The sequence below is a fragment of the Georgenia deserti genome (genome assembly GCF_042680605.1).
Classification (GTDB): domain Bacteria; phylum Actinomycetota; class Actinomycetes; order Actinomycetales; family Actinomycetaceae; genus Allobogoriella; species Allobogoriella deserti.
In genome coordinates this window covers 114,468-229,810 of the sequence record NZ_JBHUEE010000002.1, presented here as the reverse complement: position 1 = coordinate 229,810, position 115,343 = coordinate 114,468, and the positions used below count along the sequence as shown (strand labels likewise).

The window sequence follows — 115,343 nt, the reverse complement described above, 5'->3', positions numbered from 1 at the left end:
CGGTCCGCCGTCGCCGCCCTCGTCACCGACATGCTCGAAGGCGGCACCCCCTGACGGGCGTGGTGTCGCACGCTGCCCGACGTGGTGTCGCACGCCGTCTGATGCTGTATCGAACGACACCCTCGGCCGCCACCATCTGACGCAGTCGCCGCACCCGGCGGCGGGGATGCCATGCTCGGTCCGTGCCCGAGCTCGCCGGATCAGCCTGGATTCTCCTCGCCGTCGGGGCGGTACTCGTCGGGATCTCGAAGACGGCGCTACCCGGCGCCGGTACCTTGGCCGTGGCACTGTTCGCGACCGCCTTGCCCGCCCGGACCTCGGTCGGCGCCCTTCTGGTGCTGCTCATCGTCGGGGACCTCTTTGCGCTGCGCATCTACCGCACGCACGCCGACCTGAGCACCCTCAAACGCCTGGTCCCTCCGGTGTTGGCCGGCGTGGTCATCGGCACGGTCTTCCTCGCCCTCGCCGACGACTCCGGCGTCCGGCGGACCATCGGCGTGCTGCTGCTGGCGCTCCTCGCCGTGACACTCCTCCAGCGGCGGCGCCAGGCACGGCGCGAGTCGCCGGCGCACGAAGCCCGCAGCCGACCGCCGCAGCGCGATACGCCGACCCACGGCGACTCGACACACGGCGACTCGACGGAGCCGCAGGCACGCGGCCCCCGGCGGGCCGCCACCGTGACCTACGGCACGCTCGGCGGCTTCACCACCATGGTGGCCAATGCCGCCGGGCCCGTGATGTCGCTCTACTTCCTCGCCGCCAGCACCTCGGTGAACCGCTTCCTCGGCACGGCTGCGTGGTTCTTCTTCACGGTCAACCTCGCCAAGACCCCCTTTGCCGCCGGACTCGGTCTCATCGACCCCAGCACCCTGATGTTGGACCTCGTCCTGATCCCCGGGGTGGTCGTCGGTGCGGGGGTCGGCCGTGGGATCGCCCGGCGGCTGAGGTTCAGCGTCTTCGACCGGATCGTTCTCGTGCTCACCGCCGTCTCGGCGGTCTACCTCGTGCTCGGCTGACCGACGCGCCTCACGCCTCGTCCGTCACCGGCCCGAGGCTGTCCACCAGGTGCGCGGTACCGTCGGCGAGGTCGTACTCCACCCCGACGATGCCGAGCCGGCCCGCGTCGACGGCCTCGCCGATCACGCCGGAGTAGTCGCGCAGCATCTGCACGGTGGAGCGGACGTGGTTGCGCCGCAGCGTGTCCTCGTCCGGCAGCGTCAGCTTGCGGTCGGACCGTCCCGCGCCGACCTGTTCGTCCGGCGCACCACCGAGCTCCGCGCGGGTCAGCAGCGAGGGGATGACGCGGTCCACCACGGACCGCACGAATCCGGTCGGCATGGTCCCGGTGAGCAGCGCCTGCGCGGCCGCACCCACGGCACCGCAGCGGTCGTGGCCCAGCACCACCACCAGCGGAGCCCCGAGCACTCCCACACCGAACTCGACGGAGCCGAGCACGGAGGCATCGAGCACGTGCCCGGCGGTGCGCACCACGAACAGGTCACCCAGGCCCTGGTCGAAGATGATCTCCGCGGCCACCCGGGAGTCCGAGCAACCCAGCAGCACCGCCCACGGAGCCTGCTGCTCGGCGACGGCGGCTCGGCGATCCGCCCCCTGGGACGGATGCTCCATCGCGTCGGCGACGAACCGCGCGTTGCCCTCGCGCAGCCGCTGCCACGCCTCGGCCGGAGTGGGGGTGGTTTCGGGAACGGGAACTGTGGAACTCACGGCCCCATCTTGCCCCAGAGCCGCGGGCTGCCCGAGACGTCTCGTGGCCTTCGCCCGCGTGGCGAGGATGCGGATACCGCCGATCGGGTGTTTTCTGGCCCCAACCGCAACGGCTGCGGGCAGAGCCGTCCGACTGGGGGGAGGTTCACGTGCGACGACGGATCGCCGCCACGGGACTTGCGCTCGCGATGGGAGCGACGCTGGCAGCGTGTGCCGGGGAGTCCGGGCCGCCGGTGCTCACCTGGTACATCAACCCCGACGACGGCGGGCAGGCCGAGCTCGCCCGGCGATGCACCGAGGAGGCCGACGGCGCCTACCGGATCGAGACCTCGCTCCTCCCGCGTGATGCGGACTCCCAGCGCGAGCAGCTCGCCCGCCGGCTCGCCGCGCAGGACTCCTCGATCGACATCATGAGCCTCGACCCGCCCTACATCCCCGAGCTCGCCGAGCCCGGATTCCTCGCCCCGGTCCCCGAGGACCTGCAGCGCACCGACGGCGTGGTCCAGGGGGCCGTGGACAGCGCCACCTGGGACGGCGAGCTGGTGGCCGTCCCGTTCTGGGCGAACACCCAGCTGCTGTGGTACCGCGAGTCCGTGGTCGAGGAGGCCGGGCTCGACATGAGCGAGCCGGTCACCTGGGACCAGCTGATGGAGGTCGCGTCCGAGCAGGACAAGCTGCTCGGGGTGCAGGGCACCAACGCCGAGTCCCTGACGGTCTGGATCAACGCGCTCGTGGCCTCCTCCGGCGGGGAGATCATCCCGGACCCGGAGGCGCCGGCCGACGAGATCGAGCTCGGGCTCGACTCCGACGCGGGCCGGGCGGCGGCCGACGTCATCGGTCGCATCGGGCGCGAGGGCCTGGGCGGCCCGGGCCTGCCGACGGCCGACGAGAACGCTTCGATGAATCTGTTCCAGGGCGAGCGCGGCTCGTTCATGGTCAACTGGCCCTTCATCTGGGCCGCGATCGGCGACGCCAACCCGGATCTGCTCGAGGACGTCGGCTGGGCGATGTACCCGCGGGTGGACGCCTCCACCGAGGCCGCGCCACCGGTGGGGGGCATCAACCTCGGCGTCGGCGCGTTCAGCGAGCACCAGGACCTCGCGTACCAGGCCGTCGAGTGCATCGTGCAGCCACAGAACCAGGCTTGGTACTTCACCACCAACGGCAACCCACCCTCGGCCGAGCAGGCCTACGAGGACCCGGAGGTTCAGGAGCTCTACCCGATGGCAGACACGATCCGCGAGTCGCTGGAGCAGGCCGTACCACGACCCCAGACGCCGCGCTACAACGAGGTCTCCCTCGGACTGCAGGAGACCTGGCACCCGCCGGCCGCCGTCGACGAGAACAGCCCGGCCCGGGCGACCGACCTCATCACCGCCGTGCTCCGGGGGGAGAGGCTGCTATGAGCGCGACCGCCACGACCAAGCGCCGCGGTTCCGCCCGCACCCGTTCCGAGCAGCGACTCGGTTGGATGCTGGCCGGGCCGGCATTCGTCGTCATGCTCGCCGTCACGCTGTACCCGATCCTGCAGGCCACCTACGACTCGCTGTTCAACTACCGGCTCACCGCGCCCGACGATCGGGAACTGGTCGGCCTCGGGAACTACGCCGTGGTCCTCACCGACCCGGTGTTCCTGCAGTCGCTCGGCGTGACGCTGTTCATCACGGTGGTCACGGTGGCGATCGAGCTGGTCCTCGGGTTCGCCCTCGCCATGGTGATGCACCGCGCCGTGCGGGCGCTGCGCGGCTGGCTGCGCACGGCGATCCTCGTGCCCTACGGCATCATCACCGTCGTCTCCGCCTTCGCCTGGTTCTACGCCTTCGACATCAACTCCGGCGGATTCATCAACAACTGGTTCTCGTGGCTGCCGGGGATCACCGAGGACCTGAACTGGTTCGCGTCCCAGGGCACCTCGTTGTTCGTCATCATCGCCTCGGAGGTGTGGAAGACGACGCCGTTCATCTCCCTGCTGCTCCTCTCCGGACTGGCTCAGGTCCCCGGTGATCTGGAGGAGGCGGCCCGGGTGGACGGGGCCACCGGCTGGCAGGTGCTGCGCAAGGTGATCCTGCCGAACATGAAGGCGGCGATCATGGTCGCCGTGCTCTTCCGGGCCCTGGAGGCGTTCCGCATCTTCGACAACGTGTTCATCATGACCGGCGGCGCCAACGACACCCAGGTCCTCTCCCTACTGGCGTACGACACCTCGATCAGCCGGCTCGAGCTGGGGCTCGGCTCGACCATCTCCGTGCTGCTGTTCATCTGCGTCCTGCTGATCAGCTTCATCGCCATCAAGGGCTTCAAGGTCGATCTCGCCGGCGCGAGGGGGGAGTGAGCCATGGGTGGACTGACCGCCAAGCAGAAGCTGGCCTGGGTCCTCATCGCCGCGGCCGTGCTGCTGTGGTCGCTGGCGCCGGTCGCCTCGATCCTCATGACGTCGCTGAAGACGCAGGCGGGGCTGTTCGAGGGCACCTTCCTGCCGCCGGAGTGGACGCTGGAGAACTACACGGCGATCCTCGCGCCGGGCGGCAGCGCCCAGGACCTGTTCCTGCCCGCGCTGCGCAACTCGATCGGCATCACCGTCATCGCCACGGTCGTCGCCGTCGTGCTGTCCACCTTCGCGGCCTACGCGATCGCCCGCCTGGACTTCACCGGCAAACGGCTCATCCTGACGACGGCGCTGGCCGTGTCGGTCTTCCCCGTCATCTCGATCGTCACGCCGCTGTTCAACCTGTGGCGGTCCATCGGTCTGTACGACACCTGGCTCGGCCTGATCATCCCCTACCTCTCGCTGACCCTGCCGATCTCGATCTGGACGCTGGCGGCGTTCTTCCGCCAGATCCCGTGGGAACTCGAGCAGGCGGCGCAGGTCGACGGCGCCACCACCTGGCAGGCGTTCCGCAAGGCGGTCGTGCCGCTCGCCGCGCCCGGCGTGTTCACGACGGCGATCATCGCCTTCTTCATCGCCTGGAACGACTTCGTCTACGGCATCTCGCTGACCTCCACCTCGGCGGCCCGACCCGTCCCGGCCGCGCTGGCGTTCTTCACCGGGGCCTCGCAGTTCGAGGAACCGACCGGGGCCATCTCCGCGGCCGCCGTCGTCGTCACCGTGCCGGTGGTGGTCATCGTGCTGCTCTTCCAACGCCGGATCGTCTCCGGCCTGACCCAGGGCGCGGTCAAGGGATGACCCGCGGCCGCCGAGACCACCGGTAAAGGAGGCTCCATGGCATCGATCACGCTGGAGAACATCGTCAAGACGTACCCGGACGGGTTCACCGCCGTGAAGGGGGTGGACCTGGACATCGCCGACGGCGAGTTCGTCATCCTGGTCGGCCCGTCCGGGTGCGGGAAGTCGACGATCCTGCGGATGATCGTCGGCCTGGAGGACATCACCGACGGCGAGCTGCGCATCGGCGACGCCGTGGTCAACGACAAGGCTCCGCGGGACCGCGACCTGGCGATGGTGTTCCAGAACTACGCCCTCTACCCGCACCTGAGCGTCTACGAGAACATCGCCTTCCCGTTGCGGCTGCAGCGCGGGCAGTTCTCCGAGGACGAGATCGACCGCAAGGTGCGTCGGGCCGCGGGGCTGCTCGAACTGAACGAACACCTGGACCGCAAGCCCGCCAACCTCTCCGGGGGCCAACGCCAGCGCGTTGCGATGGGCCGAGCGATCGTGCGGGAGGCCCAGGCGTTCCTCTTCGACGAGCCGCTGTCCAACCTCGACGCCAAGCTGCGCGGTCAGATGCGCACGGAGATCGCGCGGTTGCAGCGTTCGCTCGGCACGACGACGGTCTACGTCACGCACGACCAGACCGAGGCGATGACGCTCGGTGACCGTGTGGCGGTGCTGCGGCGGGGCGAGCTGCAGCAGGTCGCCAGCCCTCGCGGGCTCTACGACCAGCCGGTCAACCTCTTCGTCGCCGGGTTCATCGGCTCCCCGCCGATGAACTTCGTGCCCGGTGAGGTCTCCGGCGACACGCTCTCGCTGCCGATGGTGGACGTACCGATCGACGAGCACCTGCGCCGGGCGATCGGGGACCGGGATCTGGTCATCGTCGGGATCCGGCCGGACGCGTTCGCCGAGAGCGACACCGGCGGTCAGCGCGAGGTGCGTTTCGATGCCGACGTCGACGTCACCGAGTGGATGGGCGAGGTGCTCTACGCCTACGTGCCGTTCCAGACCCACGAGGCCGTGAAGGACCAGCTCGACGAGCTGGACCGGGAGCTCGACGGGGAGGGGATGCGCACCCAGATGGTCATCGCCCTGGATGCCCTCTCGTCCGTGCGCGAGGGGGATGTGGCCGAGCTGTCGTTCGACCGGTCCTCGCTGTACATCTTCGATCCGAGTTCGGGGGAGAACCTCACTCGTGACCCGGCGCGGGCGGATGAGCTCGAGGAGCAGGCGCGCGAGCAGCGCCGACGCGCGATGGAGCGGGCCCGGCAGCGGGCCGAACGTGAGGAGCAGGCAGCGGCCGGTTGAGAGGCACCACACCGGTGACGGAACGGTCCGCGGTTCGGCGAGACGTGGGTGGTCCGCCGGCCCGTCCACCTCAACACCCCGTCCACCTCAACCGCACCCGGCTCGAGGAACCGGCCGAGGTCAGCCGAGGGTCAGTTCCGAGCGGGTGGGCGGGTTCGCACCCGGCCGGGAGACCGTGACGGCGGCCACGTGTGCGGCGTGCTCGAGCACCCGGGTCAGCACCGGCTCGGTCACCGAGCGCAGGTCTGCTCGGCGCACTGCGCCGAGCAGCCCCGCGGCCCAGAGCCCATCGACCAGCGCCGCCATGAACGAGTCGCCCGCACCCACGGTGTCCACGACCTCGACCGGGTGCGCGCGAACCGTGAGCTCGAGGCCTCCCGCCGTCGCGGCCCACGTCCCCTTCTCGCCGCGCGTCACGCACACCGCCGCCGGACCGGTGCCGAGCCACCGGCGCGCCGCCGTGAGCGCGTCCTCGTCCGGATAGAGCCACCTCAGGTCCTCGTCGGAGACCTTGACGAGATCGGCCCGTGCCACGAGCTTCTCGACGGCGGACCGGGTGGCCGCGCGATCGGTCATGACGTGCGGCCGGATGTTGGGGTCGTAGGTGACGGTCGCGTCCTCGCGATACCGGTCCACCATCTCGGTGACGGTGGCCGCGCCCGGCCGCAGGACGGCCGCGATCGACCCGGTGTGGACCACGAGCGGCGTGCGCTCGCTCTGCTGGACGGGCGGTGACCAATCGAGGTCGAAGACGTAGGTCGCCGCCCCCGAGGCGTCCAGCGTCGCGTGCGCCGTCGAGGTGCGCGGCGCACGTGCGCTCGCGCCGGAGAGGCGGACGTTCTCCCGTTCGAGATGGCTGCGGAGTGTGGCCCCGCGCGCGTCGGGGGCGAACCAGGTGACCAGCTCGACGTCACGGCCGAGCCGGGCCAGCCCGACCGCGACATTGGCGGGGGAGCCACCTGGGTGTTCGACAGGATCCTCGCCGGCGCGCTCGACGACGTCGATGAGTGCCTCGCCGATGACGAGCGCCGAGTCCGGTGCGCCGCCGTCGGGTTCGTAGGCCGCCGTCGTCGGTGCCTTCGCCCCCTGGTCGAGCTCCGGGTCCTGTTCGGCGCGGAACGGGTCGCGGTCCGCAGGCGCCTTGTCCGAGCGGCGGGTGACCTCGCCGCCGTCCCCGGCCGGCGGCCTGCCGGGACGTTGCGGCGGCGTCGCGCCCTCCGGTTCGGCGGGTCCTTCGGGCGTGATGTTGCTCATCGGGCGTCGTCCTCCTGGCTGTCCTCGGCGGCGGTGCCGGTCCCCCGGGCGGCGTCGAGACGGGCGCGGGCGCCGTCCAACCACTGCTGGCAGCGTGCCGCGAGCGCTTCTCCGCGCTCCCACAGCGCCAGCGCGTCCTCCAACGACGTCGTGCCGGCCTCCAGCCGGCGCACGATGTCGATCAGCTCGTCGCGCGCCTGCTCGTAACTCAGCTCGGCGACGTCGTCGGCGGAGGTGTTCACGCTCGTCTCGCTGCTCACCTGTCTCAGTCTTCCATCGTCCTGGCGTCCGGGTCGCCCTGGACCTCGAGCACGAGGCGTCCGCCGGCCAGCAGCGCCTCGAGCTGCTCGCCCGGCTCGGCATCCGCCGGTGCGCGGACGACGTCGCCGTCGTGCGTGCGCAGCACCGCGTAGCCACGCGCGAGAGTGGCGGCGGGGGAGAGGGCGCGCAGGCGACCGCGGTGACCCTCGAGATCGGCGCCGACCCGTTCCAGCCGCCACGTCAGCGCCCGGCCCGCCGAAACCCGCGCGGCGGTGATCTCCTCGGCACGTCGCTCGACGAGCGCGTGCGGGTCGGCCAGGACCGGCCGGTCGCGCAGCGCCCGGAGGGTCTCCTGCTCAGCACGTAGCCGGGCGGTGATCGCTTGACGGATACGGTCACGGCACTGGGCCAGCCCGCGTCGCTGCTCGGCCACGTCGGGGACCACCCGGCGGGCGGCGTCGGTCGGGGTGGACGCGCGGTGGTCGGCGACCAGGTCGAACAGCGGAGTGTCGGTCTCGTGCCCGATGGCGGAGACGATCGGGGTGCGACAGGCCGCGGCCGCCCGCACCATCGTCTCGTTCGAGAACGGCAGGAGGTCCTCCACGCCGCCGCCACCACGCGCCACGACGATCACGTCGACACCCGGGTCGGCGTCCAGCTCGGCGAGCGCGGCGCTGACCTCCTCGACGGCACGCCCGCCCTGGACCGCCACCTCCCGGATCTCGAACGTCAGCCCGGGCCAGCGGGACCGAGCGTTCACGACGACGTCGTGTTCGGCCTTCGACTCGCGCCCGCAGATCAGGCCGACGGCCGCGGGCAGGAACGGCAACGGGCGTTTACGTTCGGCGTCGAAGAGACCTTCCGCGGCGAGCACCCGTTTGAGCTGCTCGATGCGCGCGAGCAGTTCACCGACACCGACGGCGCGGAGCTGATCCGCCTCGAGCTGCAGCGTGCCGCGTTTGGGCCAGAACGTCGGCTTGGCATGGACGACGATGTGCGCGCCCTCACCCAGCGGGGTGGCCGCCGCCTCGAGGATGCGGGGGTGCACCGTGACCGGCAGCGACATGTCGGCGGCCGTGTCGCGCAACGTGAGGAATGCCAGTCCCGCGCCGGGACGGCGGTTGAGCTGGACCACCTGGCCCTCGACCCATACCGGAGGCATCCGGTCGATGTACTGGGCCATCTTGGACGACAGCAGCCGCAGCGGCCACGGATTCTCCGCCGTCGTGTCCAGGGCGCGCTCGGCCAGCCGGCGGGGCGGCGACGCCTCCTGGCCGGTCACGCCAGGTCGAGCCTCTCGCGGGCGGCCGGGTCGCAGTCGTCGAGGAGTGTGAGGCACCGCTCGTACTCCGCGGTCTCGCCGATGGCCGCTGCGGCCTGGGCGAGAGCATGCACGGCGAGGAGGAACCCCTGGTTCGGCACGTGCGAGGCCGGCACCGGGCCCGTCCCGCGCCAGCCGGCCTTGCGCAGGGCGTCCAGCCCGCGGTGGTAGCCGGTGCGGGCGAACGCGTAGGCGGCCACCGGGTCACCGCCGTCGAGCGCGTGGCGGGCGAGGCGAGCCCACGGCAACGAGGCCGCCGGATTCGCCGCGGCGACCTCGCGCGGGTCCGCCCCGGCCTCGAGGCCGGACCGTGCCGGATCGTCCAGGTCGGCGGGCAGCAGGATCGGGTCGGGCTCGAGCAGGTTCTGCGTCATGACGGCATGGTCCCACGCGGGTTGTGCGCCGCGACACGTCTCCTCGCACGTCCCGGCGCCCCGCACGTACCCTGGCACGGTGACCTCGACGACCGGAACCGATGCGCCCTCCGCCGAGACGGGCGGCCCCGTCTCTCTCGCCGGCGCCTCCGCCTTCCCCGACTCGATCGCCGTCAGGCCCGGTGCTGACGGGAAGAAGGTCCTGCTCGCGGCCCCCCGGGGGTACTGCGCCGGCGTGGACCGGGCCGTCGACGCCGTCGAGAAGGCACTGGAGCTGTACGGTGCGCCGGTCTACGTACGCAAAGAGATCGTGCACAACAAGTTCGTCGTCGAGACGCTGACCAAGCGTGGCGCGGTCTTCGTCTCCGAGGCCGACGAGGTGCCCGAAGGTGCGCGCGTGGTCTTCTCCGCGCACGGCGTCTCGCCGGCGGTGCACGCTCAGGCGGCCGCGCGCAACCTCGCCACGATCGACGCCACCTGCCCGCTGGTGACGAAGGTCCACAAGGAAGCCGTCCGGTTCGCGAGCGGCGACTACGACATCCTGCTCATCGGCCACGACGGCCACGAGGAGGTCGAGGGCACGCACGGCGAGGCGCCGGAGCACATCCAGGTGGTGGGTGGCCCGGACGAGGTGGACAAGGTGGAGGTCCGGGACCCGGACAAGGTGATCTGGCTCTCCCAGACCACGCTCTCGGTGGACGAGACGATGCAGACGGTCGAGCTGCTACGGCAGCGGTTCCCGAACCTGCAGGACCCGCCGAGCGACGACATCTGCTACGCCACCCAGAACCGCCAGGTGGCCGTCAAGAAGCTGGCTCCTGACGCCGACGTGATGATCGTCGTCGGGTCGGCAAACTCCTCGAACTCCGTGCGACTCGTCGAGGTCGCGCTGGACGCCGGTGCGGGCACCGCCTACCGGGTCGACAAGGCCGAGGAACTCGACCCCGCCTGGCTGGAGGGCGCCACCACCGTGGGCCTGAGCTCGGGGGCGTCTGTCCCGGAGATCCTGGTGCGCGAGGTGCTCGAGCGGCTGAACGCCCTCGGCTTCACCGGCGTGGAGGAGGTCCGCACCACGACCGAGGACATCATGTTCACCCTGCCGAAGAACCTGCGTGCCGACCTCAAGGCGGCCGGCCACGAGGTGGACCACCCGAAGCGTTCGCGGGCTCGTCAGGCCTGACGCTCGAGAGGGAACGACACCGGCCCCTGGCCGTTCAGGTCGTGGACCGCGACGGACGCCATCGCTCCGATCCTGCCGATCACCAAGGCGCGACCCCGATCGGCGAGATGGCCGTCGTGGATGGCGAACGCGTGTGACGGATCGACGGCGCGGACGAAGTCCACGGTCTCGCCGACCTTGGCCCATGGCCCCCACAGCGGCACGGCCAGCACGTCGACGCCATCCGGTGTGGCCGCGTAGGAGTCGCCCGGGTGGAAGAGCGTCGGCTCGCCGGGCGCGGAAATCACGAACCCGACGTTCCCGATCTGCGGCAGGTCGGGGTGGACGACGGCGTGCCGTCCCCCGACAGCGGTTACCTGCACCTCGCCCAAAGCGGTCGTCTCGCCGGGCGCGGACGCGACAGCGCCCGGAAGCTCCGGCACGGTGGCGCCCCCGCCCGTGGCCGTGCCGGCGGCGGCCTCGACGATCGACGGCTCGCCGACGATCTGGGCGCCGGGATTCGCGGCGAGCAATGCCGGCAGGTGTTCCGGGTCGAGGTGGTCGGGGTGGAGGTGGGTGAGCAGGACGGCGTTCAGGCCGGTCAGCTCGTGCCAGGCAGGGTCGATGTTGCCCGGGTCGATCAACAGGCTGTATCCGCCGGTCTCGACGAGCACGGCTGCGTGCCCCAGATGAGTGATCCGCACACGTCCAACCTAACGCTCACGCCTGCCCGAGCCGACGCGGCGCCCACAGGAACGTCGAAGCCGCCGGACCGGACCGTCCACAGATCGCCGGAATCGCCGGACCGTCCACACGTCGGCACGTCTCGCGGCGCCGCTGTGGATTCTCGCCGCGGCGAGGCTGCCGGATCCCTAATGTCCCGGCCATGCCGACGACAGCAGACCCCTCTGGTTTCGACGAGCCGACGCCGATCCGTACCCCGCAGGATGTGTTCCGCCGTTGGCGGGACCTCATGGGACCGCTGGGATTCACCCGGCGGCACCTGTGGTTCCAGTTCGTGACCCCCGACGGTCTGCTGGCTCCACCCCTGTCCCGGGTCGAGGACATTCCCGAGGACCTCGATCCCGAGGCTGCGGACGGCCTGATGCAGATCCTCGAGCTCACCCTCCCGACCGTCGGCGCGGACAGCACAGTCGCCCTCCTGCTCTCCCGTCCAGGGCCGGCGCGCATGACCAGGTCAGACCTCGGGTGGGCCCGCGGTCTCATCGACGCGGCGGCCCGCACCGGCGTGGCACTGCAGCCGATCCATCTCGCCACCGACGAGGCGATCCGGGTCTTCGCCGCCGACGATCTGCTGCCTGCGTGAGGGAGCGCGGGCTGGAGTACGTGGTCTCTCACCCCGCGCGTTCGTGGAGAACGTCCGGCGCCGTGCCGGACGTCCTGCCCGGGTTCGTGAGCTCTGGCGAGGTGAATGTGCGCACCTGCGCGTCGTCGGAGCTCACCGGCTCCAGACCGATCTCCGTATTGCCGAGCGACTCCAGATCCCGTGCCGTGACGAGGAGACGTTGCTCCATGGATGCCACCGCGCGGTTGTAGTGCTGGACGGATGAACGCAGCGAGCGACCGAGCGAGCCCAGATGGCCGGCCACGACACCGAGACGCTCGTGGAGCGTGCGCCCGAGCGCGAGCAGCTCGTCCGCCTCGGCGCTGATCCGCTCCGCCGACCAGATCGACGCGACCGTGCGCAGCAGCGCCAGCAGGGAGGCCGGCGCCGTCGGCGCCACACCCTGCCGCAGCGCGTGCTCCAGGAGGGTCGGGTCGGCCTCCAGCGCGCCGGCGAGCAGCCCTTCCGCCGGGACGAACAGCACCACAAGCTCCGGCGAGCCGGGTAGGTGCTCGTGATAGGCACGACGCGCCAGCGCGTCGACGTGTCCGCGCAGCGCCTTGGCGTGCGCCGCGAGGAGCTGCTCGCGCCGTTCGACGTCCTCCCCGGTGCTGCGTTCACCCAGTGCCGCTGCCTCCAGATAGGCATCCATCGGCACCTTCGCGTCGACGGCCAGATATCGCTCGCCCGGCAGGTGGACCACGACGTCCGGCCGGCCGCCGGCTGCGCCGCGCCCGGTGAGCGTGTGCTGCTCGGTGAAGTCGACGTGACGCATCATCCCCGAGGCCTCGAGGATCCGCCGCAACTCCACCTCGCCCCAGTGCCCTCGTGCCGAGGTGGACCGAAGAGCCGACTCGAGCTGCGTCGTCGCCCGCTGGAGCTCGGCATCGGTGCGCCGCGCGTGGTGCAACTGCTCGGTCAACACCGCGAACTGTTGTGAACGCTCCTTCTCCAGCTCGGCGACGTGGTCGCCGACCTGGCTCAGGGCTCGTTCGACGGGAGCCAGCGCCCGCAGGACGTCCTGATCCCGGCGAGAACGTTCGTGGAGCTGTTCGACCTCCTCCGCGAGCCGCTCGGCCCGCGCCTCGGCGGAGGCCGCGCGGTGACCGAGCGAGCTGTCATCGGATCGCCGCGCGAGGGCGACGGCGTAGCCGAGCGCGGCTCCGGTGACGAGCGCGACGAGCGCCATGAGCGCGGTCGTGATCTCCATGGGCCGCACCATGCCAGCGGCCACTGACATCACCGGGCTCGACGCGCGGGCCCCGGCGAGAGCGGCCAGCTACGCTACTGCGGGATGGGATGGCTGGACGTGCTGCGCCGACGCGCCTTCGGGGCGCCGCTGGGCGAGGAAGCCCGCACGTCGGGGACCGACCCTGCGAGTCTCACCACGTTGTGGGCCGTCGTCGACTCGCTTCCCGACCCGTACGAGGCTGCGGCCGACCCAGAAGGCCTGGACGCTGTCGTCGACGGGGTCGGGCCCGACTGCGCGCGCCTGCTCCGGGAACTGGACGTGGCCACGGCCATGCTCGACACGCCGGCCCACGCCGCGCACGTGCGCCCGTACCCGTGGCGCGGGCCGGGGCAGCCGTTCTCGCCGCGCCGGTTCGGCCTCGCACGCGAGCGTGCCGCGTTGACCGGGCCGACGTCCTTCGCAGGGGTGCTGCGCGAGCCCGGACGGATGGCCACGATCGACACCGGTCCGGAGCCGACCGCCCTGGATATCGTGGACGACCGTCTCCCCTGGCCGCTGCGGGCGATGATCCAGGACGTCGCACGGGAGCGGGGCCATCTCGCCGACGAGCTCGATCCCGCGATGCTGGACTACCCGGAGCCCCGCTGGACGGAGCTGCCGCGCAAACACGACTTCAGCGCGGACGACCCGGAGCACCCGGGCCTGGAGGTCTCGACGAAGGTGGTCGCCGACCTCGCCGCCGTGACGGTCGAGCTGACCGCTGACATGCGGGCCGCCTATCGCGAGACGGAGGCGGTGCACCGGCTCATGGGTGAGGAGATCAGCCCCGCGGAGGCACTCGGCAAGGACGCCGCGACGCGGGCGAACGCTGCGCTATGGGACGGGCTCGGCCGCCCCGTCCGCATCACCGGCCACAGCACCGGATACGGCAGCACCACCCTCATGGTCTGCGTCGAGCTGGACGAGCGGTGGACGGCACCCGTGTTCAGCCTCGACCGGGTCCGGGTCGGTGTCGACACCGCCTACGTCGTGTCTCTTCCGGCGCGCGAGCGTGTGCGTGTGCTCACCTCGGTGATCGCTCATGCCGCCCTGACAGCGCTGACCGAGCACGCACGTCTGCGCAGCGCCTTCGTGCGACTGCGGGATCTGCACGCGCGGACCCTGCCCGACCACGCGGCGGCGGAGCTGGGCATCGACCGCTGAGAGCCCCTGCTGTTCAGCCGGCGGAACGAGGGAGCCGCAGCGTCGCCTCCAGCGGGCCACGGTTGAATGCCGATCGCCACATCGTCGCGCCGATCGTGGCGGCGACGCCGATGACGGCGGTGATCAGGAGCCCGTCCTCCGGGGTCCACGGGCCGGGTCGCACGACGGTCGAGAGCACCACGAGGTGTGCCACGTAGACGGTCAGGGAGAGTTGGCCGAGCGCCACGAGGGGCCGGGAGAACCGCTTGAGGTGCGGGGTGAGGAGCACGAGCGCCGCGAGGACTGCCAGCGCGCTCCCGGTTCCCGAGATCAGCCACAGCGGCATCTGCGAATGCGCGACGGCCGAGACCAGGCGGTCCAGCCCCACCACCTCACCCGGTTGGCCGGTGAACCGGACGAGGACGCGAGAGGTGACCATGCCACCGACCGCACCGACGGCACCGAGCACGAGCAACCGGGACACGAGGCGGCGGTCGCGGAGGTCGCGGCGGCCCAGCCACATGCCGAAGAGGAACGGCGCCGACCACGTCACCAGTGGGTAGGGGCCGGTGGCGACGACCGAGGCGAGAATCTCGAATGGCGAATCGGCCAGTGATGCCGGCGCCCTGTCGAACTCGCCGCCGCGTTGCAGGAGGATCCACAGGACGGGGCCGGCAACGGTCACGCCCGCGGCGCCGCCGAGGAGGAGCCGGTCCGGGGCACGTACCAGCGCGGCCGCCAGCACGAACAACGCTGCATAGGTCGGCAGGATGACGCTCACGTCGTGGTCGAGGACCTGGAGCACGAGCCCGATAGCGAGCAGGACACCCGCGCGCCAGAAGAGCGTGGCCCGTCGGCTCGGTCCGCCCTCGAGCGCGCGACGGGTCAGCAGCGTGAGGCCCACGCCGGCGAGCAGGACGAACAGGATGGACGCGCGTCCGTGCGCGGCGCGGGTGACCCAGGCCGCCGGGCCGGACCCGTCACCGGGCCCGACGTTGACGGCGAGCATGCCGAGGATTGCCGCGGCGCGTGCGACATCGAGACCGACCAGACGTGCGCGCGAGGGACGGCGCACGCCGTCGCGGCTGGCTGCCTCGTCGCCGTCGTGCGTGGATGACGCGACGGCGAGATCCTGCCATAGGCCGGTCACGCTGCTCCGTCCCGGTGGCCGGTCGGCCACCTTCATCTCAGCGTAAGTCGCGCCATGGCGCATCGCGCGGTACGGCGGGCCGGTGCGTCGTGGCGAATCGCACGGCGGGCGGAGCGCCGCCGAACGAGCGCCGCGGTCGCGCGGACGTAGACTTCGCCCACGTGGCTCTCACTATCGGAATCGTCGGCCTGCCCAACGTCGGCAAGTCCACGCTCTTCAACGCGCTGACCCGAGCGACCGTCGTCGCCGAGAACTATCCGTTCGCGACGATCGAGCCGAACGTGGGCGTAGTGCCGCTGCCGGACCCGAGGCTCGGCACGCTGGCCGAGATGTTCGACTCGGAGAAGACGATTCCCGCCACCGTGTCGTTCGTGGACATCGCCGGCATCGTCAAGGGCGCCTCCGAGGGGGAGGGGCTGGGGAACCAGTTCCTGGCCAACATCCGTGAGGCGGATGCGATCTGCCAGGTGACGCGGGCCTTCGCTGACCCGGACGTCGTACACGTCAACGGGGCGGTGAATCCGAAGGACGACATCGAGACCATCGCCACCGAGCTGGTGCTTGCGGACATCCAGACGCTGGAGAAGGCCATCCCGCGACTCGAGAAGGAGGTTCGCGGCAAGAAGACCGAGGCCGAGGTCCTGGAGACTGCGAAGGGTGCGATGACCGTGCTCGAGCAGGGCACGTTGCTCTCGCTCGGCGCGGCGCAGGCCGGCCTCGATCCGGAGATCCTCGCGACGTTCCAGCTCATGACGACGAAGCCGTTCATCTACGTCTTCAACGTCGATGACGCCGGGCTGACGGACGAGGCGATGCAGGCCGAACTCCGGGAGCTGGTCGCTCCCGCGGAGGCGATCTTCCTCGACGCCAAGTTCGAGTCCGAGCTCGTCGAGCTGGAGCCCGACGAGGCCGCCGAGATGCTGGCCGAGTCCGGTCAGAGCGAGTCCGGCCTGGACCAGCTCGCCAGCGTCGGCTTCCGCACCCTCGGACTCCAGACCTTTCTCACAGCGGGCCCGAAGGAGTCGCGCGCCTGGACGATCCGGCAGGGCTGGACCGCTCCGCAGGCGGCCGGCGTCATCCACACCGACTTCGAGAAGGGCTTCATCAAGGCCGAGGTCATCTCTTTCGACGAACTCGTCGAGATGGGCTCGATCCAGGAGGCCCGCGCCAAGGGCAAGATGCGCATGGAGGGCAAGGACTACGTCATGCGCGACGGTGACGTGGTGGAATTTAGGTTTAATGTCTAGAAACCGCCAAAAGTACCTGCTGACCTGCGAAAACAGTATGAGGTCCGTAGGTGGCGAAATGCGACTCACGTGCCCGTCTGACATCTGCTTTGGGTCCCAGTCTCGCGTCTGAGCATCCGCGATCGGCGTCACGGCAGGCGCGCAGCCCGGTTGGACGCGGTTGCGAGCGCGTCCGGCCTCCTCGGTCATTCGGCGCGATGCTGACTCATTGTGGTTCTCCGCCGATGCTGTCGTCATCGACTTCGGGTATGCCGCGGGCGACCATGACGACGGCGCGCCGGATGCGGCGCTCCGGGCAGCGATGCGTGCTCGGCTGATAGGGGCGTCCGTCGCCTGTAGAGGTCGTGGTCGTACGGCCGCAGGACATCTTGATGTGCCAGATGTAGGTGGTGGATCTGTCGCCGCTGTACACGACTGCGAAGAGCTGTTCCTTCCCCTTGTCGCTCAGACTGTCGGTCCCGTAGGGAAGACTGTCGCCATGAAGAAGGGGTCTGCAGTTTGAATCGAAGAGGTGCGCAGATGCGCGACGTAGGGGGAGCTGCATGGGTGAGGGCGATTCAGGTGCGGCCGCAGAGATGGTGCGCACATGACTGGCAAGAAGAGCACGGCGAAGCTGCATCACTATGTGCCGCAGGGGTACCTTCGAGGCTTCGCGACGGGCCAAGAGCGCATCAGGGTCGTACCCCTCGACCGCTCCCGGCAGCCATACACGCCGAGCGTGAAGAACGTGGCTGCGCAGAACCACTTCCACACGGTCGGTGAGTTCGATGAGCCGGATGCGTTCGAGAAGGCGCTGAGCGAGGTCGAGGGCCAGGCCCTCGGCATCATCAAGGGCTTCGCCAACGGCGAGTTTCCTCCCTCCGAGGAGAACAGGTGGGCCTTCGCCCACTACACGGCGTTGCAGAGCGTGCGCGGGCCTGATGCCCGGAGGACGACCGAGCATCTCCGCGCGACCATGGTCCGGCTGGAGGTGGGTGTCGGTGGTCGCAAGAATGTCGGCGCGTGGATCCGTGACAATCTCGGATTCGACCCGACGCCGGAGCAAGAGGATCGAATCTGGAACGAGGCCACCCAGCCCGGTGGGCCGCCGATCGGATTCTCCAACCTGGCTCACATCCAGAACGCAGTCGAGACCGCGATCGAACTGACGCCCTACCTTGCGACCCGCCCCTGGGCACTCGTTCGCTTCGACCGACGCTCCCTCATCACATCGGATGCTCCGGTCAGTCTGGTGCGCCGACCGGACGACGATCCGTGGGAGGGAGTCGGCTTCGCGACGGCATGGGGCGTCACGTTCCCGCTCACGCGCAAGTTGGGGCTCCTCATGAGCGATCCCATGGCGATGTTGGAGGGTGCCGGAGCGGACGATCCGCGTGTCCAACAGCTCCGCGAGATGGTGCTTGCCGGACGGATAGACCGAATCCAGGCCGGGACCACAGCAATGGAGAAACTGTTCAATCTGCACACCGCGGAGTCGGCTCGGGAGTACGTCTTTCACCACCCCGAGGACGAGCGGTATGTCCATGTCAATCTGCCCGAGCCGGACCTGATCAACATCAAACCGATCGGAGGACTCGTCGACATGGACTTCGACGGTGAGCCGCTGTTCGCGCCCAACGGACGCGAGGGCTGACGGGACACGAGGGGAGGCGCGGAGCACCAAGAGATGACGACCCCAGACGGCTCTGGCTAGCGTCGTCGGGGGCGATGGTGTTTCGGTAGAGGAAGTGTGGCGTATGAGCATGGGAGATTCGGTGAGCGACGCGATCGACCCGATGTGGTGGGAGGACGTGCTGGCGGCGGCGTCGCTTGACGACCGCTATGAACCGCCAGAGTTGTTGTCATCGCATCTCGAGCGGGCGGCTGCCGATCCGGCCGTCACGGGGCTTCACGCACTAGTGCTGCGGGTGTTGGCGATGGTGTCGTCGGCGATGCTGAACGCTGAGGACTGGCTGGAGCCGTTCACACCTGCGATGCAGATTAGTGGCAAGCGGACTGTGGTGCCGGCGGACTTCGATGCCGACCAGGTGGCATTACTGGCACGTATCGCTCCTCTCGTCGAACGTGATGATCTGCGGGCTCGGGTCGCTGATGTCGCCTGGGTCTACGGGGAGCGATCGGACGTTGCGATGTTGGACCGGGCCATCGACGCTTATCGGGCCGCGCCGCTGACGGACGATGTGTGGTTCAGCGTGGGGAAGGACGCGTGGGTTCGAGCGTTCGAGCTTGCAGCACGGCGCGGCCCGGACGGCCAGGCGCGTGTGGAGGAAATGTCGGACGCGCTGAAGGCCCAGGTCGTGGCCGGCGAGGTCACGGACAGCTTTCGAACAGTGGGGTTCGCGGAGACATTGCGCCAGCACGGTCGTGTCGACGCTGCCGGGCGCGCTGAGGTGCGCGAAGCGCTGTTCGCGCTCGCGGCACAGGCGTCGTCGAAAACCCCTCGCCTGTCGCGCCATCTCGAGCGTGAGGCGCTCGCGTGGCTTAGTGGGTCGGACTCGGCAGCGACGAACTCTGCGACCGAGCGCGTTGCGCGGACTTACATCACAGAAGCCGATTCCCGCATTCAGACGGACCCAGAGGCGGGCGCGCTGGCCGAGGGACATTTCTTGGAGAAGGCCATCGCAGTCCTCCGAACCCTCCCGCGCTCCTACCGACTCGAGAACGGACTCGACGAGCTCATCGACGACCTCCGCATTCGGTTGCGTGAGAGCCGGGAGTCGTCGATGGAGCAGATGATGCGTATCCAGTCGGACCCGGTCGATCTGACTGACGCAGTGTCCTACGCACGGTCACGAGTCGCGGGTCACGCGGACAAGTTCGACGCGCTCGCTGCATTTGCCATGCTCGCACCGCCGCTAGACGAAGCCAGTACGCGCGAGAACGCCGCGAAGATGCTGGAGGGCACCATCAGCCACCTCTTCGGATCATCTACGTTTTCCTCTGACTTCCGGAAGATCGCATCGAGGCCCGGGTCTTCAGGTCAAGCCGATGAGGACGCGGTGTGGGCCGAGATGGTCCGCACGGTGTTTTTTCATTCCCAATTGCTCGGAAAGGGCATCATCCAGCCTGCGCAAGAGGTCCTGACTACTGAGCACCGGTTCAGTCGGCAGTACATGGTGTCGCTGTGCGTGGAGTCGCCGACAGTGCCCGAGGGGCACGAGACGTTGTGGGGCGACGGGCTGGCGCTCGGCTTGGGCGGAAATTTCGGCGCTGCGGTCTCTGTTCTGGTCCCGCAGTTGGAGCAGGTCGTGCGGGTCATGTTGAGGCGGCACGACGTGTACACGTTGTTCGTCGATGAGCAGGGCGTGGAGAGTGAGAAGAGCTTGAACGCGCTTCTCGACATGACCGAGACCGAGGACGTCTTTGGTGCAGGGATAGTCATGGAGATGAAGGCAATGCTGGTCGTCCAAGGTGGTCCGAACCTACGCAACGACGTCGCGCACGGCCTTCTCGATGACAACTCGGCGTGGAGCTACTCGGCGCTCTACATGTGGTGGTTCTGTCTGCGGCTGGTGACGTGGCCGGTCATCGAGATGATTAGCCGCGCTCGGACCCAGTCAGCAGAGTCTGGCTGAGACCCGATTGCGAAGGGCACTGGCGGCGACCTCGTTCCGTCGGGCGCAGGTGTCTCGTGACCCAGATGTCTCTAGGTGCCTGAATGCGGTGGAGTTTAGATTTTCGCTCTAACGTCTGGCAACGAGAGAAGTAGCGCAATGTGCGGACTTGGACCAGTGCCAGCGCGTTCTGCAGCCGCTTGACGGATGCCCCTTGCCGGGAGGAAGCAGCAGTGAACGCTCACGCCCCTGGGTGACCGTCAGCAAGCGTTCTCAGAACAACGGCGTCCGGGGCATCGTCGGGACTCCGCCCCTCTGAACTGTCGGTACCACGTGCGAGGCTCTGTCTGACCGGAAGGAACTGACATGGCTCGAACCGACACTCTCCGACGAGAGATCGCCACACTGGAGGGCAAACTCGCCGCCCTGATCAAGGACCTTGCCAAGTACATGGATGCCGCGGGCAAGGCGACCAAGACAGCGAGCAAGAAGCGTGCCGACGGGGCCCGGACTTCCTCATCTTCGACTCGACGCATGGCCGAGAGTGCGGCCGAGCGGGAGGAGAAGAAAGCCGCTGATGCGACAAAGAAGGCAGGTGAGGTGCGCGGGAAGATCGCGACTGCAGAGAAGTCGTTGGCTCAGAAGCGTGAGTCGTTGGCATCCGCCGAACGCGACGAACAACGTGCCCGAGATCGCGAAACGGCGTCCCGTACCTCGAAGGAGCGGTCTGCTCAGCAGGCCAAGGATCGTGAGACCAAGAAGCGCCAGGATCAGGAGAAGGCCCACGCGCGGGAGATGGCCCGGCTCTCACGACCGTCAGCTGAGATTCGGTACGTGTCGGTGCAGCCGCCTAAGCCCGAGCCCCTCCGGGTTCTCTACTTGACGGCAAACCCCCATGCCATGGAAGCCACTATCGAGCATCCGTACGGATCGGTCGAGACGAACGGGGTATGGCTGCGGGTGGACCAGGAGGTTCGCCAGGTCAGGCAGTCGCTGCGAGCATCGAAGTGGCGTGATCTTGTGACTGTCGAACACCTCCCGGCCGCGACCGGCCTAGATCTCATCGACGGGCTGAACGACCATCGACCACACGTCGTGCACTTCTCTGGCCACGCGTCAGCCTGGGGGCTGTTGTTTGAGAGCGAGGAAGGCTCCCAGGACGGGGTCCGGTTGGCGTTCGATCTGCTGGCACGCGTTCTCGGGGCAACGGACGAGCCGCCCCGGTTAGTCGTGCTCAATGCGTGCGAAAGCTTGGAGGGCGCAGACGATCTACTCCAGACCGTACCGACAGTTATCGGAATGTCGGAGTCCATCACGGATCTTGCGGCGATCACCTTCGCGGCCCGGTTTTACGCGGCCATCGCGTCAGCGCAGTCCGTGGCATCTGCGGTAGAGCAGGCCAAGGCCGCGATGCAGATGGCCTCGCTAGAGGATTCACAACTGCCCGAGATTCGCACTCGTGACGACCTCGACCCCACGACTCTCAAACTGGTCGAGCCGCCACAGCAATGACTGATCCTGACCTCAGGGGTGATTCGTGCCGCTCGGCTGAGATGCCAGTCCTTACGCGTCGCAGCCGTCCTCGAAGTCGTACCGAAAGATGGGGGCCAGATGTGTGTAGCGCCCTAGTGGGCATCGAGTACCAACGCGCCCCTCTGCGGCCTCTGCACCCTAGACATCAAGAGATTCTCCGTGCGGCGACGTTGGTCGGGTTCCGCTTCGGAGGGCGTCTGGCTCAAGCTCACTGGACGGCGCGGGCCTGGGACACGGATGTTCCCAACTCTCGAATGCCTGGTGGCATCCTCAGAGGGTGTCAACTTCAGAAGAGGCAGCAGGGGAACGACTGTCCAAGAGTGCACTGCGTGATTTCGGCCAGCCGATTCCGCATGAGGAACGCAACTATGACTTTCCGTCGTACACGGTGACTCTGTCTCCTCAGGAGGCACCGCTGCCGGTGTTGCTCCGGCATGCTCTGACTCTCATCGGCATCCGTCACAACGGGCCGGGAGAGAAGGTGGCGTGGTGGACGATATTCACCTATAAGGGGTATCCCTGCGAGCTCGCTCACCAGAAGTTCGGCCTCCGCCTGCGCATCGGCGGTGACCTCACTGAAGAACACGCGGGCGACTTGTTGGCGGAGATGCGCAAGAAGTTGGTGTCAGCGGTCAGGACTGTTGAGGCGCTCCTGGTCGAGACGGCGAGTGACATCCTGAACGCCGGGAATGTCACAGTCGTGAACCAACACCGGCAGTTGCGCCGCGCCTACGATTACTTCCGTGCGCGGGCCACCAACCCCGACGTGGTCGAGGACGTGCACGAGAGTGGAGAGAGCGAGACTGGCAAGTGGTCGACGTTCCTGTTGGGCAAGAACGTGATGGCGCTCAACGCCTCCCACGACCTCGTGGCTGCGATCTCGGCCTTCCTGAGTTCGCTGGAACACGACCTCGTGCTGGCTCTGCCCTTCCTCAACTTCGACCCGAGCAAGGACGATCTGACCAAGATCATTGGGGACCGGTGGGGCGAGAAGTGGCGGCGCGTGATAGGCCACTCGGACCCGGAGGCGGTGCGGCTGCGCGAGCGGCTGGCCGAGGTAGTGGAGCGGTGGCGGAACCCGTACTCGCACGGAGGTTTCGAGAAGGGCCACGGTGCCACCGTCTATCTGCACACGCCGAGTCTCGGTGCGCTGCCAGTTGGGCTGTCCAGCATCCGCGACAGCCCGCTGTTCTCGTTCCACTCGGTGTCGGAGACCGACGTCGAAGGCGTCTTCGCTCTGTTCGACGAGATCGACGCCTACGTATCCAAGACCTTTCCCTACGCAATGCAGTGGATCGACTCTGGACTCGACGTCCGATTCGACCGGGAGTTCACGGAACAGGTGGCAGGTTGTCTCGATTCTGAGGGCGACCTTGTGAAGTTGGTCGACGCGTATGCCTACCGCCAAGCCATGATCGACAACATGGACTACTAAGGCCGCTGGTCGAGACGCCTGGCAGGGAGCGGTCAACCTAGGCTGACCGGGACGCCGTCACCAGATCGAACCTGTCCCGCGTGATAGCCCTATGTGTGGGCACGTGGTGGAGTTCCGCTTCAACGTGTGACTCGTCGCGAGCCCGTCGAGGGACACAGCCCCCCGTCGTTTCGGCACGAGGTGGCTGGGGCGGTGTCCGTATCAGGGGGCGTGCCACAGTGCTTGGTTCGCTCATTGCGGTGGCTGCTATTCGACACGTTCGGCGGGCTGGTGCGGGACCTGTTGACCGACCTCTACGAGGATGATGAGGACGATGAGGAACGCTCGCGTATCGCGCACCTGCTGCTCCCCGCAGCCGACGCGACAGCTGCGCTCATCCCCGCGAAGCGCTGACGGAACTCACCACATGCCCGATGATGACTGCCTGGGCGAAGTCGCCGACGACGGGCCCAGGACGGCCGAGGGAAGGGCATGGCATGGGTCTACTGACGTTCAGCCTCAACGTCACCCTGGATGGTTGCGTCGACCATGCGGAAGGCATCGCCGACGACGAGACGCATGCGCACTTCACTCGCCTGATGGACGGCAGCGGCGCGATGCTCTGGGGCCGCACCACCTACGAGATGATGGAGGCGTACTGGCCGGCGGTGGCTCGCGGCGACGTCGACGCGCCTCGGGCGATGCGCGAGTGGGCACTCAAGCTGGAGACCAAGCCGAAGTTCGTCGTGTCCTCGACCCGCAGCGCCTTCCCGTGGACCAACAGCCACCATCTCGCCGGTGACCTAGGCACGGCCGTGCAGGACCTGAAGGAACGGACGCCCCGCGGAGTGCTCGTCGGCAGCGGCAGACTTGCCACAGCACTGGACCGACTCGGTCTCATCGACGAGTACAGCTTCCTCGTCCACCCGATGATCGCCGGTCACGGCCCCACCTTGTACGCGGACGGACTGCCCAGCACCCGGCGCCTCGACCTCATCTCGGCCGAGCCACTCGGCAACGGCGCCGTCGCGATGCACTATCGACGGGCCGAGTGAATCGGCGCGCCAGATACCTCAGTCGGTGGCGTACCGCTCGCTGTACGCCACCAGCGGCGCCATCGCCGCGAGCAGCCCCTTGCCTCGGGTGGTGAGGCCGTAGCGCACCGAGACCGGTATGGTCGGCTCCACCGCGCGGGTGACCAGGCCGTCGCGTTCGAGCTCGCGCAGCCGCACCGACAGCATCCGGTCGCTGAGGCCGTCCACCAGGTGCAGGATCTCGCGGAAGCGGGTGGCACCCCGCCCGAGCGCGAGCAGGATGCCGCCCGTCCAGCGCTTCCCGATGTGCTCGAGCGTCGCTGTCGCCAGGCGGCAACGTTCGTCGTCGATGGTGTGCAGACTCTGCGCGATAGTCACTTATCCATCATAAGTTGCTCACCCTCGTTTGAGATCCGGGTCGCGAAGGTCGACGCTTGAGCCATGCCCGATTACGGCCACCCCTTGCGCTTCGGCACGTTCATCACGCCGACCAATGCGCCCGCCCAGCGGCCGGTCGACCTCGCGATCGCGTCGGAACGCCTGGGGTACGACCTCGTCACCTTCCAGGATCACCCGTATCAGCCGGGCTTCCATGACACGTGGACGCTGCTGACATGGGTCGCGGCGCAGACGTCGCGGATCCAGATTTCGGGCAACGTGCTGAACATCCCGCTGCGGCAGCCCGCCGTGCTGGCGCGCTCGGCGGCGAGCCTCGATCTGCTGTCGGGTGGGCGCGTCGCGATGGGTCTGGGATCGGGCGGGTTCTGGGAGGCGATCGAGGCGATGGGCGGACGGCGGCTCAGGCCCGGGGAGGCGGTCGAGGCGCTCGACGAGGCGATCGAGGTGATCAGAGCCATCTGGGACACGTCGGTGCGCGGGGGCGCCCGAGCCGGCGGCGACCACCATCGTGTGGCCGGTGCCAAACGCGGCCCGGCTCCCGCGCACGACATCCCGATCTGGATCGGCGCGTACAAGCCCCGCATGCTGAGGCTCACGGGGCGCTCGGGCGACGGCTGGCTACCGAGCCTGCCCTATCTCCAGCCCGGCGACCTCGCCCGTGGCAACGCGGTGATCGACGCCGCGGCCGAGGACGCCGGGCGTGACCCACGCGAGATCACGCGCCTGCTCAACCTGCAGCCGAACTTGCCCGCGGAGGAGATCGCACGGCTCGCGCTCGAGGACGGCATGAGCACGTTCATCGTCATGGGCGACGACGAACGGACGCTCGAACGCTTCGCCGGCGAGATCGTGCCCGCCGTACGCGAGATGGTCGGCGACGAACGTGCTTCTCGCGGCACGGCCGTCACGGGGCGCGTGCGTGGCGCGGCCGCCCTGGCACAGCGTCGGCCCGGCATCGACTACGACGCCGTTCCGCCGTCGCTCACCGAGCGCACGATCGAGCCCGGCGACCGCGCATACGGGCGCTACCGCTCGACGTACCTGCGCGGCGGCCGGCCGGGCCTCGTCCTCAGGCCCGAAGCGGTCGGCGAGGTGCAGGACGCGGTGACGTTCGCCGCGACGCAGCGTGAGGTGCCGCTCGGCGTGCTGAGCGCGGGCCACGGGGTCTCCGGCCGGTCGGTCAACGACGGCGGTCTCGTCATCGACGTCAGTGCGATGAACGACGTCGCGATCCTCGACGCCGAGTCGGGGCGCGTACGCGTCGGACCGGGCGCCCGATGGATCGACGTCGCACGCGCCCTGGCGCCCCGCGGTCTCGCGATCACGAGCGGCGACTTCGGCGGCGTGGGCGTCGGCGGGCTCGCCACCGCAGGCGGCATCGGGTGGTTCGCGCGCGAGCACGGCCTCACGATCGACCACCTGCGCGCCGTCGAGATCGTGCTGGCGGATGGGACGCTGCGGCGGGCGAGCGCGTCGGAGAACCAGGATCTTTTCTGGGCTGTGCGCGGCGCGGGCCAGAACTTCGGCATCGTCACAGCTTTCGAGTTCGAGGCGGCGCGCGTGGGCCAGGTCGGCTTCGCGCAGTTCGTGTTCGACGCCACCGACACCGCGGATCTGCTGTCGCGGTGGGGCGAGTTCATGGAGAACGCCGACCGCGCCGTGAGCGGTCAGGTCGCGCTGTCGACAGTGCAGGGTGGGCAGCGTGTCGGGCAGGCGATGCTCGTCGTCGACAGCGACGACCCGGACCAGCTCATCGGCCATCTGCAGCCGATCGCCCAGCTCGGTCCGCTCGTGGATCAGCGGGTCACGATGGGGTCCTACGACGACGTGGTGGGCGCGTTCCCGGCGGACGAACCGCAGCGTGGCCAGGGGGAGCCGACGTTCCGCTCGGCGCTCGCGAACCACCTCGACCCCGACATGACCCGAGCGCTTGCCGAGATCGTCGACCGCGGCGCAGCCCCGCTGCTCCAGATCCGCTCCGTCGGCGGCGCGGTGGCCGACGTGCCCGCGGACGAGACCGCCTACGGCTGGCGTGACGCGAACTTCTCGATCGTGGCCGTCGGCAGCGCGGCGACGGGCCTTCCTGAGGCCTGGCAGCGGGTCGAGGAGCACGCCGACGGGATGTACCTGAGCTTCGACACGCGCACCCCCGCGCCCGTCGAGCGGGCCTTCCCACCCGCACATCTCACGCGCCTGCGGCGTCTCAAGCGCGAGTACGACCCGACCGGCCTCTTTCGCGACAACTTCTTCATCGCGCCCGAGTGAGCCGCTCATGCCCACCGCGCACGCTCGTCCGCCAGCCGCAGGTTCTCCCGGATCGCAGCCTGCTCCTGCGGGTCCCAGGGGCCGGATTCGGCGAGCGGGATCTCCGTCATGTAGCGGCGAAGGTGCTCGGGGATCGCGGCGACCACCGCATCCGGGTCGCGTGCCGCCGTCGCGTACAGATCGGGCCCGTCCGCGTAGTAGGGGTCGGTCAGGACGAGTCGTCCGTCGCGGGTCTGCATCACGTTGGCGGGGTTGTGGTCCAGCGGGCCGCACCACGGCAGTTCCCTCAGCGCCTCGGCGTGGATCCGGCGCACGATCGCGCCCAGACCGCCGAGCCGTTGCTCGCCGTCGCCGAGCCGGCCGAGGAACTCCGTCGCCTGCACCGGTGGTACCGGCCGGAGCCGTTCCATCACCTGAAGATCACCACCACCGGTGAGGCGCCGATGCGCGATGAGCCGAGGGGTGAGGCCCGTCGCGGCTGCCTCCTCGTAGAGGCGGGCGGTGTACGGCCCCACGGGATCGAACGGACTGATGCGCGCGACGACGTCGGCGCCGGGCGCGGCCAAGGCGACTGCCCAGTCCCCGGCACCGCACGGCGTCCAGTCAGCCATACGCAGGAGGCGTTCGACCTCCCGGTGCGTCGCACCGTCGTCGGCGGCCTCGAGCACGCTCTCGAAGGTCGGTGTGGCTGGCATGGGCATTCCTGTCGTGTCACCCCGAGTCTCGCGCTGCGGCGACAGTGCCGTGGTTCTGCCGGTCGGACCGGCGGGTGCCGCATACGCTTACCGGGTGGATCTCGACCGTACCGGCTACCCGCGCAGCCGACGGCGGGAAGGTGCTCCCCGGGTGGGAGCCGTGCTCCTGATCCACGAGCGGCGACGACGCAGCCACCGGTACCCGGCCGGTCGAGCGTGTCCCGCGGCCGCGCAGGCATGAGCGGACAAGGCGGAGGTGGACAAGTGGCGCCGGAGGCGGAGGTCCGCACAGCGAGCCCGGCATTCCGCTTGGCCGCGTGGCTCCAGCTCGGGCAGGCCGTGCTGATGGAACTGAGCGTGTTTCTGGCCCTCCCGGTGCTCCGGATCGCGGGTGTCGACGAGGAAGCCGTCGGCGAACGGTTCGAGTTCGTCGTGCCGTTCTTCCAGGAGAATCTGTACCTGCTCATGGTCATGAGCGGCGTCTTCGGCGGGCTGCGTCTGGTCGGAGCCGTCGCCGTCCTGCGCGACCGTCTCTGGGGGCTGGCGTTGACCACCATCATGTGCCTGGTCACGCTGGTGCTGATGGTCTTCCTGCTGCCGGCCGGGATCGTGGACGGTGTGTTGTCGGGCGGAGCACTGGTCCTCATCCTCCGGGGCTGGTTCGGACCCGCCTCGATCAGCGGAGCCGGGACACCGCGGCGACGGTCGCCGGGTGCACGCCGGTGAGCGGCGGGGCGATGACGCGGCGGCGGACGGTCTGTGCGCGAGCCGCTACCAGGGCCGTCCTCACCTGGCACGATGAACCACGATGAGTGACGTCGCCGACCGTACCGCCGCCAACCGCCACCGCCTCGCCGACTTCTTCGATGGCCTGACCGGCGAGCAGCTCGCCACGCCGAGCCTGTGCGGAGCATGGACGGTCCGTCAGGTCCTCGGGCACATGACGATGCCGTTCGTCGTCGGCCTCGGTGGTCTGGCGTGGCGCACTGTCCGTGCCCGCGGCGACATCCACGCGGCCAGCGAGGCCATCGCCGCCGAGCTGGCCGCCCGGCCGGTGGGGGACCTGACCACCATTCTCCGGCAGCGGGCCGATGCCCGGGTGCCGGCCCCCGGCGTCGGGCCGATGGGGCAGATGGCGGACGGCTGCATCCACCTGCGGGACTGCGCACGCCCGCTCGGCCTGCCCACCGACGTGCCCCTGGAGGACTGGCGCATGGTGCTGGACTGGCTGCCCAGCAAGCAGGCCGCCCGCGGCGTCGTGCCGGACGGCATGCTGGACGGGCTCCGGCTCACCGCGACCGATCAGCAGTGGTCCTGGGGGACGGGGGCAAACGTCGAGGGACCCAGCGAGGCGCTGGCGATGGCGATCAGCGGGCGCACGGTGGCCCTCGCCGACCTCGACGGCCCGGGTGTGGAGCGGCTCCGTTCACGACACCCGGCTCACCGGCCGTAGCGGCGGCCCCGGCCCACCCGTTCCGGCACCACGGCTTGCGCAGGTCGGCACACTGAGGGGCATGAGCGAGATCACCGACACGCGTGCCGACATCGCCGCCACCCACGAGTGGATCACCACGCTCCTGGCCCACACCTCGGACGAGCAGCTCGACGCGCCCACGCCGTGCACCGAGTTCGACGTGCGCGCGCTGACCGAGCATCTCAATGCCGTCTCGGACAAGCTCCGCACCGTGGCTGAGGGTGGCAATCCGCACGACCGGCCGTTCCGGGTCCCGGTCGACCCCGGCCGCCTCGCGGACCAGTACGCCGCCGGAGCCGCCGAGGCGCGGGCCGCCTGGGCCGACGACGCGCTTCTCACCGCGACCGTCACCGCACCGTACGGCCCCGTCCCGGGTCACGTGGCGCTCAGCGGCTTCCTCATGGAGCTCGTGGCCCATGGGTGGGACCTTGCCGTCGCCACGGGGCAGGAGTCCGAGACCGACCCGGCGGTCGTGGCCAGGGCGCAGGCGCTCGCCGAGCAGGCCGTCAGCGACGAGGTCCGTGGGCCCGGCATGCCGTTCGGCGAGCAGGTCGAGCCGCGGCCGGGCGCCGGACCTACCGAGCGGCTCGCCGCCTACCTCGGTCGGGCCCGGCCGTGAGCGCCACGGATGAGGACCCGGCGGCGGACCGCGGGCCCGTCTTCGACGGCGTGCGGATCGGACGGCCCGCCACCGGGGCGCTGCTGGCGGCGGGCTATCGCACCGTGGGCGACCTGCCCGCGGATCTGGGTGAGCTGCTGGAACTGCACGGCGTCGGCCCGCGCGCCGTCCGGCTGCTGCGGGAGGCCAGGGCGCCGGGGGAGGCCGGCACGGCCCCGGCCGACGGCGACTGAGCCCCGCAGGGCAGCCTCAGGCGTACGCCGCCGGATGTCCGGCGAGTGCCGGCAGGTCGCCCGGAAGGTCCACGAACTGCTCGGTGGTGAGCGGGAGTGACCGCACCCGCATACCGGTGGCGTGCCAGGCGGCGTTCGCGACGGCGGCGGCGACGCCGACGATGCCGATCTCACCCACGCCCCGGGCGCCCATCGGGTTGGCCAGTTCGTCAACCTCGTCCAGCCATTCGGCCTCGATCCGCGGCAGGTCCGCGTGGCTCGGCACGTGGTAGCTCGCCAGGTCCTGGGTCACCACGTGGCCGAACCGGGGGTCGATGACCCCACCCTCCAGCAGCGCCGACCCCAGGCCCATGGTCATCCCGCCGATGTACTGCGAGCGGGCGGTGCGCGGATTGATGATGCGACCCGAGGAGAACATCCCGAACAGTCGCGCGGCGCGTACCTCACCGGTCCAGACGTTCACCCGCACCTCGGCGAACTGCGCGCCGAAGGAGTACATGACGTACCGCTGTGCCGCCTCATCGGCGTTCGTCTCGGCCTCGCTGAGCACGCCCGGCCGAGGAGCGTCGCCGTGCTCCTCACGAAACCGGCGGGCTGCGGCCACCACGGCCGAGCCCCACGACGCGGTCCCCGAGGATCCCCCGGCGACCGTCGCCGACGGCAGCGAGGAGTCCCCGATCTCGACCGCGACGGCAGCCGTCGGCCGCTCCAGCGCATCCGCCGCGATCTGCCGCAGCACCGTGACGGCGCCCGTGCCGATGTCCGCGGCGCCGATCTGGACCGTGAACCGGCCCTCGCCGTCCGCACGCACCCGGGCACGGTTACCGGGAAAACGCAGGTACGGGAACGATGACGCCGCCACACCGGTCCCCACGAGCCAGTCCCCGTCCAGGCGCGTGCCCGGCCGCGGATCGCGTCCGCTCCAGCCGAACCTTTGCGCGCCGGCGCGCAGGCACTCGAGGAGCCGTCGGTTCGCGAAGGGCTTGCCCGACACCGGATCCGTCTCCGGCTCGTTGCGGACCCGCAACGCGATCGGGTCGACCCCGCAGGCGGCGGCGAGCTCGTCCATCGCCACCTCGTGGGCGAACATCCCCGGCATCTCGCCCGGTGCGCGCATCCATGTCGGTACGGCGACGTCGAGCGCTGCGAGCCGGTATCCGCTTGTCCGGGACGGCGCGGCGTACAGGTGCCCGGTCACGCCTGCGGCGGCCTCGCCGTACTCCTTGACCGTCGAGCTCTGGGCGATCACGTCGTGGCCGATGCCGAGCAGCCGGCCGTCGGCGTCCGCCGCGAGTCGGAACCGCTGGATCGTCGGGGCCCGGTAGCCGGCGAGCGCGAACATCTGCTGGCGCGTCATGGCGAGCTTGACCGCACGACCCGGAACCACCCGCGCCGCTATGGCCGCGACGGCGTCGTGCACGTGCGGCATCCCCTTGCTGCCGAACCCGCCACCGACGTACGGCGAACGGACCCGCACCTGGTCGGGATCCAGGCCGAACAGCGTGGCGATCGCGCGTGCCGTACCGTGCGCGGACTGCGTCGACGCGTCCAGCGTGAGCACCACGCCGTCCGACCCGGCCTCGGTCCACCGCGCCGTGACCGCGTGCGGTTCCATCGGGCTCGCGTGTTCCAGCGGCGTGGAGTAGACCTCGTCGACCGTGACGGCGGCGGTCGCCATCGCGCCGTCGAGATCGCCCTGACGCACCGTCGGCATGCTGTCCGGCTTGTACAGCTCCGGGCCGTCGGCACGCAGGTCGGCGAGGTGCGGCTCCTCGGCGTAGGTCACCTCGACCACCCGCGCTCCCTCGCGGGCCGCATCCGGAGTCTCGGCGAGTACGACCGCCACCACCTGGCCACGGAACGCGACCCGGTCGGACTGCAGTGCGCGCAGTTCCGGGTCACCGTCCGCGCTCAGCGTGGGAGCATTGGTGTGATCGACGACGGCGACGACACCGTCGATGGCCTGCGTCGCGTCGGTGTCGATGCGGGTGATGCGCCCCTTGGCCACGGTGGAGGTGACCAGGTGCAGGAACACTGGATCCGCCGCCGGGACCTCGTAGGCGTACGGCGCAGTGCCGGTGACCTTCAGTCGGCCCTCGACCCGTGGCTCGGGCCGGCCGACGGCGTCGGCGACGAGGGCAGGCACGGAGCTCATCGGGTCCCCCCGTCGGTCAGGTCGCGCAGCACCATGGCGGTGGTGCGCCGGACCATCGGCACCTTGAACGCCGCCTGCGACGTGGGATCGGCGGCCTCGAGCTCGGCGTCCAGCGCCGCGCGGATCGCCTTCGGCGTCGGCTCCTGCCCCCGCAGCGTCTCCTCGAGGCGGTGCGCTCGCCAGGGCCGGTGCGCCACGCCGCCCCAGGCGACCCGGACGTCGGCGAGCCGCGGCCCGTCCATCTCGACGGCTGCGGCGACGGAGACCAGGGCGAATGCGTACGACGCCCGATCGCGCACCTTGTGATACGTCGAACGGATCTCACGGGCGAGAGGGGGCAGCTCGATCGCGGTGATCAGCTCACCACGCTCCAGCGTCGTGTCCCGCTCGGGGTGCTCCCCGGGCAGGCGGTGCAGCTCGGCGTACGGGAATCGCCGCTCGCCGTGCGGGCCGGCGGTGACGACGGTGGCGTCGAGGACGGCGAGGGAGACGGCGAAGTCGGACGGGTGCACCGTGACGCACTCCGGCGACGCCCCAAGGATGGCGTTGTCATGGCCGTAGCCCTCGCGGGCCGAGCAGCCGCTGCCGGGCTGACGCTTGTTGCACGGCGTCGTGATGTCCTGGAAGTACACGCACCGGGTCCGTTGCAAGAGGTTGCCGCCGGTGGTGGCCTGGTTGCGGATCTGCCCGGAGGCACCGGCCAGCAGGGCACGCGCCATGACCGGATAGCGCTCGCGGACCACGGCGTGCGCCGCGAGATCACTGTTGCGGACGGTGGCGCCGATCCGCAGTCCGCCGTCGTCGGTCTCCTCGATCGTGTCCAACGGGAGCCGGGTGATGTCGACGAGCCGGCTCGGGGCGGTGACGCCGAGCTTGAGGTGGTCGACGAGGTTCGAGCCGCCGGCGAGGAAGGCGGCGTCAGGCGAGCTCGCGACCGTCCGCACAGCGGAGCTGACGTCCGTGGCGTGCTCATGGGCCAGAGCTTTCATCGGGCAGCCTCTCGGATGGCGGCGACGATGTTCGGGTAGGCCCCGCACCGGCACAGGTTCCCGCTCATGCGCTCACGGACCTCCTCATCCGTCAGCTCGATGTCGCCGGTGAGGTCCTCGGTGACGTGGCTCGGCCTGCCCTGCTTGACCTCCTCCAGCATGCCGACGGCGGAACACACCTGGCCGGGCGTGCAGTACCCGCACTGGTACCCGTCCTGGTCGAGGAACTGCTGCTGCACCGGATGCAGGTCGTCGCCGTCGGCGAGTCCGGCGGCGGTGGTGATCTCCGCGCCGTCCTGGGCGATCGCCAACGTCAGGCACGTCAGGTGCCGGCGCCCGTCGAGCAGCACGGTGCACGAGCCGCACTGTCCGTGATCGCACCCCTTCTTCGGGGACGTGACACCGAGGCGGTCCCGTAGGGCGTCGAGCAGCGTGGTGCGGTGGTCGACGTCGACCGTCCGTTCGGCGCCGTCGACCGTCAGTGTGATCGAGGTCTCCATGTCGGCCAGTCAAATGTCGGGAGAGTGCGCGCGCAAGTGTGGACTCACCTCGGCCACAACGCCCGCCGACAGCACCGCGACCAGTTGGTGGAGCTCGCGCTCGCCGACGTCCTCGTCGACCACGAAGACGCCGAAGAACAGCGCACCACCGAGGATGCGGTGCACCGTGGCGATGTCCGGCCGGCGCATGAGCTCACCACGGCCGACCGCGCGGTCCAGTACCGTCTCGATCTCCGACCGTTCGCTCGTCACGAAGACCTCGCGCAGCCGGTCCGACACCGCCGGTGACCGCCGGATCTCAGTGAGCACCTGCGGAGCGACCTCGCGCGCCGCCGGCGAGGACATGGCGTCCCGGATCGTGCGGGCGAGAGCGAGCAGGTCGCCCCGGAGTGAGCCGGTGTCCGGGGGTGGGGTGACCTCACCGCGGTGCACGGCTGCGGCGAACATCAGCTCGGCCTTGGAACGGAAGCGACGGTAGATCGCCGCCTTGGACGTACCGGCCCGCGCCGCTGTGGCGTCCATCGTCACCCCGGCGTAGCCGACCTCTGCCAGCAGCTCCCGGGCAGCGGCCAGAACCGCCGCGTCGATCCTGCTCTCGCGCGGGCGGCCGCCCCCTTGACGGACACGTGTCATGCTGCCAGCATACGATACTGAAGTAGCGAAACTCAGGTATCGAATCGGGCGAAGTCTCCCACGTGCGGACCGTGAGTACGGCGGCGAGTCTCATGTTGCTTGGCGCGGTCTCCGTGCTCGACTGACTGCCGACCGGGTGCCGCGGCGAGCTGCGGACCCCGAGCGGGAAGGGCACCGAATGAACACCATCGTCATGACCGGTGGGACGTCCGGCCTCGGGGCGGTCGCCGTCCGCCACATCTCGGCGGCGCCGCAGACCCGCCTCCTCCTCGGGGCACGGAACGCTCCTCCCGACGGCGTCGAGTCCGTGCCCCTCGACCTGGCGAGCCTGGAGGCGGTGCGGTCGTTCGCCGCCACGGTGATCGACCGGCTCGACGGCGCCGCGATCGACACGCTGGTGCTCAACGCCGGCACGCTGCGCCCGGACGCTGACGGACGCACCACCGACGGGTACGAGACGACGTTCACCGTCAATCACTTGGCCCAGTACCTGCTGCTCCGGCTGCTCCTGGACCACCTGCGTCGGGGCGCCGTCGTCGTCGCGACGACGAGCGGGACCCACGACCCAACGGAAGGGGCCGGCCTGCCGCTGCCCCGGCACGCCGACCCGTATCTGCTCGCCCATCCGGAGCACGAGCCGGAGCAGTTCCGCGGCGCGGAGCCGGACGGGCCGGCTGTCGCCGGACGCCGTGCCTACACGGCGTCCAAGCTGTGCACGGTGCTCACCGTCCGGGCGCTCAAGGTCCTGCCGCAGCTGCGCAGCCGTGACCTCGTCGGCGTCGCCTACTGCCCGGGCCAGACGCCCGGCACCGGGCTTGCCCGCGAGATGCCGCGTGCGATGCGCACGGCGTGGCGGGTCCTCGGCCGTCCGGTCGGCGTACTCGTACCACGGCTCAACACGCCCGCGGCCGCGGGGCGCGCACTCGCCGATCTCGCGCTCGGTGACGTCCGGCCGCCGGCCGAGGAGTACTACGCCGCGCTGCGGCGGGGCCATCTGGTCTGGAAGGCTCCCTCCGAACTGGCCCGGCGCGACGACGTCGTCCGCGCCCTGTGGGACGGCAGCGCCGAGTTGGCCGGGCTCGCAACCGCGCCGGGCAGCGCCGACGGCACCGAACGATCCGGTCAGGGAACCCGCCCGGCAGGTCAGGACCCCAGCGGCTCGACGACCGATCGCTCACCCGGCAGACCGACACGGCGTTCCTGAGGCCCGGCGCCTCGCCGGGGCCACTCGCGGAAGTCGCGGAACCGTACGGGCACCGCCCGGGCCGAGCCGACGTCGGCACGATCGGTGACCTGCAGGTGCAGGTGCGGCTGCGTCGAGTTTCCGGAGTTGCCGCACTCCGCCACCGGGTGGCCGGCGGTCACGTCGTCGCCGACCCGCACCCGCAGCGAGTCGGCACGAAGGTGAACGAGCGTGACGATCCACCCGGTTGCCCGGTCGCGGATCATCACGTGATTGCCCGCCACGGCGGCCATGCCACGGCGAAGCCGCGAGGCCTGCCCGAGCGCGTAGGCCGCCAGCGTGAACTGGGACCGTCGCGCCGCGTGGTCAGGTTCGCCGTCGTGGGTGGCGACAACGACGCCGTCGACGGGGGAGAGGACGGGTCTGCCGAAGGCGACGAATCGCTCCGGCGGTTCGGTGGCCATCAGGGTGCGCCAGTCCCTCACCGGCGAGGTGCGGTGCCGGTCGTCGACGCCCACGAAATCGATGGCGTACCGCAGGCCCAGCAGATCGGTGCCGTGGCTGGGGACGCGCCGGGAAGGGCTGTTCTCCACCCGCCATCGACCGGTGAACGGTAGGGGCAGCGCGAGGCTCGCGTCGTCGTGCGTGGCGCTCACCTCTTCCGCGTCGTTCACACTCGCGTGGCCGTTGGCTCTCCCGTCCGGACTGGTCGCACCGGCTGAACCGGCCGGGCTGCGCGGTTCCTGCCGGATTGCGCGGTTCTTGCCGGGGCCTCGGTCATGGCGCACCTGTGCTGGCGGGCACGGCACCACCGTAGTGCGCCGGTTCGTTCAAGACGGGTGCCGGTTGCGCTCCCAGACTCGGGGTATGACGACTCAGGAGCCCGGGGAGGCCACGCTCTACGACCACGTCGGCGGTTTCGACGCGTTGCTCGCGGTGGTCAGGCGATGGCACGAGCTGTGCCTCGCGGACCCGGTGGCCGCGCACCCGTTCGCCCGCCCTCTCCACCGCCAACACGACGAACGACTGGCCGCCTATCTCGCTCAGGCGCTGGGCGGACCGGCGCTGTATACCGCGGGGTACGGCGACGAATCGTTCGTCCAGCGATTGCACGCCGGTAACGGCGAGGGTGACGCGTTGCAGGAGGCGTGCCTGCGCCTGTTCGACGTGGCCCTGGACGACGTCGGAGTCCCGGTTGCTGCGGCTCGTGACCTGTCCGCGTACTTCCGTGAGGCGGCCTCCGCCATGCGGGCCTACCAGGACGACGCCGACCTGGTCCCGGACGACCTGCCGTTCCGGACCGCGTGAATGGCTGCCGCGCGGCCCGGAGCTGGTCGTGGGACGGCGTCGGGCGGGTGGGTGCCGTCGCACCACCCTGGGCTGGTTTGATGGGCCCATGGCAACCGACGACGTTTCCCGCGTGGTCCGGGCGACCCGCGACATCGATGCGCCCGCCGACCTCATCTTCGACCTCATCGCGGACCCGGCTCAGCAGCCGCGGTGGGACGGTAACGACAACCTCGCGGAGGCGGCCCCCGGTCAACGGGTGCGTGCGGTCGGGGACGTTTTCACGACGCGGCTGACGAATGGTCAGGACCGCGAGAACCACGTCGTGGAGTTCGAGGAGAGCTCCTGCCTCGCGTGGCGGCCCGCAGAGCCCGGCAAAGAGCCGCCCGGGCACCTGTGGAGGTGGGAGCTCGAGGCCCTCGACGACACCCGCACACGCGTCACGCATACCTATGACTGGTCCGAGTTGCGGGACGAGAAGCGTCAGGCCCGGGCACGGGCGACGACGGCGGAGATGCTCAGCGCCTCCCTCGAGCGCCTGGCCGCGCAGGCGGAGGCCCCGCGAAGTCGGCCTGAGGCCTCCTGAGGGTGGTGTTGATTCCGCCTCGCGCGGGGCGCGAGCGCGGTAGAACGGCACCATGAAACGACAGACTCTGACGTCCTTCGGGGCCGGCGTCCTGTGCGCCAACAGCCTGCCGCACCTGGCAACCGCGGCGGCGGGCCACCAGCACATGACGCCACTGGCGGGCAAGGCGTCGAATCGGTGGGTCAACCTGGTCTGGGGCGGCGTCAACCTCGTCGGCGGTCTCGCCCTGGTGGCCGGCCCCCAGGGCGGCGGCAGGCGCTGGGGCCGTCGATATCACGCCTTCGGGTACGGCGTCGCCGCATTCTCGCTCTGGGCGGCCGTCGCCGAGCACATTTTTCCGTTGAACGTCGACGACGCCGCCTGACAGCACTTTCCCGGGCCACCCACCGTTGTTGTGCCGACTTGTCATTGTTGTGCCGAGTTGTCACTGTTGTGCCGAGTTGTCACTGTTGTGCCGACTGGTCATTGTTGTGCCGAGTTGTCACTGTTGTGCCGACTGGTCATTGTTGTGCCGAGTTGTCACTGTTGTGCCGACTTGTCGATCGACTACCGGTTCACTGGTCGGTCGCCGCGTACGTCGGTCGGTCTGCGTTGTCGGGGACCTCGGCCGGCGGCGCGAGCTTCTGCTGCTTCCGCCGGTTCGTCGGGCGTTCGCGGTGCGGCGTGCGCCTGTGACGGGTGCCTGTGTATCGGCACCGAATCCGGCCGGCCGCCGCCGTGATCTAGAACGCCGCGCTCTCCACAAGGGAGCTTTCGGGGCAGCTTATCCACAATGTCGAAAGCCACTCCCTGCCCGTGTCAGTGGCACTGCCTAGGCTGAGAGCACCAGGAATGACCGCAGCGGTGATTCCGCCAACGCCAGGATGTGTGGAGAAATGGGACACGGACCAGTTTCGCCGGGGGATTCGCAGCCCCGCGCGGAGCAGGTGCGGGCCCAGGTCGCGCGGGCGCTCGACGCGCTGGAGTCGGTGACCGGCACGGACCCGCACGAGCTGTCCGGCCAGGCGCGAGTTGAGGTGCTCGACCAGCTCGAGCAGGTTCGCCGTAGGGTCGAGTCGTTGACCTGCAGCGTCCTGGCCAGCGTGGAAACCGACGGCATGTGGGCCATCGGCGGCGCCCGCTCGTTCGCCACATGGTGGCGCCACCGCTCCGGTCGGAACCGGTCGACCGCTTCTCGCGAGGTTGCCCAGGCACGCGCCCTGCGTGACCACCTTCCCGTGACCGCTGCCGCACTGGCCGCCGGCGAGATCAGCGGAGATCACTCGGCGGCTATGGCCCGCCACACCGTCGACAGCCCCGCGAAACGGGAGCGATTGCATGATGAGGCCGTCGGTGAGGAAGCGCTCATCGACTCGGCGAAGCGGCTCGATGCGTCCCGGTTCGCCGTTCTCACGCGCCACTGGTCCCATCGTGCGGATCCGGAAGCTGCGGATCGCGCCTATGTGGAGGACAGCGATCGCGAAGAGTTCTACCTCGCCGAGACCACGGACGGCTACGTGCCCGGAGGCTGGCTCTCGAAAACCACCGGAAGGACTGTGCTCACCGCACTCAAGGCGCGTGTGGGCACGCCGGCCGCAGACGATCGCCGTACCCCTGGGCAGCGGCGCGCCAAGGCGCTCGCCGGCCTGGCGCACCTGGCGCTGGACTCGGGCGCACTCAAACCAGGAGCACGGATCCGCCCCCATCTCGCCGTGACGGTGACGTACGAGACCCTGGACGGCCTGATCTCCGCCACGGCGCCGGCAGGCGGTGCTCCGGAGCCACCGGCCGAGGGTGATGGGACTGACCGTCTCGCCGGCAGTCGGTCCGGTGGCGCCAGTGCGGAGGTTCCGCCCGACGACGGCGCAGCGGCCATCCCGGATCCGTCGCGCGTGATCACCGCTGATCTGGACCCGGCGGTCCTGGCCGGACTCGAGCCTGCCGTTTACGAGGACGGCACCCCGCTGGCGCCGTCGGAACTGGCTCGGATCGCCTGTTCGAGCCAGATCCATCGCGTGGTCTTCGGACCCGAGAGCGAAGTCCTCGACGTCGGGCGCGAGGAGCGGCTCTTCACCGCCGCCCAGACCAGAGCGATCGTCGCGCGCGACGTTCACTGCCAGTACCCGGGGTGCGACGCGCCGCCTGGTGACGGCGAGATCCACCACAGCATCTGGTGGTGGAGCCAGGTCGGCACGACGACCGTCTGGCTCGGGGTCCTGTTGTGCTGGCACCACCATGACCTCGTCCACCAACGACACATCAGCATCGAAAGACGTTCCGGCCGCTGGGTCTTCCGACGACCGGACGGCACCGAGATTGTCGCCGCCGAACTGATGGCCTGAGTCCGCGGAGAACGCAGGCTCGTCCACACACTCAGGCCCCTGCACAGCGGCCGTTCACCAACAGGGCTGGTCCGGCCACGCCGGCCGACGGTGCGTGCCGCCTCGGGCGTCCATGTCGCAGGGGAGTGCTCGTGGGCAGGACCGCGCACGCCGCAGGAGGAGGTGGGGACCGTCAGTACACGCGCTGACTGGTCATGGCTACAACAACGGCGCGATCGCCTCGATCAGCGGGCGCGGGTCCGGTGAGTCGCCGGTGGACAGCACGACCACCGTGTCCGCACCGGCATCGGTGAGCTGGGCGAACCGCTCGGCCAGCCGCGTCTCGAGGCCGCTCGGGTCGTGCGCCGGATCGGTCCCGGTGTAGACGACGAGGCGGGCATGCCCGTCGCGGCCCGCGGCTGCACGAGCGTCATCGAGCTGTGTGCGCACGGAACGCACGTGAGCGGCATCATCGCTGTCGAGAACCACGCCGTCTCCGAGCTCTCCGGCGAGTGCCACCGTCCGGCGTCCGCGGGCTCCGACGAGAAGCTCGGGCACCTCCGCCGGCGGCCAGTCCAACGCCACGTCGTCCAATCGGACGTAGCGGCCCGAGGCGTTCACCGTTTTGCCGGCGAGCAGATCCCGCACGGCTGAGGTGTGCTCGCGCAGCAGTGTCATCGGCGACTCGACGCCCGCCCCGACCTGCCGCATCCAGTCAAGAACGCCGTGCCCCAGTCCGGGCACGAAGCGGCCGGGAAACAGGCGGGCCACGGTTGCGATCTCCATCGCCGTGACGGCTGGGTTTCGTAGCGGCACGGGCAGCAGGCCGATCGCCACCCGGAGGTTCTGTGACCACGACAGCGCCGCGGTGGACGCCGTCAGACCCCCTTCCAGGAAGCAGTCCTCGAACAGCCACAGCTCGTGGATCCCGGACTGCTCCGCCGCCTCGACCACGCCGCGCAAGTCCTCCGGAGGCGATTGCGGAAGGAAGATGACACCCGTCGTCGCGCTCATGGCTCCATGCTTCCATCCCCGTCGGGCGGCAGCCATACGGTTTCCGCGGGTATGTGTCGGCCATCGGGGCCCGTTGTGGGCCGGCCAGGAATGGGGAGAGCGAGCGGCCCTGAGCACGCTGCCTGTCCGCAGCCGAGGCGAACCGGTCGAAAGCGACCGGCTCTCAGCGCCTTGCCTTGTCGGCGACCGAGGCGAACCGGTCGACGGCGCGCGGGTCCCGTACCGGCGCCCGCCCGAGTTCACCCGTCGCGGCGCCGACCCACAGTCCGACCGGGGCCCGTGGTGTTCGTGGTACCGGGCAGCGGCATGCTCGTCGTCCCCGGCATCGGCGCGTTCGGGGACGGGTACTTCCCGACGGTTCCCGACCGCGCCGGATCGATCGCCGCCCTGTCGCCCAACCGCTCCGCGACCCGATCACCCAGTCCGGGAGCCTCGTCGCCCGACGACGCGCGCTCACCCTGCCGGCCGGCCAGCCCGAGTCCGCCGCCCAACATCGTCGCGCCGATCACTGCGATCAATCCGGAGCCAAGCCACTCGATCGAAGCGGGCTCCACCTGCATCAACACACGGGCGACGTCCGGCCAGCCCAACATGGTCGCCCCGCTGACCACCAGCAGCACCGTCCCCACCACGATGAGCGCGCCCGGGGAACGCCGAACCGTCGAGGCACCGACGACGGTCAGCGCTGCTCCCGCCAGCATCATCCCCAACGGTGCAACCGCTGCCGGCTCGACGAGGTCGACCTGTCGGATCGCTGACGATCCGCCGGCGGCAATGACCGCGGTGCCGGCGAGCAGCGAGATGATTCCGACGATGACGGCGCCGGCGCCACGCCGCTCGCTCCGCGGCCGTGCCCCGAGCCCGATGCCGGTCAGCGTCGCACCGAGACTGACGCCGAGGCCCATCGTGAGGACGGACGTGAGGTACGGCGAGGTCGGCATGCCGGCCGGCCACCCGAACAGGAGCAGGACTGTTGACCCCGCCAGATGCGCCACGCCGACAGCGAGAGGGCCGGTCGGGGAGAGGCGGCCGGTGGCCGCCGCGAGGGCGAACAGGATGGCGGACAGTGCGATGAGCTGCACCGCAGTCGAATCCTCGAGCGGCGAGGAAGCGGTCATCAGGGCGCGCATCTGGTCCGCGCCTCCGGCGTTGAGCGCGGTCCAGCCGCCCGCCGAGAACAGCAGGGCAAGGACGAGACCGAGAAGCCCGCGCACGCTTCGACGGTAACAGTCGGGCCCGCAGGCAGGCTCGTGGGGGCAGGCTTCACTCGTCCCGTGCTGCGGCGGCGGGTCCGGCTTCACTTCTCCCGTGCTGCGGCGACGGTGCCGGCTTCACTCCTCCGGTGCCGCCGCGGCCTCGGCCGCCCCGTCGGCCAGAGCCGTCCCGGCACTGCCGTAGAGGTGGAAGACGACGTCCGCGCCGTGTTCGCGCAACTCGTGTGCGTCGTCGTCGTACTGCGCGATGGCCGCGACCCGTCCGGTGAAGCCCGTCCGCCGCAACTCCTCCAGCGCGGCCAGGTTCGACCCGTGGAAAGGCATCGCGAGTACCGCGATGCGCACGTCCCCGCCGCGATTGACCCGCAGCCAGAAGTCCGCGTCCGTCGCGTCAGCGAGCACGACGTCGAAGCCCGCCTCGCGCAGCGCCGTCGCGCGCGCCGTGTCGTGTTCGACCCCGATTACCGAGAGCCCGTACACCTCGGTGAGTTGCTCGTACGTCGACCTGCCGACCCTGCCCATTCCGAGCACCAGTGCCTGCGCATGACCGATGTCGATGGGTCGGTCGTCCGGGTGTAACCGCTCGACCCGTTCCGGCAGGCGTGCGGCCAGGCGGTCCACCGGCTCGTAGCCGAACCGGTTCGCGATCGCCGCGACGACGGGGCCGAGCGCGACGGCGAAGGCGATCACCGTCAGCCACGTCTCGGCCAGCAGCCCGGCCGCGACCCCGACCGAGGCCACGATCAGCCCGAACTCCGAGTAGTTGCCCAGTGCCATTCCGGCGAGGAACGACGTGCGGTAGCGCAAACCCATGGCGCGCATGAGCAGCACGAAACCCACTGCCTTGACCGGCAGGAGCAGCAGGAGCAGCACAGCGAGGCCGGCAGCCTCCGCCGTCGGGGTCGCCGCCATCCCTACGGAGACGAAGAACCCGACCAGCAGCAGGTCCTTGACGGTCAGCAACGACTTCGCGACCTCGCCCGACGCCGGGTGCGAGGCGAGCAGGACGCCCATGACCAGTGCACCGAGATCCCCCTTGATCCCGACCGCCTCGAACAGGGCGTAACCGGGCAGCAGGGCCATCGCAAGACCGAACAGGGTCTGCATCTCTCCGTGGCCGACGTGATCCCACAGGCGGCGAAAGCCCCACGCCGCCGGAACGAGCAGCACCAACGCCAGGGCCCACGGACTGGGCGGCTCGCCCTCCGAGGTCACCAGGAAGACCACGGCGGCGACGTCCTGCACCACGAGGATTCCGACGGCGAGCCGGCCGTACAGCGACTGTGCATCACTGCGCTCGTCAAGGATCTTCACGACGAAGACCGTCGAGGAGAACGACAGCGCGAACGCCACCAGCGCCAACGTCCGCGCGCTTTCGCCCGCGAGGAGATGGAGGCCGACTGCCGCGAGGAGGCCGAGGAGCGCAGCCGCGGCGACGACGCTCGCCGCCGCGTGCGCCACCGTGGTCAGCCAGACCTCGCGGCGCAGCAGAAACCGCACGTCCAATTTGAGGCCGATGCCGAAGAGCAGGAGCGTGACCCCGAGGTCGGCGAGCATCTCCAGACCGGGCGGTTCCTGAAGTCCGGCCGCGTGCAGGCCGAAGCCGGCGGCGAGGAAGCCGACCAGGGGAGGCAGGCGTGCCAGCCGCGCCACCACACCGGCGGCCAGGGTAGCGGCGAGCACGGTGAGGAAGGCGGCCAAGACGAGCTCCGACGTCGGGGCAGGGCGATTCCGACTCTATCGAGAGGCCGCGCGCTCCTTGGCGCGGACGGGAGCCTTGTTGCGGACGCGAGCCTTGGTGCGCACGCATTCCTTGGTGCGGACACGAGCCTGCGATCGGCACCGGAGCGGGGATGGAGGGCGCTCGGGCACCACAACCGCGAGTCGGCACCACCAGCCGCCAGCACGCCGCCGCCCGTCAGACCAACCGGCCAGTCAGCACCACACCGCCTGCCGGTCCCGCCGCTCGAGCTCCGGGCGCCGCGCGGTCCAGCTCGCCGTACGCTCGGCATCATGCGTATGGCGGTGGCTCAGTTCGACGTGACCGAGGACAAGGACGCCAACCGGGCGGCGATCGGTGACCTCACGGCCCGCGCGGCGAGGCAGGGCGCCGAACTCGTCCTGTTCCCGGAGTACGCGATGACCTGGAGCGCGCGACCGACCGCCGATGGTCTGCGCGCCGAGGCCGAGGCCCTGGACGGTCCCTTCGTCACCGCCCTCGGGTTGCTCGCCCGCGACCACGGCATCACCGTCGTCGCCGGGATGACCGAAGCGACGGGGGAGCGCCCGGCCAACACAGTCGTCATCGCGGGCCCCGACGGGACACGTGCCGGCAGCTATCGCAAGGTGCACCTGTACGACGCCTTCGGTGACCGCGAGTCCGACCGGCTGATCGCTGCGCCACCCGAGGCGATGGTGCTGCCCGTCGGCGACCTCACGGTCGGCGTCATGACGTGTTACGACCTGCGGTTCCCGGAGATGGGCCGCTTCCTCGTCGATGCGGGCGCCGACGTCCTGCTCGTGCCGGCCGCGTGGATGGCCGGACCCGGGAAGGTGGCGCACTGGGAGGTGCTCGTCCGCGCCCGAGCACTGGAGAACACGAGTTACGTTCTCGCTGCCGGCCAGTGCGGCCGGTACCGCACCGGACGGTCACTGGCAGTCGACCCCTCGGGCGAGATCCTCGCCTCTCTCGATGAGGAGCCGGACGTCGCCGTCGTCGATGTCGAGGCGGCCACGATCGAGGCTGTGCGGCATCGCAACCCGTCCCTCGCCAACCGGCGGTTCGACGTCGTGCCACGGTGAGGCTTGAATCCGTCCTCCCGTGAGATCCGGGGCCCACCTCCCGTGAGATCCGGCCCCACACGCAACGTGGCCACGCCCTCGAACTGAGAGCGTGGCCACGCTGCGTATCGGAAGAGCCGGACAGCCGCCCGACCGAACCGGACAGCCGCCCGATCGTGCGGGCGCGCCGGCCGATCCGGCGTTCTCCCCGGACTCAGGCCTCCTGAGCCTCCTCGGGCTGGTCCTGCGGCTTGAGGCTGAACCCGATGCCGTCCTGGGTCTGGCCGGCGTCGAGCGTGTGGCTGGAGAGGATCGGGGAGGTCTCGGCCGAGACGAAGACGCGGGCGTCCTCGGTCTCGATGACCTCGTCGCTCGCCTCCGGCTCGGTCACCAGGCTCATCTCGAGCTGGCTCTGGTCCTCGGTGAGAGCGATGCGCACGCCACCACTCTCGGGAAGGTTGGCCTCGCTGGTCAGGCCCTTGACGGCGGCCTGGGCGTTGTCGGTCAGGGTGAGCACTGTGTCTCCTGTCGTCGGTGCGGTGCTGGGCCGGCACGAGGCCGGGCCGGGTGACGCCTACGCCCACCGTCGGCAGTACGCACGCGCCTCGGACATCTCCCACGGTTGTACGGGCGGTGGCGCACCTGCAACCCGCAGGGAAAAACCATGGACACGACACACCAGGCCGCCCGCCGGTCTTCCGGTCCCCGAATCCGCGGCACCGTGCCGATCACACCCGGTGCACCCGGCGTGGTGGGCTTGCCCCGGATGTGTCGTCGGTCTCACAATGCGGTCACGATGTTGTAACGATCGGGCCCGCGGATTCGGTGACACTTCGCACGCGTCTTAGGGTCCTACCCAATCCCGCTGCCGGGGCCGGGTGGCCCTGTGCCGAAACAGCCGATGGCGCAGCGGGCGAGCAGTCTGCTCAGTCACCAGGAGGAACATTGAAGACCAGGCGTACCGCGGGCATTGCTGCGTCCGCTATCGCCGCCGCGCTCGTCCTCGCCGCCTGCGGCGGGTCGGGCGACGACGGCGGCAACGGATCCGGAGACGGCGGTGAGGGCGAGGGTGCCGGCGGCGGCATCGTCTCGGTCAACACGAACGAGCCGCAGAACCCGCTCATCCCGACCCACACCAACGAGAACGGCGGCGGCAAGGTCATCACGCAGCTCTTCGCCGGGCTCGTCTACTACGACGCCGACGGCGAGGTGCACAACGAGGTCGCGGAGTCCATCGAGACCGAGGACAACCAGACCTTCACGATCACCCTCGAGGACGGCTGGACGTTCTCCGACGGCTCGCCGGTGACGGCCAACAGCTTCGTCGACGCCTGGAACTACGGCGCGCTGGCCTCCAACGCGCAGAACAACAGCTACTTCTTCGAGTCGATCGAGGGCTTCTCCTACGAGGAGGACAGCGAGCTGACCGGCCTGGAGGTCCAGGACGACCTGACCTTCACCGTCACGCTCAACCAGCCCGAGTCCGACTTCCCGATGCGCCTGGGCTACTCGGCGTACTACCCGCTGCCGGAGTCCGCGTTCGAGGACATGGAGGCGTTCGGGGAGAACCCGATCGGCAACGGCCCGTACATGATGGACGGCGAGGGCGCCTGGGACCACGGCAACAGCATCAGCCTGGTGCCGAACCCGGAGTACGCGGGCGACCGCGAGCCGCAGAACGGTGGCGTCGAGTTCGTCATCTACGACAACGAGGACTCGATGTACAACGACCTCCTGTCGGACAACATCGACATCGTCGACAACATCCCGGCCTCCGCGTTCGCCACCTTCGAGGAGGAGCTCGGCGACCGGGCCACGAACGAGCCCGCCGCCACCATCCAGGTGCTCAACGTGCCCGAGTACCTCGACCAGTACGCGGGCGAGGCGGGCCACCTGCGCCGCCAGGCGATCTCCATGGCCATCAACCGCGAGGAGATCACCGAGGCGATCTTCAACGGCAGCCGGACCCCGGCGGTCGACTTCACCTCGCCGGTGATCGACGGCTGGACCGAGGACGTGCCGGGCAACGAGGTGCTGGAGTACGCACCGGACGAGGCGGCTGACCTGTGGCAGCAGGCCGAGGAGATCGAGCCGTGGGGCGACGAGCCCATCCTCATCGCGACCAACACCGACTCCGACCACCAGGCGTGGGTCGAGGCGGCGTGCAACTCGATCCGCAGCGCGCTGGACGTCGAGTGCCAGATGGACGGATACCCGACGTTCCAGGAGTTCCTGGACGACCGTGACAACGAGGCCGTTCGCGGCATCTACCGCGGCGGCTGGCTCGGTGACTACCCGACGCTGAGCAACTTCCTCGCGCCCATCTACACCGAGGGCGCCGGTTCCAACGACATGGGCTACGCGAACGAGGAGTTCGAGCAGCTCGTGAGCCAGGCGAACGCCGCCGAGACCCCGGAAGAGGCCAACGAACTGCTGATCCAGGCGCAGGGCGTGCTCTTCGAGGACTTGCCGGGTATCCCGCTGTGGTACCAGAACACCACCGGTGGGCACTCGACCCTCGTGGACAACGTCGAGTTCTCCTGGAACGGTGACCCGATCCTCTACCCCGTCACCAAGCAGGAGTGATCGAGACCGCAGCGCAACGTCGCTGAAGCCGGCGAGGGGCGGGGCTGCACAGGTCCCGTCCCTCGCCGCTGCCGTGCCGTGATCGCTCGAGGCCGTCGAGACGGCGTATCGTGCACGCGGTCGCGGCCGGAGATCCGGTCGCATTGACGTGTTGGCCGTCGGCCGAGAAAGAAGGAGACCAGGCTCATGCTCCGGTACATCGGGCGCAGAGTGCTGCAGCTGATACCCGTGTTCCTCGGGGCGACACTCCTCATCTACTTCATGGTGTTCTCCATGCCGGGGGACCCGGTCGCGGCCCTGGGCGGTGAGCGCGGGCTGCCGGAGCAGGTGGCGGACCGTATCCGCGAGCAGTACAACCTCGATGAGCCGTTCCTCATCCAGTACCTGCTCTACCTCAAGGGCGTCGTCACCCTGGACTTCGGGGTGACATTCTCCGGCCGCGAGGTCATCGACGTCGTGGCGGACGCGCTGCCGGTCACCTTCCAGCTCGGCGTCATGGCGCTGATCTTCGAGGCCGTCCTCGGCATCCTGCTCGGTCTCTTCGCCGGCCTGCGCCGCGGTGGCGTGTTCGACGCCACGGTGCTGGTCGTCAGTCTCTTCGTCATCGCCGTGCCGACCTTCGTCATCGGCTTCGTGCTGCAGTTCTTCGTCGGGGTCCAGCTCGAGTGGCTGCCGGTGACCGCCGGGAACGATCCCGACTTCGAGAGCCTCCTCATGCCGGCGATCGTGCTCGGCGCCGTGTCCCTGGCCTACGTGCTCCGCCTGACCCGCACGTCGGTCGCGGAGAACCGCGCCGCGGACTACGTGCGCACCGCCACCGCGAAAGGCCTGAGCCGCGGCCGGGTGGTGCGGGTGCACGTCCTGCGCAACTCGCTCATCCCGGTCGTGACCTTCCTCGGTGCCGACCTCGGCCAGCTCATGGCCGGGGCCATCGTCACCGAGGGCATCTTCAACATCAACGGCGTCGGCGGGACCCTGTACCGCGCGATCATCGGCGGGGAGTCCTCGACCGTCGTCTCGCTGACAACCGTGCTGGTCGTGGTGTACATCCTCGCGAACCTGCTCGTGGACCTGCTGTACGCCGCCCTGGACCCGAGGATCCGCTATGCCTGAGAACACCGACGGCGGCCGCAGCCCGGTGGCTGCGCGGCGCCACCAGGAGCACTTCTTCGCCGAGACGGACGAGACGGGCCTCGGCGCCGTCGACGCCGTCGACGACTCCGGGGCCCCCTCGTCGATGTGGTCCGAGGCGTGGCGGAAGCTGCGCCGCCGGCCGATCTTCTGGGTCTCGGCCGCCATCATCGTCGTCGTCTGCGTGGTCGCGCTGTTCCCGCAGCTGTTCACCTCGATCGACCCGCGCCGCGACTGCGACCTCGGCAACTCGTACGGTCCGCCGGCACCCGGCCACCCCTTCGGCTTTGACCAGCAGGGCTGCGACATCTTCTCGCGCACCATCTACGGCGCGCGGGCCTCGGTGACGGTCGGCGTCCTGGCGACTGCGATCGTCATCGTCGTCGGGGCGACGATCGGCGCCGTCGCCGGATACTTCGGCGGCTGGATCGACTCGGTGCTCTCGCGCCTGACCGACATCTTCTTCGCCATCCCCATCGTGCTCGCCGCGATCGTCATCATGCAGGTCTTCACCGACCGTGACGCCGTGATGGTCGCCGTCGTGCTCGCCTCGTTCGGCTGGACCAACATCGCCCGCATCACGCGCGGCTCGGTGATGAGCGTGAAGAACAACGACTTCGTCACCGCGGCACGCTCCCTCGGCATGGGCCGCGGGTCCATCCTCGTCCGCCACGTGCTGCCCAACGCGGCCGCGCCGATCATCGTCTACGCCACCGTGGCGCTCGGCATCTTCATCGTCGCCGAGGCGACGCTGTCCTTCCTCAGCCTCGGACTGCCGGAGAACATCGTCTCCTGGGGTGGTGACATCTCCGCCGGCCAGCGCGCGGTGCGGACCAACGCCGAGATCATCTTCTACCCGGCCGGAGCCCTCGCCCTGACGGTGCTCGGCTTCATCATGATGGGTGACGCCGTGCGCGACGCCCTCGACCCGAAGCAGCGTGAACGATGACCACCACCTCCACCGAGACGCAGTTCGCCGGCGACGTCGACCCCGACACCCCGCTGCTCGAGATCCGCGACCTCGAGGTCGCGTTCAAGTCCTCCACCGGCATGGTCCCCGCCGTGCGCGGCGCGAACCTCACCGTCTACCCGGGCCAGTCCGTGGCGATCGTCGGCGAGTCCGGCTCCGGCAAGTCGACGACGGCGCACGCGATCATCGATCTGCTGCCCGGGACCGGACGGGTCACGGGCGGATCCATCCGATACCTCGGCCGCGAGCTCGTCGGTGCCTCCCGCAGCGAGATGGAGGAGCTCCGCGGCCAGGAGATCGGCCTGGTGCCGCAGGATCCGATGTCCAACCTCAACCCGGTGTGGAAGATCGGGTTCCAGGTCCGCGAGGCGCTCATCGCCAACAACATCGCCTCCGGCAAGGAGGCCGACGCCGAGGTCACCCGGGTCCTCGAGGCCGCCGGTCTGCCCGATGCCGAGCGGCGCGCCCGCCAGTACCCCCACGAGTTCTCGGGCGGCATGCGCCAACGTGCCCTCATCGGCATCGGACTGGCCGGGCGCCCACGGCTGCTCATCGCCGACGAGCCCACCTCCGCGCTGGACGTCACGGTCCAGCGCACCATCCTCGACCACCTCGAGGGCCTCACCCGCGAGCGCGGTGTCGCGGTGCTGTTCATCACCCACGACCTCGGCCTCGCCGCCGAACGCGCCGAGCACCTCGTGGTCATGCACCGAGGCCGGGTGGTCGAGTCCGGCCCGGCCCGGCAGATCCTGCGCGAGCCGCGCCATCCGTACACCCAGCGGCTCGTCGCCTCGGCGCCGTCGCTGACCTCGCGGCGCATCGAGAGCGCCCGTGAGCGGGGCCTGGAGTCCGAGGAACTGCGCGCCCACGAGGACCTCGACCTCGACCGTGCCAAGCACATCGTCGAGGTCAGCGACCTCACCAAGGTCTTCCAGCTGCGCGGCGGCGTTCCGGGCACCGGGCAGGCGTTCAAGGCCGTCGACGACGTCTCCTTCGCCATCCCCCGCGGATCCACCACCGCGCTGGTGGGGGAGTCCGGGTCCGGCAAGTCGACCGTCGCCAACATCCTGCTCGGCCTGCTCGAGCCGACGTCCGGCAGCGTGGTCTTCGAGGGCACCGATCTCGCCTCGCTGGACCGGCGTGGCCTGTTCGACTTCCGGCGGCGCGTCCAGCCGATCTTCCAGAACCCGTACGGCTCGCTCGACCCGATGTACTCGATCTTCCGGATCATCGAGGAGCCGCTGCGAGTCCATCGCGTAGGCACCAAGGCCGAGCGCGCCCAGCGTGTGGCCGACCTGCTCGAGATGGTGGCGCTGCCGCGCTCGACCATGCGGCGCTACCCCAACGAGCTCTCCGGCGGCCAGCGCCAGCGCGTGGCGATCGCGCGTGCGCTCGCGCTCGAGCCCGCGCTCGTGGTGTGCGACGAGGCGGTCTCGGCCCTGGACGTGCTGGTCCAGGACCAGGTCCTCACCCTGCTGGACAAGCTGCAGTCCGAGCTGGGCCTGACCTACCTCTTCATCACGCACGACCTCGCCGTCGTCCGGCAGATCGCCGACGAGGTGGCGGTGATGGAGAAGGGCCGGATCGTCGAGCACGCCACGACGGACGAGGTCTTCGACAACCCGCGTCAGGACTACACCCGAGAGCTGCTGGCCGCGATCCCCGGTGCCTCGCTGGAGATCGGGCCGGACGTCCCCGACGTCGCCGACGGCGGTGGGCGCTGAGCCGGACCGACACTCCGGCTCGTCACCACGAGGCAACATGTTGGCAACGAAGCGACAGTTAAAGTGGGCCGGCGTCGGCCCCGGGCCGGCGTCGGCCCGACCGGCCGGTGCCATCCGTCCGACGGCGAACGGAGGCGACCCGGACCGGGTCGGCGCTCGTGACCCGTACGACCCGAAAGCGTGACCATGCTCCTGTTCATCTCACGCAGGTTCCTCAACTACCTGATCCTGCTGTTCATCGCGGTCTCGCTCGTGTACCTACTGGCGGCCACCACGCTCGACCCGCGTTCGCTGTACCTCGAGCGCAACCCGCCGATCGACCCGCAGACCATCGAGGACTCCCTGCAGGCGTACAACCTCAGCAACAACATCCCGCTCCTCGAGCGGTACTGGACCTGGCTGACCGGCGTCGTCACCCAATGGGACTGGGGCCAGGCGCCGTTCGGTGAGCACGTCAACGACGAGATCGGCGTCCGGATCTGGGTCTCGCTGCGCCTGGTCACCCTCGGCTCGTTGTTCGGCATCGTGATCGGCGTCGCGGTCGGCGCGTGGACGGCGGTGCGCCAGTACAAGACGTCGGACCGCGTCATCACCCTCTTCTCCCTCATCCTCATCTCGACGCCGATCCTCGTCATCGCCGTCGTCCTGCAGCTCCTGGCGATCCAGGCCAACAACGCCCTCGGCTTCCAGCTGTTCGAGTTCGTCGGCGAGACCGGCCAGACCGGCGACTACCCCGGCGCGGAGCTCGTCGACCGGCTCCAGCATCTGCTGCTGCCGACGCTGTCGCTGGCGCTCAACGGCATCGCGTTCTACAGCCGCATCCAGCGCAACCTCATGCTCGACACGCTCGGCGCAGACTACGTGCGCACCGCCCGTGCCAAGGGCCTGCGGCGCGGCACGGCCCTGCGTAAGCACGCGCTGCGCACCTCCCTCATCCCGACCGGCACCTACTTCGCCTTCACCGTCGCCCAACTCGTCCTCGGTTCGCTGTTCGTCGAACTGATCTTCAACTGGCACGGCATGGGCATCTACGGCGTCCAGGCGATCCAGCAGATGGACGTGCACGGCTCGGTGGCGTTCGCGGCGTTCGCGGGCGTGTGCGTGCTCATCGGCGCCACGCTCTCGGACGTGCTCGTCGCCGTCCTGGACCCCCGAGTGAGAGTGAGCTGACCCATGGCGATGAACTCCGGACTCGGCACCGACCCGGCCCTGAACTCCGGCGGTCTCCAGCAGAATCCGGCTGCCCCCGAGGGTGAGGCCGACGAGCAGCCGGACACCCGCCGTCTCTCGCGCGGCCGCATCGTGCTGCGGCGGTTCCGGCGCAACAGGACCGCCGTCGTCGGGCTGATCGGGTATCTCCTGCTCGTCCTCGTCGCGCTCGGCGCCCCGCTGGTGCTGCCCTACGGCTACCGCGAGGTCGACCAGACCGCGTTCCTCCAGCCGCCGGGCGGCGACCACCTCCTCGGCACCACGCAGGCCGGCCGCGACGTCCTCGCGCTCACCGTCGAAGGTCTGCGCAAGTCGATGATGATCGGCCTCGGCGTCGCCCTGCTGCAGACCGTCATCGCGGCCACCGTCGGCGCCTTCGCCGCGTACTTCTCGGGCTGGTTCGAACGCGTCGCGCTGTGGGTGATCGACCTCCTCCTCGTCGTGCCGAACGTGCTCGTCATCGCGATCATCATGACCACGTGGGGGAGCGGCAGCAGCGGCTCCGTGCTCACCCTGATCATCCTGCTGTCGGTGCTCGGCTGGATGCTCTCCGCCCGCGTGGTGCGGTCGATGACGCTCGGGGTGAAGAACCTCGAGTACGTCACCGCCGCGCGCTACATGGGTGTCTCCGGCCCGCGGATCGTGTTCCGCCATCTGCTGCCGAACATCTCCTCGCTGCTCATCATCGACGCGACCCTCGCCGTGGCCGCCGCGGTGCTCGGCGAGACGACGCTGTCGTTCTTCGGGTTCGGCGTGCAGGCCCCGGAGACCTCGCTCGGCACGCTCATGTCCGAGGGCCAGCGGATGGCCGCCACCTACCCGTGGATCTTCCTCGCCCCGGCCACCGCGCTGACGCTGATGCTGGTGTTCATCAACTTCGTCGGTGACGGCCTGCGCGACGCACTCGACCCCTCGTCCAAGTCCGGAGGCCAGGCGTGAACATCCGCACCCGATCCGTGAGCCGCGATGCCGGACCAGGAGCCGCTGTGCCGAGAAGTCAGGACGGCGTGCCGGTCCTCGCGGTCGACGACCTGAGCGTGCGGTTCCCGTCCGAGGACGGCGTGGTCCACGCCGTGCGCGGGGTGAGCTTCGAGGTCGGCGCCGGTGAGGTCCTCGCCGTCGTCGGCGAGTCCGGCTCCGGCAAGTCCGTCACGTCCCAGGCGGTCATGGGGCTGCTGCCGGAGAGCGCCGACGTCAGCGGCTCGGTCCGGCTCCACGGGGCGGAGCTGCTCGGCCGCTCCGACGCCGCCATGTCGCAGGTTCGCGGTAACCAGATCGGCATGGTCTTCCAGGACCCGCTCTCGGCCCTGACCCCCGTCTACACGGTCGGCGACCAGATCGTCGAGGCCCTGCGCATCCACGGCGGCGTCTCGGACAGACAGGCCCGTACGCGCGCCGTCGAGCTGCTCGACCTGGTCGGCATCCCCAACCCGCAGGTGCGGTTCCGGGCGTTCCCGCACGAGTTCTCCGGCGGGATGCGCCAGCGCGCGATGATCGCCATGGCAATCGCCAACGACCCCGACCTCATCATTGCGGACGAGCCGACGACGGCGCTGGACGTGACGATCCAGGCGCAGATCCTCGAGGTCCTCAAGACGGCACAGCGGGAGACCGGGGCCGCCGTCGTCATGATCACCCACGACCTGGGTGTGGTGGCCGGCATCGCCGACCGGGTCGCCGTGATGTACGCCGGGCGCGTCGTCGAGCACGGCGCGGTGGACGACATCTACTACCGGTCCACGATGCCCTACACCATCGGCCTGCTCGGCTCGCTCCCCCGACCGGACCAGGAGGAGAAGACGGCGCTCGCGCCCGTGGAGGGCAACCCGCCGTCCCTGCTCGACCTGCCGGCCGGGTGCCCGTTCGCACCTCGGTGCCCGCTCGCCGTGGACGTCTGCCGCGAGGTCGAGCCAGCGCTCGAACACACCCGCGGGCACGCGGATCACCGCTCGGCCTGCCATCGCTCGAGCGAGATCGTCCGCGGCGACCTGGACCACGCGGACATCTACCCTGTGCCGCCGGTCATCGAGGCCGAGCTCGCGCGGCGCCGGCGTGACGAACGCGAGGAGGTGCTGCGGGTCGACGGCCTGAAGAAGCACTTCCCGCTGACCAAGGGCGTCTTCCGCCGCCGCATCGGCACCGTCCAGGCGGTCGACGGCATCAGCTTCGACATCCGGGCCGGGGAGACCCTCGGCCTCGTCGGCGAATCCGGCTGCGGCAAGACGACGACGCTGCTCGAGGTGCTGGACCTGACAACGCCGCAGGACGGCACGATCGTCGTCCTGGGCAACGACGTCTCACATGTCGGGCGCAGCGCCCGCAAGCAGCTGCGCCGCGATCTCCAGGTCGTCTTCCAGGATCCGATGGCCTCCCTCGACCCGCGGATGCCGGTCTTCGACATCATCGCCGAACCGATGACGGCCCATCGGGTGCCCAAGACGGAGATCGAACGTCGGGTGCGTGAGCTCATGGGCCTCGTCGGCCTGGAGCCCTCCCACGCCAACCGTTACCCGCAGCACTTCTCCGGTGGGCAACGGCAGCGCATCGGCATCGCCCGCGCCCTGGCGCTGGAACCCAAGCTGCTGGTCCTCGACGAGCCGGTCAGTGCACTGGACGTCTCCATCCAGGCCGGTGTCATCAACCTGCTCGACGAGTTGCGCGCCAAACTCGGCCTGTCCTACCTGTTCGTGGCGCACGACCTGTCGGTGGTCCGGCACATCGCCGACCGGGTGGCGGTGATGTACCTGGGACGCATCGTCGAGATCGGCGAGGTGGATCAGGTCTTCGAGCACCCCACGCACCCGTACACCCAGGCGCTGCTCTCCGCGATCCCGGTGCCGGACCCGGAGAAGGAACGTGAGCGCGAGCGGATCATCCTGCGCGGGGATCTGCCCTCGCCGGCCAATCCGCCGTCGGGATGTCGGTTCCGGACCCGCTGCCAGCGGTTCCTCACGCTGAGCGAGCAGGAGCAGCAGTTGTGCATCGAGGAGGATCCGGCTCTGCGCCGCATGGCGGCGGACCAGGAGTCGGCCTGTCACTATGCCGAGGCCGTGGAGGTGTTCTGAGCGCTCGCCGCAGCGATGCGGCCAGATTTCGGCGGCTGTTAACCGGCGGTCTCAATTGGGTCACAACTCGACCCGAATCCGCCGGCAGGTGCCGGAGGTCACATTCGAACATGGTTCAGTACTCGTCATCGAGCGTGCCGCAGCCGTGATCTGCGCCCCGGCGGAGACTTCCGCGCACGTTCGCAGCAATCCGACGGAGGTTCACACAGTGCGCACGACAAAGGGTGCCGCGATCCTCGCCACCAGCGCCGCTATGGCGCTGGTGCTGGGAGCATGCAGCGGCGGCGGCAACGGGGGAGGCGGCGACGACGCCGGCGGTGGCGGTGGCGAAGGAGCCGTCGTCGAGGGCGACGGCGACGTCATCGACATCAACTCCCACGCCCGCGAGGACCTCGAGCAGGGCGGCACGCTCCGCATCGCCATCGGCGAGGGCCTGCCGAGCCAGTGGAACCCCATGCACGTCAACGGCAACGAGGGCGACATCGACGACGTCCGCGACCTCATGGCCGTGCGGATGTGGGACTACGACGCCGAGGGCGTGCCGAGCCCGAACCCCAACTACCTCGAGGACTACGAGGTGGACGACTCGGGTGACCAGCAGGTCGTCACGCTCAACCTCAACCCGGATGCGGTGTGGAACTCGGGCGAGTCGATCACCTGGGAGGACGTCGCCGCCACGCTGACCATCTGCGACGGCACGAACGACGTCCAGTGCGTCCAGACCGGCCCGTACGAGGCCATCGAGTCCGTCGAGCAGGGCGAGAACGAGTTCCAGGTCGTCATCACCTACGACGGGATCCGGCCGGACTGGCAGTCCCCGCTCGACGAGGTCGTCCCGGCCTCGGCGATCGCCGACGACCAGATGTTCAACGAGCGGTGGCTGGAGTACCACGAGGAGGACTGGACCGGCCCCTACGTCATCGACGACATCAACGACGCGCAGCAGATCATCACCCTCGTTCCCAACGAGAACTGGTGGGGCGACGCGCCGCTGCTGGACGAGGTCCAGTTCCACGCGATGAGCACCGAGTCCCAGCCCAACGCCTTCCAGAACGGTGAGCTGGACGCCTTCGAGGTCGGCCCGGACCCGAACGCCTACAACACCGCCTCTCAGGTGGCCGACGCCGAGATCCGCACCGCCGCGGCCCCCGACTGGCGGCATGTGACGTTCAACTCCGAGGCCGGCGTGCTCCAGGAGCTCGAGGTCCGTCAGGCCATCCAGAAGGGCATCAACCGCGAGGCCATCGCGGCCTCCGACCTCGCCGGCCTGCCCGAGGAGCTGCAGCTCCAGCTCGGCAACCACCTGTACGTCAACGGTCAGGACGGCTACCAGGACAACACTGGCGAGTTCGCCTACGACCCGGACGCCGCGAGCGCCCAGCTCGAGGAGGCCGGCTGGGAGATGAACGAGGAGACCGGCATCCGCGAGCGGGACGGCGAGCCGCTGCAGGTGCGGTTCATGGTGCTCACCGGCGTGCCGGTCTCGGAGAACGAGGGCCAGCTCATCCAGGAGCAGCTCCGCGAGATCGGTATCGACGTCCAGCTCCAGCAGCAGGATGTGGCCACCTGGGGCGAGGCGTTGTCGAACGGCGACTTCCAGATGATCGCCTTCTCCTGGCTCGGGACGCAGTACCCACTGGCGAACATCGCCCAGATCTACGGCAACCCGGAGACCAACGAGTCCAACTACGCCAACCTCAACAACCCGGAGCTCAACGAGCTCATCCGCGAGGTGGACTCCGAGGCTGACCCGGAGCGGCGGACGGAGCTCGCCAACGAGGTCGACCAGATGATCTGGGAGTCCGGGCACACGCTGCCGCTCTACCAGCGGCCGCAGATCTACGCGACGGTCAGCAACCTGGCCAACTACGGCGCCTACGGGTTCCACCAGATGCGCCCGGAGAACTGGGGTTACGTCGCCGAGTGATCTGCTCACTCGCCGCCGCGACCCCACGGTCGTGATCGAGAGGGAGGTTCTGGCTGCCACGCGCAGCCGGGGCCTCCCTCTCGTCGTGCGCGGCCGGTGCGGCTGTGTCGCGAGAGGATGACTCCCATGAGTTCGACCCTCCTGGTCCGCCCGTGGCCGAGCAGACGGATGGCGATCGCCTGCTGGGTGGCCTGCGCCCTGGTCGTCGTCGCCGTGTTCGTCAACGGCGGCTTCGCTGAGCTGGCGGCGTACGGGCCGGTGGCGCTTGCGGGAGCCGCGCTGGCCTGGGCGGTATTCTGGGAGCCGCACGTGCGCGTCGATGCCGACGGCGTCGACCTCGCGAACGTGTGGCGGACCGTCACCATCCCGTGGGGCGCGTTGGAATCGGTGGACACCCGTTGGGGTCTGCGCCTGGTGACGACGACGAAGCGCTACTCCTCGTGGGCGGTGCCTGCCCGTAGCCGGTACCGCCGGCCACGACCGGACGAACCGACACCCGACCTGCTCGACCTGCCGCCCGAGACCGGGCAGACCGTCTCGGCCAACTCCGAGGAGGTCGGCCGTGTCATCGAGACCCGGCTGCTCGCCGGCGCCGGCGGTGGGGAGACCGCGACCGTGACAGCACGCGCCAACGCCCGATCCATCGGCCTCGTGCTGGGCTCGGCCGCGCTCGCGGCGTCGACGATCGCGCTGTTCGGCTGAGGCGGTGTGCGCGGCCGGTGATGTCGATCACCGACCGGAAGCGCCGGCAGCCTCGGCCGGTACCATGGCCGCGTAGCAGTGCGCCGTTCTCCGGCGCCCGCCCGCGCGGATCGCGGGCCCCTTCTCCTCGAAAGTGAGTCAGCATGTCCGTGCGCTCCGACCTGCGCAACGTCGCCATCGTCGCCCACGTCGACCACGGGAAGACGACTCTCGTCGACGCCATGCTCCGCCAGGCCGGAGCGTTCGGTGCCCACCAGCAGGTCGAGGAGCGTGTCATGGACTCCGGTGACCTCGAGCGGGAGAAGGGCATCACCATCCTCGCCAAGAACACGGCGATCCGGTACACCGGCCCGTCGGCCGCGGCCCGCGGCGAGGACGACGGCGTGACGATCAACGTCATCGACACCCCCGGGCACGCCGACTTCGGCGGCGAGGTCGAGCGCGGCCTCAGCATGGTCGACGGTGTCGTCCTGCTCGTCGACGCCTCGGAAGGGCCGCTGCCGCAGACCCGCTTCGTCCTGCGCAAGGCCCTCGCCGCCCGGTTGCCGGTCATCGTCGTCGTCAACAAGGTCGACCGGCCCGACGCCCGCATCACCGAGGTCGTGGCCGAGACCACCGACCTCCTGCTCGGCCTGGCGAGTGACCTGACCGAGGAGATGCCGGACGGGGCCGAGCTCGACCTCGACGCCATCCTCGACGTCCCCGTGGTCCACGCCTCCGCCAAGGCCGGCCGCGCCTCGCTGACCCAGCCGGAGGACGGTGCCCTCCCGGACAGTGAGAACCTCGAGCCGCTGTTCGCCACGATCCTGGAGAAGATCCCGGCACCGACCTACGAGCCGGACATGCCGCTCCAGGCGCACGTGACCAACCTCGACGCCTCGCCGTTCCTCGGCCGCCTCGCCCTGCTCCGCATATTCAACGGCACCCTGAACAAGGGCCAGCAGGTCGCCTGGGCGCGCCACGACGGCACCATGAGCTCGGTCCGGATCACCGAGCTACTTCAGACGCGCGGGCTCGACCGGGTCCCCACCACCTCGGCCGGCCCCGGGGACATCGTCGCCGTCGCCGGCATCGCCGACATCATGATCGGCGAGACGCTGACCGACCTCGACGACCCGCGCCCGCTCCCGCGCATCACGGTCGACGAACCCGCCATCTCCATGACCATCGGCATCAACACCTCGCCGCTGGCCGGCAAGGGGGCGGCCAAGGGCGCGGCGCACAAGCTCACCGCCCGCCAGGTCAAGGACCGCCTCGACGCCGAGCTAGTCGGCAACGTCTCGCTGCGCGTGCTGCCCACCGATCGCCCCGACGCGTGGGAGGTCCAGGGCCGCGGGGAACTGGCGCTCGCGATCCTCGTCGAGCAGATGCGGCGTGAGGGCTTCGAGCTCACCGTCGGCAAGCCTCAGGTGGTCACCCGCACCATCGACGGCGTGCGTCAGGAGCCGATGGAGCGCATGACCATCGACGTGCCGGAGGAGTACCTCGGCACCGTCACGCAGCTCATGGCCGCCCGCAAGGGCAGGATGGAGACGATGGCGAACCACGGGACCGGGTGGGTCCGCATGGAGTTCCTCGTCCCGGCCCGCGGTCTGATCGGCTTCCGCACCCGGTTCCTCACCGAGACCCGCGGCACCGGCATCGCGTTCTCCATCTCCGAGGGCTTCGAGCCCTGGCACGGCCCGATCGAGATGCGCTCGAGCGGTTCGCTCGTGGCTGACCGTCCCGGTGCGGTGACCCCGTACGCGATGATCAACCTGCAGGAACGCGGCTCGTTCTTCGTCGAGCCCACCTCCGAGGTCTACGAAGGCCAGGTGGTGGGGGAGAACTCCCGCAACGAGGACATGGACGTCAACATCACCAAGGAGAAGAAGCTGACGAACATGCGCTCCTCGACGGCGGAGACCTTCGAGAACCTCGTCCCGCCGCGCAAGCTCACGCTCGAGGAGTCCCTCGAGTTCGCCGCGGAGGACGAGTGCGTCGAGGTCACGCCCGAGGTGGTCCGCATCCGCAAAGTCATCCTCGACAGCCAGGAGCGCTACCGGGCGGCGGCACGGAACAAGCGGGCGGCCGCGTCGGTCTGAGGCCGCGCACCGCGCGTCCCCGAACCTCGCGGGCGGGACCTGCTACGGCCGAACGGCACGAGATGTGCCGTCCGCGGCGAGGACGCGTCATGATGGAGGGATGAGCGACCCGCACGCCCTCTCCCATGCGCCGCTGGCCACCGGCGGAGTGTTCGGCGTGTTCGCCCACCCGGACGACGAGACACTCGGCGCCGGGACGGTCCTCGCCACGGCCGCCGCCGCCGGCGTGCCGACGACGGTGGTCACCGCCACCCGCGGCGAACGCGGCGAGGTCATCCCGCCGGAGCTGGCGCACCTGGCCACCGACCCCCAGTCGCTCGCCCACGAGCGCGAGCACGAGATCGGCCGGGCACTGCGAGCCCTCGGCCTGACCGCCCACCGCTTCCTCGATACCCAGCCCGGATTGGAGGCGCGGCGGCCCACCCGGTTCACCGACTCCGGTATGGCGTGGATCCGCCCGGGCCTGGCCGGGCCGGGAGAGGAGGCCGGGCCGGACGCATTCTCCGGCGTCGCCGTCGAGGTGGCCGCCCGGCTGCTGGCCGCGCTCCTGCGCCAGTGCCGCCCACAGGTGGTCCTCACGGACGAGCCGGGCGGTGGCTACGGGCATCCCGACCACGTGCACGTCCACCACGTCACCATGCGCGCGGTCGAGCTCGCGGCCGACGCCCCACCGGTCGAGGACGAGGACGACCCGCTCGACGGGCTCGACCCGTGGTTCGTGCCCGTCCTCGCGTGGCCGGTCAATGCGGAGGAGCGTTACCGCGCGGCGCTGCACTGGTTGGAAGAGATGGTCGAGCACGATCCGCAGTTCGGCCTGCGGGGCGACGTGCTCGGCGCGAGTCCCGCCGACGGCGACGTGCCCTCGCGCGTGGTCCCGCTCGAGTCGGTCGACCTCACGCTTGACATCAAGCCGGTGCTGCCCGTGCTGGCGGAGGCGCTGCACGCGCACCGTACCCAGATCCAGGCGACCCGCCTGCTCGACCGCTCACGCCCGGAGCAGCGTGGCCTGCCGCTGGTCGGCTGGTTCGCCCTCAGCAACGGTATGCTCCAGCCGATCCTGGGCACCGCCGGCCTGCGCCTGGCCTCCGGCCGCGACCTCGTCTCCGAGCTGACCGACCCGCGCACCGTGGACGGCCTGACACGGGACCGGCTGGCCGGCACCCACGGGCTGGATCGGCTGGCCGCCTACCTCGGTGGCGCACGGGTATGACCGAACCGGTCCAGGACCAGGAGGCCATGAGCACCGACGCACCCGTCGGCATCGCCGCACACGTCGCCGCGGTCGTCGTCGGCGTGCTCGTCGGGCTGTGCGGCACTCTCGCGCACCGTTGGGGCGACGACGGACTGCCGGAAGGGCTGCTCTTCGCGCTCCTGCTCGTCCTCCTCGGCGGGCTCTTCGCGCGCGCCGCGGCCGACCGCGCCGGAATGGTGCTGTACCTGCTGACCGCCGTCGTCGTGGTTCTCGGGTTGACCTTCCTCGGACCCGGACGAGACGTGTTGGTGACCGACGACCTGGTCAGCCGGATCTGGTTGCTCGGTGCGCCGGTGGCCGGGGCCGCCGCGGCACTGATGCCCCGGTCGCTGTTCTCCGACCGGCCGCGTGGCACACGGGAGGACGGACGGCCGTGAGCGAGGTCCGCAGCGAGCAACTCGTCCACGACTTCCGCGCCACCATGGCGCGCCTGCCCGGCGGCGTGACCGTCGTCGCCGTCCGCCACGGCAGGCTCGACCTGGCCATGACCGCCACGGCGGTCGCCTCGGTCTCGCTGCGACCGCCGATGGTGCTCTTCTGCGTGCACACCGACGCCCGGTTGCGAGAGGCGCTCGACGAGGTCGACAGCTGGGCGTTGAGCATCCTGGACGGTTCCGGCTCGGTCGCCGCCGAACGGCTCGCCGAACCCGGCCGTCCCGCCGTCGGCCAGCTCGTCGGCATCGAGCACCGCCGGGGTCCGCACAGCGGCGCCGCCCTCATCGAACCGGCGCAGGGGTGGCTCGAGTGCCGGACGGCCTGGATCCGCACCGCCGGGGACCACGACGTCGTCGTCGGTGACGTCGTCGACGTCGCAGCAGGATCGACCGGGACGGGTGGACTGGTCCACCACCTGGGACGGCTCCGGACACTGTCCTGACCCGCCGGGGTCGCGAGTAACGATGTGGTGACGGCGCGCGCCGCACAGCGGGTGCGCCCGGCTCGGCGACTAGCATGCATGAGGGTCCGCGCCGGGCCCAGGGGGATAGGGACTACTGAGTGACTGACGACCGCACGCCCGAGCACGGGCGCGAGAACGCGACGCCGGACGACGGCGCCCCGGAGCCGGGCTCCGGGATGGCGGACCTGGACCGTGTGCTCGATCGGCGCCAGCGCGACCCGGACGAGGTCCCCCCGCCCCCGCCGCCCGCGGACGAGGACCTCGCCTCGGGCCGCTCCGAGGCCGACCCCGGCAGTGATGGCGAGCCCGGGACGGCGGCCTTGGAGAGCGCGACGGCGCCCTCACCGGACGGGCCCGAGGACGCGGAGGGCACCGCCGCCGGGTCCGCCGCGACACGGGACGAGGACGTGACGGAGACCACCGTCATCACGCCCGAGGAAGCGCCCGCGACCGACGCCGCCGCAGGAGCGTCCGCGCACCCGTCGGCAACGGCCGATCCGGACGCCACCTCGCACCAGGAGGACCCGATGGCCGCCTTCGCACCGGAGACGGACCGGCCCCGCCGCGGTCGGCGCGCGGCTCTGGTGACGCTCCTGGTCGTGGTCGTCCTCGCCGCCGCCTACGGGGCGGCCGCCTGGTTCCTCGGCGACCGGGTCCCCACAGGTGCGACCGTCGCCGGGGTGCCGATCGGCGGGATGTCCGGCAACGAGGCGGTCGACCGGCTCGAGCGGGAACTGGGTCCGGTCGCGGAGGAACAGGTCCCGGTCACCGTCGGTGAGGGTGTCTCCAGCATCGACCCGGCCTCCACCGGCCTGAGATTCGACGCCGAGACCACCGTGGATGATCTGGTCGGCTTCACGCTCGATCCGCGTGTGCTCTGGGGCCGTGCGTTCGGGCTCGGTGCCGTCGACCCCGTCACCGAGCACGACGAGGCGGCCCTGCGGGAGGCGGTGCAGTCGTCCGCGACCGAGCTCGACGTGGCACCGGTCGAGGGGGCGATCGCCTTCTCCGGGACCACACCGGAGGTCACCGAACCGGAACCGGGAACCGCCGTCGACGTCGACGCCGCGACCGAGCAGATCGCCGAGGGCTGGCTCACCGAGGAGCGTCCCATCGAGCTGTCGACCGAGGAGGTGGCGCCCGATATCGGGCCGGACGCCGTCGAGACCGCGCTCACCGAGCAGGCGGAGCCGCTCGTGTCCGGTTCGGTGACCGTCGAGGTCGGCGACCAGCTCGCCGAGCTCGGTCCGGACCAGCTCGCCTCGCACGCGACGTTCGAGGCCCGGGACGGCGCACTCGAGCTACGCCTCGACGGCGAGGGCCTCGCCGACGAGGTGACCGAGGTCAACCCGGACATCGAGACGGCAGGGGAGGACGCCCGCATCGTCCTCGGCAGTGACGGCCCGGAGATCCGCCCCTCGTCCACCGGCACCGGCCTCGATCCGGACCAGCTCGCCCGCGCCGTCAAGCAGGCCGGCACCTCCGGAGAACGCACCGCCGAGGTCGAGCTCGTCGAGTCCGAGCCCGAGTTCACCACGGAGGACGCCGAGGAGCTCGGCGTGAACGAGGTGATCTCCGAGTTCTCGACCCCGATGCCCTACAACCCGGTCCGCACCACCAATCTCCAGGTCGGCGCGGACAAGGCCAGCGGCACCCTGATCATGCCGGGCGAGGAGTTCTCGCTGCTCGACGTCATCGGTCCGATCTCCGCCGCCAACGGCTACGTCTCCTCCGGCGTCGTCGAGGACGGCTTCGAGTCCGAGGCCGTCGGCGGTGGCCTGTCCCAGCTGTCCACGACCCTGTACAACGTCGCCTTCCTCGCCGGTATGGATGACGTCGAGCACACCCCGCACAGCCGCTGGTTCGACCGCTACCCCCAGGGCCGCGAGGCCACGCTGTGGGAGCCATCCATCGACATGGTGTGGCGCAACAACACCGACTACGGCGTCCTCGTGGAGGCCTGGGTCAGCTCGGACCGCGTCCACGCCCGGCTCTGGGGCACGGATGTGTGGGACGTCCAGACGTCCACCTCCGATCCGTACAACATCGTCAGCCCGCAGACCGTCTACAACCCCTCTCCCGAGTGTGTCCCGGAATCGGGCGGTCAGAACGGCTTCTCGGTGACCGTGACGCGCACCCGCTCGCGGGACGGCGAGGTGGTCGACGAGGAGAGCTGGAACTGGACGTACTCGCCGTGGAACCACGTCGTCTGCGGTTCGCCGCCCTCGTCCGGAGGTGGCGGTGACGGTGACGACAGCGGCGGTGACGGCGGCAACGGCGATGGCAACGGAGGTAACGGCGGCGGGAACGGAGACGGCGGCGGCTGAGCCCGCTACGCACTCCGGTCAGTCCGCGCGCGGCCGCCTGCGCGGCGGAGGCGGCGGCACCCGCTTGCCGGTGACCATCGCCTCGCCGGGCACGCGCACGTCACCGCGCCGCGTGCGTACGACGACGCCGTCCTCGGCAACGTCGAGCAGATCACCGAGGGCATCATGCAGCCCGTCCTCGGCCCGGTATCGCACGACCACCCGTTCGCCGATCTGCCAGCGGGTCCACGGCGGGGGTGACGACGGCGCAGTATCAGTCATGTCTCACATCGTGCCCCGAGTCCCCGCGCGGTCGTCGTCACGCCGCTCCCTGCGCGATACTGGACGGACCGGCCGCCGCGTGCGTCCCGCTCGAGACGAAAGGAAGGCCTCCGTGACCTACGTCATCGCCCAGCCCTGTGTGGACGTCAAGGACCTGGCGTGCGTCGACGAATGCCCGGTGGACTGCATCTACGAAGGCAAGCGGATGCTGTACATCCACCCGGACGAGTGCGTGGACTGTGGCGCATGCGAACCGGTGTGCCCGGTCGAGGCCATCTACTACGAGGACGACACCCCCAGCATCTGGGCCGACTACTACAAGGCCAACGTCGAGTTCTTCGACGACATCGGCTCGCCGGGCGGTGCCGCCAAGATGGGCATGATCGACAAGGACCACCCGCTGGTCGCTGCGCTCCCCCCGCAGGACTGACGTGCCGCTGCACGGCACGGCACTGCCCGACTTCCCCTGGGACTCCCTGACCGGGGCCAAGGAGCGAGCCGGTGCGCATCCCGGCGGCATCGTGGACCTGTCGGTCGGGACGCCGGTCGACCCGACCCCGGCGGTGGCACGCCACGCGCTCGTCGCAGCGGCCGACGCGCCGGGATACCCCCAGACAGCGGGGACACCCGAGCTGCGTACTGCGATCGTCGACTGGTTCGCCCGCCGGCGTGGCGTGACCGCCCTTGAACCGGCCGGCGTGCTGCCCACGATCGGTTCCAAAGAGGCGGTCGCGCTCCTGCCGGCCCTGCTCGAGCTGGGACCCGGCGACGTCGTCCTCCATCCGCAGCGGGCCTACCCCACCTACGACGTCGGAGCCCGGCTCGCCGGCGCGACGCCGCGACCCGTGGACCCCGCGGATCCGGACTCCTGGCCGGACGACAAGCGGGTGCGCCTCGTCTGGCTGAACTCGCCCGGGAACCCGGACGGGCACGTGCTCGGCGTCGAGCAGCTCGCCGCCGTCGTGACCTGGGCACGCCGCCAGGGCGCGGTGGTGGTCTCGGACGAGTGCTACGCCGAGCTCGGCTGGGCCGAGCCGTGGGCCAGCGACGGCGTCCCGAGCCTGCTGGACCCGCGCGTGTGCGGGGAGGACCCGTCCGGCCTCCTGGTGCTGTACTCGCTGTCCAAGCAGTCGAACCTCGCCGGATACCGCGCCGCGCTCGTGGCGGGTGATCCGGCCCTGGTGGGCCCGATGCGAGAGGTGCGGCGGCACGCGGGGATGATCCTGCCGGCGCCCGTGCAGGCGGCCATGGCGGCGGCGTTGGGCGACGACGACCACGTCGCCGAGCAGAAGGCCCGCTACCGGGCGCGACGGCTGGCGCTGCTGGAGGCTGTCGCGACCGCCGGGCTCGAGCAGGACCCGGCTTCCGTGGCCGGGCTGTACCTGTGGCTGCGGAGCGGCTCGGCGTCGTCGTGGGAGATCGTCGACCGGTTGGCGGAGCGCGGCATCCTCGTCGCGCCCGGCAGTTTCTACGGCCCGGCCGGCGAGGGGTATGTCCGGATGGCGCTGACGGCCACGGATGAACGTGTCCAGGAGGCGGTGACCCGGCTCGTGGACGGCGGCTCCCTCCGCTGACCCCACACCCACCCCAGGCCCGCCGACTCGTCATTCCTGTGCCCACTCGTCATTCCTGTGCCCACTCGTCGATCCTGTGCCCACTCGTCATTCGTGTGCCGACTTCTCGATCCTGTCCCGGACGGTCTCACACGGTGGAGGAGACGGCGTCGGAGCGCGGCACGGGGCTCGGGGGCACGGCTGGTGCGGCCACCGCCCGGGAACGGTGCGAGGCCACCGCTTTCGCCGGGTTCTGCATACCTCTGCCGATGGCATATGTTGGTAGCCGGATCCCGGCAGAACCCGGGGACGTACGTATGCGGTGCGGCGCCCACAGGTGCCCAGCGAGGAGGAACCACATGTCGCAGACCGAAGTCAGCGCGACGGCGGTCGACAATGCCGGCCCGGCGACGCTCAACGTGGACGGAAAGACCCTCCAGTTCGAGCGGGTGCCGGCCGTGGAGGGCAACGACGGGGTCGACATCTCCTCGCTGCTGAAGGAGACCGGACTCGTCACGCTCGACACCGGCTTCATGAACACGGCCTCGACGACCTCGGCCATCACCTATATCGACGGCGCCAACGGCATCCTGCGATACCGCGGATACCCGATCGAGCAGCTCGCCCAGAACTCGAACTTCCTCGAGACCGCGTACCTGCTCATCTACGGGGAGTTGCCGGACGCCGAGACCCTCGAGGCGGTCGAACGCCGGATCAAGCGGCACACCATCCTGCACGAGGACTTCAAGGCGTTCTTCACCGCCTTCCCATCCAATGGGCATCCGATGGCGATCCTGCAGGCCGGGATCTCCGCGCTGGCCACGTACTACCAGCACACCCTCGACCCGCACGACGAGTACCAGCGCGAGCTGTCGACCGTGCTGCTGATGTCGAAGGTGCCGACGATGATCGCGGCGATCGCCAAGCGTGCCACCGGCTTGCCGCTGCTCTACCCGGACGCGTCGAAGGGCTACGTCGAGGACTTCATCCGGATGACGTTCGGGCTGCCGTATCAGCGGCATGACATCGACCCGGCCATCGTCAAGGCCCTCGACATGCTGCTCATCCTGCACGCCGACCACGAGCAGAACTGCTCGACCTCGACCGTGCGCATGGTCGGCTCCGCCCACGCCAACATCTACGCCTCGGTGGCGGCCGGCGTCGGCGCGCTGTCCGGGCCGCTGCACGGCGGCGCCAACGAGGCGGTGCTCGAGATGCTCACCGAGATCCAGGCCAGCGACGGCGACGCCTCGGACTTCATGCGCCGCGTGAAGAACAAGGAGGACGGCGTCCGGCTCATGGGCTTCGGCCACCGGGTCTACAAGAACTACGACCCGCGCGCTGCTATCGTCAAGGACGCCGCCCACGACGTCCTGCAGAAACTCGGCAAGGACGACGAACTCCTCGACATCGCCATGGGCCTGGAGGAGATCGCGCTCAACGACGACTACTTCATCGAGCGCAAGCTCTACCCGAACGTCGACTTCTACACCGGCCTCATCTACAAGGCCATGGGCTTCCCGACATCGATGTTCACCCCGCTGTTCGCGATGGGCCGACTGCCGGGCTGGATCGCGCAGTACCGGGAGATGATCGCCGACCCGAGCACCAAGATCGGGCGTCCGCGTCAGGTCTACACCGGTGCCGCCGAGCGGGAGTACGTCCCAGTCGAGCGGCGCTGAGCCGTCCGCCGCGAGGCCCCCCGTACCAGGTCGGTGCGGGGGCCTCGTCGTCGATGCCCGGCGCCCGGAGCCCGGTGCCCGGTGGCGCCCGGCGGGGAGCCGACCGCTCATGCGACGGCGACGGCGCCCGGCCGGATACCGCTATCAGGTCAGGGCCGGGGGGCGCTGGCTGCCCGCGGCCGGGGTGGGTTGACCACTCGGGTGGGCCGACCGTCGGCGTCCACCGGCAGCTCGTACGGCTCGTCCCCGACCGCGGCCTGCTCCTCGGCGAGCCGGCGTTCTAGCTCGGCTCGCACCTCCGCGTAGGCCGGGTCGTGCGCCACGTTGTTCAACTCCTCCGGGTCCTCGGCTAGGTCGTAGAGCTCCCACTCGGGTGAGTAGAGGTTGCGGCGCGTGCCCGGGAGCCCGAGTCCGTCGTTGTAGAAGTAGATGAGCTTGTAGCGGTCGGTGCGGATGCCGTAGTGGGCAAGCGCACCGTGGATACCGTCGTCGTTCTCCCAGTAGCGGTAGTACAGCGCCTGGTCCGGATCGTTCGGGATGCCGTCGCGTAGTGCCGTGAAGAAGCTCGTGCCCTGCATGCCCGGATCCGGCGTCACTCCGGCGGCCTCGAGGAACGTCCGCGCGAAGTCGACGTTCGTCACGATCCGGTCGCTGCGGCGTCCGGCCGGCAGCGCCGCCGGATAGCTGAGCAGCAGCGGCATCCGGATCGACTCGTCGTACATGAAACGTTTGTCGAACCAGCCGTGATCCCCCAGGAAGAAGCCCTGATCGGAGGCGTAGGAGTAGAAGGTGTCCTCGAACCACCCGTACTGGCGCAAGCGGTCGGTCAGACGGCCCACGTTGTCGTCCACCGACGCCACGCAGGCCAGGTAGTCCTCCATGTACCGCTGGTACTTCCAGACCGCCAGTTCTTCGTAGCTCAGACCCGACGGCGGATGCTGCTTGAGGTCCTCGAGCGTCAGATGGTCCGCGATCCGCATGGCGGCCCGGTGCGCCGCGAGCCCGCGGGTGGCGTAGTCGTCGGTGAAGGTCGTCGGCACCGGGATGGGGTCGGAGTACATCCCGGCGTGCGCGGCGTCAGGCTCCCACGAGCGGTGGGGCGCCTTGTGGTGGACCAGCAGGCACCACGGCCGGTCCGGATCCTGCTCGTGCCACTCGTCCATCCAATCCAGCGCCACGTCGGTGATGATGTCGGTCGCGTACCCATGCCGCCGGGTCTCACCGTTCTCGGTGCGGAACACCGGGTCGAAGTACTCGCCCTGGTCGCGCAGGATCTCCCAGCGGTCGAACCCGCGGGGCCGGCTCCCCTCGCCCTCACCGAGGTGCCACTTGCCGACGATCCCGGTGCGGTACCCCTCCTCGTGCAGGCGGCTGACGAACGTGGGCAGCTCGCGGTCCATGGGCGTGGACAGTGTCGTAACGCCGTTGATGTGGCTGTACGTGCCGGTGAGAATCGAAGCCCGGCTGGGCGTGCAGATCGAGTTGGTGCAGAAGCAATTCTCCATCACCCAGCCGTGCTCGGCGATCTCGTCCATGCGGGGGGTGCGGTTGACCACCGACCCGTACGCGCCGACGGCGTGCGAGGCGTGATCGTCGGTCAGGACCATGAGGATGTTCGGACGACGGCGACTCATCGTGGTTCCTCTCCTTGTGCGCCGGATGGGGGCCGAGTGCTGTGGATCCGCGCCGAGTGCTGCCACTTGCGCTGAAAGCGGATGTTCAAACGTCGGCTTTCCGCGGAATCGGCTACTCTCGACGACGGGTCGGTCGGGCGTGACCAGGCCGTGTGGCGGCCCGGTCACCCGGTCAGAGGGCGTTGGCCCGCGCGACGGCGCCGTACCAACGCGCCGAGGGCTTGATGTGCCGCTGGAAGGTCTCGCTGTCCCACCCGATGAGGCCGAACGTCGGGCGGTAGCCGCTCGCCCACTCGTAGTTGTCCAGGAGACTCCAGTGCTGATAGCCGCGCACGTCGATGCCGTCGGAGATCGCCCGGTGCACGCCCTCAAGGGCACCCTGCGTGTAGGCGATCCGGCGGGTGTCGTCACTGGTGGCGATGCCGTTCTCGGTGATCATCAACGGCACCTGCCCCGACAGCTCCCACGCGCTGCGTAGCCCGAGCTCGGCGGCCGGGGGGAAGAACTCCCAGCCGGTCAGTGTGGTCTCCCTCTCCGGGGAAGTGGGCAACGGGCCGTCCGGGCCGATGAAGGTACGGGTGTAGGCCTGTACGCCCAGGAAGTCGTCACCGGCACTGTTCTCCAGGTACCAGAAGTCCCGAGGATAGCCGTACTCCTGGAGCTTCTCGGCGCTGCCTTCCTCCCCGGTCGCATGGAACGCCTGTGTCGCGACGGTCCACCCGGACCGCAGACCGGGTACCGCGGAGAGCACCTCGCGGCTGCGCCGGTGGGACGCGAGCAGCTGGTCGGCCACGTGCAGATCGGGGAACGCCAGACCGTGCGCCACCAGGTTCTTCGCGTCCTCGCCGCCGGCGATCATCGCAGCGATGTTCGGCTCGTTGATGGTGCAGACATAGCGCACGCCCTGCAGGATGGGCAGCACCGTCTCGGTGTAGCGCGCGAACAGATCCGGGGCGTCGCCGGCACGCCAGAATCCGTCCCGTTCGAACCACCGCGGCACGGTGAAGTGCATGAGGGTGACGATCGGCTCGACGCCGTGCTCGAGGCATGTGTCGATCATTCGGCGATAGTGCGCCAGCTCGGCCTTGGAGACCACGCCGCGCTCGGGCTCGATCCGGGACCACTCGATCGAGAACCGGTAGGAGTTCAGCCCGAGGTCCGCGAGGATCTTGATGTCCTCGGCGTAGCGGTGGTAGCTGTCCGCGGCATCGCCGCTCGGCTCGACGATGTGCGTGTCCGGCTCGTGCTCGTGCACCCACCAGTTCGAGTTGATGTTGTTGCCCTCGATCTGGTGGCCGGCGGTGGCGGCGCCCCAGAGGAAGCCGTCGGGGAAGGAAAGCACAGTGCTCCGTTCATCTGATCGTGGCGCCCGGCTCAGCCGGGCGGGGACGGTGCCGTCGGCGTCGCCCCGGTCCTGCATGACATGGGTGGTGTCCTGTCCGCCCGGCCGCCGGAGCGGTCACGGCGACAGGCAGTGACATCTCTGCGTGTTCTCTAGCGGTGGCGGCTCCAGAACGAGGTGAGGATCTCGGCGGTCGCGCCGGGGTTCTCCAGCGCGGGGGAGTGGTCGGCCCCTGGAACCACCGAGTAGGGTGCGCCGAGGCGCTCGGCCATCTCGGCCTGCCAACTCGAGGGCCAGTGCTCGTCGGTCTCGCCCGCACCACGTGCGCGGGGACACCGGTGGCCCCCAACGCGTCCGTGCGGTCGTCGGCGACTTCGAGAATCTCGCCTCCTCCGACAATGCTCAGCGGTGAGGTGTCGAGCAGACGCCGACGGACGAACCGGGTGTCCGGGTCCATCTCCGACTCATCGATCCCGATCCACCGCGGGTTCCCGGCCTCCCACAGTGCCCGGTTGCCCGGTCCCGCGGCGAGCACGCGTTCCCGCAGCTTCCGGTGCGGCCAGCCTCGCGGGCCGGAGCACAGCAGGGTGACGGAGGCGAACAACTCCGGCCGCGCGATGACGGCCGCACGCCCGATCACGCCGCCCAGGCTGTGGCCGAGCAGGTGCACGGGACCGCCGTCGAGCTGCTGCGCGACGGTGACGACGTCGCCCGCCTCGGCGTCCAGTGTGTAGGCCGCAGGGTCCTGGGGGTCGGTCGAATCTGCCTGTCCGACCCGGCTGATCGCCAGCGCGGCCCAGCCGCGCTTGCGCAGGATCGGCAGCAGGCTGCGGAAGTCCTCCTTCGACCCTGTGTATCCGGGCACCAGGAGAACGGTCCCGAGCGGGTCGCCGTCGGGCAGCACGCGTGCGCCCGAGAGTGCCCCGTACGGCATGGCGATCTCGACCGTCTCCACGAAGGGGGCCAGCGTCAGCTCGCCATAGGGAGGGCGCGCGGGCAGAGTGGCCAGCCTGCTCCGGCCGGAGTGCTTGCCGTGGGTATGACCGGGGGTCATGCGGCTCCATGGATACGCGCGGGGTTCGGGATGGCGTCCAACAGGGCGGTCGTGTACTCGTGCTCGGGGTGGCGCATCACCCTCGCCGTCGGACCGGATTCGACCACGCGGCCCTGACTGAGCACGAGGATGTCGTCAGTGATGAGGCGCGCGCTGAGGAGATCGTGGGTGATGTACAGCAGCGAGACTCCCCAACGCTGACGCAAGTCCCGCAGCAGTTGCAGCACGCCGGCGCGCAGTGAGACGTCGAGCATGGAGACCGGCTCGTCGGCAATGATCACCTGCGGGTCGCAGGCGAGCGCCCGGGCGATCACCACGCGTTGACGCTGGCCGCCGGAGAGCTGGTGTGGCAGCTTGGCGGCGAACTCCTCCACCGGCGTCAGTCCCACCGTCTCCAGGAGCTCGAGGACGCGACGTCGGGCGTCGCGGCCCCTGAGCCCAGCGAGGTTGACCACCGGGCGGGTCAGTGCGTACTCCACGGTGTGCAGCGGGTTCAGGGCCGCGTACGGGTCCTGGAAGACCATCTGCATGTCCCGGCGCAGGACGCGCAGCCTGCGGCGGGGAAGATCGCCGACCGAGACGTCCCCGAACCGGATACTGCCGGACGTCGGGCGCTCCACACCCGTGAGCATCTTCGCGATCGTGGACTTACCACTGCCGCTCTGTCCCACCAGGGCCAGGGCGGCACCGGGCTCCAGGGTGAAGGAGACGTCGTCGACGGCCTGGACCGCCGCCGCGCGGCGACGCGGCGGCGGGTAGACCTTCGAGACGTGCTCGACGGTCAGGGCTCGCTCGCCGCGCCGTGCCCCGCCCGTTTCGGCGCCAGGAGTTGCGAACCGGCTCATCGCGTCCTCGCGGGGGCCGCCGGAGACGTGGTCTCGGCCGTCGGCCTGCCCCGGCCCGCGGTCGTGCGCAACGGGATCCCCGTCCGACGCTGATCCGTTCGTGCCCGGATCGTCGCGGTCGACGACGGCACGATCCTCGAGCCCCGGGAGAGTGACGATCTCGGCCCGCGGGTCGGCATAGTGGCCGAGCAGCATGCGGGTGTAGTCGTGCTGTGGCTCGTGGAGGATCCGGCCGCTCGGGGCGTCCTCGACGATCTCGCCGTCGTGCATGACCAGCACGCGCTGGGCCGACTCCAGCACGACGCCGAGGTCGTGGCTGATGAGGACGGCCGTGAACCCTTCGGCACGCTGCAGGTCCCGGATGGTGTCCATCACGGCGTGCTGGACCAGGACGTCCAGCGCCGTGGTCGGCTCGTCGAAGACCATCAGCTGCGGCTCGAGCGAGAGCGCGAGGGCGATCGTGACGCGCTGACGCATGCCACCCGAGAGCTCGTCGGGATACCGCTCGAGCACGGACTCCTCCAGCTCGACCTTGGCCACCAGCTCGCGAGCACGCTCCTCACGTCTGGCGGCCGGGACGTGGCCGTGGGCCGCGAAGATGTCGCGGAAGTGGTTGCGGATCGTGCGCACCGGGTTGAGCGCGTTCATGCCGGACTGGAGCACCATGGCGAAACCGCCGCGACGCTGCACCCGCAGCTCCTCCGCGGACAGCGGCGCGATGTCGCGGCCCTGGAAGAGGATGCGCCCGCCGCTGATGCGCGCCGGCGGTTTCGCCAGCTTGGTGATCGCGAATCCCAGCGTGGACTTGCCCGAACCGGACTCGCCGACCAGGCCGACGAACTCGCCACGTCCGATGTCGAACGAGACGTCCGTCACGGCGTGCGTGGTCGGCGCACCGACCGGTTCGTACACCACCGAGAGATCCTCGACGCGCAGGATCGGATCCGAAACCGTCGTGCTCCTCTGCTCGCTCATCGACCCGTGCTCCCTTCGCGCAGCCGAGGATTACTGATGCCGTCGACGCCGAAGTTGATCAGCGTCAGCGATGTCGCCAGCAGGGCGATGGCGAGACCAGGAGCGAAGAGCAGCGCCCACTGGCCGGACAGCAGCGCGTTGGAATTCTGCGACCAGTAGAGCATCGTGCCCCAGGTAACGATCGAGCTGTCCCCGAGCCCGAGGAACTCCAGGCCCGCCTCGGCGAGGATCGCCGCGGTCGCAGAGCCGAAGAAGCCGCCCGCGATGATCGAGGTCATGTTCGGCAGGATCTCCCGGAAGATGATCCGCGGTGCCCGATCCCCGGAGAACCTGGCAGCCTGGACGAAGTCACGCGACCGGAGCGACCTGGTCTGACTGCGCATCACGCGCGCACCCCAGGCCCAGCCGGTGATCGCGATGACCGCGATGATCACGGCGATGCCGCCGTTCTGGAGGTAGGCGGCGATGACGATCATCAGCGGCAGGCCCGGGATCACCAGGAAGAGGTTGACCACGAAGTTCACGATGTCGGCCGGCAGCCCGGAGATGTATCCCCAGGTCAGGCCGACGAGGACGCCGATGACTGTCGCGATGCCACCGGCACCGAACCCGACCAGCAACGAGATGCGCGCGCCGTAGATGAGCTGGCTGAGCACGTCCTCGCCGGCCGCCGTGGTGCCGAGCCAGTGGGCGCCGGAGGCGTCCATGCTGCGCTCGAAGCTGTTGTCGGTGGGGGAGTAGGGCGCCAGCACGGGTGCGACGAGCGCCATCACCACGAAAACGCCGAGGATGATGACACCGGCTCGTGCTTTGCGGTTGCCCCAGATGGTCCGCCCGGCGCGGGCGAGTGAGACGAACCGCCCCGGTGCCTGCTGCCCCCCGGTTACCGGACCACGTCCACGGTCGGTCAGCGGCTCGGTCGGGTCATGCGTCGTCGCAGAGTTCATCGTCGTGTCCTTGGGTCGAGAACGCCGTACAACAGGTCGACCACGAGATTCGCGACGAGCACGCTGACGGTGATCATGAGGAAGAGGGCCTGCATGAGCGGGTAGTCCTGGCCGAGCACCGCGTTGAAGAGCAGGTAACCGATGCCCGGGTAGCTGAAGACCTGCTCGACGAGGATGGAGCCGCCGACGACGCCCCCCAGGGCCAGACCGAACCCGGTGAGGTTCGGCAGGATCGCGTTCCGCGCGGCGTACCGCAGCGCCACGGTGCGTCCGCGCAGCCCGTTCGCCTCGGCGAAGGTGACGTAGTCGTCGCCGAGAGTGTTGATCATCGCGTTCCGCATGCCGATGATCCACCCGCCGAGGGACGTGACGAACATCGTCAGAGCCGGGAGCGCCGCATGGTAGAGCGCGTCCCCGAGGAACTCCCAGGACAGGTCCGGTACGGCGGTGGCGGAATAGGCGCCGGAGCTGGGGAAGAGGTGCCAGAGGTAGCCCAGCACGAACAGCAGCAGCAGCGCCGTCCAGAAGTACGGGAAGGTGTTGACGAAGGAGCCGCCCACGGTGGGCAGCGCATCCAGCCACGTGCCTCGCCGCCAGGCCGCCAGTACCCCTAGCAGTGTCCCGACGACGAAGGCCAGGACCGTCACCGCGCCGACGAGCACCAGCGTGTACGGCAGGGCCTGGCCGATGAGGGCGGCGACGGGCTCCGGATAGAAGGCGTAGGAGTTGCCGAAGTCGAGGCGGACCACCTGACCCAGGTAGGCGACGTACTGGCTCCACAGGCTTCCGCCCGGGATGCCGAGCTGCGCCTCGATCGCCGCGCGGGTGGCCTCGGTGACCGGTCCGTTCTCACTGAGCCGGGCGATCGCGGCGTCGGTAGGGGACCCGGGCATGAGACGGGGGAGGAGGAAGTTGAGGCTGACGGCCGCCCACAGTGTGAGCAGGAACAGGCCGACCTTCTGCAGCGCGTACCTCACTGGTCACCCGCGCCTTCGACGGGCCGCAGGTGGGTCATGATCAGCAACAGGCTCGATCCCCAGGTCTGCAGCGGGGCGTACGGGTCCTCCTCCGTGGGCCAGCCGGTGAAACGCCCGTCGTTGTACAGGCCCCAGAGCGCTCCGTAGTAGAGCGAGATGACCGGGACCTGGTCGTAGAACTCGTGCTGCAGGCCGGTGATGATCTCCCGCTGCGCTGCCTCGTCGGTGGTGCGGCGGTACTGCTGCAGCAGATCGTCGACGTGGTCGTCACGGAAACGGATGCGGTTGTTCTGCGACGCTTCGCCCACCGGGGCGTAGAACTCCGAGGACAGCAGATTGTTGTAGCCCTGGTACGCGTCGCCTCCACCGGAGGAGTTGATGGCCGTCTCGAAGTCGCCGTTGCTCATCGCGGACTCCTTGGCGGCGGCCTGCGGCGCCTCGATGGTGACCTCGATGCCGATGCGGCGCAGCTGCCGTTGGATCTCCTGGCACGCGCGCAATGCGTCGGTGTACCCGTTGGCCGTCATGATCGAGAAGCTGAACGGCTGCCCGTCGGGTTCGCGCATGGTCGTGCCGTCGTAGCTGAAGCCGGCCTCCTCGAAGGACTCGATGGCGGCCTCGCGATCCTGGGCGATGATGCCGTCGTCCGGGATGACCGGATCGAGCAGATCCTCCTGGTTGGGCAGCAGGAGCCCGGTCTGGCTAGCCACGTCCATGTGGCCCTCGACGGCGACCTCGGCGATGCGCGCCTTGTCCAGGGCTAGGGCGAGGCCACGGCGCACGTCGACGTCGTCGAACGGCTCGACCTCGTGGTTGGGTTGCAGGCTGATCGTGCCGCCCGGCGGGAACCAGTACTTGTTGTGTTCGTTGGCAGCGCCCCAGGTGCCCTCGACGTCGCTCATGAACGAGTACCCGAAATCGAACCCGCGGGTGACCAGATCGACCTCCTTGTTCGCCGCGGGCAGCACCACGTGCTCGATGCGGACGGTGTCGGCCTGCCAGTAGTCGTGGTACTTGTCGAGGCTGTACTGCTGCGGGGTGAAGTTGCCGACGGTGAACGGACCGGTGCCCACCGGGTCCTGGTTGCGCCAGGTGGACGGGTCCTCGACGTCGGCCCAGATGTGCTCCGGCACGATGAGGGTCTTGCCGATGACCGAGACCGCCGGGACGTCCGCGCTTTTGAGGTGAAAGGTCACGGTGTCCCCGTCGGCCTCGACGGATTCGAGGCGGTTCCACGCCCCGTTGAGGTCGATGGCCGGGTTGTTCTTCAGCAGCTGGAAGGTGAACAGGACGTCCTCGGCCGTGAACGGCTCGCCGTCCTGCCACGTCACGTCCGGGCGCAGCTGCATCTCGATGGTCGCCGGATCCGGCTGGGACCAGTCCCGCGCGAGCCAGGGGCTCTGCTCGCCGTCGAGTGGGTTGATCATGATGAGCGGCTCGTAGATGTAGTCGGTGGCCGCCCGGGAGCTGGACAGGTACGGGTTGAAGTTCCGCTCGAAGTTCGGCGACCCGGCGTCGCCGGCCACGAGCAGGGTGTCGTCCCCGATCGAGGGGTCCGGACGGCTGTGGATCTGGACGCTGCACCCGCCGAACGCCAGCCCCACGGCCACCGCGGTGGCCAGTACCAGTCGCCACCTGCGCCGCTTCTGCGTCGTTGCCACGTCGTTCATTCCTTCACGTCGTTGTCTCGGCTTCGTCGGCCGATGCGAGCAATGTATGCGCATACATTGCCATTCGGCAAACGGCCTGCTCGGGCGGGGTGGTGGCCTGCCGTCCGGGCGAGGGAGCGTCAGTCCGCAGGCGGGCAGCTGTCGCGCAGGAGGACCTCGACCGGGAGTTGAAGGCCGCAGGGTGGAAGCTCGGGCTCGCCGAGCCTGCGTAGGAGGACCTCGACGGCACGTTCGCCGAGCGCGGTCATCGGCTGGCGGACCGTCGTCAGCGACGGGTTGGCGTAGCGCCCGGCGTCGATGCCGTCGAAGCCGGTGACCACGCACTGGGTGGGCACGCGCACGCCCACCCGCCGCAGGGCGTCGAGGGCGCCGAGGGCGCTCTGGTCGTTCGCGGCCACCACGGCGCCCGGGCGGCGGACGCGCAGGAAGTCCGCCGTCGCGGCATAGCCGCCCTCGTGAGTGAACTCGGCCGGGCGGCGGTGGACGTCCTCGTCGGCTCCGTCGACGGCCTCACCGAAGCCCGCAGCGCGCGCCTCGGCGTCGGGGGACTGGCGCGGGCCCTCGAGGTAGAGCACTGGGCCCGGGGGCTTGACCTGGAGGACGTGGCGGCTCAGTGCGCGCATCCCCCCGCGGTTGTCGACCTCGACGTGATCGACGCCGCCGGCCCCCGTCCCCGCGAGGACGACGATGGGCAGGCGGCGGGCGGTGCGGGAGACGAGGTCGTCGGAGAGGGTGCGAGCGACGACGGCCAGTCCGTCCACCCGGCCGGCGATGTCGCTGAGCACCATCTCGCGGCTCATCCCCCGGCCTGCGGTGACGGTCAGCGCGTATCCGGCACGCCAGGACGCGACCTCGACGCCCCGCAGCAGTTCGTCGAAGTAGAGATTCGGGGACGTGGGCGTCAGTGCGGCGGCCCGGTCGTCGATGAACGCCACCTCGCCCGAGCGGACCGGTGCGGAGCGCCCTGGTTCGAGATCGTCGTGTCCGGGCAGCAGCAGGCCCAGGACGGAGGTGCGCCGTCCGGCCAGTCCGCGCGCGCTGGCGCTCGGGACGTATCCCAGCTCGCGGACCGCGGCCATGACACGCTCCCGGGTCGCCTCACGGACGGCCTCCGGTTGCCGGAACACACGGGAGACCGTCGCAATCGAGACACCCGCCTGCGCTGCGACGTCGTAGACGGTCGGGGTTTTGACGGACAGGGATACCTCCCGGGCAGGGACCGCAGCACATCGTACGCATCTGCGTCGATGATGGGCCCCGCACCGGCACCGCGCGGCCTCGCGCGCTCAGGGGAACTCATGCGATGACGACGGCGCCCGGGCCGGCCTGCTGGAGGGCCCGGGCGACGGACTCGGGCAGGTCGCTGTCCCCGACCGGAGCCCAGCCCGCCTCCGCGCCGTCGTCGCGCACCCACGCCTGCCCGTCGGTGGCCACCACGCTGACCCCGGTCGCCTCCGCGGTCGCCACCGCCCACTGGGCGAGGGCCCAGCCACGGCGCGCGGGCGCGTCGTCCAGCCCTGCCGGGAGGGTCGTGGCGTCCACGAGGAGGTGGTCCTCGGCCCGTTGTAGGCCGATGTCGACGAAGTCGCGTGCCAGCCGATCGGAGACGGTATCGAGCGCGCCGGCCGCCGACCCGCCGCCGTCGGCCGCCGGATCGAGCCGGCACACCAGGGCGCCGGTCGAGTACCCGGTCAGTGACGACGCGAACGCCCGTCCGCGGGACTCGTGCTGGGCGTAGGCGTCCGGGAACGCCGAACGCTGGACGTCCTGGGCGGCGTCGGTGACCTCGGCAGATTCCCACCCCTCGACGGTGACCAGCACGTCGTAGAACGCGTTGGTCGAGTAGACCGGGTCCATGATCTCCTCGACCGTTCCCCAGCCCTGCGAGGGGCGCTGCTGGAACAGCCCGACGGAATCACGGTCGCCGTAGTCGATGTTCCGCAGCCGCGACTCCTGCATCGCCGTCGCGATGGCGATCGTCACCGCGCGTGCCGGTAGTTCACGCCGCAGGGCGACGGCGCCCATGAGTGCGGCGTTGTCGGCCTGGTCCGGGGCGAGGCCGAGTGTCTCGTCCTCCAGCGGCGCGGTACAGCGGCCGGTCCCCGAATCCGTCGCCGTGAACACGCGCAACGCCAGCACGACGGCGACGACGGTGACGGCGAAGACCACGACGGCGAGCGCCAGTCCGGCGAGGCACCCGCGCCGCGGTCTGCCGCGTTCAGCCATGGAGGGCGGCGTTGAGCTCCACACCACTCCCCGAACGCGGTAGCGCCTCCACGGCGCCGGAGAGGGAGTTGCGGCGGAACAGCAGGCTGTCCACGCCCGAGAGCTGCCGGGCCGCGACCACCGGCGGCTCGTCGAGCTGCCCGCCGTCCGGACGCATCCCGTCGCCCGCCATCACCGAGACCTTGGTGCCGGCGGTCAGATACAGGCCCGCCTCGACCACGCAGTCGGCCCCCAGCGAGATCCCGAGGCCGGCATTGGCGCCGATCAGCGACCGAGGCCCCACGGCGATCCGCTCCTTCCCGCCACCGGAGAGCGTGCCCATGATCGACGCGCCGCCGCCGATGTCGGCGCCGTCGTGGACGACGACGCCCTGGGAGATCCGTCCCTCGACCATGGACCGGCCCAGCGTGCCGGCGTTGTAGTTGACGAACCCCTCGTGCATGACGACCGTGCCCTCGGCCAGGTGGGCACCGAGACGGACGCGGTCGGCGTCCGCGATCCGCACGCCGGTCGGCATGACGTAGTCGACCATCCGGGGGAACTTGTCGACGCCGTGGACGGTGACCGCGCCGTGGCGCGCCTTCAGTCTGGCCCGCGCGGTCTCGAACCCCTCGACGGCGCACGGGCCGGCCGAGGTCCACACGACCGTGGTGAGCACGCCGAAGACGCCGTCGAGGTTGACGGCGTTCGGGGTCACGAGGCGGTGGGAGAGCAGGTGCAGGCGCAGGTAGGCGTCGGCGGCCGAGTCGGGGGCGGCGTCGAGGTCCGCCTCGGTGCGCACCACCTGGGTGCGCACCTCGCGGTCGGGGTCGGTGCGCTCCAGAGCCGTCAGCTCGGCCGGCGCGGTCGCGTCCGCAGGTGCGGCGCCGAGCGCGGGCGAGGGGTACCAGACGTCGAGCGTGTCGCCGGAGGTGGTGAGTGTGGCGAGGCCGAAGGCCCATGCGGTGCGGTCGGTCATGGCTCCAGCCTAAGGCGCGTCAGTGCCGGACCAGGCGCGGCCCGACCACCCGGGCGCCGAGTGCGGTGACCCGGTCGATCAGGCCGCGGTCCGCCGTCGTGACGACCACCTCGTTCAACGGGTCGCCGGACAGGCGGCGCACCTCACTGACGATCGCGTCGTCGCCGCTGCCGGGGGCATCGACGACGTCCACACCGGCCGCCGGACCGACACCGCGGGCGCGTCCCTCGGTCACCAGGACCGCCCGGGGGAACCACGTCTGTCCGGGCAGGCCGACGTCCGACCCGGACAGTCCGCCGGCGCTCACTCCGGCGAGATGGTCACGCAGGGCGGTCGTCGCCCCGGCCCGGTCGGCCCACCACCCGTCCGGCCGCGAACCGACGACGTTCGCCGCGTCGATCACCAGCACCAGGCGGCGCAGCATGCCGCGCAGCTCGCCCAGGGCGTCGCCGAACGCCGGGAGCAGTTCCCGTTCGGTGACCTCGCGCAGCGGTACCCACGCCACCTCGAGACTCTCCGGGTCCGCCACGGAGGGCTCCTGCCGTCCCACGGCCTCGGCGAGCACCGTGGTGTAGGTCCAGTCCGGGTGCACGAGGCTGCGCTGTGCGCGGACCTCGAGCGCCGAGGCGTCCAGGCCGGCCTCCTCGACCGCTTCTCGCACCGCCCCGCGGCGGGCGTCTTCGCCGTCGCCGAGCGCGCCGCCGGGTAGGCCCCAGGTGCCTCCGAAGTGGGACCACAGGGCTCGGTGCTGCAGCACGAGTTCGACGCCGTCGGTGGCGTGGCGCCACAGTAGCAACCCGGCCGCGCCGTTCAGGCCCCAGTGCCGGGACCCGCAGGCGCACTCGACCCACCCGTCCCCGGGCTGGCGATGCACCCGGGCATCGGGCGGCCGCCGGGCAGGCTGGGGCGCACTCACGTCTCCAGCCTCGCACAATCGGTGGTCGCCGCGTCGTCGCCGGCCTGCCGACCGGCGCGCTAGCTCTCGACCGGCTCGATCTGGCAGATGACCGCGCCGGTGCCGACGTTCTGCCCGACCGCGGCCGATATCCCCTGGACCCGGCCGGACCGGTGGGCGAGCAGCGGCTGCTCCATCTTCATCGCCTCGAGGACGACGACGAGATCACCGGCCTCGACGATGTCCCCTTCGTCGACGGCCACCTTCACGATGGTGCCCTGCATCGGTGAGGACAGCGCGGCGCCGTTGCTCGAGGCGCCCGCGCTCTGGCGAGCCGCGGTCCGCCGGACCGGGCGCCGCTGGCCGCCTCGCATGCCACCCGAGATCCCGAGTCCCGCGGGCAGGACCACCTCGAGCCGCTTGCCGCCGACCTCGACCACGACGCGTTCGGTCGCCTCGGGCTCGGCCGCCGGTTCCGGGGAGGCAGCCGTCTCGGCCGGCCTGGTCGACGACAGGGCGCGCACCGTCTCGGCGTAGTCCGTCTCGATCCAGGTCGTATGCACCCGGAAGGAGGCCGCGCCGTCGGCGGCGACGAAGTCCGGCGCGCTCAGGACGGCGGCATGGAACGGCAGCACGGTGGGCATCCCACCGATCTCCGTCTCCTTCAGTGCGCGCCGGGCCCGTTCGATCGCCTGGGCGCGGGTCGCGCCGGTGACGATGATCTTGGCGAGCATCGAGTCGAACGCGCCCGTGACGGCGTCCCCGGCGACCACCCCGGAGTCCACGCGCACGCCCGGGCCGGAGGGCCAGGTCAGCGAGTTGATCGTGCCGGGCGCGGGCATGAACCCGGCGGCCGGGTCCTCGCCATTGATGCGAAGCTCGATGCTGTGCCCGCGGATCTGCGTGCCGTCGTAGCCCAGCTCCTCGCCCGCCGCCAGACGGAGCTGCTCGCGCACCAGGTCGATGCCGGTGACCTCTTCGCTGACCGGGTGCTCGACCTGCAGCCGCGTGTTGACCTCCAGGAAGGAGATGGTCCCGTCTGCGCCGATGAGGAACTCGCAGGTCCCGGCGCCCACATAACCGGCTGCGCGCAGGATCCCCTGGGACGCCTCGACGAGCGCGGTCTCCTGCTCGGCGGTGAGGAACGGCGCCGGAGCCTCCTCGACGAGCTTCTGATGGCGCCGTTGGAGCGAGCAGTCCCGGGTCGAGACGACGACCACGTTGCCGGCCGCATCGGCCAGGCACTGTGTCTCCACGTGCCGGGGGCGGTCCAGGAACCGCTCGACGAAGCACTCGCCGCGTCCGAAGGACGCCGTGGCCTCCCGGACGGCGGACTCGAACAGGTCCGGGATCTCCTCCCGGCTCCGGGCGACCTTCAGGCCACGGCCGCCACCGCCGTAGGCGGCCTTGATCGCCACCGGGAGTCCGTGGGTGTCGGCGAACGCCAGCACCTCGTCGGCGTCGGAGACCGGATCGGGGGTGCCGGGCACGAGCGGAGCCCCGACCTGCTGGGCGATCTGGCGGGCGGTCACCTTGTCGCCGAGGGCGTCGATCGCCTCGGGCGGCGGGCCGATCCACACCAGGCCGGCGTCGAGGACGGCACGGGCGAAGTCGGCGTTCTCCGAGAGGAACCCATAGCCGGGGTGGACCGCGTCCGCGCCGGAGCGGCGCGCGACGTCGAGGATCTTCCCGATGTCGAGGTAGGTCTCCACCGCACGTGCCCCACCGAGCGCGTAGGACTCGTCGCACAGTGTCACGTGCAGGGCGTTCCGGTCCGGGTCCGCATAGACGCCGACGGTCGACAGGCCGGCGTCGGCGCAGGCGCGGGCGACACGGACCGCGATCTCCCCCCGGTTCGCGATGAGCACCTTCTCCAGCGGGCGGGGCGAGGCCGACGCTGTCGAGGTGCTGGGCATGAACAGGCTCCTGAGGTGCGCGAGAAGGGTGGATGCTCGGCCGAGACTATCCACGTCGCGTCCGGGCGGCCCACCTCGACCCTGCCGTTGCGGAGAAGTCTGTCCGAGTGGCTAACCCGGTGGCGCCACCCTTGTGGAGGTCCCACAACACAGGTCGCGCATGCTGCGGCTACGTAGCCGTAGGTTGTAGGAGTGGCACAAATCACGTCGGCGGCCGTCCGTGCGGCACCATGGCCTGGTGGACCACACGACGAGCACGGATCCGCCGAAGCTGCCGCATCCGCTCACCGGGGTGCCGTTCGCCTCGCCGGTGCCGCCGGGCAGCGGCTGGCCGGACGACCCGGCCGATGCGGGCACGCCGGTCGCGCACAGCGCGGACGAGGTGGTCGATCTCGCCCGGTCGGCCGCGGACGTGGCCGAGCTCGACGCCCGGGTCTCGGTCTGCCGCGCCTGTCCGCGGCTGGTGGGCTGGCGCGAGTCGGTCGCCGTCTCGGGCCGGCGGGCGGGCTTCGCCGACCAGCCCTACTGGGGCCGCCCCGGTCCAGGGTTCGGCGACGCACGGCCTCGCCTGCTCGTCGTCGGACTGGCCCCGGCCGCGAACGGGACCAACCGCACGGGCCGGATGTTCACCGGAGACCGCAGCGGTGACTGGCTGTACGCAGCCCTGCACCGCGCCGGTTACGCGAGTCAGCCGACGTCGCGCCATGCCGGCGACGGTCTGGAGCTGACAGGTGCGCGCATCGTGGCGGCGGTGCGCTGTGCGCCGCCCGCCAACAAACCGACTCCGGAGGAACGCCGAACCTGCGGGCACTGGCTGGACCGGGAGCTTGAGCTCGCCGCACCGACGGCGCGGTGCCTGCTCGCCCTCGGCGCGATCGGCTGGGACGCCGCCCTGGCCGCGGCGCGCCGGCTGGGCTGGACGGTGCCGCGCCCGAAGCCGCGCTTCGGGCACGGCGCCGAATCTCACCTGATCACTCCGCAGGGGCGTCGGCTCCGCCTGCTCGGGTCCTACCACGTCAGTCAGCAGAACACCTTCACGGGAAAGCTCACCGAGGAGATGCTCGACGCGGTGCTCGCCCGCACGCGCTGACTGTGGCCGGTCCGACGGAGCTCACGCCCGGGCGAGGAAGACCTCGCTGAGCGCGTTGACCATCTCGGGTGCCAGCCCGAGGGCCTGCATACCCGACAGCCGCGATGCCACCGGGATCGGCGCGGTGAGCAGGCGGTACAACCGGTTCTTCGTCTCGTGCCCGATCCGGGCACGGTCGATGCGGCGGAACAGCTCGGCGTCGACCGGATTGTCGTGCAGGACCGGGGACGGGCCGACATCGACGACCACCCCGGAGGTGAGCGGCACGTCGGGAACGGTGATCGAGCACCGAGCTGCCGGAGCGAGCCGGCCGGCCGTGTCGCCGCGCACAGGGGCTGTGTCGGACGCAGTCTCGAGCCGTGAACCGTCCACCTGCGCACCGCCGATCTCGACCTGCACGACGTTCCCGGCCAGGGCCGGGAACGTCACTGTCCAGGTTCGCCGCCGCGGGAGGACGGACGTCTCGCCCTCCGGCGGCGCGATGCGCAGTCGGCCGGTGGCCTGGTCGAATCGAATGGTCGTCCCGGCGAGCGCACCGCCGGCCGTGTCGTCGTCCTCGACGAGAACGAATTCCCCGTCTGCGCCGACGACGACCACAACCTCGACGTGCTCGGGATTGACCGGCTCGTTGCCGAGCGACCGGGCACCGTCGGTCGGCACGATCGCGCCCGCCGGCGCCAGGACCGGCACGCTCGCCAGGTCCCGGTGCATGACGATCTCCCGGCCGCCGTCGTAGACGAGTTCGGTGAGCAGGTCGACCCAGGTGCCCTCCGGTAGCCAGGTCCGCACCGAACCGAGCTGTGTCACCTCGTCGTGCGGGCTCGTGATCGGGGCGAGCATGACCTCCGAGCCGAACAGGAACTGGTCGGAGCGCTCGTACGCCTCCGTGGTGCCCGGATGGGCATGGTAGAGCGGGCGAACCAGTGGCGTCCCGGACGCCGCGCGGTGGTTCATCGTGTGCAGGTAAGGCACCAGGCGGTGCCGGAGCCGGAGGAAGTCGTCGATCACCCCGCGCACCGGTTCCTCGAAGCTCCACGGCTCCTTCGTCAGGAACGGATTACGTCCCGAATGCAGTCGTAGGACGGGGGAGAAAGTGCCGAGCTGGACCCATCGCGTGGTGAGTTCGTCGTCGCGTACGCCCCCGAAATGCCCGCCGATGTCGTGGCTCCACCAGCCGTACCCGACGTTGGCGGCGGTTGCGGTGAACGCGACCTGGAAGGCGAGTGAGTCCCAGGAGATGACCGTGTCACCGGAGAAGCCGACCGGGTAGCGGTGCGAACCCGGACCGGCGTACCGGGACAGGATCAGGCCACGGCGTTCATCTCGCGCCGAGTCGATGAAATGCAGGTGGTTGAGGACCCACAACGGATCGACCCCCACCAATCGCGTGTGCTCACCCTGCTGCCAGTCGATCCACCAGAAGTCCACGCCCTGGGCCTCGAGATCACGGTGCATGTCCAGGTACGCCTCGGCGAAGCGGGCGTCTGTGATGTCGAACGGGATCGGCGTTCCGTCGGGCTCGCGGCCCAGTGCCCGGGCCATCGCCGGGTACGGGGCCTCGAAGGAACGCACCCCTTCGGCCGGGTGCAGATTGAGCGTGACGCGCATCCCCTGATCGTGCAGCCACGTCAGGAACGCTTCCGGATCAGGGAAGAGCTCCTGGTTCCAGGTGTAACCGGTCCAGCCCACCCCGTGCTCCGGGTCGATCTCGGTCAGGTGCCAGTCCATGTCGATGACGCTCACCGAGATCGGCACCTGTTCCGAGCGGAAGCGCCGGACGACCTCCTGGTAACTCTCGGTCGTGTAGGGATAGAAGCGGCTCCACCAGTTGCCGAGGGCGTACCGCGGCAACACCGGGGGGAGGCCCGAGACGGCGTAGAAGGCCTGCAGTGCGTCGGAGACGTCGCGGCCGTAGGCGAAGACGTACACGTCGAGACGGCCGGGGCGGCGGGTGCCGATCCACTCGCCGTCGAAGAGAAAGGACTCCGAGTCGTCGATCACGGCGATCCCGCGCCGCCCGGCCACGCCCGGACCCAGCGGGACCGCGCCATCGGCGTTGTCGAGCGTTCGGGCGGTGCCGCCCAGGTCGTCCGACGGCTGCCCGTAGCGCCAGACCGCGTCGATCGGGCCGCGGACGGCCACGCTCAGGCCGTTGGCGGAGAAGGGCTGCCGGTCGTAAGTGACACGCAGACGCGCCGTCGTCAGTTCGAGGTGCGTGCCTGCGTCGGAGACCGTGAAGTCCGGGACCGGAAGTCGGCGGTTGATCGCGAAGGTCGAGGCGCGGTCCTCGAACGCCCCGTCGGGGGAGAACTCGAGGCGGATCAACCCGTCGGTCAGCACGGTCAGCCGGTAGTGATCGCCGGCGACGACGGCTTCCGTGCTCGCCACCGGATCCGCGTGCTGTATGCGCATACATTCACGCTACCGCGCCACCGGTGCGTCGGCTGCCTCTCAGCGTTCGCGCCAGAAGTCGGTGATCGCCAGGCCCAGATCGCCGAGCAGCTCCCGCAGCAGAGGCAGGCTCAGGCCCACCACGCCGTGATGGTCGCCCTCGATGCCCCGGACGAACGGGCCGCCGAGCCCGTCGACGGTGAACGCACCGGCCACCCGCAACGGCTCGCCGGTGGCCACGTACGCCTCGATCTCGCCGTCCGTGACGTCGGCGAAGTGCACGGTCGTCGACGACGTGGCTGCCGCTGTCGCGCCGTCGGCCCGGATCAACCAGTGGCCTGTGTGCAGGATGCCGGACCGGCCCCGCATGGAGCGCCAGCGGGCCGTCGCCTCCGCGACGTCGGCCGGCTTGCCGACCACGGCGCGCTCGCCGTCGGCGGCGGTCATCTCGAGCATGGAGTCGCAGCCGACGGTCACGGTCGGTGCCGTGCCGTCGACGGTCGGCGCGCGGCCGCGCACGTCCTCGGCCTTGGCACGCGCCAGGAGCAGGACCTGGTCGGCGGCCGGGACAGGCCCCGAGCCCGCGGCCTCGGCCGCGGCGGCGGCGCGGGCGAGGACGGCCGGCTCGTCGACGTCGGAGACGGCCACCTGCGGATCCAGGCCGGCGCTGCGGAGCGTCGCCAGCCGTGCGGGTGAGGCGGAGGCGAGCAGCAGGACGGGTGCGCTCATCCGGCCAACGCCTGCCGCAGCACGTCGAGACCGACCGAGCCCAGGTCGAGCGCGCGCCGGTGGAAGGCCTTGAGGTCGAACGTCTCACCGCGGGACTCGGCGTCGGCGCGGGCGCTGTCGCGGATCTCCTCCCACAGGCGTTGGCCGATCTTGTAGCTCGGCGCCTGGCCGGGCCAGCCGAGATAGCGATCGAGCTCGAACCGCAGGAAGCCCTCGGCCATGTTCGCGTTCGCCGCCAGGAACGGCCACGCCTTGTCCGCGTCCCAGATCCCGCCGCCCCACTGCTGCGGTGCCGGCTTGCCCAGGTGGACACCGATGTCGAGGACCACGCGGGCGGCCCGCAGCCGCTGGCCGTCCAGCATGCCCATCCGGTCGCCCGGGTCGTCGAGGAATCCGAGGTCGGCCATGAGGCGTTCGGCGTACAACGCCCAGCCCTCGCCGTGCCCCGAGACCCAGGAGGCGAGGCGGCGCCAGAGGTTGAGCAGCTCGGAGCGATAGACCGTCTGCCCCACCTGCAGGTGATGGCCCGGCACGCCCTCGTGATAGACGGTGGTCTTCTCGCGCCAGGTGGCGAACTCGGTGACGCCCGGCGGGACCGACCACCACATCCGGCCCGGCCGCGAGAAGTCCGCGCTCGGCCCGGTGTAGTAGATGCCGCCGGTCTGCGTCGGGGCGATCCGGCACTCCAGGCGCCGGACCGGGTCTGGGATGTCGAACCGGGTGCCGGCCAGCGCCGCGACGGCCTCGTCCGACGTCGTCTGCATCCACGCACGGAGCGCGTCCGTGCCGTGCAGCATGCGGCTGCGATCCTGGTCCAGACGCGCCATCGCCTCCGTGATGTCGGTGCCGGACCCGTACAGGTCGTCCGCGACCTGCTGCTGCTCCGCGACGATCCGTTCCAACTCGGCCAGACCCCACTCGTACGTCTCGTCGAGATCGACAACGGCGCCGAGGAAGTACCGGGACCACAGCTCGTATCGCTCGCGGTCCGCGGCGTCCTGCCGCGGTGCGTCCGGAGCCAGCTCCTCGCTCAGCACGCAGGCGAGATCGGCGTAGGCCTGACGGGCGTCGGCGGCGCCGCGCGCGAGGTCCGCGGCGAGCGACGGCGGTGGCACGTTGCCGTCGGGACGCGCCTGAGTCGTGAACGCGGTGAAGAACGAGGAGTCGGCGTCGGCGAGTTCCTCCGCCTGGTGCAGGCACGCCCGCACCTGCCGCAACGGCGCGACGTGTCCCGCGCGGCGGGCAGCGCGCAGGGAGGTGGCGTAGCCCTCGAGTGCGGCCGGCACCGCGGCCAGACGCGCGGCGATCGTCGCCCAGTCCTCCGCGGTGTCCGTGGGCATGAGGTCGAAGACCTCGCGGACGGACTGGAGCGGTGAGGCGATGACGTTGAGCTCGCGCTGCAGCTCGCCGGCCTCCGCGAGCTCGATGAGCAGGCCGAGTCGTTCCCGCATGGCAGCGTGGGTGACCACGTCGACGTCGTCCACCGGCGGGGTGTGCGACAGGCGGCGGACGGTCTCCCGGTGCAGCTCCGTCTGGGCGGCGATGCCGTCCGGGGAGAGGTCCGGCAGCTCGTGGTCGTGACCGGGCAGGCCCAGTTCGGTGGCGGTGAGGGGATCGAGTGCCGCCAGGCGTTCGACGTATGCATCCGCGACGGCGTCGGTCGGTGTGCTGGCGCGCGCGGACATCTGGCTCACGCGCCGAGCCTAGCGCCGTGACCTGGACATGCACGCGACATGCGCCCACACGCCGGCCTCGGGGATGTGTGACGGCGGCCGGTACCGGCTGGCCGCGGTGGCGACGATCGGTCGCCCGGGTGAGACTGACGGTGACCGTTCGAGGGGGAGCACATGGTGAGCGACAGCCTGATCAGCCAGGTCCATGAGGGTATGTCGGTCCGTGACGCCGATGGTGCGGACGTGGGCACCGTGCGCGAGGTACGGATGGGAGATCCCAAGGCCGCGACGCCGGCCGGGCAGGAGCCGCGCCAGGGGTTCTTCGGTGCCGTCGCCGAGGCGCTCGTCGGGAGCGATCTGCCGGAGCAGGCGCGTGAGCACCTGGCCCGCACGGGGTACGTGCGCGTCGACGCCCACGGCCCGTTCAGCGGCAGCCGGTATGTCGCCGGTGATGAGATCGCCGCGGTCGACGGCGAGACGGTGGGCCTTGCGGTCCCCGAGGAGCGGTTGTTGCGCTGACCGCGCATACGGACCGGTGGCGTGGCATGGCGTGGCAGGGCACCCAGGGCAGGGCAGGGAAAGGGCCTGGCCGGCCTCGATGCTCGCCTACTTGATGGCACCCATGGACAGCCCGCGCACGAGCTGCTTCTGCGCGATCCATCCGGCCAGGATCACCGGGAGGGAGGCCAGGATCGCGGCGGCGGACAGCCGCGCCAGGAACAGGCCCTCACTGGTCATCGTCGAGGTGATGAACAGCGGCACGGTCGCAGCGCGGGAGGCCGTGAGGTTCAACGCGAAGAAGAACTCGTTCCACGCGAAGATCACGCAGATCAGCGCTGTCGCGGCGATCCCCGGCGCCACCATGGGCAGCAGGACCGACCGCAGGGTGCGCATCAGTCCGGCGCCGTCCATCGAGGCCGCCTCCAGCACTTCGACCGGGATCTCCTGGAAGAACGAGCGCATCATCCACACCGCGATGGGCAGGTTCATCGCGGTGTACAGCACCACCAGGGTCCAGATGTTGTCGAGCACCCGCAGCTGCCCGGCGATGACGTAGATCGGCACGATGACGGCGACGACCGGGAGCATCTTGGTGGAGATGAAGAAGAACAGCACGTCGCTCACGCGCTTGACCGGCCGGATCGACAACGCGTACGAGGCCGGGATCCCGAGCAGGAGCACCAGTAGCGTGGAGACCCCGGTCGCGATCGCCGAGTTGCCGACGTAGACCGCCGACCCGCCCTCGATGACGGCGCGGAACTGATCGAGTGTGGGCGTGAACACCCACGTCGGCGGGCTGGAGGACGCCTGGTTCTCCTGCTTGAACGCGGTCATCGCCAACCACAGGACGGGGAAGAAGAACGCCAGGGCGAGCAACCACGTCACGGTGGTCAGCGCCACGCCCACGCCGCGGCGACGTGGTCCGGTGTACGTCTGTGCGGACATGGTCACTCCCTCACGTCGAAGCTGCGGAAGATGAGGCGCAGTGCCAGCGTCGCCACGATGATGGTGGCGATGACGACGACGACGCCCATCGCCGCGGCCTGACCGATGTCGAAGCCGAGGAAGGCGCGTTGGTAGATGTAGAAGGGCAGGTTGGCGCTCTCGGTGCCCGGCCCGCCGGCCGTCATGATGTAGATCTGGTCGAACGTGTTGACCACGTAGATGATCCCCAGCAGCACCCCGAGCTCGATGTAGCGCCGCAGCTGCGGCAGCGTGATCGAGACGAAGGTGCGCCACCAGCCGGCGCCGTCCATCGCGGCCGCCTCGAGGACGTCGCGCGGCTGGGCCTGCAGGCCGGCGAGCACGAGCAGCATCATGAACGGCGTCCACTGCCAGACCAGCGCCATGAGGATGGAGACCACCGGGTAGGTCGAGGTCCAGTCGACGGAGGGGATCCCCACGAGCGAGAGCGTCCAGTTCAGCAGGCCGTAAGTCGGGTTGAGCATCGCCACCGACCACAGCACTGAACTGGCCACCGGCATGAGCAGGAACGGGGTGATGAGCAGCGTGCGGGCGAGGCCGCGCCCGGCGAACGGCCGGTCCAGCAACAGCGCGAGCAGGATCCCGAGCAGCATCGCCACCAGCACGCAGCCGAGGGTGATCACCACGGAGTTCGCCGCCGCCTGCCGGAAGGTCGCGTCCTGGGCGATCCGGACATAGTTGTCGAACCCGACGAAGAGGTCCGACTCGGGCCGCAGCAGGTTCCGTGAGCGCAGCGAATACCAGATCGTCACCAGGAACGGCACCTGGGTCACCACGATGGTGAAGATCAGCGCCGGCAGCAGCGGCGCCCGCCGGCGCCATCCCTCGGCGCGCGCCACCGCTCGGGCGTCCTGCGGGGAACGGGTGTGCGCCGGTGTCGCGACCGCCGCGGTCATCGTGACCCTCCTGCCTCGTCCTGGTAGGTCTCCGCGACCGCCTCCGCGTACAGCTGCGACTGGGCGAGAGCTTCCTCGACGCTGCGTTGGCCCGCGATCGCGGCGGACATCTGCTGGCCTACCCGCGTACCGAGATCCTGGAACTCGGGAATGCCGAGGAACTGGATGCCCGGGTAGGGGACCGGGGCGGCCATGGTGTTGTCCTGGGTCGCCTCCTCCATGGCCTGCAGGGTCTCCTCGGCGTAGGCGGAGGAGACCTCGGCGTACTCGGGGATCTCGTAGGTGGACAGGCGGCTCCCGGGCGGCACGCGCTCCCAGCCCAGTTCCTCGCCCACCAGGCGCATGTAGTCCGGATGGGTCATCCAGGAGATGAACTCCCAGGCGGCGTCCTTGCGTTCGGACGTCGTCGGGATGGCCAGTGACCAGCTGTACAGCCAGCCGCTCGCCTCCGTCTGCGCCACGGGCGCCGGCGCGTACCCCACGTCGCCGGCCACGGTCGAGGCGTTCGGGTCCTCGACGGAGGAGACCATCGACGTCGCGTCGTACCACATGGCCGCCTGCCCCTGGGTGAAGCGGGTCAGGCAGTCGCCGAAGCCGGCCGTCGCCGCGCCCGGCTCGCCGTACTGCCGGACGGTATCGACGTACATCTCGACCGCCTCGCGGACCTCGGGCGAGTCGAGCCGGGCGTTCCAGTCCTCGTCGAACCACTGCCCGCCGTAGGTGTTGATCACCGTCGACATCGGAGCCATGTTCTCGCCCCACCCGGCCAGGCCGCGCAGGCAGATGCCGGCGAAGTCGTCGCCCTCGTCCAACTCGGCCGCGAGCTCACGGACCTGGTCCCAGGTCGGCCGCTGCGGCATCTCGATCCCGCGCTCGTCGAAGATGTCCTCGCGGTAGGCCAGGAAGGAGGACTCGCCGTAGAAGGGGACGGAGTAGAGGTCACCGTCGTACGAGAGCGCCTCGCGCACGCTCGGGACGAAGTCCTCCGGCGCGTACCCCTCGGTGGCGTCGGCGTAGGGCTGGAGGTTCTCGATCCAGCCGTTCTCCGCCCACATCTGCGTCTCGTAGTTGGAGATCATCACGACGTCGAACTCGCCGCCGCCGGTGGCCACCGATGCGGTGATCTTCGCGCGGGCCTCGTTCTCCGGCAGTGAGACGAACCGCACGTCGATGCCGGGATGGTCAGCACGGAAGTGATCCTGCAGCGCGATGGCGTCCTGCATCTGCGGGTTGGAGACGATCGCGACGACGATCTGCTCGCCGTCCGTGTTGCCGGGCAGTGCTCCGGCGCCGGCACATCCGGCCAGGGCGGTGGCCGCGGAGAGGGCGAGGGCCACGGCCGTGCGTCGACGGCGTCTGCTCCCGGAGGTGCCGTCCGTCGGGCGGCGACCGGGTGGAGTGGGCATGCGGCCTCCTTCCGGTCAGGGCCTCGTCATCGAGGCACCGGACAACGCTGGGTGGCGGAAGGGGCGCCGGTTGCGAGACTAGCAGCGGTTCCGGCGTGCCAAGGCGCCGGTGGTGACGCTAACAGGCCGCGCCGCGCGCCGGTAGGGCCCGTTCCGGGCGCCGGAAGCCGCGACGGCTCAGGCGGTGAGGAGGCGCTCGACGGTCCGGTGGGCACCGTCGCGATGCAACGATTCCAGTGCTTCGCGGTACGTCGTGGTGAACCGCTCGTCCTCGATGAGGTCACCGAAGACCTCACGATCGCGCAGGAAGGCCAGCGGGTCCTCGCGCTGGGCGAGTGCCGCGGCGTGCAGCCGCTCGGCGAGCCGGTCGACGATCTCGATCGGCTCGCCCTGCTCGTCCACGCCCTCGTCGTAGCGCGCCCAGCCGGCCACGACGGTGGCCGCCCGGACGATCTCGCCGTCGGTGGCGAGGTTGTGGCGCACTACCGGCAGCAGCCACTTGGGGATGCGGTCGGAGGACTCGGCGCACAGGCGTGCCAGGGTGTCGCGCACGTGCGGGTTGGCGAACCGCTCGATCAGGGTGCGTTTGTAGTCGTCCAGGTCGATGCCCGGGACCGGTTGCAGCGTGGTCGTGGCCTCGCGGTCCATGTAGTCGAGGAGGAAGCGGGCGAAGACCTCGTCCTGGGCGACCTCGTGCGCGTACCGGTATCCGCTGAGGCGGCCGAGGTAGCACAGCGCCTGGTGGCTGGCGTTGAGCAGCCGCAGCTTCATCAGCTCGTACGGCTCGACGTCGTCGACGATCTGCACCCCGGTGTCCTCGTAGGACGGACGGGAGGAGGCGAAGCGGTCCTCGAGCACCCACTGGGTGAAGGGCTCTGCCACCACGGGCCAGGCGTCCTCGATCCCGAAGCGCTCGGCCACCATCGCGCGATCCTGCTCGGAGGTGACCGGGGTGATGCGGTCGACCATCGAGTTCGGGAACGGGACATGCTCGGTGATCCACGCGGCCAGCTCCGGATCCTTCAGCCGCGCGAAGGCGGTGAACACCTGGCGGGCGACGTCCCCGTTGCCCTGGATGTTGTCGCAGCTCATCACGGTCACCGGGGCCACGCCCCGGTCGCGGCGGCGGCGCAGCGCCTCGGTGATGAGCCCGAAGGAGGTGGCGGGGACCGCGCCGTCGGCGAGGTCGGCGACGACGGCGGGGTTCGCGGCGTCGAACTCGCCGGTGACGTGGTGGATGTTGTACCCGCCCTCGGTCACGGTCAGGGAGATGATGCGCACCTCGGGCGCGGCCATCTTCTCGATGACGGCCTCGGGGTCGTCCGGGGCCAGCAGGTACTCGATGATCGAGCCGATCACACGGGGCTCGAACGTGCCGTCCGGGTGCTTGAGCACGAGGGTGTACAGGCCGTCCTGCGCGCGCAGGGCGTCGCGCATCCGGGCGTCACCGGGCAGGACACCGACACCGCAGATCGCCCAGTCCAGCGCCTCGCCCTCGTTCATCAGCCGGTCGAGGTACATCGCCTGGTGGGCGCGGTGGAATCCGCCGACACCGACGTGGACGATCCCGGCCCGCAGCCGGCTGCGGTCGTAGGAGGGGACGGCGACCGTGCCCTCCAGCCGGGGGAGGTTCTCCTCGTTCAGTGCGGTCATCTCGCCTGCCTGTCCGTCGCGACCCGTGAGACGGGACGGACGCTACCAGCGCGACCCGGGGCCTCCCGCCGCGGCTCCAACACCTGGTCAGGGGTGGGCGGACCACCGCCAGGACCCCGTGCCGGGCTGCGGGGCGAGCCCCAGCCGGCGGCCGTGGTCGGTCCATCGGCTCATCACGGACGGCGCGTACTCGTCCGGGATGCCGCCGAGCTCGTCGCTGCGCGTCCGCGCCGCCACGATGCCGGCCACGAGTGCGGCGAGCTCGACCTCGTCGGGCCGGCCGTGCACCACGCGGACGGCCGGTGCACCGCCCGCCTGCGTCGCCGGACCGGCCGGATCCAGTCCGCCCAGGGCGGTGGCGACGACGTCGTCGTGACCGCCCCCGGACCACTCGGCAGGCGAGCCGGCCGAGACCGGCCGCTCGTCGGCGTCCATCAGTGTCACGGTGCCTCCTTGTCGGCCTGTGCCTCCCGGGACTCGGTCCCACCGCTCCGGGCGGCTTCCGTGCTCAGTCCGCTCCTCACAGTGGGATGTTCCCGTGCTTCTTGGCGGGCAACGACGCGCGCTTGGTGCGCAGCGCCCGCAGTGCCTTGGTGACCTGCAGCCGCGTCTCGGACGGGGCGATCACGCCGTCGACGTACCCGCGCTCGGCGGCGTCCCACGGGTTGACGAGGGCCTCCTCGTACTCGGCGACGAGCCGCGCGCGCTCGCCCTCGACGTCCCCACCCTCGTCGGCGACCTTCTTCAGTGCGCCGCGCTGGAGGATGTTCACCGCACCGGAGGAGCCCATGACCGCGATCTGAGCCGTGGGCCAGGCGAGGTTGACGTCGGCGCCGAGCTGTTTCGACCCCATGACGATGTAGGCGCCGCCGTAGGCCTTGCGGGTGATGACGGTGACCAGCGGGACCGTGGCCTCGGCGTAGGCGAAGATGAGCTTCGCGCCGCGCCGGATGATGCCGTTCCACTCCTGGTCCGTGCCCGGCAGGAAGCCCGGGACGTCGACGAACGTCAGCACCGGGACGTTGAACGCATCGCACGTGCGCACAAACCGCGCTGCCTTCTCCGAGGCGCTGATGTCCAGCGTCCCCGCCATCTGCAGCGGCTGGTTCGCGATGATGCCCACCGGGCGGCCCTCGACGTGACCGAAGGCGGTGATGATGTTGGCGGCGTACCCGGGCTGGACCTCGAGGATCTCGCCGTCGTCGACGACGTGCTCGACGACCGTGCGCATGTCGTAGGGCTGGTTGTCCGAGTCCGGCACGAGGGTGTCCAGCTCCTCGTCGGACTCGGTCACCTCGGCCGGCACGTCGTGGGGCCAGTTCGGCGGGTCGGAGAGGTTGTTCGCCGGCAGGTAGGAGAGCAGGGCACGGACGTAGTCGATCGCGTCGTCCTCGTCAGCGGCCTGGTAGTGGGCGACGCCCGAACGCTGATGGTGCGTGGCGGCTCCGCCGAGCTCCTCGAACGTCACGTCCTCGCCGGTGACCGTCTTGATGACGTCCGGTCCGGTGATGAACATGTTGGAGGTGCCCTCGGCCATGACCACGAAGTCGGTCAGCGCGGGGGAGTAGACCGCCCCGCCGGCGCTCGGGCCGAGGATGAGCGAGATCTGCGGGACCACCCCCGAGGCTGCGACGTTGCGGCGGAAGATCTCGGCGAACTGGGTCAACGCCGCGACGCCTTCCTGGATCCGCGCACCACCGCCGTCGGAGATGCCGATGAGGGGGACGCCGGTACGAAGCGCCATGTCCTGGACCTTGGTGATCTTCCTCCCGTGCGTCTCGCCCAGGGAGCCGCCGAAGACGGTGAAGTCCTGCGAGTAGACGCAGACCTGCCGTCCGTCGACGGTGCCGTATCCGACGACGACGCCGTCTCCGGGGATCCGGCGTTTGTCCAGCCCGAAGTTCGTCGAGTGGTGGGTGGCGAACGCGTCCAGCTCGACGAACGAGTCGGGGTCGAGCAGGGCCTCGATGCGCTCGCGGGCGGACTTCTTGCCGCGCCCGTGCTGCTTGTCGATCGCGGCCTGCGCCGGGGCGGTCAGACCCGTGGCCACCCGCTCGGCCAGGTCGGCGAGCTTGGCCGCCGTGGAGGAGGTGGGCGCCGCGGTCGTCGCAGCGTCTGCCGCCGCCGCGGTGGCGTCGGCAGGCGGCGTCGGGGTGGACGGGGTCGGGCTGGCTGGTTGCTCGGCGCGGGGCCGGTCGGTGTTCGGCGCGGTCACGGACGTCAGCGTAGTTGTCGCATGTCCACCGATCGCTGCGGGAGCCAGGCGTGTTACCGGGGTCACTGTTGTGGAGAGCCGACAAACCGCGACCCTAGACTGACCGGGTGCGAGAGGGCGGACACCGGTGAGTGGCCTGTTCTCCGGATGGCCCTATCCGGTCGCCGTCGCCGCGCTCTTCGCCATCGCCTTCCTCCGCGGCGGCCTGACCTACCTGCTCGGTCGCGCGGTCGAACTCGGCGCGGCCCGCACGCGGGTGGCGCGGCTCATGCGCACCCCGGCGTACCGGCGCGCCCGCCGGGCCGTGAGCCGCTGGGGCGCGCCCGTCGTCAGCATCTCCTTCCTCACCGTCGGGTTCCAGACGCTGGTCAACGTGGCGGCCGGGGTCGCCCAGATGCCCCGCCGGCGGTACGTCCCGGCGCTGGCCGTGGGGGCGCTGCTGTGGGCCTTCCTCTATGCGACCGTCGGATTCGTCGCGTTCGCCGCGGTCAGCGCACTCTATGACCGGTCCCCGGCGCTCGCGCTCGGGGCGTCGGGGGTGGCGGTCGGTGTGCTGGGCTGGTTCGTGCTGGCACAGGTGCGCTCCGCTCGCCGCGACCCTGACCCATCCGTGTCCGCCGGTGAGGAGCCGGTGGGCGAGTAGGGCCGATCGGGGTAGGAGAGGGGCAGGTCGGGGAGCGGGTAGGAGAACGGGACAGCAGGTGAAAGAGTGCTACCCGTGGACAGTCCGTTCGCCCGCGTGGTGCGCCTGGGGCGCACCGGCTCGACCAACGCCGACCTGCGCGCGGCGGCGCTCGCCGACCCACCCGCCTGGCCGCACGGCGCCGTCCTCGTCGCCGATCACCAGGATGCCGGCCGAGGCCGGGCCGGCCGGACGTGGCAGACGCCCGCCGGGACGGCGCTGACGGCCTCCGTGCTGCTGCGGCCGGGCGTGCCGGCCGAGACGTTCGGGTGGTTGCCGCTCCTCGTCGGTCTGGCCGTTCAACGCGCCACCTCGGCGTTGGTCCCCGGAGCCGGCGTCTCGGTCAAGTGGCCCAACGACGTCGTGGCCGCCGGCGCCGGTGACGACGACGTCGAAGGTTGGGGCCACGTCCGCAAACTGGCCGGCATCCTCGTCGAGGTGCTCCCGACGCCGCCCCCGGCCGCCGTCGCCGGCATCGGGGTCAACGTCGCCCAGTCCGCGGGGGAGCTGCCGGTGCCGTGGGCGACGTCGCTGCGGCTGCTCGGCAGCCGGGCCGAGGTGCCCGAGGTGCTGGACGCGGTCGGCGGCGAGCTCATGCCGCTGCTGCGGCGATGGTCCGCGGCGGGCGGCGACGTCGAGACCGCCGGCCTGCACGCGGAGGTCTCCGCGGCCTGCACGACTCTGGGGACCGACGTGCGCGTCGATCTGCCCGGCGGGTCGGGACCGTCGGGCCGCGCCGTCGGGCTGGACCGGAACGGCCACCTGCTGGTCGACACCGGCGAGGCGGTGACCGCCGTCGCCGCGGGCGACGTGCACCATCTCCGTGCGGCCGGCTGAGACCCCGCCGGATCCGCTCGGCGGGCTCCCTGACTGCGTCCAGCCGGCTCCCAGTGGCCAGCACTACCCTCGAGGTGTGAGCGAGAGTCCGGCACGTCATCCCTGGGACGGCGAGGTCACCGTCGACGACCACACCGACCCGGGTGGCGCCTCCACGGCCGATCCCGGTGTGGACGACATCGGTGAGGCCTCGGGCGCGGACGATTCCTCCGTGCGCGGATCCGTCGAGCAGCTCCTCGGCGGCTCCCGCCGGTACACCATCGTCGAGCTTGCCGAGAAAGCGGGCGTCAGTGTCGACTTCGCCCGGACGTTCTGGAAGGCCATGGGCTTTCCGAACGTCAAGGACGATGCGGTCGCCTTCGGCGACATCGACGTCAACGCCCTGCGCGTCATGGGCCAGCTCATCTCCGATGAGCGCATCGACACGACGACGGCGATCTCGTTGCTGCGTGCCCAGTCGCACACCACGGACCGGCTGGTGCTGTGGCAGACCGAGGCCCTGGTGGACGGGATCGCCCGTCAGCTCGGGCTCGACGACGTCTCCGCCCGCCTGGTCGTCCTCGACCGGCTGCCGGAGATGGTCGACGTCCTGCAGTCCCAGCTGACCTACTCCTGGCGGCGCCAGCTCGCCGCGCTCATGGTGCGCACCGAGGCCGAGGTCACCGGGACGGGCCGGCCGGACACGGATCCGTTCCACATGCCGCTTACCCGGGCCGTCGGGTTCGTCGACATGGTCGCCTACACGCGCCGCTCGACCGAGCTCGGCTCGCAGGCACTCGCGGACCTGGTGCAGACCTTCGAATACACCTCGCGCGACGTCATCACCACACACGGTGCGCGGGTGGTCAAGACCATCGGCGACGCGATCCTGTTCGTCGCCGACGAGCTGACCACCGCCGCCGACGTCGCCAGCGACCTGCTCGCGGCGCTCCAGCGCAAGGAGAACATGCTGCCGGTGCGAGCCTCCGTCGTATGGGGCGGGGTCATTTCCCGGCACGGTGACATCTTCGGCCCCACTGTGAACCTCGCCTCCCGGCTCGTCGACGTCGCCCCGGCCGGCTCGATCCTCATGGACGCGGCCAGCGCGCAGACCCTGGCGCGGACGTCGGCGGCCGGGAGATTCACGATGGTCCCGCGCGCGGTCGCGGAGCTGCAGGGGCTCGGTCAGGTCTCGCCGATCGAACTGCGGCGACTGCCCCGGTGACCTGAGCGGCGCGCCACCGCCCGGGGAGCGCGGCCATGGCGCGGGCAGGGCGGCCACCAGCGGCGATGGCACCCTCCGCACGCAATCATGGCGATGTTTGACCTGCTCTTGAGAATCTGGCTTAGACTCGCCGCGTGACCAATGTGCTGCTCGTCGAGGACGATCCCGCCATCGCGGAGCCCCTGGCTCGGGCGCTCGGGCGCGAGGGCTACGACGTCCGTCCCCACGGCACCGGTAAGGGGGCCATCGAGGATCTCGCCGGCGGTGTCGATCTCGTCGTCCTGGACCTGGGCCTGCCCGACATGGACGGCCTCGACGTGGCGCGCCACATCCGGGGCCAGGGCATGTCGGTGCCGATCCTCGTGCTGACGGCGCGCGCGGACGAGGTCGATCTCGTCGTCGGTCTGGACGCCGGCGCCGACGACTACGTGACCAAGCCGTTCCGGCTCGCCGAACTCCTCGCCCGCGTCCGCGCGCTGCTGCGCCGGGCCGGCGGTGACGTGACGGAGGACGACGAGCTGTCCGCGAAGGACGTGCGGGTGGACGTCGCCGCCCACCGTGCCTTCCGCGGCAACCGCGAGATGCACCTGACCGCGAAGGAGTTCGACCTGCTGCGGGTGCTCGTGCGCGACGCCGGGTCGGTGGTCAGCCGCGAGACCCTCATGCGGGAGGTGTGGGGCACCGACCCGACCGGCTCGACCAAGACCCTCGACATGCACGTGTCCTGGTTGCGCCGCAAGCTCGGCGACGACGCCAACGACCCGAAGTACATCACCACGGTCCGCGGGATGGGGTTCCGCTTCGAGTCCACCAGCGCCGACGGGTAGCGCGCCGTGCGCCGTCGCGCCGTTCAGATGATCACCGTCGCGGTCACCGTGGCGGTGCTCATCCTCGGCGTCCCGATCGCCGTCTTCGGCGGCTTCATCGTCTGGGAGAACGAGAACGCCACGCTGGACCTGCGGGTCTCCTCCCTCGGGCGTTCCGTGGAGCGTCGGATCAACCTGCCCGAGGACCTCGACTCCTCGATGCTCGAACCGTGGGTCGGCGGCGGGGGGCAGCCCCCGGCCTCGATCATCGTGCGCGGCCCGGACGGCTCCGAGTACCGCGCCGGGCCCGCCATCGACGGGCGAGTGCTCTACTCCTCGCAGATCACCCCCTCCGGCGCCACGGTCCGCATGGAGATCGACGCCGCGGCGGTGCAGTGGCGCGTCGTCCAGGTGGTGATCCTCGTCGTCGCCGGCGCGGCGATCGCCCTCGCCGTCGGCGTCGTGGTGGCGCGCCGCCAGGCGCGCGCGCTCTCGGCACCCCTGATCTACCTGGCCGCCTCCGCGGAGCAGCTGGGCTCCGGTCAGGCGCGGCCCCGGTGGGAGACCTCCGGGATCGAGGAGATCGACCTGGTGGCGGCGGAGCTGGTGCGCAGTGCCGACCGGATGGCCGGGCGCCTGGCCGCGGAGCGGCAGTTCGCCGCGGACGCCTCGCACCAGCTGCGCACCCCGTTGACGGCGCTGTCGATGCGGCTGGAGGAGATCCTGGCGCTGGCCGAGCAGGAGGAGGTCCGGGAGGAGGCCCGGGTTTCGCTCGAGCAGGTCGAACGGCTCACCGGCGTGGTCGAAGATCTCCTCAAGTCCTCACGGTCCGGGTCCGGCGGGACCACCGAGGCCGTCCACCTCGACGAGGTGTTCGCCCAGCAGGAGGAGGAATGGGCGCCGGCGTTCGCGCGGGCCGGCCGGCCGCTGGTGTTCGAGGACGCCGCGAAGATCTCGGTGCTCGCCACCCCAGGATCGCTCGCACAGGTCCTCGCGACCCTCATCGAGAACTCGCTGAAGTACGGCGACGGCACCACGACCGTGCGGGCCCGGGCGTCCGGGAAGGGCAAGAACAGCGGCGTGTTCATCGACGTGCTGGACGAGGGGGAGGGCGTCAGCGACGAGGTGGCGCCGGACATCTTCACCAAGCACGTCTCGGGCGGCTCCGGGACCGGCATCGGGCTCGCGCTCGCCAAGGACCTCGTCGCCGCCGACGGCGGGCGCCTGGAGCTCAGCCAACGCCGTCCGCCGATCTTCACGGTCTTTCTCAACGCGCTCCCGGCCAGTCTCGACCCGGATGTGGTGCTACCGCAGGGCGGACTGGTCACGGTCGGGCGGCGGCGCCGGCGGCGGTGAGCGTGAGCGGACCGAGGAGCGCGTGGACACGTCCGGTGTGGCACGTCTTCGCCGTCCTGGCGGCCGTCCATCTCGCCGCCCAGCTCGCCGACCGGTCCGCCCTGGCCGACCTCACCCAGGTGCTGCTCATGCCGGCACTGGCCCTCGCCGTCGTCACCTCCGGGGTGCGCGGGCGAATCGTCCGTGATGTGCTGCTGGCTCTCGCGCTGTCCTGGCTGGGCGACAGCCTGCCCAAACTGCTGGCCGGCGACGTCGCGTTCGTCGTCATGCTCGGGTGCTTCCTCCTGGCGCTGTCCGCCTACAGCGCCGCGTTCTACCCGCTGTGGCGAGCCGCGCCGCCGGCCGGCCTGTCCCGGTTCTGGCCGATCGCGATCTACGCCGAGGTCGCCGTCGTCATCATCGGTCTGTGCGTCCTGGCCGGCGGGATCCTGGTGCTGCCGGCCGCGGTCTACGCCGTCGTGCTCTGCGTGACCGCGGTCCTGGCGACCGGGCTCGGTGTCTACGGGACCGTCGGTGGTGCGTTGTTCGTGGTCTCCGACGGCTTGATCGGTGTGCGCGACCTCGCCGGAGTGACCATCCCGCTGGACGGTTTCCTCGTCATGTCGACCTACATCGCCGCCCAGGCGCTGCTCGTCGCCGGCGCCCTGCGGGCCGCCCGCCGGGGCGAGCCGATCATCTCCGAGCCGGGCCGGTGAAGACGAGGTACCGGTAGCAGACGTAGCGGAAGGCGGTGCCGAGCACCAGGCCGACGCCGTTGGCGGCGATGTTGTCCGCCAGCGGCGAGGTCAGCCCCAGGGCGTAGTGGCTGACGGCGAGGCAGCCGACGGCGATGAGCATGCCGCCGATGTTCACGGCGACGAACAGCGTGAGTTCGCGTCGCCGTGCCGTGCGGCGCGTGGCGGCGAACGTCCAGCGCCGGTTGCCGATCCAGGCGAACAGGACGGAGACGGCGACCGAGACCACCTTCGCCGTCAACGGCCTGTCACCGAGCAGCTCGCCCGGTCCGAAGCGCAGCAGGTTGAACAGGCCGACATCGACGACGTACGCCATCCCACCGACGGCACAGAACCGCAGCACCTCGGCCAGCCACGCCCCGAGGCTCTGGCCCCGCCGCAGCCGCGTCGCGAACCCCGCCGGTGCGGTCGCCCGGGCGGGGGCGTCCGGTCGGTCCGCCGTCACGGGCGCGGGGGCGGGCGGATCGGACCTCGTCACGCGGCCCAGCGTAACGAGGTTAGGCTCGGTGCTCGTGAGTGCACCCGTGGTCGCCGTCGTCGGTGGGGGCCAGCTGGCCCGGATGATGCAGCAGCAGGCAATCGCGCTGGGGATCCATCTGCGGGTCCTCGTGGAATCGCCCACGGTGGCGACGGCGCAGGTCGTGCCGGACGCCCCGGTCGGTGCGGCGTCGGACTCGGCCGCGGTCCGCGGCATCGTGGACGGCGCCGCGGTCCTGACCTTCGAGCACGAGCACGTCCCGGGTGACCTGCTCGGTGCGCTGGTGGCCGACGGCGTCCCGGTGCGGCCGGGCCCGGACGCACTCGTGCACGCCCAGGACAAGATCGTCATGCGGCGCCGGCTCGGCGAGCTCGGGGCGCCCTGCCCGGCGTGGGCGGCCGTGGCCACCCCGGCCGAGCTCGACCGGTTCGGGGACGAGACGGGCTGGCCGGTGGTGGTCAAGACCGCCCGCGGCGGCTACGACGGCAAAGGGGTGCGCGTCGTGGCCTCCGCGGCCGAGGCGGTCGACTGGCTGGACGCGCTCGAACCCGGGCAGCACCTGCTCGCCGAGGAGCGGGTGCCCTTCGTCCGCGAGCTCGCCGTCCTCGTCGCGCGGCGGCCCAGTGGTGAGGTGCGGACCTGGCCGGTGGTGCAGACGGTCCAGCAGAACGGGGTGTGCTTCGAGGTGCTCGCCCCGGCGCCGGATCTCGACGAGGAGACCGACCGGCGGGCACGGGAGATCGGTGAGCAGATCGCCACCGGCCTGGACGTCACCGGCGTGCTCGCCGTCGAGATGTTCGAGGTCGAGGCCGTCGGCAGGCCCGGACTGGTCGTCAACGAGCTCGCCATGCGGCCGCACAACTCCGGCCACTGGACGATCGACGGCGCCGTGACGAGCCAGTTCGAGCAGCATCTGCGCGCGGTCCTGGACTGGCCGCTCGGTGCCACCGAGCCGAGGGCGTCGCACGCGGTGATGGTCAACCTCCTCGGGTCGGAGCTCACCGACCCGCGCAGCGCCTACCCGGAGCTGATGCGCCGGTTCCCGGACGCCAAGGTGCACCTGTACGGCAAGGAGGTCCGACCCGGGCGCAAGCTCGGGCATGTGACCGTCACCGGCACGGACCTCGAGGCCGCCCGCCGGACCGCGCACGGCGCGGTCGCGCTGCTGCGCGGGGACTGATGCGCGCACAGGATTGACGAGTCGGCACAGGATTGACGAGTCGGCACAAAGTTGACGAGTCGGCGGTGGGAGACTGGGCGTGGAGACGTCGGCGAACCAACGGAGGAACAGATGGCTGCAGCGGTCGGGATCGTCATGGGGTCGGACTCCGACTGGCCGGTGATGCGTGAGGCCGCCGACGTGCTGGCCGAGTTCGACGTCGAGACCGAGGTCGACGTCGTCTCCGCGCACCGCATGCCGCAGCAGATGCTCGCCTACGGTGAGCAGGCCGCCGAACGGGGACTCCAGGTGATCATCGCCGGCGCGGGCGGGGCCGCCCACCTGCCCGGCATGCTCGCGTCTGTCACTCCGCTGCCGGTGATCGGCGTCCCCGTCCCGCTCCAACACCTCGACGGCATGGACTCCCTGCTGTCCATCGTGCAGATGCCGGCCGGGGTGCCGGTCGCCACCGTCTCCATCGGCGGAGCGCGGAACGCCGGCCTCCTCGCCGCCCGGATCCTCGGCGCCGGGACCGACGAGACCGCGCAGGCCGTGCGCGAGCGCATGGCCGGCTTCCAGGGGGACCTGCGTGCCAAGGCCGAGGAGAAGGGCGCGCGGCTGCGGGCGCAGCGGACCAACCGCGTGGGCTTCGGAGCCTGAGTGGACGCACGCGGACTCGTCGAGTCCCCGCTGCAGCTCCTCGGCGCCGTCGAGGCCCATGCGGCGGGGCTGGCGGGTGAGCGAACCCGGATCCACGTCCGCACGGACGTCCCGGCGCTCGACGACGCCCGCCGCACGCTTGAGGAGGTCGGCCTGCCGGACGGGCTGAGGTTCTTCATGTCCGGGCCCCGGGTGGCGTTCGCCCGGGGCGAGCCGGTCGAGCTGGTCGGCGACGCGTTCTCCGGGCTCTACCAGGCAACCTCGTTGCGCCGCCGTGACCCGCAGCGCGCGGTCCTCCTCGACGACGGCCTCGCCACGGTCGAGCTCGCCCGTATCCTCGCCACCGCGGGCACGCCGGTGGTGCGCCTCGGTCCGCGGCTGCCGTGGGCGCGGCGAGCGCTGGGCGGCCTCACCGCGCGACGTCTCGCCGCGCTGGCCCGCAGCGGGCGGCTCGTGCTCTTCACGGCCATGCCCCTGGAGCCCGACGTCATCGGCGCGCTCGAGGCACGGGGAGTACGCGTCGTCGTCAACGCCTTCGCCTGGCTCGCCGGCGCCGAGCTGCCCGGCACACCGCCGGTCGAGCGCACGCTCGTCATCGGCTCCGGGATGGTCGCCGACGGTCTCGTCGACGCCGACGCCTACCTCGGCTGGCTGCGCGAGCTCGCCGCCGACGGCGCGGTGCGCTACTTCCCGCACCGGCGTGAGACCCGCGCGTTCCTGGACCGGCTGGGCGAGGTGCGGGGTGTCGCCGTGGACGAACCGGGCGCACCGGTCGAGCTCCGACTGCAAGGCCTGCGCGCCGGGCAGCGGGTGGTCGGGCTGCCCTCGACGTCCTCGGTGCTGCTGACCCGCATCCTCGGCCCCAAGGGCGTGAGCGTCGAGCCGCAGGACGTGCCCGAGGCCTGGTGGACTGCCGCAGCCACGCCGGCGCTGCGCAGTCATCTGCGCAGCGTGCTCACCATGGCGGCGGCGGCCCGGACGGCCCAGGACTGAGCGAGGGGGAGGCGAAGGTGGCGAGACCCCGGATCTCCGTCGTCGTGCCGGGACGCGACGTCGCCGAGTACGTCGCGGACGCGCTGACCAGCCTGACCCGTCAGGTCGAGGATCCGGACGACCTCGAGGTCGTCATGGTCGACGACGGCTCCCGCGACGCGACGCCGGAGATCGTCGCCCGTTTCACCGGCCGGATCCCCCGGTTGACCGTTCTGACGAACGAGACCCCGGTCGGCCTCGCCAGCGCCCGTAACCAGGGCATCGCCGCGACCACCGGTCGGTACCTGGCCTTCCTCGACGCCGACGACTGGCTCGCCCCCGGGCACCTGACGTACGCGGCGGAGGCGATGGAGGAGCTCGCCGTCGACATCCTCCGGGTGGACCACACCACCGTCGACGGGCGACGACGGAGCCTCCGCCGAGCTCCGCAGGCCAGGCGGTCGGTGGCCCTCGACCCGCGCACCGGCATTCTCCCGACGGCCGAACGCACCATGGTCGACTACCCGTACGCCTGGGCCGGCATGTTCCACCGGTCCCTCGCCGAGGACGGCCTGCTGCGGTTCCCGGACGGCCTGCGCACCGCGGAGGACCGCCCGTGGATCTGGCGCCTGTTCCTCCGCGCCGGCTCCTACGCCGTCGTCGACGCGCCGGGCATCTGCTACCGCCGCGGCCTGCCGGGCTCCCTCTCCCGCACCACGGACCTGCGCCAGCTCGACGTCATCCCGGCCCTGCGGCAGACGATCGACTTGGTCGAGGACGACCCCGACTCCGACCGCTTCCTGCCCAAGCTCGTCCGCACCGTCGTGGACCTGCTCAGTCACCACCTGCGCCGCTCGGCCCGGATGCCTGCCGGTGCCCGCGAGTCGCTGCGCGCCGGGGCCGGCACGCTCCTCGGGCGCCTGCCGCGTGACCTCCTGGCCCACGAAGCGGCACGGACCCACCCGGGACGTGCCTGGGTGCTGCACGGACTTCTGCCCGCGCCGGAACGAGGCCGCCGGCACGGTCTGCCCGAACGGTACGTGCGGACCCCGGTGCCGCCGCCCCCGCCTCCGGCACCCACCGACCACGTCGTCGTGCTCGGTGACCGGCGGGACACCACCGTCCTGACAGCCGCCGCCGAGGCCGGCCTGCTCGACGGTGCGCCGGTGCACGTCCTCGCCTCCGGCGAGGTTCCGGGCTTCGCCTGGGACCCGCGGTCTCACAGCGGCCCCGGTCGGGAGACGGAGACCGCCGGAGGCGATGACCTGGCGGCGTTGCTCGACCCGGTCGAACCGGCGGCGTGGCGCGCCGGGACCGCGGGTACCGCCGCGATGCTCGCACGCCTTTTCCATGTGCGCTGGGGACTCGGACCGCGCCCGCACCTCGTCGTCCCGTCCCTGCAGCATCCACCTGCGCGGACCCTCGCCGAGCTCCTCCCGGGGGCGAGCCTCACGCTCTGCTCGGCGCGCGCCGAGGTGTACCGTCCGGCTTCGGAACGGCTCCCGCCGGCGCTCGCTCAGCGACTCGCCGACGTCTGGCACAGCCCGGACCACGCCGAGCAGATCCCGTGGCTCTCCATCGAGTACGCCGTCCCCGCCCGAGCGTTCCCGGACATCGAGCGGACCGCCGCATCGCTCCCGGCCCCGGAGGCGCCGATGGCCCAGCTCGCCGCCGCGCTGGGGTACGTGGCGCGCCCGGACGATCTGCCGTGGCTGCGCGGTGACGCCGCGCGATTCCTCACCGCGTGCCCGGACCAGCAGCGGGAGCGGTGGTTCGATCCGGCACGGTTGGCGGCCCTCGACCTGCCCGGCGGCGGCCGGCGGACGGTCGCGGACCGCGGTCGCCGGGCCGCCGGGCGGGCGGTGCGTCATCCGGCCACCGGCTACCTGCTCGAGCGCAGCCGCCTGCTCCGTGCCCTCGACGCCGTGCGGTCCCGGCAGCCCTGACCGGCCGTGAGAGACTGCCCGGCGTGGTGTCCGTGCTCGCCGTCGTCGACAGCGACTCGTACCTGAAATGGGCGTGCAGCACACTGGACGCCCTCGACGACGGCACCGGCGGGATCAGCGCACGGTCCGTCGTCATCGTCCGCTCGCCGCTGGCGCCGACTCCGCCGCAGGTCGAGGCGGCGGTCGCCGGCACCGCGATCGCCGCGCCGATCCGGACAGGGCCGGGCGGGCTACGCCGCGTGGTCGCCCGGCACGTACCCGACGTCGTGCTCGTCGGAGCCACCGGCCCCGTGTCCGAGATGATCGCCCGCGCGTGTGCCGGGGCGGGCGTGCGGCCACGTCCGGTCCTGATCTCCGGTCTGCCGGGGATGGCGCTGCCCGCCACCGACTTAGGGGTCGCCTACCGGCGGTGGTCCGACGCGTTCATCGTGCACTCCCGCGCCGAGGCGGCCGCCTACCGGGATCGGTTCACCGCCCGGGGAGCGGAGCCGCGGATCGTGCTGTCCCGTTTGCCGTTCCTCCGTGACGGCGAGGCCGCCGGCAAGGTACGGCGGGTGGTGTTCGCCCCACAGTCGATCGTCCCGGCGGTCCGTCAGCAGCGGCTCGCCGTGCTCGCCGGCCTGGCCGACGTCGCGGCCGCCGGCTACGAGGTCGTGATCAAGCTCCGGGCGCGGGCCGGGGAACGGCAGACCCACAACGAGAACCACCCGTACGAGGTGCTGTGGCGTGCCGAGCACCACCGGCTCGGGCATCCCCACGCGGCGCTGCGGTTCGTCGACGGCCCGATGCACACCTGGCTCACGCCGGACGCCGCGCTGGTCACGGTCAGCTCGACGGCAGCCCTCGAGTCACTGGCCCTCGGCCTGCCCACCGTCCTGGTCAGTGACTTCGGGATCGCCGAGGAGCTGCTGAACGAGCCGTTCGCCGGCAGCGGCTGCCTGGCACCCCTCGTGGACGTGCCGGACCTGCTGGCCCGCGGCGGGCCACGGCCTGATCCCGACTGGCTCGAGCAGAACTATCTGCACACCGCGCCCTCCGAGCTGCCCCGGGCCGTGGCGGAACTGGCGGCGGCACGGCGAGCGGGCGCGCTGCCGACGCGGGACCTGCGGCCGATCTCGCGGGTGGGTCACCTGCGTACGCAGCTGCGTTCACTGCTGCCGGTCGGGCTGAGCAAGCGGCTGGCCCGACCCGCCCGCTGACCTACGTGCGGTGGTCGGAGGCTGCGCGGGCCGTGACACCACGCAGGAACCCCGCACCCCAGCTGAGGTGCATGACGACGAGCACAGCCGGTAGGCGTACCGTGGCGCGCCAGCTCAGCCGCGGCCGACGGGCCGCGGCATGCAGCGCGGCCCCGATCTCGCCGAGGACGTAGGTCGCGAGAACCGCCACACCACCGACCGCCACGGGGCCGGAGCCGACGACGGGCCCGACCACTGTCGCGGCAAGTCCCAGGGCGAGGCCGACGACGGCCGCCGGCGGGGCCAGGTAGCGGAAGTTCGCCGTCTCGGGATGGCGGCGGACGATCTCCCGCCGCCACATGCCGGTGCGCCAGAACTGCTTGGCGATCTCCCGGAGTCGGCGCCGGGGCCGGTAGGTGACCTGCAGCGTCGGGTCGAACCACAGCAGGGAGCCTCGCCGGCGCATGCGCAGGCACAACTCCCAGTCCTCGCCGCGCACGATCCCGTGGTCGAACCCGCCGGCCTGCTCGATCGCCGACTTCCGGAAGGCCCCGAGGTAGACGGTGTCCGCAGGCCCCGGCTCGCCACCGACGTGGAATGAGGCGCCCCCGAGTCCGGCCGGATGGCTCATCGCCCGCGCGACGGCCTCCTGGGTGGGGGAGTCACCGACCGGGTACATGATCCCACCGGCGCCGTCGGCGCCCGCCTCGAGCATGATCCGCACCGCTCGCCGGACATAGGTGGGCTCGAACACCGTGTGACCGTCGATGCGGACGACGATCTCGTGGTCGTCGGCGGCGTGGCTGAGGCTGGTGTTCAGGCCGGCGGAGCGGGACCCCGAGGGGTTGTCCACGACGAGCAGCCGGGGATCGACGGCTGCCAGCTCGTCAGCGATCTCGCGCGTGCGATCGTGCGAGGGACCGACGGCGAGCACCATGCGCAGGTCGCCCACGTAGTCCTGGTCGAGAATGGAGCGCACCGCGGCGGCGAGGTAGGGCTCCTCGTCCCGCACGGTCGCGATGACCGTCACCCCGGGTAGCGTCGCCGAGTCCTCGGTCCTCGACTGCTGCTCCGTGTGCTCAACCATGTGGGTCACTGTCGTGGTCCCCGCTCGCCGGCCGGAGCGCGGGTGGCTCCGGGCCCGCCGGCCGACCTCAGGCGTCGATGCGGCGCAGGCTCGACAGCTTCGAGAACTCGCCCGGCATGACCCGCTTGTCACCGTCGCCCAGGGCCTGCTCGAGGATACGGATGTCGCGGACCAGGTTCTCGATGCCCTTGGGCTCGAGGGAGGCCGCCTGATCCGAACCCCACATGGCCCGGTCAAGGGTGATGTGCCGCTCGACCGCGACAGCGCCCAGCGCGACCGCCGCGATGGAGATCTGCAGGCCGGTCTCGTGGCCCGAGTAGCCGACCGGCACCCCGTACCGCTCCTGCAGGGTGTGGATGGCGCGGAGGTTGGCCTCCTCCGGCGGCAGGGGGTAGGTGGACGTCGAGTGCAGGATGATGAGCTTGTCCGTGCCGAGGATGTCGACGGCGGCGTCGATCTGCTCCAGGGTCGACATACCGGTCGAGAGGATGACCGGCTTGCCGGTGTCCTTCATCGCGCGCAGCAGCTCGTGGTCGGTGACCGAGGCCGAGGCCACCTTGTAGACCGGGATGTCGAACTTCTGGAGGAACTCCACCGACGGCACGTCCCACGGGGAGGCAAACCACTGCATCCCCTGCTCCTTGGCGTAGGAGGCGATCTCGGAGTACTCGGCTTCCTCGAACTCGACCTTGTACTTGTACTCGAGGTAGGTCATCTCGCCCCACGGCGTCTGCCGGATCTTGTCGCGCTGATCCTTCGGGGTGGAGATCTCCGGCGTGCGCTTCTGGAACTTGACGGCCTGCGCGCCCGCCTCGGCGGCGACGTCGATGAGCTTCTTCGCGTTCTCGACGTCGCCGTTGTGGTTGATGCCGATCTCACCGATCACGTACACGGGCTGGTTCGGCCCGACGAGGTGCTCGCCGATCGCGACGGGTGCCGGCTGCGTGGTGGTCGCCGTCATGGTCAAACGTCCTTCCGGAAGGATTCTGTGGGCCCCGGGGATTCCTGGCCCGGAACTGGCGTGGTCGGTGCGCCGGTGCCCGGACCGGCGGCAGTCGGGCGGCTTGCGAGTATACGGTCGCACACCTCGCGCACCGCGCCCTTCCCGCCGGGCCGGGAGAGCACGATTCGCGCGGCTGCGAGAGCCTCCGGGCGGGCGTCGGCGACCGCGACCGGCCATCCGACCACCGCCATGGCGGCCAGGTCGTTGACGTCGTTGCCGACGTAGGCGACCCGTGCCGGGTCCAGGCCGTGGTCCGCGATCCAGTCGCGCAGCGCGGCAGCCTTGTCGTCGACGCCGTGACGCACGTCCACCCGAAGCTTCGCCGCGCGTGCGGCCACGACCGGGTTCGTCTCGGTGGAGAGGATGAGGACCGGGATGCCCACCTGACGCCGCAGCAGCGAGATCCCCATCCCGTCACCGCGGGTCACACGGACCTGTTCCGTGCCGTCCTGGTCCACCCAGGCGGCGTCGTCGGTGTGCACGCCATCGAAGTCGGTCACCAGCGCGTCGACATCGAGGGCCGAGGCGACCTCGGCACCGCCGGTGGTCTCCGGTTCGAGCGCGGCGGCGTCCGGCTGGCCGACCAGCTGCCGGGCGAGCCAGAGGTCGCGCGGCTCGTCGATCTCCAGCGCCCACTCCGGGGCCGACGGCTGCAGCCCGATCCGGCCGAAGAACCGCACCTGACGCTCGCGAAAACCGGCGGTGCGCATGACATAGAACGCGCCGGTCTCCCGGTAGTGCGGGGCGCGCTCCTGGCGGCGTGGGCGGTAGTCGGTCGAGTGCCCCACCGGCGAGGCCTGGTCGCCGTCGAGGCGCCACTGGAAGTCGAAGGTGCGCGAGACCGCCACGACGACGTCGAGCTCGTCGTCGAGCACCCGGCGCACCGCGGTGTCGAGGTCCTGGGGGTCGATGAACGGCGAGGTCGCCTGCAACAGCACGGTCACCGCCGGGACCGACTCACCGGAGGCCTCGAGCTGGTCGAGCACGTGCAGCAGGGCCGACTCCGAGGACGCGGTTCCCCCGGCGATCTCCTGGGGTCTGGTGACGACCCGGGCGCCGTGCGAGCGCGCCTCCGCGGCGATCTCGTCGTGATCGGTCGAGACGATCACCGAACTGACCGAGCCGCACGCGGTCGCCGTGTGCACCGCGCGACCGACCAGCGTGATGCCGTCCACGCGCTGCAGGTTCTTGAGCGGGACACCCTGGGAGCCACCCCGGGCGGGGATGATGACGAGGGCCGAGTGCGCGCCGGCGGTACGGGTCATGCGTGGCGGTCCTGACTGATCACGGCGACGAGTCTGCCGCATCCCCGTCGTGGCCGCCGGTAACGACCCGCGGCCGACGGCGTCGGACCGGGCCGGGCGGGGGATCTGTGGTTACCATGGCGCGAATCGCTCCCTGGTGAGACGAAGGTAGATGAGCAGCACCGACCGACCGCGCGTGTCCGTCGTCGTCCCGGGCAAGGACGCGGCGAGTTACCTCGGCGACGCACTCACGTCCCTCACGCGACAGTTCGACGACCCGGCGCAGCTCGAGGTGGTGGTGGTCGACGACGGGTCCACGGATGCCACACCTGAAGTCCTCGAGAACTACCGATCGAGGCTGCCGAACCTCACCGTGCTGACCAACCCCGCCCCCACCGGGCTCGCGAGCGCCCGGAACCAGGGTGTCGCGGCCGCGACCGGCCGGTTCGTCGCCTATCTCGACGCCGATGACTGGCTCGCCCCCGGGCGGCTGCCCGTCCTGGCCGACGCGATGGAGCACCTCCGGGTCGCCTGGGTCAGAACGGACCACACCACCGTCTCCGGACGACGGCGGAACCTGGTCCGCGCCCCCGAGGCGCGGCGGCAGCAGCCGTTGGACCCGCGTGGCTCGATCCTGCCGGTCCACGACTCCACCATGGTCGACTACCCCTACGCGTGGGCCGGCATGTTCGACCGTGCCATGGCCGAGGACGGGATGCTCACCTTCCCGGACGGTCTGCACACCGCAGAGGACCGGCCCTGGATCTGGCATCTCTTCCTCAACGGGCCGCGGTACGCCGTGGTCGACGCGCCGACGCTGTGCTACCGCCGAGACGTCTCGACGTCGCTGACCTCGACCTACGACCGGCGCCAGCTCGACATCTTCCCAGCGCTGGAGCAGGCGGTCGAGCTGGTACGCGCCGACCGCGACAGCCAGCTGTACCTGCCGAAGGTCACCCGCACGTCGCTGGCTCTCATCAGTCACCACGTCCGGCGCAGCCGGGGGATGACCCTCACCGACCGCCGTGACCTGCGCACCCGGGCCCGAGAATTCTTCGCGCGCCTGCCTGCCGGTGTGCTGGCCGACGAGGTCCTCGAGATGAGCCACGAGCGGGCGCGCAGCCTGCACGGCCTGCTGCCCCGGGTGGCCGGGCTTCAGATCAACCGATCCGCCGAGGAGTACGCCTCATGACGCAGCTGGTCGTCGCGTCCACCCTCTTCGGTGCCACCACCGCCGCCGCAGCCGCCGACGCCGGGCTCCTGCCGGACCCGCACGGCGAGCGGGTCCTGCTCGTCGTCAACAACGCCCCCGCGCCGGAGCTGACACCGTCGCTGGACGAGATCCCCGGAGCCGACCCGGTGCTGCGGCGTTTCGACCGGGTCGTCCACCTGACCGACCTCATCGCCCCCGTCCACCCCTCCGACTGGCGGCCGGGCCACCGCGAGCTGCCGATGCTCGAGCGTCTGCTCCGCGACTACTGGGGCCTGGGCGAGGGGCCGTTGCAGCTCGTGTGCGAGTCCATCTGGGTCAACCCTGCACAGGCGCTCGCCCGCGTCTTCCACGCCGCGCCGGTCACCGTCTACGCGGACGGGTTGATGAGTTACGGACCGACGCGGGACCCGCTGCCGCTCGCCATCTCGCAGCGGCTGCACGGTCTGCTGCACCTCGACCTCGTGCCCGGGCTGCGTCCCGTGCTGCTCTCCGAGTACGGCGTCAGCCCCACGGTCATCCCCGGCGACTCCTTCCGGGCACTGATCGAGGAGGTCGCCGCCGGCGCCGGGGAGAGCGAAGCTGACCCGCGCCCACGCGCCATCGTCGTCGGCCAGTACCTCGCAGCCCTGGACCTCGTCACGATGGCCGAGGAGACCGGCATGCACGTGCGGATGGTCGAGGCCGCCGCGCGCGCCGGAGCCGAGGTCGTCCGGTTCAAGCCGCACCCGTCCGCCCCGCCGGGGCTGATCGAGCCGCTCGAGCGCGCCGCGGAGCGCTCCGGCGTGACGCTGCAGGTCATCGACAGCGCCCTCCCGGTCGAGGTCATGCTCGCCGGCGGCGGGCACGTCGCACTCGTCGGCTGCTTCTCCACCGCGCTGGCCACGGCTCGCTCCATCCTCGAGGTCCCGACCGTTGCGGTGGACACCCAGATGCTGCTCGCCCGGCTCAAGCCCTTCGAGAACAGCAACCGCGTCCCCACCACGGTCATCGATGCCGTACACCGTCCCGGCGAGCCGTACGGCGAGGTCGAGCGCCTGCAGGGCCTGGTCGACACCGTGGCGTACTGCATGCAGCCCAAAGCGTTGCGCAGCCGGCGCCCGGAGGCGTCGGTGTTCCTGCAGCAGCTCGAGGAGACCGAACGTCGCCGGTACTTCTCGCCGGCCCGACTCAGGCTCCTCGACCTGCCGGGGGCTCCGGCGCAGCACCCGGCGGTCAAGGTGGCGACGACCGCCGCCCAGAAGGCGTTGCGCCACCCCGCCCTGGGCAAGGTCGACGAGGTCACCCGTAAGTCGGATCTGCGTCGACGTCTCGCCGAGCGGTTGCGAGGCTGACCGAGTGGCATCGAGCAGATTCCGTCCGAGACGCACTGAGGAATCCCGTGGACATCACTTCTGACGAGCCTCAGTCATGGCTCGACGGCTATGCCCGAGGCAAGCGTGAGGGCGCCCGCTTCCGGGGTGAGCTCGGCCCGATCGGGGCGGCGTTCACGCCTCGGGACAACCTTCGCCGGCTCGCGGCGGACCTGACGGTCAGGGACGCCCTCGGACATCCGGTCACGGCCGAGGACCGCGCCGAGCTGCGCAAGCTGGCCGCCGGCACCAGGCAGAACGACTGGGACAACGCCTCGCTCGGGGTGATGGCCATGCTCGCGGGGCGTTTCGCCGACCCGGCCGCGCGGGCTTGGTTGGCGCCCATGCTGGCGCACGCGGGCCGGTACGAGGAGGCGGTCGAGACCCGGTACACCATGGCCGAGGGCCGACCGGCAGCTGCCGACTTCGTCGTCCTCGTCAGCGTGCTCGCGATGCTCGGCCGCGACGACGAGGCGCGCAGCCTGCTCGCTGGTCTGCGCAGTCGCTTCCCCAACCTCGCGGAGGAGTTCGTCGC

The 115,343-nt window shown here is 70.6% G+C and carries 105 protein-coding genes (2 of these 105 cut by a window edge); 60 read left to right on the top strand and 45 right to left on the bottom strand.

The features are described from left to right. Positions 1-54, top strand: partial view of a PhoH family protein gene (locus tag ACFSE6_RS04730; protein ID WP_388004021.1) — the final stretch only. 1,200 nt of this gene lie to the left of the window's left edge; the window shows 54 of its 1,254 coding nt (coding positions 1,201-1,254); its start codon lies beyond the left edge, outside the window; its stop codon occupies positions 52-54. A 128-nt stretch (positions 55-182) separates the two neighbouring features. Further along, a complete protein-coding gene (locus tag ACFSE6_RS04725; protein WP_388002755.1) occupies positions 183-1,016 on the top strand; it encodes a TSUP family transporter in 834 nt (277 codons plus the stop codon). Between the two features lie 10 nt (positions 1,017-1,026). Here ACFSE6_RS04725 and ACFSE6_RS04720 read toward each other — a convergent pair whose 3' ends face one another. Beyond that, the gene (locus ACFSE6_RS04720; protein WP_388002752.1) at positions 1,027-1,725 is read right to left on the bottom strand and encodes a carbonic anhydrase; all 699 of its coding nucleotides are present in this window, start codon (positions 1,723-1,725) and stop codon (positions 1,027-1,029) included. A 188-nt stretch (positions 1,726-1,913) separates the two neighbouring features. Here ACFSE6_RS04720 and ACFSE6_RS04715 point away from each other — a divergent pair, with 188 nt between their 5' ends. From ACFSE6_RS04715 to ACFSE6_RS04700, 4 genes are read left to right on the top strand one after another with little or no spacing between them, the layout of a single operon-like run. Beyond that, complete coding sequence (locus tag ACFSE6_RS04715) at positions 1,914-3,131, top strand: extracellular solute-binding protein (protein ID WP_388004018.1); 1,218 nt, start codon at positions 1,914-1,916, stop codon at positions 3,129-3,131. Next, positions 3,128-4,057: a carbohydrate ABC transporter permease gene (locus tag ACFSE6_RS04710; RefSeq protein ID WP_388002749.1), complete on the top strand. Its 930-nt coding sequence runs from the start codon at positions 3,128-3,130 to the stop codon at positions 4,055-4,057. The genes ACFSE6_RS04715 and ACFSE6_RS04710 overlap by 4 nt, the downstream gene beginning before the upstream one ends. 3 nt (positions 4,058-4,060) lie before the next feature. After that, a complete protein-coding gene (locus ACFSE6_RS04705) occupies positions 4,061-4,909 on the top strand; it encodes a carbohydrate ABC transporter permease (RefSeq protein WP_388002746.1) in 849 nt (282 codons plus the stop codon). Positions 4,910-4,945: 36 nt separating this feature from the next. Then, positions 4,946-6,205: an ABC transporter ATP-binding protein gene (locus tag ACFSE6_RS04700; RefSeq protein ID WP_388002743.1), complete on the top strand. Its 1,260-nt coding sequence runs from the start codon at positions 4,946-4,948 to the stop codon at positions 6,203-6,205. 120 nt (positions 6,206-6,325) lie between these two features. Here ACFSE6_RS04700 and ACFSE6_RS04695 read toward each other — a convergent pair whose 3' ends face one another. The 4 genes from ACFSE6_RS04695 to ACFSE6_RS04680 are packed head-to-tail and all read right to left on the bottom strand — an operon-like array spanning position 6,326 to position 9,415. Then, entirely contained in the window at positions 6,326-7,459 is a 1,134-nt protein-coding gene (locus ACFSE6_RS04695) for a carbohydrate kinase family protein (RefSeq protein ID WP_388002740.1), read from the bottom strand. Continuing rightward, the gene (locus tag ACFSE6_RS04690; RefSeq protein WP_388002737.1) at positions 7,456-7,719 is read right to left on the bottom strand and encodes an exodeoxyribonuclease VII small subunit; all 264 of its coding nucleotides are present in this window, start codon (positions 7,717-7,719) and stop codon (positions 7,456-7,458) included. Before ACFSE6_RS04690 ends, ACFSE6_RS04695 begins: the two co-directional genes overlap by 4 nt. Before the next feature lie 5 nt (positions 7,720-7,724). Beyond that, on the bottom strand, positions 7,725-9,002 hold the full coding sequence (xseA, locus tag ACFSE6_RS04685; protein ID WP_388002734.1) for an exodeoxyribonuclease VII large subunit: 1,278 nt from the start codon (positions 9,000-9,002) through the stop codon (positions 7,725-7,727). Next, positions 8,999-9,415 (bottom strand): DUF3151 domain-containing protein, encoded by a 417-nt coding sequence (locus ACFSE6_RS04680; protein ID WP_388002731.1) that lies wholly within the window; start codon positions 9,413-9,415, stop codon positions 8,999-9,001. The genes xseA and ACFSE6_RS04680 overlap by 4 nt, the downstream gene beginning before the upstream one ends. Before the next feature lie 166 nt (positions 9,416-9,581). On the opposite strand from ACFSE6_RS04680, the gene ACFSE6_RS04675 reads away from it, so the two are divergent. Continuing rightward, on the top strand, positions 9,582-10,595 hold the full coding sequence (locus tag ACFSE6_RS04675; protein ID WP_388004015.1) for a 4-hydroxy-3-methylbut-2-enyl diphosphate reductase: 1,014 nt from the start codon (positions 9,582-9,584) through the stop codon (positions 10,593-10,595). On the opposite strand, the gene ACFSE6_RS04670 is transcribed toward ACFSE6_RS04675, so the two are convergent. Further along, positions 10,586-11,278, bottom strand: a complete 693-nt coding sequence (locus ACFSE6_RS04670) for an MBL fold metallo-hydrolase (protein WP_388002728.1) — start codon at positions 11,276-11,278, stop codon at positions 10,586-10,588. The genes ACFSE6_RS04675 and ACFSE6_RS04670 overlap by 10 nt on opposite strands. A 182-nt stretch (positions 11,279-11,460) precedes the next feature. Between ACFSE6_RS04670 and ACFSE6_RS04665 the strand changes: the two genes are divergently transcribed. Further along, entirely contained in the window at positions 11,461-11,901 is a 441-nt protein-coding gene (locus ACFSE6_RS04665; RefSeq protein WP_388002725.1) for a hypothetical protein, read from the top strand. 28 nt (positions 11,902-11,929) lie between these two features. On the opposite strand, the gene ACFSE6_RS04660 is transcribed toward ACFSE6_RS04665, so the two are convergent. Then, positions 11,930-13,129 carry a DNA recombination protein RmuC gene (locus tag ACFSE6_RS04660; protein ID WP_388002722.1) on the bottom strand — a complete coding sequence of 400 codons (1,200 nt, stop codon included), beginning with the start codon at positions 13,127-13,129 and terminating at the stop codon, positions 11,930-11,932. Between the two features lie 84 nt (positions 13,130-13,213). On the opposite strand from ACFSE6_RS04660, the gene ACFSE6_RS04655 reads away from it, so the two are divergent. Then, the gene (locus tag ACFSE6_RS04655) at positions 13,214-14,314 is read left to right on the top strand and encodes a hypothetical protein (protein WP_388002719.1); all 1,101 of its coding nucleotides are present in this window, start codon (positions 13,214-13,216) and stop codon (positions 14,312-14,314) included. A 13-nt stretch (positions 14,315-14,327) separates the two neighbouring features. On the opposite strand, the gene ACFSE6_RS04650 is transcribed toward ACFSE6_RS04655, so the two are convergent. Next, complete coding sequence (locus ACFSE6_RS04650) at positions 14,328-15,443, bottom strand: DUF418 domain-containing protein (protein ID WP_388002716.1); 1,116 nt, start codon at positions 15,441-15,443, stop codon at positions 14,328-14,330. A gap of 161 nt (positions 15,444-15,604) precedes the next feature. On the opposite strand from ACFSE6_RS04650, the gene ychF reads away from it, so the two are divergent. From ychF to ACFSE6_RS04615, 7 genes are all read left to right on the top strand, one after another. Then, positions 15,605-16,690, top strand: coding sequence for a redox-regulated ATPase YchF (ychF, locus tag ACFSE6_RS04645; protein WP_388002713.1), 1,086 nt, complete (start codon positions 15,605-15,607; stop codon positions 16,688-16,690). Positions 16,691-17,276: 586 nt separating this feature from the next. Next, a complete protein-coding gene (locus tag ACFSE6_RS04640; protein WP_388002710.1) occupies positions 17,277-18,323 on the top strand; it encodes a DUF4238 domain-containing protein in 1,047 nt (348 codons plus the stop codon). Positions 18,324-18,444: 121 nt separating this feature from the next. Further along, positions 18,445-20,265: a DUF4209 domain-containing protein gene (locus tag ACFSE6_RS04635; RefSeq protein WP_388002707.1), complete on the top strand. Its 1,821-nt coding sequence runs from the start codon at positions 18,445-18,447 to the stop codon at positions 20,263-20,265. Between the two features lie 345 nt (positions 20,266-20,610). Next, positions 20,611-21,756, top strand: coding sequence for a CHAT domain-containing protein (locus tag ACFSE6_RS04630; protein WP_388002704.1), 1,146 nt, complete (start codon positions 20,611-20,613; stop codon positions 21,754-21,756). A 298-nt stretch (positions 21,757-22,054) separates the two neighbouring features. Further along, positions 22,055-23,212, top strand: a complete 1,158-nt coding sequence (locus ACFSE6_RS04625) for a hypothetical protein (RefSeq protein ID WP_388002701.1) — start codon at positions 22,055-22,057, stop codon at positions 23,210-23,212. A gap of 234 nt (positions 23,213-23,446) precedes the next feature. After that, positions 23,447-23,605 carry a hypothetical protein gene (locus tag ACFSE6_RS04620; protein ID WP_388002698.1) on the top strand — a complete coding sequence of 53 codons (159 nt, stop codon included), beginning with the start codon at positions 23,447-23,449 and terminating at the stop codon, positions 23,603-23,605. A gap of 83 nt (positions 23,606-23,688) precedes the next feature. After that, entirely contained in the window at positions 23,689-24,246 is a 558-nt protein-coding gene (locus ACFSE6_RS04615) for a dihydrofolate reductase family protein (protein WP_388002695.1), read from the top strand. A gap of 18 nt (positions 24,247-24,264) precedes the next feature. Here the strand turns inward: ACFSE6_RS04615 and ACFSE6_RS04610 are convergent, their stop codons facing one another. Further along, entirely contained in the window at positions 24,265-24,603 is a 339-nt protein-coding gene (locus ACFSE6_RS04610; RefSeq protein ID WP_388002692.1) for a winged helix-turn-helix transcriptional regulator, read from the bottom strand. Positions 24,604-24,666: 63 nt separating this feature from the next. Between ACFSE6_RS04610 and ACFSE6_RS04605 the strand changes: the two genes are divergently transcribed. Continuing rightward, complete coding sequence (locus tag ACFSE6_RS04605; RefSeq protein ID WP_388002689.1) at positions 24,667-26,889, top strand: LLM class flavin-dependent oxidoreductase; 2,223 nt, start codon at positions 24,667-24,669, stop codon at positions 26,887-26,889. Positions 26,890-26,894: 5 nt separating this feature from the next. Here the strand turns inward: ACFSE6_RS04605 and ACFSE6_RS04600 are convergent, their stop codons facing one another. Then, positions 26,895-27,584 carry a hypothetical protein gene (locus ACFSE6_RS04600; protein ID WP_388002686.1) on the bottom strand — a complete coding sequence of 230 codons (690 nt, stop codon included), beginning with the start codon at positions 27,582-27,584 and terminating at the stop codon, positions 26,895-26,897. A gap of 264 nt (positions 27,585-27,848) precedes the next feature. Between ACFSE6_RS04600 and ACFSE6_RS04595 the strand changes: the two genes are divergently transcribed. The 4 genes from ACFSE6_RS04595 (at position 27,849) to ACFSE6_RS04580 (ending at position 29,910) form a co-directional block, all read left to right on the top strand. Then, on the top strand, positions 27,849-28,310 hold the full coding sequence (locus ACFSE6_RS04595; RefSeq protein ID WP_388002683.1) for a hypothetical protein: 462 nt from the start codon (positions 27,849-27,851) through the stop codon (positions 28,308-28,310). An 82-nt stretch (positions 28,311-28,392) separates the two neighbouring features. Further along, positions 28,393-29,037, top strand: a complete 645-nt coding sequence (locus ACFSE6_RS04590; RefSeq protein ID WP_388002680.1) for a maleylpyruvate isomerase family mycothiol-dependent enzyme — start codon at positions 28,393-28,395, stop codon at positions 29,035-29,037. Between the two features lie 61 nt (positions 29,038-29,098). Continuing rightward, positions 29,099-29,677: a TIGR03086 family metal-binding protein gene (locus ACFSE6_RS04585; RefSeq protein WP_388002677.1), complete on the top strand. Its 579-nt coding sequence runs from the start codon at positions 29,099-29,101 to the stop codon at positions 29,675-29,677. Further along, positions 29,674-29,910, top strand: coding sequence for a DNA-binding protein (locus ACFSE6_RS04580; protein WP_388002674.1), 237 nt, complete (start codon positions 29,674-29,676; stop codon positions 29,908-29,910). Before ACFSE6_RS04585 ends, ACFSE6_RS04580 begins: the two co-directional genes overlap by 4 nt. 16 nt (positions 29,911-29,926) lie before the next feature. Here ACFSE6_RS04580 and ACFSE6_RS04575 read toward each other — a convergent pair whose 3' ends face one another. From ACFSE6_RS04575 to ACFSE6_RS04560, 4 genes are read right to left on the bottom strand one after another with little or no spacing between them, the layout of a single operon-like run. Beyond that, positions 29,927-32,065: a xanthine dehydrogenase family protein molybdopterin-binding subunit gene (locus ACFSE6_RS04575; RefSeq protein WP_388002671.1), complete on the bottom strand. Its 2,139-nt coding sequence runs from the start codon at positions 32,063-32,065 to the stop codon at positions 29,927-29,929. Beyond that, complete coding sequence (locus tag ACFSE6_RS04570) at positions 32,062-33,054, bottom strand: FAD binding domain-containing protein (RefSeq protein WP_388002668.1); 993 nt, start codon at positions 33,052-33,054, stop codon at positions 32,062-32,064. Before ACFSE6_RS04570 ends, ACFSE6_RS04575 begins: the two co-directional genes overlap by 4 nt. After that, positions 33,051-33,554 (bottom strand): 2Fe-2S iron-sulfur cluster-binding protein, encoded by a 504-nt coding sequence (locus ACFSE6_RS04565; protein WP_388002665.1) that lies wholly within the window; start codon positions 33,552-33,554, stop codon positions 33,051-33,053. The genes ACFSE6_RS04570 and ACFSE6_RS04565 overlap by 4 nt, the downstream gene beginning before the upstream one ends. A gap of 9 nt (positions 33,555-33,563) precedes the next feature. Then, positions 33,564-34,187, bottom strand: coding sequence for a TetR/AcrR family transcriptional regulator (locus tag ACFSE6_RS04560; protein WP_388002662.1), 624 nt, complete (start codon positions 34,185-34,187; stop codon positions 33,564-33,566). Between the two features lie 178 nt (positions 34,188-34,365). Here ACFSE6_RS04560 and ACFSE6_RS04555 point away from each other — a divergent pair, with 178 nt between their 5' ends. Further along, entirely contained in the window at positions 34,366-35,391 is a 1,026-nt protein-coding gene (locus ACFSE6_RS04555; RefSeq protein ID WP_388002659.1) for an SDR family NAD(P)-dependent oxidoreductase, read from the top strand. On the opposite strand, the gene ACFSE6_RS04550 is transcribed toward ACFSE6_RS04555, so the two are convergent. Then, on the bottom strand, positions 35,331-36,026 hold the full coding sequence (locus ACFSE6_RS04550) for a M23 family metallopeptidase (RefSeq protein WP_388002656.1): 696 nt from the start codon (positions 36,024-36,026) through the stop codon (positions 35,331-35,333). The two genes, ACFSE6_RS04555 and ACFSE6_RS04550, sit on opposite strands and share 61 nt — an antisense overlap. 211 nt (positions 36,027-36,237) lie before the next feature. Here ACFSE6_RS04550 and ACFSE6_RS04545 point away from each other — a divergent pair, with 211 nt between their 5' ends. The 4 genes from ACFSE6_RS04545 (at position 36,238) to ACFSE6_RS04530 (ending at position 39,564) form a co-directional block, all read left to right on the top strand. Further along, on the top strand, positions 36,238-36,678 hold the full coding sequence (locus tag ACFSE6_RS04545) for a globin domain-containing protein (protein WP_388002653.1): 441 nt from the start codon (positions 36,238-36,240) through the stop codon (positions 36,676-36,678). A gap of 88 nt (positions 36,679-36,766) precedes the next feature. Then, positions 36,767-37,243 (top strand): SRPBCC family protein, encoded by a 477-nt coding sequence (locus ACFSE6_RS04540; RefSeq protein WP_388002650.1) that lies wholly within the window; start codon positions 36,767-36,769, stop codon positions 37,241-37,243. A 52-nt stretch (positions 37,244-37,295) separates the two neighbouring features. Then, positions 37,296-37,607: a hypothetical protein gene (locus ACFSE6_RS04535; RefSeq protein ID WP_388002647.1), complete on the top strand. Its 312-nt coding sequence runs from the start codon at positions 37,296-37,298 to the stop codon at positions 37,605-37,607. A gap of 562 nt (positions 37,608-38,169) precedes the next feature. Continuing rightward, on the top strand, positions 38,170-39,564 hold the full coding sequence (locus tag ACFSE6_RS04530; RefSeq protein ID WP_388002644.1) for an HNH endonuclease signature motif containing protein: 1,395 nt from the start codon (positions 38,170-38,172) through the stop codon (positions 39,562-39,564). Between the two features lie 198 nt (positions 39,565-39,762). Here the strand turns inward: ACFSE6_RS04530 and ACFSE6_RS04525 are convergent, their stop codons facing one another. The 3 genes from ACFSE6_RS04525 to ACFSE6_RS04515 all read right to left on the bottom strand — a co-directional run bounded on the left by ACFSE6_RS04525 (position 39,763) and on the right by ACFSE6_RS04515 (position 43,472). Beyond that, positions 39,763-40,557: an LLM class flavin-dependent oxidoreductase gene (locus ACFSE6_RS04525; RefSeq protein WP_388002641.1), complete on the bottom strand. Its 795-nt coding sequence runs from the start codon at positions 40,555-40,557 to the stop codon at positions 39,763-39,765. A 239-nt stretch (positions 40,558-40,796) separates the two neighbouring features. Next, entirely contained in the window at positions 40,797-41,771 is a 975-nt protein-coding gene (locus ACFSE6_RS04520; RefSeq protein WP_388002638.1) for a hypothetical protein, read from the bottom strand. 117 nt (positions 41,772-41,888) lie between these two features. Beyond that, positions 41,889-43,472: a cation:proton antiporter domain-containing protein gene (locus ACFSE6_RS04515; RefSeq protein ID WP_388002635.1), complete on the bottom strand. Its 1,584-nt coding sequence runs from the start codon at positions 43,470-43,472 to the stop codon at positions 41,889-41,891. 312 nt (positions 43,473-43,784) lie between these two features. Between ACFSE6_RS04515 and ACFSE6_RS04510 the strand changes: the two genes are divergently transcribed. Further along, complete coding sequence (locus ACFSE6_RS04510) at positions 43,785-44,573, top strand: carbon-nitrogen hydrolase family protein (protein WP_388002633.1); 789 nt, start codon at positions 43,785-43,787, stop codon at positions 44,571-44,573. Positions 44,574-44,766: 193 nt separating this feature from the next. Here the strand turns inward: ACFSE6_RS04510 and ACFSE6_RS04505 are convergent, their stop codons facing one another. Further along, positions 44,767-45,069: an iron-sulfur cluster biosynthesis family protein gene (locus ACFSE6_RS04505; RefSeq protein WP_388002630.1), complete on the bottom strand. Its 303-nt coding sequence runs from the start codon at positions 45,067-45,069 to the stop codon at positions 44,767-44,769. A gap of 428 nt (positions 45,070-45,497) precedes the next feature. On the opposite strand from ACFSE6_RS04505, the gene ACFSE6_RS04500 reads away from it, so the two are divergent. From ACFSE6_RS04500 to ACFSE6_RS04435, 14 genes are all read left to right on the top strand, one after another. Next, positions 45,498-47,138: a peptide ABC transporter substrate-binding protein gene (locus tag ACFSE6_RS04500; protein ID WP_388002627.1), complete on the top strand. Its 1,641-nt coding sequence runs from the start codon at positions 45,498-45,500 to the stop codon at positions 47,136-47,138. Positions 47,139-47,324: 186 nt separating this feature from the next. Further along, positions 47,325-48,251 (top strand): ABC transporter permease, encoded by a 927-nt coding sequence (locus ACFSE6_RS04495; RefSeq protein WP_388002624.1) that lies wholly within the window; start codon positions 47,325-47,327, stop codon positions 48,249-48,251. Further along, positions 48,244-49,218, top strand: coding sequence for an ABC transporter permease (locus ACFSE6_RS04490; RefSeq protein ID WP_388002621.1), 975 nt, complete (start codon positions 48,244-48,246; stop codon positions 49,216-49,218). Before ACFSE6_RS04495 ends, ACFSE6_RS04490 begins: the two co-directional genes overlap by 8 nt. Beyond that, positions 49,215-50,963 carry a dipeptide ABC transporter ATP-binding protein gene (locus ACFSE6_RS04485; RefSeq protein ID WP_388002618.1) on the top strand — a complete coding sequence of 583 codons (1,749 nt, stop codon included), beginning with the start codon at positions 49,215-49,217 and terminating at the stop codon, positions 50,961-50,963. The genes ACFSE6_RS04490 and ACFSE6_RS04485 overlap by 4 nt, the downstream gene beginning before the upstream one ends. Before the next feature lie 186 nt (positions 50,964-51,149). Beyond that, the gene (locus tag ACFSE6_RS04480; RefSeq protein ID WP_388004012.1) at positions 51,150-52,133 is read left to right on the top strand and encodes an ABC transporter permease; all 984 of its coding nucleotides are present in this window, start codon (positions 51,150-51,152) and stop codon (positions 52,131-52,133) included. A gap of 3 nt (positions 52,134-52,136) precedes the next feature. After that, complete coding sequence (locus ACFSE6_RS04475) at positions 52,137-53,111, top strand: ABC transporter permease (protein ID WP_388002615.1); 975 nt, start codon at positions 52,137-52,139, stop codon at positions 53,109-53,111. Positions 53,112-53,128: 17 nt separating this feature from the next. After that, complete coding sequence (locus ACFSE6_RS04470) at positions 53,129-55,237, top strand: ABC transporter ATP-binding protein (RefSeq protein ID WP_465254122.1); 2,109 nt, start codon at positions 53,129-53,131, stop codon at positions 55,235-55,237. Positions 55,238-55,445: 208 nt separating this feature from the next. Next, on the top strand, positions 55,446-57,164 hold the full coding sequence (locus tag ACFSE6_RS04465; RefSeq protein WP_388002609.1) for an ABC transporter family substrate-binding protein: 1,719 nt from the start codon (positions 55,446-55,448) through the stop codon (positions 57,162-57,164). 126 nt (positions 57,165-57,290) lie between these two features. After that, entirely contained in the window at positions 57,291-57,866 is a 576-nt protein-coding gene (locus ACFSE6_RS04460) for a PH domain-containing protein (RefSeq protein WP_388002606.1), read from the top strand. 143 nt (positions 57,867-58,009) lie between these two features. Next, on the top strand, positions 58,010-59,950 hold the full coding sequence (gene typA, locus ACFSE6_RS04455) for a translational GTPase TypA (RefSeq protein ID WP_388002603.1): 1,941 nt from the start codon (positions 58,010-58,012) through the stop codon (positions 59,948-59,950). Between the two features lie 100 nt (positions 59,951-60,050). Next, a complete protein-coding gene (locus ACFSE6_RS04450; RefSeq protein WP_388002600.1) occupies positions 60,051-61,160 on the top strand; it encodes a PIG-L family deacetylase in 1,110 nt (369 codons plus the stop codon). A gap of 26 nt (positions 61,161-61,186) precedes the next feature. Beyond that, positions 61,187-61,579, top strand: coding sequence for a hypothetical protein (locus tag ACFSE6_RS04445; protein WP_388002597.1), 393 nt, complete (start codon positions 61,187-61,189; stop codon positions 61,577-61,579). After that, the gene (locus tag ACFSE6_RS04440; protein WP_388002594.1) at positions 61,576-62,079 is read left to right on the top strand and encodes a flavin reductase family protein; all 504 of its coding nucleotides are present in this window, start codon (positions 61,576-61,578) and stop codon (positions 62,077-62,079) included. The genes ACFSE6_RS04445 and ACFSE6_RS04440 overlap by 4 nt, the downstream gene beginning before the upstream one ends. A 119-nt stretch (positions 62,080-62,198) precedes the next feature. Next, entirely contained in the window at positions 62,199-64,427 is a 2,229-nt protein-coding gene (locus ACFSE6_RS04435) for a VanW family protein (protein WP_388002591.1), read from the top strand. Positions 64,428-64,445: 18 nt separating this feature from the next. On the opposite strand, the gene ACFSE6_RS04430 is transcribed toward ACFSE6_RS04435, so the two are convergent. After that, positions 64,446-64,688, bottom strand: coding sequence for a putative acetyltransferase (locus ACFSE6_RS04430; RefSeq protein WP_388002588.1), 243 nt, complete (start codon positions 64,686-64,688; stop codon positions 64,446-64,448). Between the two features lie 112 nt (positions 64,689-64,800). Between ACFSE6_RS04430 and fdxA the strand changes: the two genes are divergently transcribed. The 3 genes from fdxA to ACFSE6_RS04415 all read left to right on the top strand — a co-directional run bounded on the left by fdxA (position 64,801) and on the right by ACFSE6_RS04415 (position 67,923). Further along, positions 64,801-65,118, top strand: coding sequence for a ferredoxin (fdxA, locus tag ACFSE6_RS04425; protein WP_388002585.1), 318 nt, complete (start codon positions 64,801-64,803; stop codon positions 65,116-65,118). A gap of 1 nt (position 65,119) precedes the next feature. Next, a complete protein-coding gene (gene dapC / locus ACFSE6_RS04420; RefSeq protein WP_388002582.1) occupies positions 65,120-66,262 on the top strand; it encodes a succinyldiaminopimelate transaminase in 1,143 nt (380 codons plus the stop codon). 338 nt (positions 66,263-66,600) lie between these two features. Continuing rightward, complete coding sequence (locus ACFSE6_RS04415; RefSeq protein WP_388002579.1) at positions 66,601-67,923, top strand: citrate synthase; 1,323 nt, start codon at positions 66,601-66,603, stop codon at positions 67,921-67,923. 149 nt (positions 67,924-68,072) lie between these two features. Here the strand turns inward: ACFSE6_RS04415 and ACFSE6_RS04410 are convergent, their stop codons facing one another. The 12 genes from ACFSE6_RS04410 to ACFSE6_RS04355 all read right to left on the bottom strand — a co-directional run bounded on the left by ACFSE6_RS04410 (position 68,073) and on the right by ACFSE6_RS04355 (position 83,362). Next, entirely contained in the window at positions 68,073-69,557 is a 1,485-nt protein-coding gene (locus tag ACFSE6_RS04410; RefSeq protein WP_388002576.1) for a sulfatase family protein, read from the bottom strand. 172 nt (positions 69,558-69,729) lie between these two features. After that, entirely contained in the window at positions 69,730-70,899 is a 1,170-nt protein-coding gene (locus ACFSE6_RS04405; RefSeq protein WP_388002573.1) for a glycoside hydrolase family 1 protein, read from the bottom strand. A gap of 10 nt (positions 70,900-70,909) precedes the next feature. Then, complete coding sequence (locus ACFSE6_RS04400; protein ID WP_388002570.1) at positions 70,910-71,953, bottom strand: alpha/beta hydrolase; 1,044 nt, start codon at positions 71,951-71,953, stop codon at positions 70,910-70,912. Then, complete coding sequence (locus ACFSE6_RS04395) at positions 71,950-73,773, bottom strand: ABC transporter ATP-binding protein (protein ID WP_388002567.1); 1,824 nt, start codon at positions 73,771-73,773, stop codon at positions 71,950-71,952. The genes ACFSE6_RS04400 and ACFSE6_RS04395 overlap by 4 nt, the downstream gene beginning before the upstream one ends. After that, positions 73,770-74,720 carry an ABC transporter permease gene (locus ACFSE6_RS04390; RefSeq protein ID WP_388002564.1) on the bottom strand — a complete coding sequence of 317 codons (951 nt, stop codon included), beginning with the start codon at positions 74,718-74,720 and terminating at the stop codon, positions 73,770-73,772. Before ACFSE6_RS04390 ends, ACFSE6_RS04395 begins: the two co-directional genes overlap by 4 nt. Beyond that, positions 74,717-75,697, bottom strand: a complete 981-nt coding sequence (locus tag ACFSE6_RS04385) for an ABC transporter permease (protein WP_388002561.1) — start codon at positions 75,695-75,697, stop codon at positions 74,717-74,719. Before ACFSE6_RS04385 ends, ACFSE6_RS04390 begins: the two co-directional genes overlap by 4 nt. Beyond that, positions 75,694-77,358, bottom strand: coding sequence for an ABC transporter substrate-binding protein (locus ACFSE6_RS04380; protein WP_388002558.1), 1,665 nt, complete (start codon positions 77,356-77,358; stop codon positions 75,694-75,696). Before ACFSE6_RS04380 ends, ACFSE6_RS04385 begins: the two co-directional genes overlap by 4 nt. Before the next feature lie 128 nt (positions 77,359-77,486). Continuing rightward, positions 77,487-78,494: a LacI family DNA-binding transcriptional regulator gene (locus ACFSE6_RS04375; RefSeq protein ID WP_465254117.1), complete on the bottom strand. Its 1,008-nt coding sequence runs from the start codon at positions 78,492-78,494 to the stop codon at positions 77,487-77,489. Positions 78,495-78,663: 169 nt separating this feature from the next. Then, positions 78,664-79,593, bottom strand: a complete 930-nt coding sequence (locus ACFSE6_RS04370; protein ID WP_388002555.1) for a hypothetical protein — start codon at positions 79,591-79,593, stop codon at positions 78,664-78,666. Further along, the gene (gene dapD / locus ACFSE6_RS04365; protein ID WP_388002552.1) at positions 79,586-80,551 is read right to left on the bottom strand and encodes a 2,3,4,5-tetrahydropyridine-2,6-dicarboxylate N-succinyltransferase; all 966 of its coding nucleotides are present in this window, start codon (positions 80,549-80,551) and stop codon (positions 79,586-79,588) included. The genes ACFSE6_RS04370 and dapD overlap by 8 nt, the downstream gene beginning before the upstream one ends. A 19-nt stretch (positions 80,552-80,570) precedes the next feature. Continuing rightward, positions 80,571-81,467 carry an NUDIX domain-containing protein gene (locus tag ACFSE6_RS04360; protein ID WP_388002549.1) on the bottom strand — a complete coding sequence of 299 codons (897 nt, stop codon included), beginning with the start codon at positions 81,465-81,467 and terminating at the stop codon, positions 80,571-80,573. A 59-nt stretch (positions 81,468-81,526) separates the two neighbouring features. Next, entirely contained in the window at positions 81,527-83,362 is a 1,836-nt protein-coding gene (locus ACFSE6_RS04355) for an acetyl/propionyl/methylcrotonyl-CoA carboxylase subunit alpha (protein ID WP_388002546.1), read from the bottom strand. Positions 83,363-83,597: 235 nt separating this feature from the next. On the opposite strand from ACFSE6_RS04355, the gene ACFSE6_RS04350 reads away from it, so the two are divergent. Next, on the top strand, positions 83,598-84,452 hold the full coding sequence (locus ACFSE6_RS04350; protein ID WP_465254121.1) for a uracil-DNA glycosylase: 855 nt from the start codon (positions 83,598-83,600) through the stop codon (positions 84,450-84,452). A gap of 21 nt (positions 84,453-84,473) precedes the next feature. Here ACFSE6_RS04350 and ACFSE6_RS04345 read toward each other — a convergent pair whose 3' ends face one another. The 3 genes from ACFSE6_RS04345 to ACFSE6_RS04335 are packed head-to-tail and all read right to left on the bottom strand — an operon-like array spanning position 84,474 to position 89,257. Continuing rightward, positions 84,474-86,864, bottom strand: coding sequence for a glycoside hydrolase family 31 protein (locus ACFSE6_RS04345; RefSeq protein ID WP_388002540.1), 2,391 nt, complete (start codon positions 86,862-86,864; stop codon positions 84,474-84,476). 39 nt (positions 86,865-86,903) lie between these two features. Beyond that, positions 86,904-87,572, bottom strand: coding sequence for a Maf family protein (locus ACFSE6_RS04340; protein WP_388002537.1), 669 nt, complete (start codon positions 87,570-87,572; stop codon positions 86,904-86,906). Then, complete coding sequence (locus ACFSE6_RS04335; protein WP_388004006.1) at positions 87,569-89,257, bottom strand: DUF885 domain-containing protein; 1,689 nt, start codon at positions 89,255-89,257, stop codon at positions 87,569-87,571. Before ACFSE6_RS04335 ends, ACFSE6_RS04340 begins: the two co-directional genes overlap by 4 nt. 165 nt (positions 89,258-89,422) lie before the next feature. Between ACFSE6_RS04335 and ACFSE6_RS04330 the strand changes: the two genes are divergently transcribed. After that, a complete protein-coding gene (locus ACFSE6_RS04330) occupies positions 89,423-89,764 on the top strand; it encodes a hypothetical protein (RefSeq protein WP_388002534.1) in 342 nt (113 codons plus the stop codon). Positions 89,765-89,851: 87 nt separating this feature from the next. Here ACFSE6_RS04330 and ACFSE6_RS04325 read toward each other — a convergent pair whose 3' ends face one another. From ACFSE6_RS04325 to ACFSE6_RS04300, 6 genes are all read right to left on the bottom strand, one after another. Continuing rightward, positions 89,852-90,691 (bottom strand): carbohydrate ABC transporter permease, encoded by an 840-nt coding sequence (locus ACFSE6_RS04325; protein WP_388002531.1) that lies wholly within the window; start codon positions 90,689-90,691, stop codon positions 89,852-89,854. 2 nt (positions 90,692-90,693) lie between these two features. Further along, entirely contained in the window at positions 90,694-91,626 is a 933-nt protein-coding gene (locus tag ACFSE6_RS04320) for a carbohydrate ABC transporter permease (RefSeq protein ID WP_388002528.1), read from the bottom strand. Next, a complete protein-coding gene (locus tag ACFSE6_RS04315; protein ID WP_388002525.1) occupies positions 91,623-93,032 on the bottom strand; it encodes an ABC transporter substrate-binding protein in 1,410 nt (469 codons plus the stop codon). The genes ACFSE6_RS04320 and ACFSE6_RS04315 overlap by 4 nt, the downstream gene beginning before the upstream one ends. 177 nt (positions 93,033-93,209) lie before the next feature. Then, positions 93,210-94,685 carry a mannitol dehydrogenase family protein gene (locus ACFSE6_RS04310; protein WP_388002522.1) on the bottom strand — a complete coding sequence of 492 codons (1,476 nt, stop codon included), beginning with the start codon at positions 94,683-94,685 and terminating at the stop codon, positions 93,210-93,212. Between the two features lie 87 nt (positions 94,686-94,772). After that, the gene (locus ACFSE6_RS04305; protein WP_388004003.1) at positions 94,773-95,120 is read right to left on the bottom strand and encodes an acyl-CoA carboxylase subunit epsilon; all 348 of its coding nucleotides are present in this window, start codon (positions 95,118-95,120) and stop codon (positions 94,773-94,775) included. 85 nt (positions 95,121-95,205) lie between these two features. Next, positions 95,206-96,747, bottom strand: a complete 1,542-nt coding sequence (locus ACFSE6_RS04300) for an acyl-CoA carboxylase subunit beta (protein ID WP_388004000.1) — start codon at positions 96,745-96,747, stop codon at positions 95,206-95,208. A gap of 280 nt (positions 96,748-97,027) precedes the next feature. Between ACFSE6_RS04300 and ACFSE6_RS04295 the strand changes: the two genes are divergently transcribed. The 6 genes from ACFSE6_RS04295 to ACFSE6_RS04270 all read left to right on the top strand — a co-directional run bounded on the left by ACFSE6_RS04295 (position 97,028) and on the right by ACFSE6_RS04270 (position 102,480). Continuing rightward, positions 97,028-97,543, top strand: coding sequence for a DedA family protein (locus ACFSE6_RS04295; RefSeq protein WP_388002519.1), 516 nt, complete (start codon positions 97,028-97,030; stop codon positions 97,541-97,543). Between the two features lie 75 nt (positions 97,544-97,618). Next, the gene (locus ACFSE6_RS04290) at positions 97,619-98,419 is read left to right on the top strand and encodes a biotin--[acetyl-CoA-carboxylase] ligase (protein ID WP_388002516.1); all 801 of its coding nucleotides are present in this window, start codon (positions 97,619-97,621) and stop codon (positions 98,417-98,419) included. A gap of 76 nt (positions 98,420-98,495) precedes the next feature. Further along, a complete protein-coding gene (locus tag ACFSE6_RS04285) occupies positions 98,496-99,623 on the top strand; it encodes an adenylate/guanylate cyclase domain-containing protein (RefSeq protein ID WP_388002514.1) in 1,128 nt (375 codons plus the stop codon). 134 nt (positions 99,624-99,757) lie between these two features. After that, a complete protein-coding gene (locus ACFSE6_RS04280) occupies positions 99,758-100,450 on the top strand; it encodes a response regulator transcription factor (RefSeq protein WP_388002512.1) in 693 nt (230 codons plus the stop codon). Between the two features lie 6 nt (positions 100,451-100,456). After that, a complete protein-coding gene (locus ACFSE6_RS04275; RefSeq protein WP_388002510.1) occupies positions 100,457-101,785 on the top strand; it encodes an ATP-binding protein in 1,329 nt (442 codons plus the stop codon). Between the two features lie 2 nt (positions 101,786-101,787). Continuing rightward, complete coding sequence (locus tag ACFSE6_RS04270; RefSeq protein ID WP_388002508.1) at positions 101,788-102,480, top strand: lysoplasmalogenase family protein; 693 nt, start codon at positions 101,788-101,790, stop codon at positions 102,478-102,480. Here the strand turns inward: ACFSE6_RS04270 and ACFSE6_RS04265 are convergent. Next, entirely contained in the window at positions 102,458-102,997 is a 540-nt protein-coding gene (locus ACFSE6_RS04265; RefSeq protein WP_388002506.1) for a GtrA family protein, read from the bottom strand. The two genes, ACFSE6_RS04270 and ACFSE6_RS04265, sit on opposite strands and share 23 nt — an antisense overlap. A 34-nt stretch (positions 102,998-103,031) precedes the next feature. Between ACFSE6_RS04265 and ACFSE6_RS04260 the strand changes: the two genes are divergently transcribed. The 5 genes from ACFSE6_RS04260 (at position 103,032) to ACFSE6_RS04240 (ending at position 108,933) form a co-directional block, all read left to right on the top strand. Beyond that, positions 103,032-104,177 (top strand): 5-(carboxyamino)imidazole ribonucleotide synthase, encoded by a 1,146-nt coding sequence (locus ACFSE6_RS04260; protein WP_388002504.1) that lies wholly within the window; start codon positions 103,032-103,034, stop codon positions 104,175-104,177. Between the two features lie 111 nt (positions 104,178-104,288). After that, a complete protein-coding gene (gene purE, locus ACFSE6_RS04255) occupies positions 104,289-104,816 on the top strand; it encodes a 5-(carboxyamino)imidazole ribonucleotide mutase (RefSeq protein WP_388002503.1) in 528 nt (175 codons plus the stop codon). After that, the gene (locus ACFSE6_RS04250; RefSeq protein ID WP_388002501.1) at positions 104,817-105,809 is read left to right on the top strand and encodes a hypothetical protein; all 993 of its coding nucleotides are present in this window, start codon (positions 104,817-104,819) and stop codon (positions 105,807-105,809) included. A gap of 17 nt (positions 105,810-105,826) precedes the next feature. Beyond that, a complete protein-coding gene (locus tag ACFSE6_RS04245) occupies positions 105,827-107,734 on the top strand; it encodes a glycosyltransferase (RefSeq protein ID WP_388002499.1) in 1,908 nt (635 codons plus the stop codon). A gap of 23 nt (positions 107,735-107,757) precedes the next feature. Then, positions 107,758-108,933 (top strand): DUF6716 putative glycosyltransferase, encoded by a 1,176-nt coding sequence (locus ACFSE6_RS04240; protein WP_388002497.1) that lies wholly within the window; start codon positions 107,758-107,760, stop codon positions 108,931-108,933. 1 nt (position 108,934) lies between these two features. Here the strand turns inward: ACFSE6_RS04240 and ACFSE6_RS04235 are convergent, their stop codons facing one another. From ACFSE6_RS04235 to ACFSE6_RS04225, 3 genes are all read right to left on the bottom strand, one after another. Then, the gene (locus ACFSE6_RS04235; RefSeq protein ID WP_388002495.1) at positions 108,935-109,999 is read right to left on the bottom strand and encodes a glycosyltransferase family 2 protein; all 1,065 of its coding nucleotides are present in this window, start codon (positions 109,997-109,999) and stop codon (positions 108,935-108,937) included. Between the two features lie 67 nt (positions 110,000-110,066). Further along, positions 110,067-110,960 carry an N-acetylneuraminate synthase family protein gene (locus ACFSE6_RS04230; RefSeq protein ID WP_388002493.1) on the bottom strand — a complete coding sequence of 298 codons (894 nt, stop codon included), beginning with the start codon at positions 110,958-110,960 and terminating at the stop codon, positions 110,067-110,069. A 2-nt stretch (positions 110,961-110,962) separates the two neighbouring features. After that, positions 110,963-112,267, bottom strand: coding sequence for a cytidylyltransferase domain-containing protein (locus ACFSE6_RS04225; protein ID WP_388002491.1), 1,305 nt, complete (start codon positions 112,265-112,267; stop codon positions 110,963-110,965). A gap of 151 nt (positions 112,268-112,418) precedes the next feature. Between ACFSE6_RS04225 and ACFSE6_RS04220 the strand changes: the two genes are divergently transcribed. The 3 genes in view from ACFSE6_RS04220 to ACFSE6_RS04210 are tightly spaced (at most 47 nt apart) and all read left to right on the top strand, a layout consistent with a single transcriptional unit that may run on beyond the window. After that, positions 112,419-113,438, top strand: a complete 1,020-nt coding sequence (locus ACFSE6_RS04220) for a glycosyltransferase family 2 protein (protein WP_388002489.1) — start codon at positions 112,419-112,421, stop codon at positions 113,436-113,438. Further along, entirely contained in the window at positions 113,435-114,790 is a 1,356-nt protein-coding gene (locus tag ACFSE6_RS04215; RefSeq protein ID WP_388002487.1) for a polysialyltransferase family glycosyltransferase, read from the top strand. The genes ACFSE6_RS04220 and ACFSE6_RS04215 overlap by 4 nt, the downstream gene beginning before the upstream one ends. Positions 114,791-114,837: 47 nt before the next feature. Beyond that, positions 114,838-115,343, top strand: the 5' portion of a protein-coding gene (locus tag ACFSE6_RS04210; protein WP_388002485.1) for a hypothetical protein. The gene runs 892 nt beyond the window's last position; 506 of the gene's 1,398 nt are visible here — the first part of the coding sequence; the start codon lies at positions 114,838-114,840; its stop codon lies off the right edge, out of view.

Excerpts from the sequence above, each read along its gene's own strand:
- ACFSE6_RS04490 (WP_388002621.1), top strand. The coding sequence starts at position 48,244 with ATGCCTGAGAACACCGACGGCGGCCGCAGCCCGGTGGCTGCGCGGCGC.
- ACFSE6_RS04235 (WP_388002495.1), bottom strand. The coding sequence starts at position 109,999 with ATGGTTGAGCACACGGAGCAGCAGTCGAGGACCGAGGACTCGGCGACG.
- purE (WP_388002503.1), top strand. The coding sequence starts at position 104,289 with ATGGCTGCAGCGGTCGGGATCGTCATGGGGTCGGACTCCGACTGGCCG.
- ACFSE6_RS04215 (WP_388002487.1), top strand. The coding sequence starts at position 113,435 with ATGACGCAGCTGGTCGTCGCGTCCACCCTCTTCGGTGCCACCACCGCC.
- ACFSE6_RS04340 (WP_388002537.1), bottom strand. The coding sequence starts at position 87,572 with ATGAGCGCACCCGTCCTGCTGCTCGCCTCCGCCTCACCCGCACGGCTG.
- ACFSE6_RS04600 (WP_388002686.1), bottom strand. The coding sequence starts at position 27,584 with ATGCCAGCCACACCGACCTTCGAGAGCGTGCTCGAGGCCGCCGACGAC.
- ACFSE6_RS04355 (WP_388002546.1), bottom strand. The coding sequence starts at position 83,362 with ATGCCCAGCACCTCGACAGCGTCGGCCTCGCCCCGCCCGCTGGAGAAG.
- ACFSE6_RS04695 (WP_388002740.1), bottom strand. The coding sequence starts at position 7,459 with ATGAGCAACATCACGCCCGAAGGACCCGCCGAACCGGAGGGCGCGACG.
- ACFSE6_RS04310 (WP_388002522.1), bottom strand. The coding sequence starts at position 94,685 with ATGACCGCACTGAACGAGGAGAACCTCCCCCGGCTGGAGGGCACGGTC.
- ACFSE6_RS04430 (WP_388002588.1), bottom strand. The coding sequence starts at position 64,688 with ATGACTGATACTGCGCCGTCGTCACCCCCGCCGTGGACCCGCTGGCAG.
- ACFSE6_RS04335 (WP_388004006.1), bottom strand. The coding sequence starts at position 89,257 with ATGTCCGCGCGCGCCAGCACACCGACCGACGCCGTCGCGGATGCATAC.
- ACFSE6_RS04710 (WP_388002749.1), top strand. The coding sequence starts at position 3,128 with ATGAGCGCGACCGCCACGACCAAGCGCCGCGGTTCCGCCCGCACCCGT.
- ACFSE6_RS04565 (WP_388002665.1), bottom strand. The coding sequence starts at position 33,554 with ATGGAGACCTCGATCACACTGACGGTCGACGGCGCCGAACGGACGGTC.
- ACFSE6_RS04305 (WP_388004003.1), bottom strand. The coding sequence starts at position 95,120 with ATGGACGCCGACGAGCGGCCGGTCTCGGCCGGCTCGCCTGCCGAGTGG.
- ACFSE6_RS04585 (WP_388002677.1), top strand. The coding sequence starts at position 29,099 with ATGAGCGAGATCACCGACACGCGTGCCGACATCGCCGCCACCCACGAG.
- ACFSE6_RS04665 (WP_388002725.1), top strand. The coding sequence starts at position 11,461 with ATGCCGACGACAGCAGACCCCTCTGGTTTCGACGAGCCGACGCCGATC.
- ACFSE6_RS04475 (WP_388002615.1), top strand. The coding sequence starts at position 52,137 with ATGGCGATGAACTCCGGACTCGGCACCGACCCGGCCCTGAACTCCGGC.
- ACFSE6_RS04325 (WP_388002531.1), bottom strand. The coding sequence starts at position 90,691 with ATGTCCGCACAGACGTACACCGGACCACGTCGCCGCGGCGTGGGCGTG.
- ACFSE6_RS04315 (WP_388002525.1), bottom strand. The coding sequence starts at position 93,032 with ATGCCCACTCCACCCGGTCGCCGCCCGACGGACGGCACCTCCGGGAGC.
- ACFSE6_RS04590 (WP_388002680.1), top strand. The coding sequence starts at position 28,393 with ATGAGTGACGTCGCCGACCGTACCGCCGCCAACCGCCACCGCCTCGCC.
- ACFSE6_RS04545 (WP_388002653.1), top strand. The coding sequence starts at position 36,238 with ATGACGACTCAGGAGCCCGGGGAGGCCACGCTCTACGACCACGTCGGC.
- ACFSE6_RS04655 (WP_388002719.1), top strand. The coding sequence starts at position 13,214 with ATGGGATGGCTGGACGTGCTGCGCCGACGCGCCTTCGGGGCGCCGCTG.
- ACFSE6_RS04320 (WP_388002528.1), bottom strand. The coding sequence starts at position 91,626 with ATGACCGCGGCGGTCGCGACACCGGCGCACACCCGTTCCCCGCAGGAC.
- ACFSE6_RS04570 (WP_388002668.1), bottom strand. The coding sequence starts at position 33,054 with ATGAAAGCTCTGGCCCATGAGCACGCCACGGACGTCAGCTCCGCTGTG.
- ACFSE6_RS04525 (WP_388002641.1), bottom strand. The coding sequence starts at position 40,557 with ATGAGCGCGACGACGGGTGTCATCTTCCTTCCGCAATCGCCTCCGGAG.
- ACFSE6_RS04415 (WP_388002579.1), top strand. The coding sequence starts at position 66,601 with ATGTCGCAGACCGAAGTCAGCGCGACGGCGGTCGACAATGCCGGCCCG.
- ACFSE6_RS04630 (WP_388002704.1), top strand. The coding sequence starts at position 20,611 with ATGGCTCGAACCGACACTCTCCGACGAGAGATCGCCACACTGGAGGGC.
- ACFSE6_RS04400 (WP_388002570.1), bottom strand. The coding sequence starts at position 71,953 with ATGACCCCCGGTCATACCCACGGCAAGCACTCCGGCCGGAGCAGGCTG.
- ACFSE6_RS04395 (WP_388002567.1), bottom strand. The coding sequence starts at position 73,773 with ATGAGCGAGCAGAGGAGCACGACGGTTTCGGATCCGATCCTGCGCGTC.
- ACFSE6_RS04410 (WP_388002576.1), bottom strand. The coding sequence starts at position 69,557 with ATGAGTCGCCGTCGTCCGAACATCCTCATGGTCCTGACCGACGATCAC.
- dapD (WP_388002552.1), bottom strand. The coding sequence starts at position 80,551 with ATGACCGACCGCACCGCATGGGCCTTCGGCCTCGCCACACTCACCACC.
- ACFSE6_RS04480 (WP_388004012.1), top strand. The coding sequence starts at position 51,150 with ATGCTCCTGTTCATCTCACGCAGGTTCCTCAACTACCTGATCCTGCTG.
- ACFSE6_RS04555 (WP_388002659.1), top strand. The coding sequence starts at position 34,366 with ATGAACACCATCGTCATGACCGGTGGGACGTCCGGCCTCGGGGCGGTC.
- ACFSE6_RS04705 (WP_388002746.1), top strand. The coding sequence starts at position 4,061 with ATGGGTGGACTGACCGCCAAGCAGAAGCTGGCCTGGGTCCTCATCGCC.
- ACFSE6_RS04450 (WP_388002600.1), top strand. The coding sequence starts at position 60,051 with ATGAGCGACCCGCACGCCCTCTCCCATGCGCCGCTGGCCACCGGCGGA.
- ACFSE6_RS04605 (WP_388002689.1), top strand. The coding sequence starts at position 24,667 with ATGCCCGATTACGGCCACCCCTTGCGCTTCGGCACGTTCATCACGCCG.
- ACFSE6_RS04715 (WP_388004018.1), top strand. The coding sequence starts at position 1,914 with ATGGGAGCGACGCTGGCAGCGTGTGCCGGGGAGTCCGGGCCGCCGGTG.
- ACFSE6_RS04445 (WP_388002597.1), top strand. The coding sequence starts at position 61,187 with ATGAGCACCGACGCACCCGTCGGCATCGCCGCACACGTCGCCGCGGTC.
- ACFSE6_RS04680 (WP_388002731.1), bottom strand. The coding sequence starts at position 9,415 with ATGACGCAGAACCTGCTCGAGCCCGACCCGATCCTGCTGCCCGCCGAC.
- ACFSE6_RS04615 (WP_388002695.1), top strand. The coding sequence starts at position 23,689 with ATGGGTCTACTGACGTTCAGCCTCAACGTCACCCTGGATGGTTGCGTC.
- ACFSE6_RS04495 (WP_388002624.1), top strand. The coding sequence starts at position 47,325 with ATGCTCCGGTACATCGGGCGCAGAGTGCTGCAGCTGATACCCGTGTTC.
- ACFSE6_RS04575 (WP_388002671.1), bottom strand. The coding sequence starts at position 32,065 with ATGAGCTCCGTGCCTGCCCTCGTCGCCGACGCCGTCGGCCGGCCCGAG.
- ACFSE6_RS04460 (WP_388002606.1), top strand. The coding sequence starts at position 57,291 with ATGAGTTCGACCCTCCTGGTCCGCCCGTGGCCGAGCAGACGGATGGCG.
- typA (WP_388002603.1), top strand. The coding sequence starts at position 58,010 with ATGTCCGTGCGCTCCGACCTGCGCAACGTCGCCATCGTCGCCCACGTC.
- ACFSE6_RS04660 (WP_388002722.1), bottom strand. The coding sequence starts at position 13,129 with ATGGAGATCACGACCGCGCTCATGGCGCTCGTCGCGCTCGTCACCGGA.
- ACFSE6_RS04345 (WP_388002540.1), bottom strand. The coding sequence starts at position 86,864 with ATGCGCATACAGCACGCGGATCCGGTGGCGAGCACGGAAGCCGTCGTC.
- ACFSE6_RS04370 (WP_388002555.1), bottom strand. The coding sequence starts at position 79,593 with ATGGCTGAACGCGGCAGACCGCGGCGCGGGTGCCTCGCCGGACTGGCG.
- ACFSE6_RS04560 (WP_388002662.1), bottom strand. The coding sequence starts at position 34,187 with ATGACACGTGTCCGTCAAGGGGGCGGCCGCCCGCGCGAGAGCAGGATC.
- ACFSE6_RS04230 (WP_388002493.1), bottom strand. The coding sequence starts at position 110,960 with ATGACGGCGACCACCACGCAGCCGGCACCCGTCGCGATCGGCGAGCAC.
- ACFSE6_RS04535 (WP_388002647.1), top strand. The coding sequence starts at position 37,296 with ATGAAACGACAGACTCTGACGTCCTTCGGGGCCGGCGTCCTGTGCGCC.
- ACFSE6_RS04540 (WP_388002650.1), top strand. The coding sequence starts at position 36,767 with ATGGCAACCGACGACGTTTCCCGCGTGGTCCGGGCGACCCGCGACATC.
- ACFSE6_RS04640 (WP_388002710.1), top strand. The coding sequence starts at position 17,277 with ATGACTGGCAAGAAGAGCACGGCGAAGCTGCATCACTATGTGCCGCAG.
- ACFSE6_RS04390 (WP_388002564.1), bottom strand. The coding sequence starts at position 74,720 with ATGAACTCTGCGACGACGCATGACCCGACCGAGCCGCTGACCGACCGT.
- ACFSE6_RS04220 (WP_388002489.1), top strand. The coding sequence starts at position 112,419 with ATGAGCAGCACCGACCGACCGCGCGTGTCCGTCGTCGTCCCGGGCAAG.
- ACFSE6_RS04510 (WP_388002633.1), top strand. The coding sequence starts at position 43,785 with ATGCGTATGGCGGTGGCTCAGTTCGACGTGACCGAGGACAAGGACGCC.
- ACFSE6_RS04700 (WP_388002743.1), top strand. The coding sequence starts at position 4,946 with ATGGCATCGATCACGCTGGAGAACATCGTCAAGACGTACCCGGACGGG.
- ACFSE6_RS04225 (WP_388002491.1), bottom strand. The coding sequence starts at position 112,267 with ATGACCCGTACCGCCGGCGCGCACTCGGCCCTCGTCATCATCCCCGCC.
- ACFSE6_RS04485 (WP_388002618.1), top strand. The coding sequence starts at position 49,215 with ATGACCACCACCTCCACCGAGACGCAGTTCGCCGGCGACGTCGACCCC.